Origin of the sequence: Gulosibacter molinativorax (assembly GCF_003010915.2) — a bacterium.
Lineage (GTDB): Bacteria > Actinomycetota > Actinomycetes > Actinomycetales > Microbacteriaceae > Gulosibacter > Gulosibacter molinativorax.
The window spans coordinates 2,240,234-2,355,576 of the sequence record NZ_CP028426.1; the positions used below are offsets into that span (position 1 = coordinate 2,240,234).

A 115,343-nucleotide genomic window follows, 5' to 3' on the forward strand; every position below is an offset into this window, starting at 1 on the left:
GCGGTCAGGCTGGCGACGCGAGAGGTCTTCCATGATCGCCGCGACCGGCGTGATGCCGATGCCCGCCGAGACCAGCACGACCGGCGCATCCGACTCTTCGAGCACGACGTCACCGGCGGGCTGCGAAACGTTCAGCACCGTGCCAGGCTTCGCGTTCTCGTGCAGCCAGCCCGACACCGCGCCATCCGGAGTACCGTTGACGCCGCGAACGCGCTTGATCGTCACGCGAATCGAGTCGCCACGCGGTCCTGACGAAATCGTGTACTGGCGCGGCTGGCGCATCCCGTTCGGCAACAAAACCTCGATCGCGACGTACTGGCCCGTGCGGTGCGAAGGCACGTTGCCCTCGACCGGCGCGAGCAAGAGCGAAAAGACCTCGTCGGACTCCTCGAAGCGCTCGACGACGCGGTATTGGCGCCACGGCGACTCGGGGTCGGTGCCGCCCTGCGCGTAGAGCTTCGCTTCCTCGGCGATGAGCTGCGTCGCGAACAGCCAGTACACCTCGTCCCAGGCCGCGGCGACTTCAGGAGTCACCGCGTCACCGAGCACCTTGCCGATCGCCCCCATCAGGTACTTACCGACGATCGTGTATTGCGGGCCCTTGATGCCGAGCGACACGTGCTTGTGCGCGATGCGCTGCATGATCGGAGTGAAGTCGGGCGCATCCGGCGTAACCAGCTGCACCGCGAACGCCACGACCGAGGCCGCGAGCGCCTTTTGCTGCTCACCGATCGCCTGGTTCGCGTGGTTGAAGACGTTGAGGAGCTCCGGATGCGCCTCGAACATGTCCGGGTAAAAGACCTTCGTAATGGCTTCGGCGTTCTCGGCGACAACGCCCGCGGTGGCGGCGACGATGGCTTCGTTTTCCGGATGAAGTTTCAGCATGGTGAGCGGCTCTCCTCAAAGCAGTGGATGCAAACAACACTTCGATCTTGCCGAGTCACGAAATATCTCGCTCGCGTTTCGACCGTGTTTATTCGACCGTTCGCGCTCACGAACGCGTGCACGGTCAGGCTCCGCCAGTACGCTCCGCGAGCGGCGTCACGCTCAAGCCGGTCGTCCTCTACCCGTAGTCGCTAGGCCGCATACCCCGAAACCCAGGTTGGATGCTGTGCCATCAGGCGCAGCGCGAACTCGCGTTTCGGGGTCGGCGGCGATTCCCGCATCCACTCGGTGATGAGCGTGATCGTGCCGCCGGCGAGGAAGAGCGCGGTGTCGTCTCGGTTAATGCCGGGCGGCACCGCGCTCCCCAGCACGTCGAAGATCTCGAGGTAATTGTCGGCGAGGGCGCGGCGAACCGCTTCCGGCGCCCGCGACGTCGTCTTCCACTCAAGCGAACTCACGAAGAACGCCCGGTGCTCGTCGAGGTAGTCGAGGAACACGAGGGTCGCCGCTTCCGCCGCCTCGCGGAGGGAATCGCCCCGCCTAATTCGCATCGTATCGGCCACAGTGGATGCGCGAAAAATACCCGAGAGCATGTCGATCGCGAGCGCATCCAGATCCGAGTATTGGTCGTAGAACGCGCTCCGCGAGACACTAGCCTCGCGCGCGATCGCGTTGACGCTGATCTCCTGGTCGGGCCGCGCTGCGAGCCGACGAACCGCATCCTGAATCGCGGCGCGGGTTCGCGCCGGACGCGGATCCGCCGCGCGCTTCGAGTCAGGTGCCGAGTCGTCTTCCATCATCCCAGCCTATCGACCGACGAAGGTTGATACCACAGTGGCACCATCCTCACCTGGCAATGACACTTCGACTCACTCCCGATGACGAACGCGCACTTCGCCTACTTGCGGAAGAACAGGGCATTAGTCGCCAAGAAGCAACGGTCCGAGCAATTCACGAGGCTGCCGCGCGGCATGTTCGTGAGGAGCAAGTGCGAGAACTCTCGAAGCGGGCGCGAGATCGGTACGCCGACCTGCTCAAGCGACTCGGCGAATGACGGAATACCTGTCGCTCGAAGACGCACTCGCGCTGACCGCGGACCTCAATGTGGGGCCGGTTAGAGACGTGGGGCTCCTCGACGCCGCATTGCACCGCCCTTCAAGTGTCGTATTCGGCCGGGAGGTGTACCCGAACCTCGATACCAAAGCAGCCGCGCTGCTCGAATCAATCGTTCGAAACCATCCGCTCGTCGACGGCAATGAGCGTCTCGGTTGGCTTTGCGTCGTGGTGTTCTACGGACTTAACGAGGTAGATCTCGACGCCGACGACGACGAGGCGTTCGACCTCGTCATCGGTATCGCATCTGGTTCGGTTACCACGGAAGAGATCGTGATCGCTGTCCCGCTGGCGCTGATAACCGGCCAAAGCGGACCTTTCGATACGGCCTGCGGCCTACTCAAGAACCTCGCCCGTTACCCGAGCTGGTCCAGTGCCTGCAGCATATCGGCGACGAGGTCCTCGGCATCTTCGATCCCAACGCTGAGCCGAATGAGATCGGCCGGCACCTCGAGTTCCGTGCCACTCACCGACGCGTGCGTCATCGCGGCTGGCAGCTCGATGAGCGACTCGACGCCGCCGAGCGACTCGGCCAGCTGGAAAACGCGCGTCGACTCGACGAGCTTGCGCGCCGCATCCGCCCCGCCGCGCACCTGCAGCGACACCATGCCGCCGAAGCGACGCTGCTGACGCGCCGCTATCTCGTGGCCGGGGTGGCTCTCGAGCCCCGGGTAGTGGATGGCCGACACGGCGGGGTGGGTAGCGATCGCGGCGACGACGGCCTCGGCATCGTCGCTGTGAGTGCGCATTCGCGCCGAGAGCGTCTTGATGCCGCGGCTGAAGAGCCACGCATCGAACGGCGAGAGCGCGCCGCCGGATGCGTTCTGCAGGAACCCGATCGGCTCGCCGAGCGCGGGCTCGCGCACGATCACCGCGCCACCCACCGCATCCGAGTGCCCGCCGAGGTACTTCGTGAGCGAGTGCACGACGAAGTCGGCGCCGAGCACGATCGGCTGCTGCAGGTACGGCGTCGCGAACGTGTTGTCGACGACGAGCAGCGCGCCCGACTCGCGCGCGATCGCCGCGACCGCCGCGATGTCGGTGATGCGCAGCAGTGGGTTCGAGGGCGTCTCGACCCACAGCAGCTTCGGCTTCGTCTCGGCCACCGCGGCGCGCACGGCGTTAAGATCAGTGAAGTCGACCGGGCGGTTCTGCACGCCCCACTGCGAGTACACCTGGTCGATGAGCCGGTACGTGCCGCCGTACGCGTCGTTTCCGATCACGATCGTGTCGCCGGGCCGCGTGTGCGCGCGGATCAGCGCATCCTCCGCCGCGAGGCCGCTCGCGAACGCGTAGGCCGCCGCACCCTGCTCGAGAGACGCGAGGGTTTCCTGCAGCGCGGTGCGCGTCGGGTTTCCACTGCGCGAGTACTCGTACTCGCTGCGCAGCTTGCCGACGCCGTCCTGCACGAACGTCGACGTGAGGTGCAGCGGCGGGATCACCGCGCCCGTTCCGGGGTCATTCGGGTTACCGTCGTGAATCGCGCGCGTACTGAAGCCGGTCATTGTTGTGTCTCCTTGTGGTGGTGCGGTGGTTGCTGTGGTCGGGCGGGGTGCGCTGGTCGGTTGGGTGCTCGCCATTGCAGTTAGCTGCAGCCATTGCATGTGTACGGGCAAGGGTGAGAGCTGCGGGCAGGGGGTCGGAACGCCACCATTGCCGCTAGCTGCACTCATTGCCTGTGTACGGGCAAGGGCGAGAGCTACGGGCAGGGGGTCGGAACGCCACCATTGCCGCTAGCCGCAGCCATTGCCTGTGCACGGGCAAGGGTGAGAGTTACCAGCAGGGGTAGCAGTGGTTGTTGGGTGGCAGTGGTTGTTGGGTGGCAGCGGTGGTCGGGTGGATGTGGTTGTCGGGTGGCAACGGTGGTCGGGTGGATGTGGTGGCCGGGTGGCAGCGTCGGGCCGGGACTACGCAAGTAGCCCCTGCTCGCGCATCCAGTCGTCGTTGAAGATCTTGTTGAGGTAGCCGCGGCCGCTGTCGGGCAGGATCACGACGACCACGGCAGTCGCGTCGAGCCCCTCGGCAACGCGCAAAGCCGCCGCCACCGCCATGCCGGATGAGCCGCCCACGAGCAACGCCTCCTCCGTCGCGAGCCTGCGGGTCATGGCGAACGACTCGGCGTCGCCGATCTTGAGGATGCGGTCGGGCACCGTGGTATCGAAGGCGTCTGGGAAGAAGTCCTCGCCGACGCCCTCGACGAGGTAACCGTGCGCATCCCCGCCGCTGTAAATCGAGCCCTCGGGCTCGACGCCGATGACCTCGACGCGGCCCTCGGAGGCATCCTTGAGGAAGCGGCCCGTGCCGCTAATCGTGCCGCCGGTGCCGACGCCAATTACGGCGTGCGTGACCAAGCCGTCGGTGTCCCGCCAAATCTCGGGGCCGGTGCTGCGGTAGTGCGCGAGTGGTCCGTTCGGGTTCGCGAACTGATTCGGCATATAAGCGCCCGGGATCTCGTCGACGAGCCGGGCTGCCACGCTGTTGTAGGAGCGCGGGTCGTCGGTGGCGACCGCGGTCGGGGTGATGACAACGCGAGCGCCGTACGCCTCGAGCACGCGGATCTTGTCGGTCGCGACCTTGTCGGGTAGCACGAACACGGTCTTGTACCCGCGGCGCTGCGCCTCGAGCGCGAGGCCGACGCCGGTGTTTCCCGAGGTGGCCTAGACGATCGTGCCGCCCGGCCGCAGTTCGCCCGCGGCTTCGGCAGCGTTGAGAATCGTGCCGGCGATGCGGTCCTTCACCGAGCCGCCGGGATTCAGATATTCGACTTTGGCGAGGATGCGTGCCCCGGACTTGGGTGCGAGGGCCGCAAGTTCGACGAGCGGAGTGTTACCGATGACCTCGGTGATCGAGGAATAGATGCGCAAGGAGAATCCTGAGGGGTGTTGTCTTGGTCATGAGAATGGCCCCCAGCACTTGCGCTGGAGGGAGACTAAGAACAACAACACTGCTGCATGCTCCCGACGGTAGCGGCCTCGACGAGACTACGGGCCTGCGGCGTCACGAAACGAAATATTACGTTCGGGGCTCCGGCGACGACATCGAGCACCCGAAGGGATGTGCAATAGAACTTTGTACGATTCCAAAACGTGTAAAAATTCACGCAACTTCTTTACACGTTCGCCGAAGAAAACACGATCGTGAACTCCAACTTCATCGTCGGCCGCTCAAATCACCTTGCGGCCAATTCGTTTGCGACGCCAAGAGGTCGAGGGCGATAGACAAACGTCACCAGCACGACGCTGATGAGCATCAGCAGGAACCAAGAGACGAGCTTCATGATCGACACCGGCGTCCAGCCATCAAGTTGATCGGGGTAGGCCCAGGCACCCGCCCACGTCGCGATGTTCTCGGCAAACCAGATGAACATCGCGACGAGTCCGAAGGCGACCAGAATCGGCATCTTGAGCGTTCGTCGGTAGACGCGAAAATGCATCCAGGTGCGCCAAAAGATCGCAACGACGAACGCAAGAATCACCCACCGTGCATCCCACACGTAGTGGTGCGTGAAGAAGTTCGCGTAAGCCGCGAGCGCCGCCACGGCAGTGAGCCACAGTGGCGGGTAGCGATCGAAGCGAAGATCCATGAGTCGATACACGCGCACCATGTAGGAGCCGACCGCCGCGTACATGAATCCCGTGAATAGCGGCACTCCACCAATGCGCAGCACCCCATCTGGGTCGTAGAGCCAGGAGCCGACGCCGGTCTTGAACAGTTCCATGACGGTACCGGTGATGTGAAAGAGCACGATGACCCAGAGCTCGCGGCCTGTCTCGAGCCTCGTCACGAGCATGAGCGCCTGGATGCAGATGGCCACGATGACGAGCATGTCGTTGCGCGCGAGCGCGGCGTCATCGGGCCACCAGAGTCGAGCTGCGACGATCGCGATCAACATGAGCGCGCCGAACAGGCATGCCCAGGCCTGCTTCAGTCCGAAAACGAGGAACTCGACGAGAAAGGCGCGGATGCCGTGAGCATTCGCGCCTTTCAGCCAACGGTTGAAGATGCGATCGAGCGCGCGCTCGACTCTCGTCAGCTCGTGCCGGTGAGTCTCGTCGCGTTTATCCATTCGGTCCAGCCTGCCATGGGCGAGCTCGTTCTCTCGTCAGCAGTATGGCCGATACGCCTGCCGCACCAGGATGCAGTCACGCCGGCTCACCAAACCACCAGCTACGAGATCGCGTTGATGCCCGTGATCTCGCGGCCGACGATGAGCGACTGGATGAAGTCGGTGCCCTCGTAGGTGTGGACAACTTCCATGTCAGTGAGGTGGCGGGCGACCTGGTTCTCGAGGAGCAGACCGTTACCACCGAGAAGGTCGCGCGACTGGCGGCAGATGTCGCGACCCTTATCGCTGCAGAACATCTTCAAGAGGCTGGCTTGGTCGTTCGACAGCTCCCCCGCATCCTGCAGCTGCGCGCTGCGGAAGCACATGAGCTGCATCGCGGTGAGGTCGGCGAGCATGAGCGCGAGCTGTCGCTGCACGAGCTGGTACGACGCGATCGGCTTGCCGAACTGCGCGCGCTCCTGCGTGTACTGCACGGCAATGTCGTACGCAGCCTGCGCGTGGCCGAGCGCCTCCCACGCGACGGTCGCGCGGGTGGTGTTGAGCACGCGGCTCACGCTACGGAAGCCGACGGCCTCCGCGAGTGCGTTCGCAAGCGGCACGCGCACATCGGTCAGGGTGATCTCGGCCTGCTGGATGCCGCGCTTCGCGATCTTGCCGGTGATCGCCTCGGCCTCGTAGCCCTCGGGGTAATTACCGGTCTCCGGGTCCTTCTCGACGACGAACGCCGCGACCTTGCCGGTGTCCTCGCGGCGCGCCCAGACGATCACGAGGTCGGCGACGTGGCCGAGCCCGATCCACTTCTTGGCACCGTTCAGGATGACCTCGTCGCCCTCGATGCGGGCGGAGGTTTCGAGCGCAACCGTGTCCGAACCGTGGTCGGGCTCGGTCAGCGCGAACGCCCCGAGCAGGTCGAGGTTCGCCATCTTCGGCAGCCAACGCTCCTTCTGCTCGTCGCTCCCGAGGATGTTGATCGAACCCATTGCGAGGCCCGAGTGCACGGCGTTGAAGGTGTTGAGGCTACCGTCGCAGCGCGAGAGTTCCATCGCGACGAGACCTGCCTGGAGTCGGGTGAGACCCGGGGCGCCGTAGCCCTTGATGGCGGTACCGACGATGCCGACCTTGCGAAGCTCCGGGATGAGCTCGTACGGGAAGTCAGCCCTCTCCCACGCCTCGCCCACAACCGGGAGCGCGTGGTCGGTCGTGAACGCACGAACCCGGTTCACGACGTCGCGGTCAGCATCCGAGAGCTGATCCCAGACGTGGTAGTAGTCAGCGGGGTTCGAGGTAATCGTGGTGACCGACAACGGATGCTCCTTTAGATCCTTGAGGATTGATGGCGATGCGGCTTCGGCGGATTCGCACTGTGCCTTACGCTCGTGTTTTGAGCGTGCCAGACTGATTTAGAGCTGTCCAATACAAAGAACTGCTCAATTGATACAGAAAAATCATTAGTCGGTTAAAGGCAAGGGGTTGGCGTGGAACTCAGACACCTCAAGGTGTTCCTCACAGTCGCAGATGAATTGCACTTCGGCCGCGCGGCCGAGGTCCTGCGAATGGCGCAGCCAGCCGTAAGCCGCACGGTCCGGCAGTTTGAGCAGGAGCTCGGCTACGACCTCTTCAATCGCAACACGCGCTCGGTCGAGCTAACGCCGGCGGGCGAGGCGCTCCTCGAGCCCGCGCAGCGGATGGTCGCACTCGAGCAAGAGACGATCCGCACGGTCCGCCTTGCCGCGCAGGGCATCAGCGGCGCGGTCCGCATCGCCTACGCGGGCATCGCGACCATCCCCCAGATGAGCGCGCTCGCCCGCGCCGTTCGCCGCGAGATGCCCGACATCAGCCTCGAGCTCAAGAGCCAGACCTACGCATCCCAGGGCATCGAACTGCTCCTGAGCAACGAGGCCGACCTCGTCTTCGGCCGCTGGGACTACCTGCCCGACGAGGTCTCGACCCACGTCGTGAGCGAGGATGCGCTGGTCGTCGCGATGCCCACATCCCACCCGCTCGCCGAGGCAGAGTCGGTCTCGATCGCCGAGCTCTTGGACGAAGATTGGGTAACGCTCGCATTCTCGACAAACTCGGTTCTCCCGAGCCGACTGGCCGAGCTCTTCCGCGCCCAGGGCATGAACCCTCGCATCGCTCAGGAGGTGCCCGACACGCTTTCGGCGATGTCGCTCGTGATGGCGGAGGTCGGCCTCTCCCTGACCCTCGCATCCGTACGCGATAACTTCCGTGGGTCGCATATCGCCTACGTCCCTCTCTCGGATGCGGTGGCTCGCGTCGACCTGCAGCTCGCGTGGCGAGGCGGCAAGGAATCGCCGGCCCTCACGACCGTGATCCGCATCGCCCAGGGCCTTTCCGAGCCTGCGGCCGAAGACGAGACGCAACCAGAGCGCGGTTAGCGCCCTGCGAACTGGCTGGGGATGCATGGCCCGGGGCGATTGCGGCAACTCGCGCGCCCTACTATCCATCTCAGCGACCCTTCTTGAACGACGCCAGGAGCCTTTTCATGCAGAGCGACATCTTTTCCGCCGAGCACCAGCCAGTTCGCTCGCAAAAGCGGTGGGCGAAACAGAACAGCAGGATGCTGCGGGTCGGCTTTGGCCCCGACGTGATCGCGGCGAACGGCTCGATGGTCTCGTACATCGGCCAATTCGACTTCAAGTACGAGGGCTCCGGCGGCAGCATGGGCAAGTTCATGAAGAAGATGGTGTCGGGCGAGGGCTCGAACATCATGCGCATTAGCGGCCAGGGCGAGGTCTACCTCGCGAAGCAGGCGCAGCAAGTGTTCCTGATACAGCTCGGCGGGGATGCCATCACGCTCAACACCCGCAGCCTCCTCGCGTTCGACGCGAACCTCAACTGGGACATCAAGTCGATCGGCAACGCGGGCATCATGTCGGGCGGCCTGTTCAACCTGGTGCTCGAGGGAAACGGCGTCGTCGCACTCTCGTCCGACGGCGATCCGCTCGTGCTGGATGCATCGCAGCGGCCCGTCTTCGTCGACCCGCAGGCCGCGGTGTGCTGGTCCGCCAACCTCGTGCCGCAGCTCAAGAACGACTTCAAGATGGGCTCGCTCATCGGCCGCGGCTCGGGCGAGAGCTTCCAGCTCGGCTTCCACGGGCCCGGGTTCGTCGTCGTGCAACCCTCGGAGGGTGTCGTCGGGACGGTACAGGCCAGCTAAGTCAGGCTGGCCCCTGCGTCTGGCTAACCCTGGCACCCTGCTATCCCGGGCGCCGAACGGTCAGCGATACGGGCCGGCTGACGCCAACCCGCTAAAACACGGTGTTCGTGTACGGCGTCGTCGCGGTCGTGAACAGTCGCTGCAGCGACTCGATCGCATCCGCTCCCGTTGCCGTAATGAGCCCCGTTCCGAGCAGCTGGTGCACGCTAACTCCCCCGAGATAGAGCGACGCGAGCGCCGATGCATCCACCTCGACATCCGCATCCGCGCTCGTGCGCGCGACGCTCGCTCGCCCGGCCCGCGCCTGGAGCCGGTAGGTGCCGTCGACGAGACCGAGCGCATCCGCCACCCGAATCGTGATGGCACCGTCGGTGAGCCAGGCGCGTTCCGCGAGCGCGCGCTCGACATCCAGGATGCGCAGCCACAGCAGGTCATCCTCGGCGACGACCCGGTAGGCACGCGCATCGGTGAGCGCCCAGGGCAGCACATCGGCGGCGGCCGCGTGGCCAAATCGGATGACGTCGGTGAGGCTCTGCGTTGCGAGAAAGTGCCACAGGGCGAGGTATCCGGCACGGTCGGCCGCGACAATGTCGACGGCGTTCAGGATGCGCGGGTCACCCGGCCAGCCCGTGTGTACGTAGGCGACGTAGCCGTCGATCTCGCCGGTGTCCGGGCTCACGTGCGCGGCAAAGCGGCGGTTTGGGTTGGAGTCGAGATCGGCCTGCGCGAACCCAAACTCGCCGGTCATCCCTGCGGGAGTGAGTGCGGCGCGCCCGATCGAGCCGAGCGTGCGGGCGTGGAACTTGTCGAAGGTCGGCGCCGCGATCTGCTCGAACACGTCCCGGGAAATTTGGCGAACCCGGCCATCGAATTCACCGCCGGTCCGGAAACGCGCTCGCCGCGCATCCAGTTCGACTCGGCGCTGGAAGGTTGCGGCTCCGAAGCCATAGCGCTCGTAGAGGCTCCCCTCAGTCGCGGTCAGCGCCGCGACCGGCAGCCCTTCCTGTTGGGCCTGCGTGAGGTCGTCAGTCATCACGCGCCGCAGGATGCCGCGACCCTGATACTCCGTTCGAACGCCCACGCCCGTGATGAGTCTCGCCGGGACGGCGCGGCCAGCGCCGACGTTGAGGGTGCGGTCGTAGGTGATGTAGGTAGCGACGGGGACTTCCCGGTCGTAGAGGTTCGATTCACTCGAGTCGTAGACGCCGGTGAAGCGCGCATCGTCTTGGTTGCGGCTACGGGCAAGCGTCTCGTGCTTCGCATCCGAGCCCGGTGGCAGCTGAAAGCTGATCTCGTGGCCGACGAGCCATGCCTTTACTTCCGCGGTGAGTGGCGCTTCGACTGGTCCCGGCGGGAACACCCGGCGCTCGAGTCCCTCGATGAATGCATCCGTCATGCATTGATTCTCTCGCACGCCGGTTCCTGCGCCCCGTTCCCACCTGTCGCGTGCCACAGAGTAGATTCTTAGAGGAGCGGGAGGTGCGGATGACTCAGCAGGATGCGTCGAACCAAGAAGAAGCGAACGAGGCTTCTTCAGAGACGGAAGTTCAGGGCGCACCGACGGAGCCGGCCATGGACGCAACGCCCGCCGAGGAGGCGCAACCCGATGTTGCAGCCTCCGACGAAGCCGAGTCGGACACGCAGGCCGAAGACGCAACGCCCGCCGAGCAGGCCCAGCAGGCCCAGCAATCCTCCGACGAGATCGCGACCGAGGGCGTCTTCATCGCCGCCGCGACGACCCGGCTCGCGGTGAAGAACCGCATCCTCGTCGACACCCTGGCTGGCAACGTCAATTTCAGCGTCGACAAGTACGTCGAATTCGCGCGCGAGACGCTCCGCGACCTCGCGCGCGAGTCGGAGGGCGAGGTCTCGCGCATCGACGAAATGATGCAGCGCGCGAAGCGCCGCCGCAGCCGACCGCTCACCATGCACGACTACGCGAAGGCCGACCTCGGGAACCTGCAGCACCGGCGCGATCTTGCCGATCTCGTCGCGCACAAGCTCCGGGAACGCGCCGCCGACGACGAGGGCGTGAAGGAACTCGTTCGCGCGGCACACGACGCGGCGTGGGGCGAGATCTCGCGCAACATTCAGTTCAATCTCGATAGCGAGTTCGCGACGGTTGGCGATCTCACCGAGGAGGAACAGGCCGACCGCGAGGAACGGATGCGCTCGGTAGTCCGGGTTGACCTGCCGAAACTCGAGAAAGACCTCCGGGTGATCCGTCGGCGGCAGGCCGCGGCCGAGCGTGAGGCAGAAAAGGGTGAGTCCAAGCTGGTGGGTGCGTCCGCGAATGCCACGCCGGGGCTCCTCGGCCGGATTTGGTCGCGCATCCGCGGGAAATAGTCAGGCGGAGTCGCGACACGCCCCAGCAGCCCATCCCCATTTCCAGCGCGCTACCGGGACTTTGCATAACAGTCACGCGCAAGCAAAAGTACGCCGATCCATGCAGGTGCATAATTATGGGCGGGTCGGATGGAGTGCTCTCACCGAGTCCCTCCCTAAAACAACCGGCGCCCTGTGGTGAACTTCACCACAGGGCGTTTTTCTTTCACTCGAAACCTGCCGAACACCCGCCGTTCAGTTCTGTCAATCACCAAAAGTTGTTAATTGACCGAGTTCCAGTATTGAATGCGTGCATTGTCTCGCCAATCAGGGCCAGAAATCCTGGTCGTGACTAACCCAGGGTGTTATTTTCCTAGACATGTCTTCCGAGAATTCACTGCACTACACAAACGTTTACGCAGTAGTTTCTGGGCTGCACAACAACAACTGGGTCTTGCGGGACATCTACGATCGGATTCTTACCGGCGAACTCCTCGACCCACGCGATGCCGAAGAGCTGCTCTACGAATACCTTGAGGACGGCGAACTCAAGAGTCTGCCCGACAACATCGCCATCGCGTTCGAACTTGACGCCCACGATTCGGCCCAGTTCACGGTTCAGACACTCTGGAACGCGGCGCACGACACGTCGCTCATGTGGGACCACGAATACACCGACACCGACCGCATCTACGCCACCATGTTTAGCCTTCACGATGACGCAGAAATCTACCTGGTGGTCTTCGGCAGCATCTTCGACCGGGAGTTCCGCGAGAACCAGCGCGGCGTTGGCGCAATTACCGCGGGCGCGTGGAAATTCTTCGACGCCTCCTGCAAGACGCCCATTACGGTCACCGTCGATTCCTGCACCCCGAAGCTCGTGACCTCAACGATCGCGGGCGAGATCGCGGATGCGTTCAACGCGGCTGGGCTCGAGACGATCATCAACGAGGACCAGACCGTCACGGTCTACGCGAAGTGGCGCCACCACGTTCTCCCCTACGAAGACGCCGTGTGGGCTGCATCGCTCGCCCCTCGCGGCTAGCGATGCTTGCGCGAGCCAGCGCGCTCCCACGCCGGCGCTTACCCGAGCCCGGTGGCCAGAAAGACCGCGAGGCTCGCCGCCTCGCCTAGTTGGCGCCGACCTGCTCGGTCGCGGTGATCACCGGAACTCCCGCGGTGACCGGCGCCTTGGCCTTTCGGCCCTCGCCCCGTCGGCCTTTGCCCCGCGCGAGCGCCGATCGGCGAGGCCTGGCCTTGGCCGCCGCCTTCGCCTCCCGCTTGGACGGCTTCGGCAGCCCATCGACGACCAGTGCGACAATCGCGAGCGCGATCGCGCCGTAGCTCCACGCATCCGCGAGCCCGAGGGGTTCACCCAGAACCAGCACCGAGACGACCACGAGCAGAATCGGCTCGAGGTAGCCGAGCATCCCGAACACACTGACCGAAAGCCCGCGCTGCGCGAGCGTGTAGGCCGAGAAGCCGACCGCCGTCAGCAGGCCAAGGATCGTGATCCCGAGCCAGTTTTCGGGATGCGCGGCGACGCCCGCGAGGTCGGCCGGCTGCAGGATGAACACGAGCGCAACCGGTACGAGCATGAGGATCTCGAGCGACTGCGCCGACGGCGAGTCGAGCCCGAATTTGCGGCGCAGGATGAAGTAGGCGGGGTATCCGAGTGCCACGGCGAAGGTGGGCCACGCCACGCTCGCGCCGGTCGTGAGCGCGATGACCACGCCGATCGCCGCGAAACTGACGGCCACACCGCCCAGCACGCTGAGCCGCTCGCGGAAGAGCACGACACCGATCGCGACGAGCACGAGCGGCATCAAGAAATAGCCGAACGAGACCGCGAGCGCGTTGCCCGTCATCGGGCCCCACGCAAAGAGAAACACCTGGAACCCGAACAGCACGGCGTTGAGCGCGAGCACGAGAATCAGCGAGGGGTTCTTGCGCAGCCGTGTGAGGAGTTGCCCCATCTGCGGCCACTGGCGCAGCACGAACAAAATGACAACGAGGAATGGCAGCGCGGCGACGATACGCCAGCCGAACGTAGCCGTGGCACTGAGCCCCGTGAGCATGTCAGGGATGACAAACAGTGAGGCGAACGCGACTGATGCGAGCACCGAGGCGAATACACCGCCGCGGGTCGACGAGGACTTCGCGGTTTTCGCCACCTGCGCCGCGACGTCGCCCGACGCCGCTTCGCGCACGCCAACGGACGGCGACGCCGGAACGGTCGGGATCGCTGCGGTGGTCGGCATCATCGTGTCTGGCATGAAACCAACCGTAGGGCTCAACACTCATCAGTAAAAGCTGCAATTCACGGGCATAATCGTTCAGAGTTTCTTTACGTTTGAAAGGGTGGTGCGATGAGCGATATAAAGCGACTGCAGATGCTCGTTGAGCTCGGCAGGCTCGGCACAATCTCGGCCGTCGCGCGGTCACTGGCGTACAGCACCTCGGCCGTGTCGCAGCAGCTCGCGCAGCTGGAACGCGACTTCGGCGCATCCCTCATCGAGCCCGACGGTCGGCGGGTGCGGCTCACCCCGCAGGGGGAGGTGCTGCTCGGCCACGCCGAGGATGTGCTCCGCGAGTGGGAGGGCGCCCACTCGGCCGTGAGCGCATCGGCCGACGAGGTCTCCGGATCCGTTTCGATCAGCGCGTTCGAGACGGCCTGCCTCGCGCTCATCCCGCCGCTCGTGCGCGATCTCACGGTCGAGCATCCCGGCGCCCGGCTCACGGTGCAGCAGGCCGACTCGGAGGCCGCGCGCGAGCTCGTCGTCTCGCGCGGCGCCGACATCGGCATCGTCGAACGCTACCTGGGGCAGACGTTTCGCCACTCGGGCGAGATCGTCGAGACGGTCCTCTTTACCGACAGGATGCTCCTCGCCGTCCCCGAGAACATCGACCGGGAGGTGCGAGGGCTCGAGGATGTTGCGGATCTCGACTGGGTCGTCGAGCTGCCCGCAGCCCCCGCGCGCAGTTGGGCCGAGTCGATGTGCCGCAACGCCGGCTTCGAACCGCGCGTCACGTTCGAATCCTTCGACGTGCTCGTGCACCACAACCTGGTGCGCTCGGGCGTTGCGGTCGGCTTCATGCCCGAGCTCACGCCAAAGCACATGATCTCGGGCGTGCGACTGATCGATCTCGGTGAGGATGCACTGCGCACCGTCTATACCGTCTCGCGCGAGAGCCAACAGCGAATGCCGCTCGTGCGCACGATCATCGAGATGCTCGCGCGGCACGGCGAGTAGGACCACGCCCGTTGGCCGATTAGGCGAAGCCATATCGAGGTCGTGCGCTTCGACACGCCGCTTCGCGGCTACTCACCGGTCGACCCGCTCGCCGAGGGTCGTGTTGGTCTTGACCAGGAGTGCGCCACCCTTGCCCCACACTGCATGCGGCTATCCGAAAAACGAAACCGGGTACACAACTCGATACCTTGGAATTAGCTGAACGACGTTGGCCGTCGTCACCGCGCACTGAAGCGCACGCACGAGCCGTCCGAGTACGAGGGAGTTCCGTTATGGCTACCGACCCAGATCGAGACACCGACCAGACATTCGCGGAATTTTGCGCGACGGTTCGGCATTCGATCATCACCTGCGATGTCTCTGCGCCCGAGCCCGACTCTTTCCGCGGAAGCTTCGGTGCGGGGTTCTCGCGTGACGTTCATCTCCTCGATATCGCCGCGGATACGCACGCCGTCCACCGGACGAACAGCCTGGTGAAGAAGTCGCCACAAGCATTCCTCAAGTTTTCGATCGTCGAGGAAGGAAGCGCCCTCATCGTTCAAGACGGGCGCGAGACCGCGCTCAACCAGGGCGATATGACGGTCTACGACACAAACCGGCCGTACACGCTCGCGTACGACGGTCCTGCTCGGATGTCGATCATCATGTTCCCGAAGGAGCAGCTCGATATCCCTGCCAACGTGATCGCCAACCTCACGGCTCGAAAGCTCAGCAGTTCGCGCGGAACTGGCGCCATCATCCGCCCATTCATTTCGTCGCTCGCCGAGAACGTGCACAGCCTCGACGATTTCCAGACTCGCCGTATGACGCGCTCTGCGATCGACCTCCTCGGAACGCTCTTCGACGAGGAGCTCACCCGCATCGTGCCGAATGACGAAGAAGCCCATCTGCTGAACGCCATCTACGGGTACATCGACGACCATATTGGCGATCCCGGGCTCAACCCGGCGCAGATCGCCGCGGCCCACTTCATCTCGGTACGCAGCCTTCACTCGCTCTTTACCCAGCAGCAGACCACGGTATCGACGCTGATTCGCACCCGCCGGCTACAGAACTGTCACGACGACATCGTGAATCCTCTGCTCGCCGATCGCCCGCTCAACACGATCGCATCGGGCTATGGCTTCCTGGATCCGGCACACTTCAGTCGGTTATTCCGAAACTACTTCGGGATCTCACCTTCGGAGATGCGTCGCCGACAGAACCAGGCTTAGGCCACTCCGCCCGGTGAGTAGCCCGGATGCACTCCCCTAGCCCGGAGTCGCCCTCACGCCCGGTGAGTAGCCCGTAGGGCGTATCGAACCGTCATCGGGCCTCGATACGCCCTACGGGCTACTCGGCAAGCGGGGCCGGCAAGCGCTAGCCGAGGTAGGCCTGCTTGAGCCGATCCGGGTCGCCGACCAGCGCATCCGCGGGACCCGAGTAGGTGAGGTGGCCGCTCGTGACGACCGCCGCATCCTTCGCGATCTTTAGCGCGAGGTTCGCGAACTGCTCGACGAGCAGCACCCCGACGCCGTCGCGCGCAATTTCCTCGACGATCGGCATGAGCCGCAGGAACACGACCGGCGCGAGGCCGAGCGACATCTCGTCGATGAGCAGGATCTTGGGCTTCGCGGCGAATGCTCGCCCGAGCACGACCATCTGCTGCTCGCCACCCGACAAGAGCCCGGCCGGCGAGGTGAGCCGCTTCTCGAGCTCGGGGAACTTCGCGAGCACCTCGTCGAAGTCTTCCGCCGTCTTCGCGGTAAGGCTCAGGTTCTCGCGCACGGTAAGCGACGGGAAGATGGTTCGTCCCTGCTCAACGTGCACGATGCCGAGCCGCGCGCGCTTGCCGCGGGTGAGCTTCGACACATCCTGGTCATCGAGCGTGATCGAGCCGTGGGTCGGGCGCACGATGCCTGAGATTGCTTCGAGCAGGCTCGTCTTTCCCGCGCCGTTCGGCCCCACGATCGCGGTGACCGAGCCGGACTCCACCTCGAGGGAGACCCCCGAAATCACGGGCCCCGCGCCGCGCGAAACCGCGACGTCTTCGAGTTTCAACACGGTCATAGCAGCTCCGTCTCTCCCATGTATGCCTTCGCGACCTCGGGGTTGTCGAGCACCTCGGCGACGCCGCCCTCCGCGAGCAGCTCGCCGAAGTCGAGCACTGTCACGCGCTGGCAGACGGTGCGCACGAGGTCGAGGTCGTGCTCGATGATGAGGATCGCGGTACCGAATCGCTCGGGCACGCGCTGCAGCCGCTGGCCGAACGCGATGTGCTCCTCGTGCGAAAGACCGGCCGCAGGCTCGTCGAGGACGAGCAGCTTGGGCTTCGCGAGCAGGTGCGCGGTCACCTCAATGATGCGGCGCGTGCCGACATCAACGTTGCGGATGCGCGTGCGCGGGCTCGGGCAGCCGAAGAACTCGAGTGCCTCCCGAATTTCGTCACGGGTGGATGCACCCTGCGCAACGAACTCGATGTAGTCACCAACCGAGAGGGTCGGCGGCACGCGGTCCTGCTGGAACGTGCGTCGCAGCCCGGCGGTCGCGCGCTGGTTCGGGGCGAGCTTGTTGATGTTCTCGCCCGAAAGCCGCACGGTGCCCTCGTGGCTCGGGAGGAAGCCCGACACGGTGTCGACGAGCGTCGACTTGCCCGCGCCGTTCGGCCCGATGAGGCCGACGATCTCCCCCTCGCTTACCTTGAGGTTGACGTTCTGCAGCGCCTTGATGCTGCCGAAGGTGACCGACACATCCTCAACCTCGAGCACTGACTTATCCGACTCCGAAACCCCGACCGGCCCGAGTTCCGCGAGCTGCTCATCCGTGAACGGCACGAGCTTCGCCTCCTCGGTTTTTCGCCGCCGCCTCGCGATGGCGTTGCGGATGTCCTGGCCGAGGTTCGAGTTCGTCGTAAGTGCCTGGATACCCAGGACGCCGAAGACGACGAAGCCCCAGTCCTGCGGGATGCCCCAGCGTTTGAGCAGCTCGGGGATGAGCACCCACAGGATGCCACCGAACAGCGCCATCTCGACGAGGTGGGTACCTGCGACGATTGAAAGCACGTACAGCGCGAGTGACTGGATCGTTGTGAAGCTCGACGCGTACGGGGCACCGACCTGGCCCGCGATGAGGGCGCCCGAGATTCCCGCGATCGCGGCGGAGACGGCGAACGCGCTGAGCTTCGCGGTACGGACATTGCTGCCCGCGGCCGCGGTGCCGCGCTCCGAGAACGCTACCGAGCGCCAGCTCGACCCGAGGCGGCTGTTCTGCAGAAAGAACACGATGACGGCGACCACGACGAGCACGATGATCGTGAAGAAGAGGAACGCGCGGTCATCCATGAATGGCTCGGGCCGCGGCACGCGCTGGCCCGCACCCGGAAATTGCGTCTTGCCCAGCGTCATGTCGGCCGCCGCCGCGAACCCGAGGGTGACGACCGCGAGGTTCACGCCGCGCAGGCGCAGCGCCGGCAGGCCGATGAGGAGCCCGACTACCCCCGCGGCGACCGCCGCGACGACGAGGTACAGGTAGAAGCCGCCCGGCACTTCGTGCATGGTGAAGAACGACATGATCCAGGCGCCAACCGCCGCGAATGTGAGCTGCGAGAGCACGATCATGCCCGCGGTGCCGGTCACGATGCCGAGGCCGAGCAGCGTCAGCGTCGCGATGACGGCAGAGATGGCGAGAAAGACGATGGTCTGCGGCAGCAGGATGCTGACCAGCCAGCCAACGGCGATGGCGACGAGGCCAAAGACGAACGGCGTCCAGACGCGAGATGGAAAGACGTTTCTAGCGAGCCTCATCCCACACCTCCTTGCGTTGGTTCCAGAGCAGGAAAATCACGATGAGAATGAGCGGGATCCAGTCGCGAATGAGCACGAGCGATGGGAACTGCGCGGTCGCGCCCTGGATCATCCCGAGCAGCAATCCACCGACAAGTGCAAGGTCGAGTCGCTTGAAGGCACCCAAGAGCGCAGCCGCGGATGCGGAGATCACGACCATCGACAGCGAGATTGCGTCTGCGGTCTGGGTCGGGGCGACGAGCATGATCACGATCGTCACAATGAAGCCCGAGAATGCCCAGACGCCGAGGGTCAGTGTGCGCACCGGGATGCCGAGCATCTCGGCGGCGATCGGTCGATCCGAAATCGCACGCAGTTGCGTCCCGACCTTCGTCCTCTTCAGCAGCAACTGCGAGCCGCCCGCAACGATGAGCGCGAGGACGACCAACCATCGCATGTTGCAGTGAATGCAACTGTTCACACTTGCAAACGACGCCTATTCGTCTGGTTCGGTACCCAACTGCTCCGACGATAACAGCGTGATCTCGCGGATGCCGGGATCTGAGTTGACACGGTGATGCACTGTCCCATACTTTGTTGCATCTAATGCAAGATTTTGGGGCCTCTCCAGCGGCGCTTCGGCTGCTCACGTCAGCGTCGAACGTCGCATTGGCGAACCCGGAGGAACAGGTCTTCAACGCGATGATCGAGGGCTGGCGGAACCAGCAGTTGTCACGCGGGCTCCGCGAGCAAACGATTCGAAATCGGACGGCGACGGTGTCGCGGTTCCGTGATTTCGTGGACAAGCCCCCGTGGAGGTGGACGGTCGCCGATGTGGATGAGTTCACCGCGGAATCGGGCGGACGCACTCGCACGCTGTCGACGATGCGCGCCAATCACGGGTCCATCCGGGGATTCTGCGACTACCTCACGAACCCGTTGTACGACTGGATGGAGATCTGCGACCGGGAGTTCGGTGAGGTCCCGTCCCAGGAGTGTCTGCCGTGGAACACGGTCGCGCACCGGTTTGAGTTCGAGGGGGACGGGAAACGCCGCCCGTTCACGTACGACGAGATCGAGCGCCTGTTCGACACCGCCGACGCTCGCGTCGAGCTGCTCGTGGCGTCGGGCCGGAAGGGCGCTCTCGGGGCGTTGCGTGACGCACAACTGCTGAAGACGGTCTACGCGTTCGGGTTGCGCCGCACGGAGGCGGTGATGCTCGACACCGTCGACCTGCACCACAACGCAAAGATGCGCCAGTGGGGGCGTTACGGCGCGATACACGTGCGGTGGGCGAAGGCTGCAGGAGGTGGTGCGCCGCGGCGGCGGACGGTGCTGCTGGTGCCGGAGTTCGACTGGTGGGTGCCGGGCATGCAGCAATGGCTCGAGCAGGCCCGGGAACGCTTCGCGCCCGGAGTTGACCTTGACGCGCTCTGGGTGACCGAGCGTCGCACGCGTCTGTCCGCCGGGTATCTCGACCGGAGGTTCGCGGAGCTGCGGGACGAGGCTGGCCTGTCGAAGGATCTGACGCTGCACAGCCTCCGGCATTCCTACGTCACGCATTTGCTGGAGTTCGGCTATGCCGATCGATTCGTCCAGGAGCAGGTCGGGCACATGCACGCCTCGACGACCTCGATCTACGCCTCCGTCAGTTCGGACTACAAGAACCGGGTGCTCGCGGAAGCACTGAAGGCCCTCATCGAAGGAGAAGCTGATGACCGTTGAGCTCGACACCGGATGGAATCTCCGCAGAGTGATGGCTTCGCGCGGGATCTTCCAGACCTCCAAGCTGAAGCCACTGCTCGAGGAACGCGGGATCGACCTGTCCAGGGAGCAGGTGTATCGGCTGGTGACGCAACCGCCTCAGCGGGTGCGTCTCGACGTGTTGGCGGCGTTGTGCGATGCGCTGGAGTGCTCACTCGACGATCTCGTGACAATCGCTCGCCGAGAGGCATCGACCCCGGTGGCCGTGGGCGAGGAAGCGACGCGCGGGTCGATCGGTGATCTCCGTCCTGTCCGCGCAACCATCCGCCGTCCGCGTACGAAGTAGCCACGGTGGCCAAGCCTCCGCAGCAGCCGAGAGTCACGGAAGTTATCGACCTCGTGCGTCCCCTCGTTCCCGAGATCTTGCCCGAGCGTCTCGCTGAGATCGTGCATTCGGTTGCGCCAGTGCCCCTCACGCAGCGGCTTCTTGAGCTCGCGCTGATCAAGCAGCCTGGGGTCCTCGAGGGGCGGCATGCGAATGTGCCTGTGACCGTCCAGGATCTGGCCCGCGCGCTGGTAGAAGAAGGAGCAGACCGGGTAGTGCTGCCGACGTGCGAGTCCTGCGGCCGCTCGGTGAGAATGCCCCACAAGACGCCGAGCGGTGGTCGGCACTGCTCTCGTTGCGAGCGGAACGCCAGGTCCGTCTCCTGCGCTTCCTGTGGCCGGGTCCGACCCGTGCAGCGCACGATCGACGGACAGCGCTTCTGCCGCGAATGCTGGCGAGCCGACCCTCGATCGTTCGGTGACTGCTCGCGGTGCAGGCAGCACGCGACCATCATCGTCCGCCGCCCGGAACTCGTCTGCCTGGCCTGTTATACCGCACCGATCAAGACCTGCGGTCTCTGCGGAGAACCTGGCCGGGTCGCCTCCCACCTTGACGGGCGACGGGTATGCGCACGCTGCTATTACGCGATGCGTAGACCGCAGCCCTGTCCCGAGTGCGGGCGCAGGGTGTTCTTGACCGGTTTCATGAACGGTCAGAAGGTCTGCGCCGACTGCGCGGGCGCTCCGGTGACGATGGCCTGCCCTGGGTGTGGCTCGATCGAGGAGATCCGCAAGCATCATCTCTGCGTCGAGTGCCGCCGGCCCGTCGCGATCCAGCAGTTGCTCGCCGACGACGCGGGAGAGATCCGCGCGGACCTCCACCCCCTTGCGGACTATCTGCTCACGCACCACAGCAAAGCCGCATCGCTCGAACGCTGGATGCACAAGAGCAAGTGCGCGATGGTGCTCCGCGAGATCGCGGACGGAACCCTGCCACTCACCGCCGAGGCGATCATCACCCGAGCCCGGTCGGGACAGTCGGTAGCGTTCCTCCTCTCGCTTCTGGTCCGCTCAGGAGTGCTTCCGGAGATCGATGTCGAAGGCACGCGCTTCGACCACTGGCTCGATGGATGGTTGGCGGGCATCGAACATGCCGAGGACCGGCTGGTCCTGCGCCGGTACTGCACCTGGGAGCTCCTCCGGTCCACCCGGGCTTTCCGAGCGGTACCCCGCAGTACATCGAGTCCAGCCGCTGGCTTCCAAAGGCAACGGGCCGCGCTGAAGTACTGCGCCGCGCTTCTTCGAGAGATTCGGTCACAGCAAGAGACGCTGGCAACCTATCCGCAGCGCCGGCTCGACGCATATCTGACTGATTCACCGAGCCAGCGTGACGCGCTGGCACCATTCACTCGCTGGCTACGACGGCACCGGATGAGCACCCTCCGAGTCGAGTTCCGAGCCCATCGCCTCGAAGGGCGAAGCTACGCCTCCGACCACCGATGGCAGATGGCTCGCAAGTTCCTGTCGGATGCCGGCATGGACCCGAAGACCCGGGCAGCCGGGCTCCTCGTACTGCTCTACGGCATCCAGCTGACCCGCATCGTCACGATCACCCGGACACAGATCGATACGAGCTCGCGGCCCGTCACGCTGACCGTCGGGGCCGAGCCGATCGGGCTCCCCGAGATCCTTGGCGACGCCATCAGCGATCTCGCCGACGCCGCGAAGCACCATCCTGAAGGATGGCTGTTCCCCGGCCGGAACCCAGGCAATCACCTCACCCCGGGCCCGCTGAGCCGTCGTCTTCGCGCCGAAGGCCTGCTCGCGGGAAGCGCACGCACCACAGCGCTCATCGAGCTCACCCGGCAAATGCATCCCCGGATCGTCTCGGATCTCCTCGGCATCACGACCTCGTCCGCCGCCGCATGGTCGCGTCTCGCCGGCGGTGACTGGTCCGACTATCCGGCACTCCGTTCCGACCACGCCTGAACGAGCATCACACGTCAGCGCCCGGGCCGGAAATCGCTTCGCGCAACTGCTCGACGGTCGGCGACCCGGCGATCCCAGCTGGCGTGCGGAACATCCGGCAGGCGAGCCCGACGTGGGTACGCTCGTCGGCGAACGGGTCGATGCCGTCGACGAGCACGGTTGGGGAGCCGTGGAACCCGAGGCGCACGGCGTCCTCGGGGGTCTCGACCAGCTGACGTATGACCCTGACATCGGATCGGTCGTTGACTACTTCAGCGAGCCGCTGGTCGAGCACCTCCCAGTTGGGGCAGCCGTTGAAATACTGCAGGATGATCTCCATGATGGTCCTCTCAGTTCTCGTTGCCGCGGATCATCAGAAGCGCTCCGGCGATCGCGGCGGTGACGATCACGACGTCGGCGACGTTCCCGATGAACCAGTTCCCGTAGGCGAGGAAGTCCACGACGTGCCCCTGGGCGAACCCTGGAGCACGGAAAAGCCTGTCGCCGGCGTGGGAGGCGGCGGCCCCGCCAAGCGCGCCGATCACGATCGCCCACCCGGGGTGTCGGACACGGAACGCGAACACGATCGCGGTGACGGTGGCCGCGACGGCCACCAGCGCGAACACCCAGGTGGAACCCTCACCGAAGGAGAACGCCGCGCCGGGGTTGTAAGCGAGTTGCAGGCCCAGCAGGTCGCCGATCAGCGGGAGGCGCTCACTTACTGTGAGCGTGGCCTCCGCCCATGCCTTCGTCCCCTGATCGATCAGGAGGACGAGCCCGCCGAGCGCGAGTGCCCCCGCCGTGAGCCGCCAACGCCCCCTCTGCTGCCGCTCTCCCGACGTCAGCTCAGCATCGGCAGCCGCGTCCGGGGTCATGCGAGGACCTCGACGAGGCGGACGATGACGCCGGAATCGATCAGGATGAACAGGCCCAGGCCGATGAACACGACGGGTACGAGCCAGTGCTCGACGCGTTCAAGCGTTTCGGTGACGGCCTTGTGGGTTCCGATCAGGCGTCCAGCAGCGCACCAGACGGCGACGAGGACGAGGAACACCGCGATCATGACGACGACGTCGCCGGGCGAACTGGTGCGGAAGATCGGCGTGTAGAGGGAGATGTTGTCGGCCCCGTTGGCGATCGTGATCCCGGCGACGCCCCACAGCCCGACCGCGGTGATCTTCTCGTCGTCGTCATCGTCGTCACCGTTGCGTCGCAGGCCCCGCACGAGGGTCCAGATGCCGATGCCGAGCGGGATCAGGCCGAGGAAGCCCACCCATTCGTCGGGGACGATGGTCAGGCCGAGCGCGGCGATCACGCTGATCACGACGAGGGTGATGAACCCGAGGTACTGGCCTGCGACGATCTGCCACGGTCGCGGCTTCCCTCGGCTGGAGGCCAGGAACAGCACGGTCAGCACGACGATGTCATCGATGTTGGTCGCAGCAAACAAGCCGATCGCTGAGCCGATGGTCGCAAGCATCAGCTCTCCAGCCGTGGGGTACGCGTGCGGGCGGCGCGGAGTCCGTTGAGGATCACGACGACCTCGGCGATCTCGTGGACCAGCACCACAGCGGCGAGTCCGAGGACGCCGAACAGCGCGAGCGGCAGCAGCGCGGTGATGATCAGCAGCGACAGGACGATGTTCTGGTTGATGATGCGGCGTCCGCGGCGGGCGTGGTCGAACGCGCGCGGGATGAGGCGGAGGTCGTGGCCGGTGAACGCGACGTCGGCGGACTCGATCGCCGCGTCCGAGCCGGTCGCGCCCATCGCGATGCCGATGTCCGCGGCGGCCAGAGCGGGGGCGTCGTTGATGCCGTCGCCGATCATGGCAACCGACCCCGCCTTTGACAGCTCCCCGATCGCGGTCGCTTTGTCTTCGGGACGCAGTTCCGCGCGCACGTCGCTGATACCGGCCTGCGCTGCCAGCGCCCGTGCCGTGCGGGCGTTGTCGCCGGTGAGCATCGTCACCCCGACGCCCTGCGCCGCGAGAGTCCGCACCACTTCGGGGACCTCGGGACGCAGCTCGTCGCGGACGCCGATCGCGGCGACAGGGGCCCCGTCGCGGTGCACGATCACAACGGTCATGCCCTGCTCCTCCAGGCCCGCGACCTGGTCGCCGAGCACCCCGGCGTCGAGCCAGCGGGGGCTGCCGACGGTGATCCGAGTCCCGTCGATCTTGCCCTCGATGCCGTGCCCGGCCTGCTCGGTCACGCCCTCCGCAGCCTGGGCTCCGGGGGCTGCGGCGGTGATCGCCGCGGCCAGCGGGTGCGTGCTGTGCTGCTCCAGCGCGGCCGCCCAGGCCAGCGCCTGGGCGTCGGTCACGCCGTCCGCGGCGAGGACCGCGGTGACGGCGGGCTCGTTGCGGGTGAGGGTGCCGGTCTTGTCGACGGCGACGTGGCGGACCGTGCCGAAGCGCTCGAACACCGCGCCGGACTTGATGATCACGCCGAACTTGCTCGCCGCGCCGATCGCCGCGACCACCGTCAGCGGCACCGAGATCGCCAGCGCGCACGGGGAGGCGGCGACGAGGACGACGAGGGCTCGGGTGATCCACAGCTCCGGGTCCCCGAACAGCGAGCCGACCAGGGCGACCAGGGCCGCGAGGACCAGCACGCCCGGGACCAGCGGGCGCGCGATCCGGTCCGCGAGGCGCGCTCGCTCGCCCTTCTCCGCCTGCGCCTGCTCCACCAGCTCCACGATGGTCGTGAGCGAGTTGTCGGTGCCCGCCGCCGTCGTCTCGACCTCCAGCGCACCGGCGCTGTTGATCGCGCCGGCCGACACGGCGTCGCCGGGCTCGACCTCGACCGGGATCGACTCGCCCGTGATCGCCGAGGTGTCCAGGCTGGAGCGCCCCGCACGGACGACTCCGTCGGTCGCGATCCGCTCGCCGGGACGAACCACCATGACCTGCCCGACCGCGAGGTCCTTCGCCGCAATCTCCACCGAAGCGCCGTCGCGGCGCACGGTCGCGGTGTCGGGGACCAGCTTCAGCAGCGCTCGCAGCCCGCCGCGGGCGCGGTCCATCGCCTTGTCCTCCAGCGCCTCTGCGATCGAGTAGAGGAACGCCAGCGCCGCAGCCTCTTCGACGTAGCCGAGGACGACTGCGCCGACCGCGCTGATCGTCATCAGCAGCCCGATGCCCAGCTTGCCCTTGAACAGCTTCCGGATCGCGCCCGGCGTGAACGTCGACGCGCCCAGCAGCAAGCCGACCCAGAACAGCACCAGTGCCGGGATCTCCATGCCGGACCACTCAAGGATCAGACCAGCGAGGAACGCGACACCGGAGAAGACCGGCACCATGATCCCGCGGTCCCTCCACCAGGGCCGCTCCTTCTCCTCGCTCTCATCGACTGCCGTGGTCGTCGGCTCGTGCTCGCAGCCGCATGCCGCGCTCACGCGTCTGCTCCCGCTCCGCAGCAACCCGGAACGGTGCACGACGAGTCCACGCACGGAGCGTGCTCGTCGACAGCCAGAGTCACATCCACCAGCGCGATGAGAGCGGCCGCGAGGTGCGGATCAGCGATCTCATACCTAGTCTGGCGACCCTCCGGCTCAGCGACCACGATGCCGCAGTCGCGCAGGCAGGTGAGGTGGTTCGACACGTTCGAGCGAGTCAGCTCCAGCTCACGCGAGAGCACCGCCGGGTAGCTCGGTCCCTCGAGCAGGGTCATCAGGATTCGGGAACGCGTCGGATCCGCCATGGCCCGGCCGAGCCGGTTCATGACGTCGAGTCGAGAAGCAATAGTCAGCATGCACTGAACTATACAGCACAGGCTGATCAATCGCCGGATGCATCAGCCTCCGCCACAAGGCGAAACAGCAGTCGACATCTGATGAATACGCGACTCAGCAACAATCGGTGCTACCAGTAATGATCACGGTGACCTGACTGATGACGACGCCGCCGACTTCGAACGCCGTGCCCGAGACGACCGCGCGGAAGTTCATGGGCCGCGTGCCGAAGAGTATGTATGACATCGAGATCAGCAGCAGGAGGGATGCGACGGTCACGGCTGAGCGCGCGCTGATCGAGGACTCGGGCAGCCATCTGGCCAGGATCATCCCGATCAACACCGACACCGCGATACCAACCACGAGGCCAATGAGCAGCGCCAACGGCACCGGAACCCGCTCGCTCGCGAGATATGCCGCGACGAATGCCCCGAACATCCCGATCGCTGCCTGTGAGAAGTTGATCACACGCACGAGCTGCGCCATGAGCGTCATCGACACGGCGATAATCGCGTATACCCCGCCAATTGCGAGGCCAGCTATCGCTCCTTGAAGCACGAGTCGTCCTTTCGTTGAGTAAAGGGAGTTGTGGCTAGGCCAGCGCGGGGCTGGCCTAGCCACCGGTGTTGCCGCGTCCGCTACTCAGCGGTGTTGGATGCGAAAATCCAGTCGTCCGCGACGGCGCTCCAGGTGGTCTCTCCCGGAAGGATGCCGATCGGCCAGCCAGCGGTGTTCGAACCGTGTGAGTCGCCCGGACCGAAGATCCACGGGGTACCCGTCATCGTCGATTCGATGGGCTCGGTCATGCCGCGCAGGGCCTCGTTGACCGACTCGCGAGTGATGTCGCCGTCGATGCCTTCAATCACCTCGATGAAGTGCATCGCTGCGAGGTAGCCGCCCTGTGCGAACGCGGTCTTGTTGATGCCGTGCTCGTCCATGAGCGCTGCCCAGTCTTCATTGCCGGAAACCGACTCGTCGGTGTAGGGCGCGAACTCAGCGGCGGTATAGATGCCCTGGCCGGTGTAGGTGACCTGGGATGCGAGCTGTTCCGAGTAGCCCGAGGTGAGCAGGAGGAAGCTCACGTCGAGGCCCTGTGCCTCGGATGCGTTGAGGAGGCCGACGATGCCGGGCTCGATCATGTTGCCGTAAACGGCGTCGCAGCCCGCTTCCTTAATCTGAACGACGTACGGGGTGTAGTCAGCCGTCGCATAGGTCAGTGTGTCGTCGAGCATCGCGAGCTCGTTGCCGGTTGCCGCCGACCAGTTGTCGATGGCTTCCTGGTAGGCATCGCGCGTCGAACCCTCGATGGCGAGCAAGCCGCAGATCTTCTCAAGGCCGAGGACCTCGGAACCGTACGTGAGGCTCAGCTCGGTGTCGATGTAAGGGCCGGCATTGGTCGGCGAGATGTTGGGCGTCGAGAAGCAGTAGGGGTCAACGCCGGTGCCCTGCACGGAGAGGATGTCATTCTCTTCGTAGTAGGCATGGTTGACCTCACAGTCGAGCGCGCTTGCGCCGCCGACGAGAGCGACCGAGCCGTTCTCGACCGCTTCACGAGCCACCTGGCTCGCGGTCGCAGGGTCGCCCTTATCGTCAAAGATGTTGTACTCAATCGGTCGGCCGTCCAAGCCGCCGTTTGCGTTGTAGTCGTCGAAGACGGCCTGCGCCGCCTCGGACGCCTCCGGGAATGTGCCTGCACCGCTGAGCGCGTTGACCGAGGACACGACGATCGGCTCGCCATCGGCAGTGGATGCGCCACTGCCGCCGCCACCCGCGCAGCCAGACAGGACCAGGGCCCCGGCCGCAGCCACGACAATTCCCTTCAGCAGGGTCTTTTGTTTCGCATTTGCACTCCTTCGTGCGGCCGCTCGGATGCACGCGAGTGCGTCCGCAGGTGACGGCCTTGTCTGGTCTGCTCGAGTTCCACGGCCTCGACGCCGGGGATCGACTGGATGACCCAATGGAACGACATCGCGGCGCGCTCCGGTTGACCACCAGGGCACAGACATTGGAAACCGGCGCAACCGCATCCACCTAATTGTTGAACCTCATCCACCTATTTGCCGATCTGGACCCGAATGCGCCGTAATCAGGCGAAATACTGCACGCAATCCCACGATTTACGGAACCGACTCCCACCTAGGATGAGCAAAACGGCAGACGAGCATGGGAGATTGCAATGTCGCACTCACCGGGCGAGAAGTTTCGCCGAACACTCGCCGCGTGCGCAGCCGCCCTTGCCGCGATCTTTGTTCTGGTGTCGTGCTCCGGGTCGTCCACGACCGGAGCACCGTCGCCCATCGGGTTCTGGGGCTCCGAGGTGACTGACTCCCCCAACCTCTCCTTCCAGGAGAATAAGGTGAGCGGGACTGACGGCTGCAACCGGCTCTCGGGCAGCTGGTCGCAGGATGCGTCGGGTCGTATCCACTTCGAAGAGGTCGTCTCGACCGAGATGTACTGTGACTGGGTCAACACTTGGCTGTCCGGGCTGGATTCCGCCATCATCCTCGAGAATCGCCTCCACGTGTTCAACGCAGCCGGCGTCGAGATTGGCACGCTTGAGCGCAACTAGCGATAGTCTGCGGTTTTAGGATGCTCCGGGTCTCGTCTCGGAGCGTCTTTGTGCCCAGGCACCACGGCCAAACCCGGCCCAGAACTCGCCTACCCAGGAGCCAACTCCGTGACTGCCGCATCCCGTACCCCGATGAACTGGGGCGCGTTACTCAACGTCGTCGTGCTCGCGGCTACGTTGCGCGCGGCCATCGTCGCGTTCGGCCCGGCAGCGCAGCGTATCGGCGATGACCTACAGCTCTCGGGGGCAAGTCTGGGGCTGCTGGGCTCGCTACCAATCCTCATGTTCGGCCTCGTCGCGCTGGTCGTGAATAAGCCGGTTCGCGTGTTGGGCTTCGACCTCGCGGCGCTGCTGGCGCTCGTCGCACTCGCTCTGGGCCTCGCGACGCGGCTGTTGCCGGATGCGTGGGCTCTTTGGCTTGGCACCGCGGTGATCGGTCTTTCGATCGGCATCCTGAACGTGCTCGCGCCCGCGTTTGTGAAGCGCGATTTCCCCACGCGACTGCCGCTGATCACCGGGATCTACGCATCCGCGATGGCCGCAACCGCCGCGATCTCGATCGCGCTGGTGACGCCGCTGACGATCGCCGTCGGCGGCAACTGGCGCATCGCGCTCACGACCTCGCTGCCGGTGGTGCTGCTCGCGATCGGGATGCAAGCTGCCCGCTACGCTCGCGAGCGCCGGACCGCAGGTTCCTCGGCGCCGGTGCCGGTCGACGTCGATAAGCACTCATCGGCTCGCGTCTGGCGCTCGCCGCTCGCCTGGGCCGTGACCGCCTTCATGGGGTTGCAGTCGCTCATGTTCTATTCGTTCATGACGTGGGCGCCGTCGATCGAAGTCGCGAGCGGCTTCACCGAGGCGCAAGCAAACGTGCACCTCTCCGTCGGTCAAGTGCTCGGCATCTTCGGCTCCCTCATCATCGCGGCGGTGATGCAGCGAGTGCCCGACCACCGCATCGTCGCGGTCGGCATCGCGGTCGCGGGCATGCTGCTGTTCCTCGCGATGCTCTTGTGGCCGGAACTTTTCCCGATTTGGACTCCGTTGCTCGGCTTCCTATCCACACCGCTGCTCGGTGTCGCACTCGCCCTCATCGGCGAACGCGCGGGATCCACCCACGAGGCGGCGACACTCTCGGGCATGGCGCAGTCGATCGGTTACATCATCGCGGCGATCGGGCCGGTCTTCGTGGGCGGGCTGTTTGATGTCACGGGCAGTTGGGCGACGGTGCTCTGGTCATTCGTCGGGGTGTTCGTGCTGCTCGCCGCCGCTGGGTTCATTGCCGGTCAAAATCGCACGATCAGCCCGCGCGAAGCGTAGCGCTCGGCAGGTCGGGGAACGCCTCGGCGACGCCCGGGTAGACGATCGCGCCGTCGCGCACGTTCACGCCCGCAGCGAGCGACGCATCCGCCGCGACCGCCGCAGCCACGCCGCGATCGGCCATCTCGCGAACATAGGCAAGCGTGACGCTCGTGAGCGCGCGGGTCGAGGTGTGCGGCACCGCGCTTGGCATGTTTGCGACGCAGTAGTGCCGCAGGCCGTCAATGACGACGATCGGATCTTCGTACGTCGTCGGCCGCGAGGTCTCAAAGGCGCCTCCCTGGTCGATCGCGACGTCGATCAGCAGCGCATCCGGCCGCAGCAGCCCGAGGTGCTCACGCCGCACTACCTTGGGCGCCGCACGCCCTGGCACGAGCACCGCGCCGACCACAACATCCGCCTGCCGTAACTCATCCTCGAGCACGTGCGGGTCCGACATCAGCACGCGCACACGGCCCTCGAACATCGCATCCAGCTGGCGGATGCGCTTCGCCGACGTGTCGAGGACGGTCACCTCGGCGCCCATGCCGCGGGCAAGGAAGGCCGCGTTCGTGCCGACCGCTCCCCCGCCGATGATCAGCACCCGCGCCGGCGCGACGCCGGGTGCGCCGCCGAGCAGGAGCCCCGGACCGCCGAACTGGCTCATGAGGTAGGTTGCGGCCGCGTGCGCCGCGAGCCGACCCGCAATCTCGCTCATCGGCGTGAGCAGCGGCAAACCCGTGTCGTCCTGCACCGTCTCGTACCCGATCGCAAAGGTGCCCGCCTCGACGAGGGCCTCCGTCAGCGGCCGGTTCGCCGCGAGGTGCAAATACGCAAAGATCGTGAGGTCTGGGCGTAGGAAGCGATATTCGGATGCGATGGGTTCCTTGACTTTGAGCAGCAGCTCGGCGTTGGCCCACGCCGTGTCTTGGTCGACGAGTCTGGCGCCCGCAGCGACGTAATCCGCGTCCGAGTACGCCGATGCATCACCCGCCCCGCGCTCGACGAAGACTTCGTGCCCGTGCTGCACGAGATCGGTGACGCCCGCGGGAGTCAGCCCGACACGGGTCTCCTGCGGCTTGATTTCTTTGACCACCGAAATACGCATTGTCGCCCTCGCTCTCTCTGCCAGTGTGCGCGTTTCGGCTTGCGAATGTATGTGTGACCAGCGGATAGCTCTTCAGCAATCGCCCCGCAACAAACCCGTCACCAGGTGTACTCACCACAGCCCGAATCCGCATCGCGCGACCGATCTGTGGGAAGGTAGCGGCAGGCTCGCGAAGGACGCAGGCCGGGCATCCCGAAAGGAACACCTATGCAGTTTGTAGTCATCGGTTATGACGTCAAGGATGGCGGCAAGCTCCGCGCCGAGCACCGCCCGGAGCACATCGACGTACTCAACAACCTCGACGGCATCGTGCTGAGCGCAGGCGCGTTCCTCGACGAAGACGGCAACCCCGCGGGCTCATCGATGCACTTTGAGTTCCCCTCCCAGGAGGCCTTCGACGCCTACCTCGCGCAAGAACCGCTTATCAAGCACGGCGTCTGGGAGCGAGTCGAGTCGTACGCCTTCCGCCAATCGTTCAGCAACCCGAGCGCGAGCTAGGGCGTGTCTCCCATATGGTTCGTGATTGATCCGCAATTGTGGACTCGTGGCATCTGTTGTGGGTTCTCGTTCTCGTCGACTAACTGATAGGCAATGGGCGCTGATCGCGCCGTTACTCCCATCGAATGAGGGACGGCGTGGTCATCCGTTTGGTGATGATCGTCGTGTCGTGGACGGAATGATTTACCGGTTCCGAACCTCGACTCCGTGGCGAGATATCCCTCGGGAGGAGTTCGGCCCGTGGCAGACGATCTGGAAGCGACACCGCCGCTATGCCAGCGACGGCACCTGGGATCGCGTGCTGCAAGCCCTCCTCGCGCAGGCTGACGCTGCAGGCCTGATCGATTGGGACGTGTCCGTGGACGCGACAATCGCGCGGGCGCATCAGCACGCCACGAACACCACGCGCCCCGACCAGGACACAGGGGGCATTGTCGAATTACAAGAATCTGCCGTTTGATGAGATCGAGCCCGCCGGTCACGGCATCGGCCGTTCCCGCGGCGGGCTGACGACCAAGATCCACCACGCGGTCGACGGTCACGGACTGCCGCTGGCGATCGTTGTCACTGGCGGGCAGCGCAACGATGGCGCGATGCTCGAACAAGTCCTGGACGATATCCGCGTCCCCAGGGTCGGTGGCGGCAGACCGCGCACCCGACCGGACGCGGTGCTGGCTGACAAGGCCTACGGCAGCGGCGTGAACCGGCGCATGCTCCGCGCCCGCGGGATTCCTGCGGTGATCCCGGAGAAGAGCAACGAGATCGCGGCCCGCAAATGCAAAGGACACAAGGGTGGACGTCCACCGAGCTTCGACGCAGGCGCGTACAAGGATCGCAACGTCGTCGAGCGCTCCTTCGCCCTTGTTAAGCAATGGCGCGGCATCGCCACCCGCTACGACAAACTCGCCATCACTTACCGAGCCGGTGCCGTCCTCCACGCCGTCCTCACCTGGGCAACACTATTGGGAGACATGCCCTAGATCAGCGAGGAAACTCAAGCTTCACCTGCCCGAGCATTGGCTCTGGGCGAAAGAATGGGCGGCACGGCTCACCCACGCGAACTCGCCGCCGGGCTTCACCGTTTCTTGACCATCCAGCCCGACCGGGCGCAACGATTTACAGCAGTGGAACGAACAGGATGTGCGGAGCCTGAGAGTCCAACACGTCCCAAAACTATAGATGCCCTCACACCCAAGAAATAAGCGGCCTCGAAACCGCATCGGTGGATCCGGGCTTAGGATTATGCCATGAGCCAAGCCAGTCACAGTACGCACCTCCCCACTGGAGGAGACAGCCGAGCGCTGTACATCTCGGGATGGCTGACGGGAGTGTATTTCGTCATCGAGTTGGTCATCGGGCTGTGGTCCGGGTCGGTCGCGGTGATCTCCGATGCCTTCCATACGTTTTCGGCTGTCGGTGGGGTGATGATCGCCCTGGTCGCCCAGCGTCTGAGCCAGCGCCCCGCCACAGCGAAGGAGACGTTCGGGTGGGCCCGCGCAGAGATCATCGGGGCTCTGTTCAACGGACTCTTCCTCACCCTGATGGCCGCTTATGTGTTCTACATGGGAGCGATGCGGCTGGCCGACCCGATCGAACTGCCCACCACGGTGATGTATGGGGTGGCTGCCGGTGGCATTGTCACCGAGCTCATCGCGTTCCGGCTGCTCTACCAGCGGCAGAAGACGAACCTGAACATCAAGGGCGCGTTCTGGCACATCCTGCAGACCTTCGTCGGCAGCATAATAATCATCATCTCCGCGCTGGTGATCCAGCTGACAGGCTTCGTCGCGATCGACCCGCTGCTTGGCATGGTCTTCGGCGTGGTGCTGCTGTGGGCGTCGTGGACCATCATCCGATCAGCCCTGAGGATCTTGCTGCAAGGCACCCCGGAACACCTTGACCTGCCGGTAGCGATTGCGGCCCTGGGAGAGATCAATGGGGTTGAGGACGTCCATCACGTGCACGCGTGGACCATTACCTCGGGGCGCACCGTCTTCTCCGCGCACCTGCACGTGGCCAACCCGTCCCAGCATGAGGACGTGCTGGAACAGGCGTCCGAGCTGCTCACCGATCGGTTCGACATCTACTTCTCCACGCTGCAGATCGAGCGAACCTGCCCGGCCGAAGTCGCCACGAGCATTGACATCACCAGACAGCCCTAGGTGTACCGACCTGAGAGGTTGGTGACGCCGGCCGCTGGGAGTTTGCCGCCGAGTGCGGTGTGGCGTCTGTGGTGATTGTAGTCGTGGAGCCATGGGCCGAACGCGTCCAGGCGCTTCCGGTTGGTGTCGTAGCGTCGGGCGTAGGCCCACTCGTCCGAGGGTGCGGTGGAATCGCTCGACTTTGCCGTTGGTCTGCGGCCGGTAGGGCCGAGTTCGCTTGTGCACGATGGTGCCGAGGGCGTCGCGGAACATCCCGGATCGGTAGCAGGAGCCGTTGTGAGTCAGGACCCGCTCAACGGCGATCCCGACCGAGGTGAAGTACGCGTTCGCGCGGGCCTAGAACCCGGCTGCGGTCTCCTTCTTCTCGTCGGTGGGGATCTCCGTGAATGCCAGCCGTGAGTGGTCATCAATCGCGGTGTGCAGGAAGTGGTAGCCGATCACGGGCACTTAGAGCTTGCAACGGAAGCACACCATTTCCGAGTGCGGTGAGTTGCTGATTCGCTGTCAAAACGTGTACGAGGTCGGTCACCCAGCCAAGTTCAAGACCCATCAGCCATCCCACGAACTCGGGTGCTGCGCGCGGTCCGTGATGTCTCCGAGGTTTGGGGCGTCAGGCCAGTGATGTTCAAAGACCTGGGCGACGGGATTGTTGATTTCGGAAAACCAAACCGTGCGACCTCCGAACTCGTGCTCGATAGCGAGATCAAGACCTCCATAGCCAGAGAACAATGAACCGATCCTTAACGGCTCTATCATGCTCAATTCCTTGGGTGAGTGTCGCATCCGGGCTCCTGCCATTCAGTGCTCCCAGTCGCGCTCGTTTTACTACGCGCTGGATTGTTCACCTGACAGGTGCACCCACCACCCAGTGCCCGGCCCCTCCTTGGGCTTGACGCTCGAGCCTCGCCGCCTTAATTTCTCCCCACGCGTCTTGCAGATCGAGGTCGCGACCACTTCCGTGTGAATTCTGAGGCCACCGATCCTGCGTGTTCACCTCCTCCTTGACGGAGAGGGAAGGTGAACTGCAGTGACTGTGTCGATGCGGGTGATGTCAGCGGGTGATGGCTACAAGTATCTGCTCCGCACGGTGGCTGCGGGAGACGGCGACCGAGATCTTTCGACTCCGTTGACGAGGTATTACGATGCAGACGGCACGCCGCCGGGGCGATGGATGGGCGGTGGGCTCGCCGCACTCGGGGGGCGGTCAGCTGCATGATGGCGATGAAGTCGCCGAAGCGCAGCTCCAGCTGCTGATTGGCATGGGTCGTGATCCTCTCACAGGTGATCCGCTTGGGCGCGCCTACCCGGCTTACAAGTCGGTGGCCGAACGCATTAAACAGCGCGTAAGCGCGCTTGATACCGACCTGGGGGCGATCGCTCGGGGTCGAGCGGTCGCGGCGATCGAAGCCGAAGAATCTGAGCGCGGCACACGGCGAGCAGTAGCCGGATACGACTTCACCGTCTCCATCCCGAAGTCTGCCTCTGCGATGTGGGCCGTCGCTGACGCGGGAACACAATCACTTATCGTCAACGCACACCATACGGCGGTTGCAGAGGTGGTTGCATTCATGGAACGCGAGGTTGCAGCTACTCGCGCCGGTGCAACCTCCGGGGACGGTGCCGTTGCACAGGTCGATGTGCGCGGATTGATCGCAACTGCGTACGACCACTACGACTCACGCTCGGGCGATCCTCATCTGCACACGCACGTCGTTATCAGCAACAAGGTTCAGACCTTGCTCGACAACAAATGGCGAAGCCTGGACGGCCGCCCGCTTCATGCTGCGACCGTGGCGCTCTCGGAGTTACATGAAGCAGTGTTCGCTGATCACCTCACGCGACTCTTCGGGGTTGAGTGGGAAACGCGTGAGCGCGGACGGGACCGCAATGCGGCATGGGCCATCGCGAAGGTACCGGAACAACTCGTCACCGAGTTCTCGTCACGTTCGCGGCACATTAACGACGAGAAGGACCGTCTCATCGTTGGGTACGTGGCGAAGCACGGCAGACGACCCTCCAACGCAACGATCATCAAACTGCGTGCCCAGGCAACGCTCGCCACAAGACCAGAGAAGGAGATCCATTCCCTTGCTGAACTCACCGCTCAGTGGAGGCAGCGGGCGGGCAAGATTCTTGGTGTCGATGCAACCAGTTGGGCACGGGAGGTTACGGCGAACGAAGCTCCGCTGCTTCTACGCGCCGATGATCTGCCCCTTGACGTAGTCCGTGGGCTGGGGGTGAACGTCGTAGCCACAGTCGGGGAAAAGCGTTCGACATGGCGCCGGTGGAATCTCACTGCTGAAGCTGCCCGCCAAACGATGGGGTACCGGTTTGCCAGCACGCGTGATCGTGAAGCGATCATCGGCATGGTTGTCGATGCTGCCGAGGCTGTGTCGATTCAACTCACACCGCCCGAACTGGCATCCAGCCCCGCTGTTTTTCGCCGGAGCGATGAGTCGTCGGTGTTCCGGCCGAAGAACTCCAAGGTGTTCTCTTCTGGAGAGCTGCTCGATGCCGAGGAAAGACTGCTTCAGCTCTCGCACGCAACGACGGGACCGACGGTCTCACTTGAGACCGTCGAACGGACGACGTGGAAACCTGACCGTGAGGGGTTGGTGCTGGGGGAGGACCAAGCGTCTGCGCTGACGGAGATCGCTGTCTCCGGTCGTGTTGTTGATCTGCTCGTCGGCCCCGCTGGTGCCGGGAAAACGACCGCGATGAGCGCGCTACGCCGGGCTTGGGAAAAGGAACATGGCCAAGGATCCGTCGTCGGGCTGGCACCGTCGTCGAGTGCGGCACAAGTGCTTGCCGGGGATCTCGGGATTACCACCGAGAACACGGCGAAGTGGTGGCAGAATCACCTGCGCGAAGGTGAGAACTTTCATCCTGGCCAGCTCGTCATCGTTGATGAAGCGTCACTCGCGGGAACGCTCTCCCTGGACAGAATCACCCAGCTTGCCGTTGAGGCCGGGGCGAAAGTGCTGCTCGTTGGGGACTACGCACAGCTCCAGGCAGTCGACGCGGGCGGCGCGTTTGGGATGCTCACGCACGAGCGTGATGACGTGCCGGAACTTGTCGACGTTCACCGCTTCACGCACGACTGGGAAAAGCGTGCGTCCCTCGATCTTCGCCTTGGCCACATCGACGTCATCGACACCTACGAGGAGCACCAACGCATCGTTGACGGGGACACCGAGGAAATGATCGATTCAGCGTATGCCGCCTGGCGCAGTGATCTCGTCGCGGGGCGTGCAACGGTTCTCGTCTCAGACTCCAATGAATCGGTGACCGCACTCAACAACCGAGCACGCACCGATCTGATCCTTGATGGCACCGTTCGAGGGTCGCGCGAATCCGAACTGCATGACGGGACGCATGCGGCATCCGGAGATATAGTCATCACTCGTCGTAATGACCGCCGCCTACTGGCAGGGCGCGGTTGGGTGCGCAATGGAGATCGCTGGAAGGTCGTCGATGCTCGACGCGATGGATCGATGCTTGTTCGAAAGGCTGGAAGCTCGTGGGCGACAAGTGTTCTTCTGCCAGCCGACTACGTCGCAGAGCACGTCGAACTCGGCTAGCCGAGGTTCTGTAAACGCACCTACCTCTCACACGAGTAGGAAGGTGGGGCCAAGAGATGGGCGACGAACAGCAGCAACAGACCACGGAGTCGTTGCGGGCGATGGTGTATGTCAGGATCAGTGACGACCCCGAGGGCACCGAACGGGGTGTGGATCGGCAGGAGGCTGATTGCCGCGCCTACGCCGCCGCCCACGGCTGGGAAGTCGCAGCAGTGTTCCGTGAGAATGACACGTCGGCGTTCAAGCAGCGTACGATCACGTTGCCGTCTGGCGAGCGGGTGCGGCGGGTGATCCGCCCGCAGTTTCGCGCCATGCTGAAGCACCTCGACTCTGGTGATGCGCAGGTGATGATCGCCTACGACCTGGATCGTGCGGTGCGTGACCCCAGAGATTTGGAAGACCTCATTGACGCGAAGGTGCTCGGCGGGTTCACCGTCCGCTCTGTGACCGGCTCGCTCCGCTTGGATACTGACTCTGATGTGGCGATGGCCAGGGTGCTGGTCGCGATGGCGAACAAGTCATCCGCCGACACCGCCCGCCGTGTCGCTCGGGCGGCGAAGCAGCAGGCCATCGAGGGTGCCTGGCACGGCGGTAGGGTGCCGTTCGGATACCGGGCAGAGGCAGGCGCGCTCGTAGTCGATCCGGTGACCGGGCCGCTGGTAGTCGAGTTGTACCAGCGTGTGCTCGCCGGTGACTCCCTGTATCGGATTCGGAAGGACTGGAACGCGCGCGGCATCCTCACCACCCACGGGTGCGCGTGGTCTGATCGCACGCTCAAGATGGTGCTTTACAACCCCTCCAACAAGGGAGTACGCGAGTACCGTCCCGTCATGCCGGATGGGAGTCGCGCGAAGACCTCGAAGATGCAGGTGAAAGCGGCGTGGCCTGCACTGGTGGATGAGGACACCTGGCAGCAAGTCTCCGATGTCCTCGACGCAAGGAAGAAGGCCCGGAACTTCCATCAGCCTGGCAGTGGTGCGGCGGTGCGGATGTATCCGTTCTCGGGGCTGATCCGCTGCTCACTGTGCGGCACGTCAATGATCCATCGAGGTGGCGTGTATCAGTGCTTACAGCCGACGCCGGGCGGGTGTACCCGTTCGATCCGCTCTGCTGAAATCGAGAGGCTCGTCGAGGAGGCGGTGCTGGCGACGTTCGAGCAGATCACCCTCCACCCCACGAGACCACGGACCTCCGGCAGTGACCTTGCGGCACGGGTCGGGCTCGCGGCAACGCTCGACCATGATCGGGAGCGTCTGGGGCGGCTTGATGATGATTACTACGACGGGCTGATCGACAAGGCAATGTGGGTGCGGCAGCGCGCGAGGATCGCGGAGCGAATCGAGGCCACCCGCCGCGAATACACCGCAACCACACCCGAGCACGCCGGTCTGAGTATCGATGTGACGACGGTCGCTGCTGAGTGGGAGGGGCGTACCCCGATGTGGCAGTACCAGGCGGCGAGCCTGATCCTGCAAGCGGTACTCGTGCACGCTCACCCCGCAGACATGATGACCGCTGTGCCCAAGCGTCGCAACGAGAGTACCGAGGACTTCCATGCGCGCCGCGATGCGCACCGCGCGGCAGTGCTCGCACGCAGAGTCGAGTTCGTCTGGCGCGCATAGACCGGATCGTGCGCGACCGGCCCCGCGCCCTGAGTCGTTCAGGGTGCGGGGCCTTCGCGTTTCTCGGCGACGGGCGTGCGCATGGGGTGCGGGGCGGTACAGAGGCCGCGCAGTCCGGCCAGCACCGCAGGATCATCTACGACGGTGGTGAAGCCTTGCGCGCGCCGCGAGGCAGCGGCAAGCCGAGCGCCGAGCGTCGAAGCGGACGCGGGCGCAGGGGGAATCGGTGAGGTGGACGTACGGGCGGAAGCGACGCTAGGGGTGCTCATACCGTTAGGTGCGGAGCCCCACCCCCAAATCAAGGCGCGGCGTGCTTGTCGGGGGTGGCGGCGCGGATCATCTTCATCAGTGCCTCGTCGTCGCGCAGAGCGTCCAGCGTTTCGCCGTTCAGTAATCGCAGCAGCACACCATCACCCATCGGCGTGCCCGCGTGCTTCGGGTCGGGATGCCCGAGGACAATCCCCAACAAGGCCGACCACGACCGGGGCGGTAGCCCGAGCAGCATCGGGACCGTACGGTCACGGCGCAGCACCTCAACCCCTCGCTGCCGAGAGGAGAAATCAGCGAGCCGGTAGGCCACATGCTCCACGCACTCGGCGACGAGCCGAGCATCCCAGCCCTCAGGCGCGAACAGCGCGACCGTGGCAGACAGCAAAGCGGCCACTCGCGCCTCATGCTCGCTCTCGTCCGGGTCGTCGTCGCGGTGTGTGAACGCGGGATGGTAGTCGGCCAGGCGCTCACGCTCGGCGAACCGCACAGCGTCGTGAAGCCCGGCGATCCGTGCAGTGTGGCGTACTTTGCTGGCAGAGGTCAGCATCCCAGCGGCGCGAGTCTCCGCGTGACAGGTGATCTGCACAGCACGGGTCACCACCGCCCACGGGTTCCCTGCGTGGCGGGTCGAGGACGCGAGCATCACCTCGAATGCGGCAGACGCGACCTCCCAGGCGTCCAAGCCATGCTTACGGGCGAGTGGCCGATACTTTGTCGCTGTGTAGCGCATGAGTTCGGCTGCTTCACGGTCGCCCCGCCATGCGCCCGGCCCAGCGTCGTGGAGCCGGACGAGGAGGGTGCGCAGGCTTTCTGGGCTCTCGAAACTGCTGCTGGCCGAGCCAATCGATCCCGCAGCATCGTTGATAGCGGGTGAGGTGTGTTCGTCCACGGTGACGCCTCCCACAAGGGAGGTGCGCCACCGTGACCCAACCGTGGAGGCGCGCTACCGCGCCCCCACGGGGGCTGCGTGTCAGTAGGTGGACCCAATGAGCTCTAGTTCAGCGCCATCGTCTCTTGCGCACGGCGGCATCCTTGAGGACGCGGTCCGGCGGCTAATGCCGCGGACCTGCGTTCAGACTCGCCGCGCATCGTGTTACTGGAGTGGATCAGGGGGTCTGGAGAGCGCTCGCGCCTCGTCGCTCAATACTGTGTAATCGCGATGTTTTCAATCGACAGGGCTTACGCGAATGAGGTTGCCATCGGGATCGGTGACCACAAAAGTTCGACCGAACACGTCATCGTATGGCTCCTCGACCACCGTGACGCCTTTGGCTGACCAGTCGGAGTACATCTCGTCGATGGCTGACGCGCCTCCCGGAACCATCAGACCTACTTCGGACGTGCGCGGCGTATCGGGCGTAGCGCGCTCACTCCTCCCGCTCCATAGGGCGAACAGGACACCTGGGGCGACCTCGAAGGGGACGTACCTGGGCGTGCGCATCACAGGCTCAACTTCGAAAAGCTCGCTGTAGAACGCTGTCGAACGTTCGACATCTGAGACGTAGATCAGGAACAGGTTGGGTGCGCTCATGGCGACTCTCCTTCGTGGTCGATGACTTCGCCTCTAGACTGGCAAAAATAGAAGACAATCCATGTCATCTTTAGAGAGGAGGGGCCGATGGAGCGTCCGCAGCGGCTTCTTGCTCTTCTCGTCGCGCTACAAGCAAACCATCAGATGACAGCTTCCGAACTCGCTGAGCAGTTCGGGGTTTCCAAACGCACGATCCTGCGCGATGTCGAGGCGTTGGCCGCCGCTGACATCCCCGTGATCTCCGAGCGTGGCCGCTACGGAGGCATCTCCCTACTGCCCGGAGCAGACGTGGACGTGAACCGTCTGACCACCAGTGAGACGGAAGTGCTTGAACTGATCGGTGTTGACCTTGCCCGCGCGAAGCAACTTGGAATCGAGGCAGCCGCACGAAGTGCCGCGCAGAAGCTCGCCTCGCGCAAGCCCTGGACGAGACCAGGGTCGTCAGGTCTGCTCCCTCTGAACGAAGTGGTGGTGATCGACAACAGCGGTTGGTTCGCGCCAGAAGAGCCTGCAGACGTGGCCGCGCTCATCCGAGACCTGCGGCTCGGCCAGAGACTGCGCATCGACTACCGTTCCAGCGGTCAGTCCAGTTGGCGCGGGCGTGATGTCGAACCCCACGGGGTCTTCTCTCGCGGAGGCCGCTGGTATCTCATTGCCGAAGCCGGCGAACAGCCGCGGATGTTCGCACTTGCTCGCCTTCGAGCCTGGACGGTGCTCGATGAACGACGCCAGGTAAGCACGGACCTCCCACTCGCAGCGATCGCTGCCAGACTCGTTGAAGGACTTGAAACGCGCCACACAGTTCGCGTCACGGCGACGCTAGACGCGAAGACGGTGGACATAGCACGACGCATCCTCGGCAACCGGCTCCTATCCGTTGAGCCGACCGGCGCGCCCGACTGGGTATCGATTGCCGTGGGCTACGACCAACTGGACGGTGTCCGCCAGCTTCTCCAATTCAGCGACCATATCGAAGTCACAGATCCACCAGAAGCGCGCAAACTCATCGCGGACCTTGCCCGCACAATCACCCGCCGTCATCACGATGAACCACCGGAGATTCGCCCTTCATAGGACATGAAGCCGGATCACGCGCGTCCCCTTGCAACTTAGTCTTGAGTATGCACGTATGCCACCGTGGGTGGGGCGTGCGCACCTCCCTCATGAGATGGCTCATGAGGGAGGCCGAGATGAAGGGCGGCGTGATCCTGTTCCGCGGCACAGGTGCTGCCGCGCGCCGCTATGTCGAGGCCGACCGCTCCCGTGCCGACGAGTACTACCTCGGCGCAGACGACGCCGTGGCCGAGTACGCGGTACTCAATGCCAGCGGCGAGGTCACGGCCACCCGTTCCCTGAACACCGAGGAGTATGAGGGGTGGGTGGACTGGACGGAACCGATCACGGGCGAGTCGATGGGAACCCCGCGCAAGGCTGGCGAGGGGTCGAAGGGGTCGCCGTTGTTCGCGGAGATGACGATCAACGCCCCCAAGAGCCTGTCGGTCGCCGCCGCACTCCACCTCGAAGTCTCCGCCGCGCTGGACGCGGCGCAGCAGGATGCGCTGGCCGAGATACGGCGGTGGCTCGGTCAGCACTCCGTGACGAGAGTCGGGCCGCGTCACGCTCGGGAAGTCATCCCTATCGAACAGATGCAGGTCGTTGGGATCGGGCACAAGACCTCTCGGGCGGGTGATCCTCACCGGCATATTCATATGCAGATCGGAACTCGGGTGTGGGCGGCTGGGAAGTGGCGGGCGCTGGATACGGCGGCGTTGTTCAAGCAGCAGGGCGCGATCCGCGCCCTCGGCACCGCAGTCATCGCCGCACACCCGCACCTCGCGCAGACCCTCGCAGAGCACGGCCTGACCCTCGACCCAGTGTCCGGTGAGGTGGCGGAGTTGCGGCCGTTCAACGGTGTGATGTCGAAGCGGTCGGCTCAGATCAGACGCAACCTTGACCGGCTCGAAGCCGAGTGGGAAGCGGCGCATCCCGACGAGGCGCTGGGTCCGGTGATGACGGCGAGGTTGCAGGGCATCGCGTGGACGCACGAGCGGCCTGGGAAGAAGCCCGCTGACCTCAAGAGCGAGCAGTGGTGGGTGCAGGAACTCCGTGACGCCGGGTACGAACCCGCTACACATCAACGCAGTACCGTGCAGCGCCCGGTGCGGGTGGATGATCTTGCGGTGCAGGAGGTTGCATCGCGGGCGCTGGATCGCTGTGCCGCCGCATCATCAGCATGGACGAAACACAGCGTGCAGGAGCACGTCACCCGCATCACCACCGAACACGGCGTACGAGCAACACCGGCAGAGCTGCGCGAGTTCGTCACGATAGCGACTGAGCTTGCGGTCTTAGATTGCTTCTCCGTCCTCCCGCCGGATGCCGCAACGCCGGAGCATGTCGCGCACCTGACCAGCCTCACCGTCGTCGCCGCCGAAACCACGCTCCGCGACCAACTCACCGCCGCCACACCCGAGCAAGAACCGGAGCTCCCGGAAGTGACCGAGGCCGCACGCGCGGCCGGGCTGGACGACGGGCAGGCGGTCGCTGCGGAGGCGGTTGCATCGTCCGATCCGTTGGTGATCGTGGAGGGCGCTGCGGGCAGCGGGAAGACGACGATGCTACGCACCGCCATCGACGTCGCCGCCGAGCACGGGCGTGCGTCGCGGGTGGTTGCGCCAACACTGCGCGCGGCGCAGGTCGCGCACGAAGAACTCGGCATACCCGCCACGAGCGCTGCAGCACTCGTGCACGCGCACGGATGGCGCTGGAGCCGCGACGGCGTATGGACACGCCTACACCCCGGCGACACCGACCCTGACACGGGACGCATCTTCACCGGCCCCGCTCGCGATGCCGTGCTATCGCGGGGTGAGCGAGTGATCGTGGATGAGGCCGGAATGCTCGACCAAGACACCGCCCACGCCCTCCTCACCATCACCGCCGAGGCAGGCGCGACCGTCGCGCTCGTCGGCGACCGCGCCCAACTCCCCGCCGTCGGACGTGGCGGGGTGCTCGACATGGCCGCACAGATCAGAGGCCGCACCTACGACATGACCGAACTGCACCGCTTCGCCGACGCCGAGTACGCGTCACACACGTTGACGATGCGCGACCGGGAGAACCCCGGCGAGGTGTTCGACCGGCTCACCGCGAAGGGTCTCATCACCTTGCACGCCGACGAGGATGCAGCGCGCGAGCACATCACCGTGCACGCGAAGTTGGGTGAGGCGATCACGGTCGCCTCGAACGACGAAGCCACCGCGCTGAACGAGCGCATCCGCGCGGCGCGAGTCGACCGCGGTGAGGTCGACGACACGATCACAGCGACCGGCAGCGACCAACTGCCTATCGGTCGGGGCGATCTGATCCAGACGCGGAAGAACGACACCGCGCTTGGCGTGGCGAACCGGCAACAGTGGATCGTCCAGCACGTCGCTGAGGACGGCACCCTTTACGCTCGCGAAGCCGTCAGCGGGCGCAGAAACGCCCGAACCATCGCCCTCCCGCCTGAGTACGTGAGTGAGCACGCGCACCTGTCCTATGCCGCTACCGCGTACGGAGTCCAAGGTGCAACCGTCAGCACCTCCCACACGATGCTGGCTGAGGCGACGAGTGCGGCAGGCATCTATGTCGGCATGACCCGAGGCCGCGAACAGAACCGGCTGCACGTCATCGCCGAGAACCTGGCGGATGCGCGTGCGCAGTTCGTCGCAGCGATGGAACGCGACCCCGCAGACCGCGGCCTCGACCACGCCACCGCACAAGCCGCCGAAGCAGTGCGAGGCATCGTCAAAGACGGCCCGATCCAGCGCGTCACCAAAGAACTCGCCAGACTCGGTCGTGAAGCCAAGCGTGCAGAACAAACGGCAGAACGGTGGGAGCAGACCGCCAACCGGCTCGACGCTCAACGAGCCGCACACCGTGCCGAGAGCGAGGAGAGCACCGCCGTGCTTCGAGAGGCAGAGGAGGAAGCCGCACGGGTGCGTGCAGACGTCGCCGCGCCCCTCACCGAGCAAGCCCAACAAGACGGCGCGGCTTACCTCGCCACAGTCCAGGCCGAGGCCACAGCAAATGCACGACTTGCGACAGCCGGGCGGTTCGGGCGGCGCAAGGCCCGCGATGAACACCGCGCCGCGAGCAAACAAGCAGCAACCATCCGAGCCCACCTTCACGATGCGTGGGAGGCTGAACCGCCACGCGCCCCCAGCGCGCTACCCGAATGGGCTGCACAGATCGCGGGGCGGAGAGCAGAATCTGACCCCCGAGTGCGCGACGCCGACAAAGCTGTCGAAACCGCGCGCACCGGACGAGCCGCAACGGTTGAGCGTCACCGCAAAGAACGGCTGTCACTCTTGGCGAGCGAGTACGGGCTTGAGAACGCGCGCGCTCACCAGTACGGGATGCGCGCCCTCAACCCGAACCGAGAGGCTCGCGATGCCACGGTACGAGCCCTCACCACCCGTCAGGAGATTGAGATAGTACGTGCGCTGCCCCTCGACCAGGCCGTGGCGCGTCTCGGTGCGCGACGAGTCGCCGCCGAAGAATCGAAGAGACGTGAGCTGGAGCGGCCACGGCAATTCCGTGATCCGTTCGGCCGCGACCCCCACCAAGCCGATCCGCGGCACAATGGCCCTGGCCGTAGCTTGTAGCAAGACGCGGAGTAGCTCCTGAGATTCTACGAGTCGCACTCTGCTCCTCGTCCTCGCTTAATGGTCGTGGACCATGGCGCGGGTGAGGGAAAAGATGGCGTGCTTGAGTGGTCGGCAGGTCACCAGTACAGCGCGACAAACCCGACTTCGAGCTGAATCGGTGACATCCCAGAGTCAGGTTGCTGACGAGGAACCGGAGAGTGGTTCTGGGCGGGGGCCGGGAGTCGATCAATCCAGTCAGATCTGATTCTCAACAGCAGGTCTCGGTCGGCGTCCTCGCCCGCTACAGCCTGAGCGACGGGCTCAAAGGCACGACGCCGCTCCTCAATCGTCGTCGCGGATGCCAGTGCCGGAATGGCAGTTGCGACAGCCTCATTTACCGCGGTGGAATCTGGGGTTGTCCCCGAGGCAGTTTGGAGCGCAACCGCGAAGTTATCAAGTTGAAATTGAGCGGTGGCCCTTGCCTCAGGAGTTTCGACCGATTGGGTGTTGCCAAGGTCAAGCTGTTGTAGTGGTAGCACTACCTGGTCACGAAGATCAGGTGATAGGGATTCTAGAAGGTCCGCGATCTTGATCGGGGACCATGGTGACGAAAGTACCGGTCCTTCTGCCCGGGCGTAAACGGTGAAGGTGGACCCCGAGAACAACGTCCGGCGGAGGTCGCGCCAGAAGGAGTCAGACTCAGCAAAGCCAACCAGTTCGAGTGGTCTTGCACCTCCTCGTACTTCGTTGCCGAGAAGTTCTGTTGCGATTACGACCCGCTCACCGGCAACCTCGATGACGCTGTGGCTTGTGGCTAGCCCACGCATGGGGACGAGCCCAACGAGGAGTTCCCTGAGCACCTCGATCATCGGAGCGACCTCACGAACGTCCGCATCCGATATGCCAAACAGGTCCTCTCGACCGTTCATGAGATCAAGGATCGTAGTACCCATCGTGATGATCTTGAAGAACTGATCGGCTTCAATCTTGACGTCCATCTCCACGATGTCGCCACGATGGATGTCACTCAACGGGACGGCCAGCTTTGCTTTCTTCAATCTTCGGAGGGCGTTTTCAAGATCACGGTATGAGTGGATCGGCTTACGCGACCTACGCTTGATCCCCGAGATGTTGTGCAGGAGAACTCCGACGTCGCGTCGCCAGAGATCCCGGAACGTGCTTTGAATGACTGCACGCCGGACAACTTCGTTGGTAGAGGTCCGCGATGCCCCGAGGCGTGATTCCACGCTGGCACCGGCCTTCGCCGCACCTATGGTTCCCCCCAAACTATGGTCTTCCGTGCGTGAGAGCGTGTCGGTGACTGCCTCCTTAATCTCACCTTGGAGGCCAGCAAGAAGGCTAACGACACTCACTTCGTCCAGATAGATGAACTCACGGTGGCGGTCGCGGGGTTCATTGCGCTTGCGGTTCCAGATAGCCATCATTCTGCCTTCAGGTGGGTCTTGCGGTCGCGGTCAACCGCCTCAACGCCAATGAGGATGTCTTCCCAGGCGATGGATTTCCTATGGTCGAGAGTCGCAGCGAGACCTGCCTCGGTCCAGATCGCAGCGAGGTCGGCCGCTGTCCAGCCTTGCGTGAGTTGCGCGAGCGCTGACAAGTCTGGCCTCTCTCCGAAAAGCACCTTTCGACTCGATGCCGAGAGAATCTGAACCCGGTCTTCCGCAGACGGCAAGGAGAAGACGAGCTTGTGCCCCAACCGTCCAGGCCGCAAGAGCGCGTCATCGAGTGCTCCGGGAAGGTTTGTCGTCGCAATAATGAGCACTCGGTCGTATGCCACAAAGCCGTCGAGAAGAGACAGGAACTGCCCAACGAGCCGGTTGGTTGCCTCGTGATTCTGCTCACCCCGTTGTGTGTACAAGCTATCGATCTCATCAAAGAAAAGAATCGCGGGGCCGTTAGCTTGTGCATGCTCGAAGATCTCGCGGAGTCGCCGCTCAGTTTGGCCAACAAATTTGTCTACAATCACGGGCCCGCCGACGTTGTAGAAAGAAGCATTGAGCTTAGCGGCAAGACCCCGAGCAAGAAACGTTTTCCCGGTGCCGGAGGGGCCGCTGAAGAGCATGCCCTTGATGGGATTGACTCCTATTTTCCGCAACGGGTCGTCGGGCGAAAGAGCCACGGTCGCGAGATCGAGAGCACGGCGGACGAGCAATATGCTGCCGCCGAAATCCTCAAGGGACGTCGTGTTATCTTCCTTGCGGACAACAAGGGACTTTGGGTCGAAATCGTCCTCGCGGAGAAGGCTGAGGTCGTCAATGGGATCGTCTGCAACTACGGCGACTGGTTGGCCGTCTGGTCCGAGTCGGACCGTTTGCCCCTTCTCAAAGGGATCGTCGGCTCGCTGTCGGAAGTTATAGGTGGAGCCAGCTGACTTCACGACGATATCGGTGTTCCCAGCCCATACAACGGTTCCGGTGCGATCGCCAGCTGGCCATGATTCAGCAGCAAGCCGCTCGACTCGACCGTCGGCAAGCAGGAAGACGTCTCCGGGCTCTAGATCGGCTAAGCCCGGACCGTTGGCGCGGGCCGTGTTGCCGTTCCGCAACTCAAGTAAGACTGAGCCATCGACATTGGATAGGACCCGAAATAGCTGCCCTTCGACGATATCGGGCTCATCTTCCTCGAACTGACCTGGCAGCACAGCCGTCATCTGAAGTCTCTCGTGCGGACCGTCACGCTTGAGCCTCACAGCTCGGCAGCGCCCGGATCGGCAACGCGTCATCGGGGAGCGCAGAGGCCCCGATCACACGCCAGTCTTCGCCGAGTACGCCGTGGAAGCCGAACAAGCAAACGATAGAAACCCAGCGTTTGATCGAGTCAGCAACTTCAGCACGCAACTCTTCTTCGAATGGCGCGAAGTCCGCACCCTCTATCGTGCGCTGGTGATGGGCAGAGAGAGGAGGCGAGCTATTGATGGCCGCCCGCTCTGCCTCGTCCCACATCGCTCTCGATGATCGCGAGCTGACCTCTTTGCCGGAAACTTGGTCAAGATGGTGGTATCTGCCCGTGTCTGCGTAGTTCCTCAGCGTGCGAACCACCGCTGCCCAGACAGGGTCATTGTCGAGGGTGCAAATCCAACTGCGCAGCAACTGTTTCCGCTCCCAGTCGCCAGACTCGATTGCCTCGCGAAGCTCGGAACGTAGCCGCTCATCCATCTCGTCTAGGGCATGACCCCAGCCGTCACGTGTGAAGCCCATCTTCTTCGGCCAACCTTCACCTTTGGAGACGGCGGCGGTGCCAAGCGCGAGCTTCATCAGTCGTTCGACACCTATCGAGTAAGTCGCAAGGACAGCATCGAGGTCACGTTCGAGGGCTCCGTCTTGCCGCAGCAGTCGATCAGCGGATGCGAGCACGCTCCGCGCGGAGTTGACCTCGGGCAGTAACCCGTTGAGCCACTGTTGGCTTGTAAACCCTGACCCCTCGCGCATGACTCTAGGATATCGACATCAGCAGAATTTGCCGGGGTGCCGAGCAGCGGCGGAGTAGACTCAGATCGCGCACACGTGCATGATCACAGGTGAGTGCGTTTGGGGCACCTCGGCTATGCCGTGACGTCCTTCCGCGCGCAAGGCCTCACCACCGATACTGCCCACGTGCTCGTCGACTCGACCATGACCAGGGAGACCCTCTACGTGGCGATGACTCGGGGCCGGGACACCAACGTTGCCTATGTCGCCGTCGACAAGCCCGAAGCTTCCCACGACGGTCCGCATCCTGGCGAGAACGACGAAGTGACCGGCCGCGGCGTCCTCGCCGAAGTGCTGCAGTACTCCGGCGCTGAGCTTTCTGCGCACGAAACGATCGCAGTCGAACAAGAATCTTGGGGAACGATTGCCCAGCTTGCTGCCGAGTACGAAACGATCGCAGCAGCGGCGCAACGTGACCGGTGGGCATCTCTGGTGCGAGCATCCGGTCTCAATGCAGAACAAGCTGACGAAGTCATCGATTCGGATGCGTTCGGCCCGCTCACCACTGAGCTGCGCCGAGCCGAGGCCAACCATCACGACGTAGCAGACTTGCTCCCGCGTGTCGTCCGCGCACGTGGCTTCGGCGACGCAAACGACATCGCCGCGGTGATTCGACATCGAGTCGCTGCGGTAACTACGAGGGCTGCGGGATCGGGTCGTAGCTACTCTGCACCCAGGTTGGTCGCCGGGCTGATCCACGAGGCGATTGGCGCCATGAGTGAGGAGATGCAGCAGGCTCTCGTCGAGCGTCGTGATCTCATCGAGGAGCGAGTCGATGTAGTTCTTAACACCGCGGTCGCTGACTCGGCACCATGGATTGCAGCTCTCGGTGCCAAGCCCGCAGACGCGCAGTGCGCGGCCGCCTGGTATCGTGCAGCGTCCGTGATCGCCGCCTACCGCGACCGGTATCAGATCACGAGTGCCGCGGTACTCGGAGCCTCGCCCGATTCCACAACGCAGAAGGTCGATTACGCTCGTGCGGAAGCCGCTCTCCGAGTCATAAGAGATGCTCGTGCCCCTCGAACTCAAGAGCACGAACGGGAACGGGTACGGGAAACGCGCGGCCTCCGTTTGTGAGACTTGACGAATCGGAAGCGTCGTTGTCCCTTCGGCTGGGAGCAAGATCATTGTGAGCACAGGCTCGACCTGGGTGGAGTTGCTGGGCCTCCTTGATCGGTCAACGGTTTGGTACAGCTAGGGCGTGTCTCCCATATGGTTCGTGATTGATCCGCAATTGTGGACTCGTGGCATCTGTTGTGGGTTCTCGTTCTCGTCGACTAACTGATAGGCAATGGGCGCTGATCGCGCCGTTACTCCCATCGAATGAGGGACGGCGTGGTCATCCGTTTGGTGATGATCGTCGTGTCGTGGACGGAATGATTTACCGGTTCCGAACCTCGACTCCGTGGCGAGATATCCCTCGGGAGGAGTTCGGCCCGTGGCAGACGATCTGGAAGCGACACCGCCGCTATGCCAGCGACGGCACCTGGGATCGCGTGCTGCAAGCCCTCCTCGCGCAGGCTGACGCTGCAGGCCTGATCGATTGGGACGTGTCCGTGGACGCGACAATCGCGCGGGCGCATCAGCACGCCACGAACACCACGCGCCCCGACCAGGACACAGGGGGCATTGTCGAATTACAAGAATCTGCCGTTTGATGAGATCGAGCCCGCCGGTCACGGCATCGGCCGTTCCCGCGGCGGGCTGACGACCAAGATCCACCACGCGGTCGACGGTCACGGACTGCCGCTGGCGATCGTTGTCACTGGCGGGCAGCGCAACGATGGCGCGATGCTCGAACAAGTCCTGGACGATATCCGCGTCCCCAGGGTCGGTGGCGGCAGACCGCGCACCCGACCGGACGCGGTGCTGGCTGACAAGGCCTACGGCAGCGGCGTGAACCGGCGCATGCTCCGCGCCCGCGGGATTCGTGCGGTGATCCCGGAGAAGAGCAACGAGATCGCGGCCCGCAAATGCAAAGGACACAAGGGTGGACGTCCACCGAGCTTCGACGCAGGCGCGTACAAGGATCGCAACGTCGTCGAGCGCTCCTTCGCCCTTGTTAAGCAATGGCGCGGCATCGCCACCCGCTACGACAAACTCGCCATCACTTACCGAGCCGGTGCCGTCCTCCACGCCGTCCTCACCTGGGCAACACTATTGGGAGACATGCCCTAGCCCCGCCGCGGTTCCCGAACGAGCCGCACCCGAACGATAGGACGCACGACAGCGCCCTCCGCCACATCGCAGCGAGTGGTCGAACCTGTCGTGCGTCCTATCGTCACGGCCAGCAGGTTCGCTCGCACGGATCGCCCAGGCGAGCAACGCATCCTGTTCGCATGGATAGGCGCTGGGTTGCAACCGAGTTTGGCAAGGGCATCGAGGCCCTCGAGTATCAAACGGTCGAGGTGCCAGCGCCCGGTCCGGGCGAGGTCACCATCCGAGTTCGTGCGGTCAGCATCAATCGCTTCGACACAAAGATCATCAATATCCTCGACGATCCCGCGAAGCTTCCGTACCCGCTCGGTGCGGAGGCGGCCGGAGTGGTCGCGGCAGTGGGGCCGGACCCCGACCAGAACGTCAGCGGCGACGGACAGCTCGTCGCAGTCGGCGACGAGGTGATCACGTTCCGCGGACGCGGCACGTACGCGACCCGCTTCAACGTCGCGGCAAAGCACGTCCACCACAAGCCTAAGAGCCTCCCGTTCCCGCAAGCCGCTGGACTCTTGCTCGTCGGCACGACCGCCGCCGAGATGCTGTACCGGGTCAAGCCCAAGCGAGGCGAAACGGTGCTGCTGCATGGCGCATCCGGTGCCCTTGGCGAGAGCCTGCTGCAACAAGCCGCGAAGCAGTGCCTCGACGTGATCGGCACGTCCTCCGAGCGCCACTTCGATAACGTGCGGCGCTATGGCGGCACCCCGATTGAATACGGGCCAGGTCTCGCGGTGCGAGTGCGCGAGGCCTCCCGCGACGGCATCGACATCGCGCTCGACGCGGCGGGCACCGACGAGGCGACCAACGTCTCGCTCGAGTTTGTGCTCGACCGCAGGCGCATCCTCACGGTAGTGCGCGGTGATCTCGCCAAGAAGTACGGCTTCCAGTACATCGACGGCTCCGGCGAGGGGCGCGTGTACCGCGACGGGGTGAGCGCAGAGTTGCTTGCGGTGGCGGCTTCCGGTGAACTCGAGGTGCCGATCGCGCGCACGTTCGATTTGTCTGAGGCCAAGGTAGCGCTCGAGTACATCGCCGCCGGAAACGCTGGCGGAAAGATCGTGCTGACCGCCTAGTTTTCGCGCCTGGTTTCCTTCAGGCGTGATCGCTACCCTCTTGCAGTATGACGAAAGCGGATGCGCGAAGCGGCGACAATCACGGCGCGGACATGCGATGGGTGGCCACGAAGTTTGATGGGCTCGACTCGTTAGAGTTCCAGTCGTTCGAACTTCCGGAGCCCGCGGCGGATGAGATCACCATCAGGGTCGCCGCCGCCGGGGTCAACCCGATCGACCTCAAGATCCTCGGGCGGCTGAGCGACCCATCGCTCCTCCCCCGCCCGGTCGGCTACGAACTTTCGGGCGTCGTCGAGGCGATCGGTTCGGATGCACGGCCCGCGACCCCGGGGCTGAAAGTCGGTGACGAGGTCGTCGCGTTCCGCACGCCGGGTGGGTATGCGACGCGGATCAACGTGCCCGCGAAGGATGTTTTCGCGAAGCCCCCGACGCTCTCGTTCGACGAAGCGGCCGGACTGCTGCTCGTCGCCACGACAGCCGCCGAGATGCTCGACAAAGTGGGAGTGAAAGAAGGCGACACGGTTCTGCTGCACGGCGCATCCGGTGCCATCGGGGCGATCGTGCTGCAGCTCGCCGCCCGCCTCGGGGCGACCGTGATTGGCACGACTTCGGCTCGCAACGCGGAGAACGTCAGCCGGTTCGGCGGCATCCCGGTGGAATACGGCGAGGGCTTGGCCGATCGTGTGCGTGCTGCGGCTCCCGACGGCGTCACCGTCGCGCTCGATGCGGCCGGGACCGACGAGGCGATTCAGACTTCGCTCGAGCTCGTGAGTGACCGAAACCGCATCTTGACGATCGTGGTGCAGGCCGAGGCCGAAAAGCACGGCTTCCACCACGTTGGTGGCTCGAATCCCGACAGCGCGGCATTCCGGGATGCGCACCGGGCCGAGCTCATCGAACTCGCGGGGTCGGGCGAGCTGCAAGTCCCGATTTCGCATACGATTCCGCTCGAGGAGGCCAAGTTCGCGCTCGACCTCGTCGCACACGGCAGCGCATCCGGCAAGGTCGTGCTGCACCCCTAGGACGCTGCTGATTATTGGGGGTTCAGGAGTCCCCGCGAGTCGCTGAGGGCGATTTTTTGCTCTGCGACGGGGCGTCTTGTCGACTGCTGAACTGCCGGAATCGGATCTCGGTTCCGGCCCGATGGTCCGCCCAGGCCACCCGTGCCCGGCCGTGGCCGGTGGGAGGCAGCAGCCCTCCCTTCGCGGTGTTATCCAAGAACCCAGACCCCGTTCTGACTACTCAAGCCGAGAGTGAGGAGCCGTTTGAGGTTGATACCAGCCGCCCGGTTCAGCCACCAGGCGTTGTTCTTCACAACACCCCGGTAAGGAACCCGGCGGGCCCCGCGTGTCATCCACGCGATCGAGCGTTCAACCATGGGCCTGTGTTGTCGATAGACGGATTGAAAGTCAGGATGCAGGGCGCGCGCCCGGTGTTCACGTTGAATTTCTTGCTGTGGATGCAACACCATTTTGCGGCCGCGGGCGGCGGTCGTGCACTGGGCTCTCAGCGGGCAACCCGCGCAAGCCGCCCCGAAAGTGACCGTGCGTTTTGAGGTGATCGATCGAGTGATTCCCGCCGGGCAAATGACGGCGCGGTTGGCCTCGTCGATGGTGAAGTCATCAATGGTGAACCCGCCCGGGACGGCTCTGCTCAACGGCATCGGCTTGATGATCGGAACATGCCCAGCAGCGGTGACCTGCGCGAGGAGGTCACCACTGCCATAAGCAGAATCGCCGAGGACCTCCACCATGTCAGATCCAATGCTGGTGTCCGCGGCCACGAGCTCGACGCCGCGGACCGCGTCACTGTTCTGCGCCCCCGATGCTTTCGTCAACGCGGCCGCGGTCACCAGGCCGGTGTCGGGCTCGATCGCAATGTGGGCTTTGAAGCCGTCTTGTTTCTTCTCCCGGCTCTTGTGTGCGTGGCGAGTGTCGGGGTCAACGGTCGAGATCACCCTGTCGGGTGCGACCTTCCGGGCGATCCGCCAGCGCCCGTCCGTGCCGTCCGATCCCTCGGCCGGTTCAACGTCTTGACCTGCGACGAGAGCGAGGAGCGCGACCGTCTCCTGCTGCGGCTCCGTCAGCATGGTCGTGTCGATCGCCGCGAGCAATGCCAGCGCGTCGGTTACGAGTCGGGAGACAAGGTCGTCCCTGGCCGCTTTGTCATCCCAAGCGATGTCGGGTTTCCCCGGCTGGGCATAGTCATGGCCAGGCAGACCGGCCACGATCGTATCGGCTCCCGGGATCTCCCGACCGACCCGCCGGATCTGCGCAACCAACTGCGTCACCGTGTCCTGGCGGGCAACGGCATCATCCAGAATCGTCGAGTCCAACGCCCGACGCTTACGACCAGAGAGCGCCCCAGACCGCGCAATGACCTCAGCCACCGCCTCGAAAATACGGTGCGGGCGTGTGCTCGCGGCCAGGCGGCGGCGCCAATAGGTCAACACCGTCGGATGGAACGACGTTTCCGTCAATCCGAAACCACACGCCGCTTTCCAACGCAAATCAAACGTCACTGCTTCCGCTGTCTCCCGGTCCGACAACGAGTGCAACGTCTGCAACACCATCACCGAAGCGATCACGTCCGCCGGCGTCGACGGGCGTCCACGGCCCGAGGGAAACAAGTCCGCGAACGCGTCATCGGGGAACAACTCGTGCCGGTGCTCGGCCAGGAACGCGAACACCGACCCAACCGGCAACATGTGACCGGCGAACGCACCGACATCCAACAACTGACGCTGACCATCATCACGACCCTGCATAAATCCAGTCTTAAACACCGGCGCCAGGAACGACAGAGGCGCGCCTTAAACCGCCAAGATAAATCAGCAGTCTCCTAGGGGTGCTTCCCGAGTAGCGAAGCGTATCGAGGGGCGGTTCCCGAGTAGCGAAGCGTATCGAGGGGCGGTTCCCGAGTAGCGAAGCGTATCGAGGGGCGGGCCCCTACTCCTCAACGACCCCGGCCCCTACTCCGACTCCTCCGCATCCTCCTTCACGAGCCCGAGCCGGATGCGCCGCAGATCCTCGAGGAGCGCCCCAATCAGGATCCAGTTGCCTTCCTTCGGCGGTCGCATCTCGAGCGGTGCCGTGAGCGCAGGCACCATCGACGTGAGCGGATTCGGGTTCACGTCCGCCTCGTGCACGGCCAGGCGCACGTCGTGCGCCGCGCGGTCGAGCTGATCCGCGATATCGTGCGCGAACGGCTCCTCGGCAAGCGAGTCGGTGTAGTGGTCGTAGTAGGCGCGCGTCATGCCGAGCACCTGTGTCCCGATCGGCATCAGCACTTTTTCGAGCAGCCGCTTCATCTCATCGAGCTCATCGCGGTGCTTCGAACGGCGCGGATTCACCATCAGCGATTCGTACCCCTCTTCGATCGCCTTCTTCGCCGCCTCCTGCATCGGGCGTAGCAGCCGCGCCTCAATCATCAGCCCCTGCAATTCGCCCGACGTGTGCCGCGTGACCAGCGCATCCGCGAGCCGAACCATTGTCGCGGCCGTCTCATTACCGAGCGCCGCAACCTTGTCGCGCGCTGGCCCTACCTGCACGGGTGGCACGATGAGCATGTTTACGCCGATACCGATCACCGCACCGATGATCGTCTCCACGATGCGCAGCAGCGAATAGTCGAAGCTTCCCTGACCCAACGCGATGACCAACATGGCGCTGATCACCATCTGGTTCGCGACGCCAGGCGATGCCCGTACAAGCCACCCGAGGGCCAGCGCGGCAAGGATCGAAATGAGCACCGCCCAGGTCTCGGTGCCGAGCAACCACGTGCCGATGACAGCGATCACCACGCCAACGATCACGCCGAAGGATCGTTCGATACCCTTCGCGAGCGACTGATTGACGCTCGGCGCGACCACAAGCAGCGTCGCGATCGCCGCAAAGATCGGCATATCGACCCGCAGGATCAGGCTCGCCGCGAACCACGACAGCGCGATTGCGACCCCGGTCTTCGCGACCTGAAGCGCGGGGGCGCGTTTCGCCGAACGCAACGCCGAAGTCAGTTTCATGATTCTCAAGGCTAGTGCGGCCGCCTACTAGCTCGCTCTGTCACAATTCCGTCATGTCGAACCGTTTCGCGGACTCGCACACCTCGCACACGTCCGGTCACCAGCCACATGCCAGCTTTGCTGCCCCGGGACAATCCCCCGGCGCCGACGTCGCGGTCACGGTGCGTGACCTCCACGTTAAACGAGGCAAGACGCTTGTCTTTGACGGGATCGATGTGGACATTCATCAGGGCCAGATCACCGGGATGCTTGGGCCGTCCGGGTGCGGCAAGACCACGCTCATGCGCTCGATCGTCGGCGTGCAGAAGATTTCGGGCGGCACGGTGCGGGTACTCGGCGAGACTGCCGGGTCGAGGTCCCTGCGTCACCGAGTTGCCTACGACACCCAGGCAAGTTCGGTGTATTCCGATCTGACGGTCCGCCAGAATCTCTCGTATTTCGCGCGACTCGTGGGTGCATCTCGGGACGAGGTCTCGCGCGTGATCGCAAGGGTTGGGCTGGACGCGCAAGCGAGTCAGTCGGTCGCGTCGCTAAGCGGCGGGCAGGCGAACCGCGTGTCGCTCGGTATCGCTCTCCTCGGCGGCCCGGAGGTACTCGTGCTGGATGAGCCCACTGTCGGGCTCGACCCCATACTGCGCAACGAGCTATGGGACCTCTTTCGGGACATCGCAGCCGAGGGCACGACCATCCTCGTCAGCAGCCACGTCATGGACGAGGCGCTGCGCTGCGATCGACTGCTACTCATGCGCGAGGGGCGCATCATCGCTGACACCACTCCCGCCGGGCTGCTCGAGTCGACCGGGGCGGACGATCCGGATGCGGCCTTCCTCGCGTTGATCGACGGTGCCGATATTGATCACACGGCGAGCGCTACGACGCACCACGGCCGCCACGCGAAGGAGTCGGACCAATGAATCTCACACGAACCTTCGCCACGACAGGCCGAGTCTTGCGCCAACTCAGTCACGACCCTCGTTCGATCGCGCTCATGCTCATCGCCCCAAGCCTCCTCGTGGGCCTATTCGCGTGGTTATTTGACGATCAGCCCGGCGTATTCGACCGCCTCGGCGGACCGATCCTCGTGCTCTTTCCATTCATCGTGATGTTCCTCATCACGTCGATCACGACTCTCCGCGAGCGCCGCTCCGGGACACTCGAGCGACTCATGACGACGCCGATCGCGAAGGCCGATTTCGTGATCGGCTACGCGATCGCGTTCGGGCTCATGGCGGTGCTGCAGGCCGTGATCACGGTCACGTATGCCGTGCTGGTGTGTGGTCTCGAAGTTGAGGGCCCGGCCTGGGAGCTCGGCTCGGTCGCGGTCGTGGATGCGCTGCTCGGCACCTCGCTCGGCCTGCTTGCGAGCGCATTCGCCCACACCGAGTTTCAGGCGGTGCAGTTCATGCCCGTGATCGTGTTCCCGCAGGTTCTGCTCGGTGGCCTGTTCATGCCACGCGAGGACATGCCGGACGTGCTCTACGAGATCTCGAACTGGCTGCCGCTCAGCTACGCCATCGACGCCATTAATGCGGTGACGGCTGGCGATACCGAGTGGGATGTCTGGGGCCCGCTACTCCTGATCTTCGCGATCATGCTCGCCTGCCTGGCGTTGGCGTCCCTGACGCTGCGCCGCCGCACCGAGTAGACGCCGCCTGGCCAGCCAAAAAGAAGATGCCCGACGCAATCTTTCGATCGAGTCGGGCATCCCCTTTCACGGTTGCGCCGTGCCTAACGCACGCGGTGACCCGTCTCCGGGTCAAACGCGATGATTCCGGTTTCGTTCACCTCGAAGGTGAGCTCTTCACCAATCTCCGGATGCGCGCCCTTCGGCAGTCGCGCCGTCCACGACGAACCGTGGCCGGTGCCGTAGACGTACGTGTCCGAGCCAAGTTCCTCCACGAGTTCGGTCGTGATCCGGATTCGCGTTGCGAAACCGATCTCGTGGTCGGGGGTCTCGCCTGGCAGCGCGATGTAGCGCAGGTCCTCGGGACGGATGCCGAAGGTCAGCTTCGACGCGTTCTGGCCGTCGGTCACGCGGAACGGCAGCGTGACGTCACCAACCCGCGCGCCTTCGGTTTCCGACCATGTGCCTTCGACAAGGTTCATCTGCGGCGAGCCGATGAAGCCCGCAACGAACAGCGTCTCGGGCTGGTCGTATAGCTCGCGAGGAGTGCCGACCTGCTCGATGCGGCCCTTGTTCATGACGACGACGCGGTCACCCATGGTCATCGCCTCGGTTTGATCGTGCGTGACGTAGATGGTCGTGACGTCGAGCTTGCGCTGGAGGTCCGCGATCTGCCCGCGAGTCTGCACGCGAAGCTTCGCGTCCAGGTTCGACAGCGGCTCGTCCATGAGGAAAACCTCGGGACGACGCACGATCGCCCGGCCCATCGCCACGCGCTGGCGCTGGCCACCCGAGAGCTCACGCGGCTTGCGGTCGAGGAGCTCGTCGAGCTCGAGCAGTTCGGCGGCTTCCTGGATGAGCTGCTTGCGCTCGGCCTCCGGCACCTTCGTGTTCTTCAACGCGAACTCGATGTTGCCGGCGACGGTCATGTGCGGGTACAGCGCGTAGCTCTGGAATACCATCGCGACGTCTCGCTGGCTGCCGTCGAATCCCGTCACATCGCGGTCGCCGAAGATGACGCTTCCGGATGTGGGGAACTCGAGTCCGGCGAGGATGCGCAGCGTGGTCGATTTCCCGCATCCGGAGGGGCCGACCAGGACGAGGAACTCGCCATGGTTGATTTCGAGGCCGATCGAATCGACCGAAGGCCGATCAGCACCCGGGTAGGTGAGGGTGACGTCATTCAACGTGACGGTTGTCATAGTGTGATCGCAATTCTTTCTTCGGGGCCCGACGCCGCCGGGCCCCGAAATTCGAGGCGTGAACTAGCCTTCGAGTGCGGACTTGAGGTTGGTGTCGTACAGGCCCTGCAGCTCGGTCTCGAGGTCGGTCAACGCCGTCTTCACGTCCACGTCGGTCGTGAGGATTTCCTGGAGGCTCGTCGCGAGGGCGAGGTCGCCACCCGGGAGGAATACGCGCATGAAGTCCTGCGTACGCGTGCGGGTCTCGAGCTGCTGGACGGCTACCTCGAAGTTCGGGTTCTCGGCGTAGAGTGCGCTCGCGTCGGCGTCCGAGCGAACGGGCATGTAGCCGGTTGCGGCCGAGAAGTCGACTGTGTTCTGTGCGTTGGTGAGGTAGTCGGCGAGCATCGCGGCCGCCTTCTGCTCTTCCGGCGTCGACTGCGCCGAGATCGAAACGCCGGCACCGCCGGTGGGGACGACGAGCTCCTGCTCGGCAGGGCCGCCAGGGAGGAAGGCCACACCAACATCGAAGGTCGCGGTCTCTGTCACGCCGCCGAGCGAGCCGGTCGAGCCGATGAACTGGCTCGTCGCACCCGCGGCGAAGTCGTCAGCGGGCGAGCCGCTCGAGACGTTTGCCCAGCCATCCTTGACCGCATCCTGCGCGAACTGCACGGCCTCGACCGTGCCGTCGCTCGTGACGAGGCTCGGGTCCCACTCGTCCGACCAGCCGCCGCCGTAACCCCACACGAGGTTGTTCATCATCCAGGCCGGGTAGTCCTCGGCGGACGGGAAGCTGAACGCGATGTCGGTGACGCCAGAGTCGATCAGCTTTTCGGAGTTTGCCTTGACTTCGTCCCAGGTCGTCGGGGCATCGGCGATGCCAGCCTCGGCGTACTGGTCCTTGTTGTAGTAGTAAATGGTGGTCGAGCGCGCGTAAGGCACGCCGTAGTGCGAACCCTCGTAGAGGTAGTCGTCAAACAGCGTGGTGTTGTAGGTGCTGGTGTCGGCGCCGTTCGCCTCGAACACCTCGTCGACGGGAAGCAGCGAGTCGTTCACGTAGTTGGTGAACCAGGTGGCGTCGGAGAGCACGACGAGGTCGCCCGCGTCACCCGAGGTCTGTGCGGTCTGGAACTTCTGCGAGACCTCTTCGTAGTTGGCGCCAGCGGTGACGATCTCAACCTGGATGCCGGTTTCGGCGGTGAAGGCGTCGACGATCTGCTTTTCGACCGCCTGCGAACCACCGGGGTGGTTCGTCCAGAAGCTGATCGACTGCGCGGGCTCGACTGCGGACCAGTCGGTCGCGGCTGCGGCCGCGTCGGTGCCGCCACCGACGGCGGGGCCACAGGCGGTGAGGCCGAGGGTTACGGCGCCGAGCGCCGCGAAGGCCGCGGTGACGCGCTTCGCACGCGTCGAGGGGATGTGCTTGGTCATGATTCTCCTAGGTGTTGAGAGATGCGAGAGAGTGAATCGAGGGATGAAGGATCGGGTCGCGCAACCGCGGTTACTTGACGGCGCCCTGGGTGAGTCCGGAGACGATGAATCGCTGCAGCGCGGCGAACACGATGAGCACCGGCAGGATCACGAGGACAGCGCCAGCCATGAGGTAGCCGTAGCTGCCGGTCTGACCCTCGACGGATTGCAGCAGGTTGAGCCCAACCGGCAGCGTCATGTTTTCCGCCGAGTCCGTGATGATGAGTGGCCACATGAAGTTGTTCCACTCACCAACGACCGTGACGAGCGCAACCGTGGCGATCGTCGGCGCCGAGATCGGGACGACGATCTGCCACAGCCGCTTCCAGTGCCCCGCACCGTCGAGCGCGGCCGCCTCCATCAGGTCCTTCGGCAGGGTCTTGTAATGCTGGCGAAGGAGGAAGGTGCCGAAGGCCGTGCCCAGGGTCGGCAGGATGATGCCCCACAGGGTGTTGCGTCCGCCAAGCGACGAGATGGTCATGTAGTTCGGCAGGAGTGCTGCCTCGGCCGGGACCATGAGGGCGACGAGCACCGCGAGGAAGACGATGTTCTTGAAGCGGAAATCGATGAACACGAGGGCGTACGCCGTGGTGATCGCGAGCACCACCTTGACGATCGAACCGACCCCGGTAACGATCACGCTGTTCAGCATGACGCGGGCCAGCGGCACCGTCTCCGCGACGTGTCGATAGTTGTCAAGGGTCGGGTTCTGGGGCCACAGCGTCGGGGCCGTCGTGACGATTTCCGTCGGTGGTTTGAAGGATGCGATGGCCATCCACAAAAGCCAGGGCTCTTTCAAAGTCCGGTGATGGTTCTGATCGTGTTCGGGCGTGTGCCAGCATGGCGCAGGGCCGCGGTGATGTTCGTCGCGCCAGCCAAACGGTGCACGGTGATCGCTAGGTTTCGGATCGTGGCCATCAAGTGCGCGGCGTTGCCGGTACGGACCTGGGAAGCATCTTCGCGGTAGGCGGTATCGCGGATCCAATGCAACCGGTTCTCGATACCCCAATGCCCGCGAATGTAGCTCGCTAGGGCGGCGGGGCTGGCCTGTTCGGGTGGCAGCGAGGTGATCACGAACACGTGCTCGCGCGTGGACTCGCGGGTGCGGGGGTTGGTGCGGTCGCGCGTCAATCGCATTGTTTGTGCCGCGTGCGGGAACCTGATTCGCGTCGGGGCGGGCAGGCAGGTCGCTTCCCAGCGAGTGATCCTGCCGTGTTTCTTCTCGGTGTCGAGAAAGCCGGGTTGGTGGTGGGCCCAGTTCTGCTGCATGATCCGATCGCGCAGTGCTCGCTGGTTCGATTTCACGGTGAAGACATAGTGTGCGCCGTGCTCGTGTAACCAGTGTGCGTGGGATGTTTGGGTGTGGAGCGCGTCCGCAGTGACGATCATCCCCTGCAGGTCACCGAGCCTGGCGAGCAGGATCGGGAAGTGCGGGATCTCGTTCGTTTTCTCCGGGATGGGTTCTTGCTCGATCACACAGCCGGTACCGTGATCGAACGCGGCCATCAGGAACACGCGTTGCCCGTTGGCGTGTTTCGCGCCGCGGACTTCTTTGCCGTCGATGGCGACGACCTTGCTGGTGACGGAGTGCTGGTTGCGGGTCCACGCGCCTAAGTGTTCGTCGAGCCAGACCGGGTCGGCGCTGGTCGCGACGCGGTGCATCGTGGCGAGGGAGGGGGTTCGTCCTGATGGGAACGGCCGGGTTTGGGCTTGGTGGGCGGCCCATTCGGTGATCATGGTGAGGGATTTTGCGCCGCAGAGTACCGCGGCCACGAAGATGCTGAGGAGTTCCGCGAATTCGTACCGGCAGCCGCGTCGGGAGCGTGGGTCTGGGGTGGTCGCGAGGAGATTGCGGAGGGCCTCGAAATCGATTTCGGGGACAGCCTCGAAGTCGGTCGGAGCAGTGGTGGTGGCGCAAATCAGGTCGATCAACGATGATGACATGTGAGAACTCCTGTGTTCCAACGGTTGTGGTAACCACCGGATTAACAGGAGTTCTCATCGGTTAAAAGCGGCCACGCCGCGCGCACGCCTCATCCAGGACTTTGAAAGAGCCCTGCACAAAAGCGGCGTCACGATAATGACAAGCGCGATGAGAATGGGAATATAGCCGCCGAAAATAGTGGCGGAGATGTTCCGCTTCGAGAACGCGTCGCGCCAATCCCCGGTGGACTTCCGTCGGGAGCCGTTGGGCTTACGCCCAGCGGCGAGTGCTGCGGGCTTTGAAAGCTGTGTAGAGGTCATGCGTAGTGCACCCGCTTTTCGACGAATCGCATTTGGAAGGCCGTGATCGCGAACAGCACGACGAACAGGACTACGGAGATCGCCGCCGAGTACCCGGCGTTCTGGTACGGGCCGAACCCTTGCAGGTACAGCTCAAACACGATCGTGTTCGTGCCGTTGCCGGAAGGCGTCATGATCTTGAGCAGGTCAAACGCCTGCATCGAGGCCAGGATGTTCGTGACCGTGAGGAAGAAGACCGTCGGCGACAGCAGCGGCAGCGTTACCTTGAAGAAGCGAGTCAGGGGGCCGGCGCGATCGATCTTTGCCGCCTCCATGAGGTCACTCGGGATCGACTGGAGTCCGGCGATGAAGACGACGGCGCAGTAGCCGAGGTTCTTCCAGACGTAGACGATGATGACCATCACGAGCGCGAGGTCCTTGTCGAGGTACCACTCCGGGGAGGTCGAACCGATGGCACGCAGCACGTGGCCGAGCAGACCGAGCTGCGGGTCGAAGATGAAGTTCCACACCATCCCGACGCCCACGCCCGAGAGCACGTAGGGCGAGAAGATCGCGGTGCGGCTTGCGGTAACGCCGGGGATCTTCTGGTTCAACGCGAGGGCGATGAGCAGTCCGAGCACCATGGATGCGATTACCGTCACCACGGTGAAGATGATCGTGACGCGCCACATCTCGGTGCCCTCAGGCGAGGTGAAGAGCCGCACGTAGTTGTCGAGGCCGGCGAACGAGGCGTTCGCCGAACCCATCCGCCAGTTCAGCGTCGAGTAGTACATGTTGCTGATCAGCGGGAAGTAAATGAATACCAGGATGAGCAGCAGGTTCGGCCCGGCGAACGCGAAGAAGAGCGCGGTGTCCTTGCGCTTCTTGCGACGGCGGTACGTTTCTGGATCGATGGCCGGATGTTTACGCGCACCGTCCGCGGGCGGGCTCGACCCATCCCGAGGTTGCGTACTACGGCGCTCGGAAGCGGCCGTAAGAAGAGAGGTCACGGGAGTCCTAATGGGAAACCGCTGGCGACGACTGGGAAGGATTCCGCCCGGGGGATCGTCGCCTACGTTGCCACCTGAGTGATGGTGGCGGACCCTGCTAAACCCCGGATGTCGGTGAGATATCCCGCAAGTAACCGATCCGGGACGAAGAATGATTACTCAATGAACTTGTGGTGGCGGACAGCGCTGCGGCGGTGAAAGACGTTCATTTCCTGTCGTGAATAGTGTTTAATCTTTCGCCGACTCTGCGGCCCTCCCGCAGCAATTCCGCAATCCAACGCCGCGTCTTGCTACCTTGCCACTACTATGACGACGCCCCGCATGAACTGCGCAACCCGCGCCGCCGCCATCCTCCGGATGAAGCGCAGCGCCGACGACGGCCGCGCCCTCGACCTCCTCGTCATCGGCGGCGGCGTCACGGGCGCGGGCATCGCGTTGGATGCGGCGAGCCGCGGACTCGAGACTGCCATCGTCGAGGCACAAGACTGGGCTTCGGGCACCTCGAGCCGCTCGAGCAAGCTGGTCCACGGCGGCCTGCGCTACCTCGAGATGCTCGACTTCAAGCTCGTGCACGAGGCACTCACCGAGCGCGACCTGCTGTTGACCACCCTCGCGCCGCACCTCGTCCGCCCGGTCGCCTTCCTGCATCCGCTCATCCGCCCGCTCATCGACCGCGTGTATTTCGGCACCGGCATCGCGCTCTATGACGTACTCGCGACCCTGCGGCCGCGACCGCGCGCGGTGCCCTGGCACCGCCACGTCAGCCCCCGCGAGCTCGGTACGGTCTTCCGCGGCATCAAGCGCGACGCCGCGGTCGGGGCAATCCAGTACTGGGATGCGAAGGTCGACGACGCGCGATTTGTCACGACCCTCGCACGCACCGCGGTAGGCCACGGGGCCCATGCGGCCACGCGTGTGCGGGTGGTTGGGTTGCGCAAGGATGCGCAGGGTCGCGTCGACGGCGCAACGCTGGTCGATCTCGAAACCGGCGAACAGTTCGATGTCCGCGCGAAGACGGTGATCAGCGCGACCGGTGTCTGGACCGAGAAGACGCAGTCACTCGCGACCGATGGTGGGCTGCAGGTGCTCGCGTCGAAGGGCATCCACATCGTCGTGCCGAAGGACCGCATCGAGGGCGGCCGCGGGTTGATCCTGCGCACCGCGACGAGCGTGCTCTTCGTGATCCCGTGGTCTCGCTACTGGATCATCGGCACGACCGACACGCCCTGGCGAGAGGACCTCGCGCATCCGGTGCCAAACTCACGCGACATCGACTACCTGCTCGGCGAGGTGAACCCTGCGTTGCGTGTGCCGCTGACCCGCGAGGACATCGTCGGCAGCTGGGCCGGGCTTCGGCCGCTGCTGCAGCCTCGCATCAAACCCGGCACGCGTTCGGCGAAGGTGTCGCGGGAGCACACGGTGGCGGCCCCGGCGCCGGGGTTCGTCTCGATCGCGGGCGGCAAGCTCACGACGTATCGGGTCATGGCGAAGGATGCGGTTGACTTCGTGCTCGGATCCGTCGCTCGCCGACGCCCCTCGAGGACGCATTCGCTGCCGCTGGTCGGGGCGCGCCGCCTCGATGATGCGGTAAAGGATGCGATGACACTGACGAGCCGGCTGGGTCTGGATTCCTCGTTTGCGGCGCACCTCGGGCGTCGATACGGGGCGGATGTGGCCGAGATCGCTGCGCTGTGCGAGGCGGATCCGGCGCTCGCGCGGCCGCTGGAGCATGCGCCCGCGTACCTTCGCGCCGAGATCGTGTTTGCGATCCGCGCCGAGGGCGCGCTGCATCTTGATGACCTCATCGATCGCCGCACGCGCATCAGCTTCGAATACCCGGACCTGGGGGCCGCTGCGGTGGATGAAATCGCCGACCTCGCCACGTCCGAGCTGGGTTGGTCGGCCGAAGAACGCGACACGGAGGTGAGTGCCTACCTCGCGTCGACCGAGGCCTACACGCTCGCCACTTCGCAGCCCGACGACGCTGCCGCCGCCGTGGCGCGGACTTCCTGCTAGCTCAGTTAGTCGGTGTCCGGCTCATTTTCGACGCCGAGAGTTTGCCACTGACCGAAGTTAATGCCGCCGTTAGGAATCCGCCATTCCGTTCGCCCGTTTGCAGTCCGTCCATGGACGACCGCTGCAGCTGCGGATGGCGAAGCGAATACGTAGTCCTGGGTAAACCTGGCGGTTTGCCCGTCATCGGAATCGACGACTACTCCGGTCTGCTTCAGTTTCGGAACGAGCTGTTCGTAAGTATGCGCCGCTGTACTGATCCATTGTTTCCGGACCATGGACCCCTCCAGGACCGTAAATTCACCATCAATCTCACGCGCTTGAGCGTGAATACCGTGCTTCTTTGAAACGATCTCAAAAATGGGAGATTCCGTTCCGGATTCTGCGGCGACTTCAGTTACCGGCGAAATCGACTTCTTAGCAGGCTTAGTTGTGCGGAAGATGTTCACTCCTAGAACAGGCAACACAATCTGTGCCTGTGAAATGAAGTACTCCATGTCGGAAATATCGGATTCCGGCAGGGGCTGCTGTCCAGGCGCGGTACCGTTTACGAGCCGCGCACGCTTTGCCTCAGTCGCGAGTGCGATGAATCGGGACTCAAGGTATCGAGCGTGCGCCTTGGTGAGGTTCGAATCCTTGCTCGTTAGGAGAATCGCGCGCTCCCAGAAGTCCTTTCCGCCTTGTTCCTCGGGTCTGGAGTGTTGATATAGGCGTCGGCTGACGTCATCACCTTCCCCGATATACGCGACCATGCCTCCTACGCTGTCTGGGTCTTCCCCGAGGAGCAAGTAGATACCGGTCCGGCTCGCTTCGGGACGTTTTGTTAGCTTTGCCAGATCGGACCGGGGTGCAGCGACAACATGGCCGGTCCAGTTCATGATCTCCGCAGTGATGAGCCCGCCAGGCGTTCCTTCGGAAAGAAATAACCGTACCGATTTACCAACGCTCACGCTGACGCCGCCTTCTCGAATCTCTGAGAATTGTCACCTATTTCGTTTCACCATAGTCCGCACCACCGACATGAAATCGGGATCCGGGAAACTGCGCTGGGCCGGTCGAACGCGAGGTTCGACCGGCCCAGTCTCGATTCGTGGCTGCCTAGAAGCGGTAACCGCGGTTCTTCAGGTACGCGTGTACCGTCGGGTCCTCGGTCTTCGCGAGCCAGTCGAGCAGCTCGTTGGATGCAGACGGCGCCGAGGCCAGGTACGGCCACAGCTCCTTGTGCTCCTTCATCCAATCGAGCTCGCTGGATGCGGTGTCCGGGTCGAGTGCCTTACGAGCCGCAGCCGCGAGATCCACTTGCTCACCCGAGTTGGCCGAGGCGTTTACGGGCTCGTGCGCGCCGGTCTCGGTGGATGCGCTGGCCTCGTTCTGTGCGCCCGTCATGCCGGATGCGTTGGCCTCGCTGGATGCGTTGGCTTGGCTGGGTGCGCCGCCATCGTTGGTTCCGACCGCCGAGTTGGACGCAGTCGCCGAACTGGACGCATCCGCGGTGCTGGAGACATCAGGCTGCTCGGGAGCACCCGCGTCGGCCGATCCCCAATTGCCTGAGGGATTGTAGGTAGCCGGCTCTTCGGACGTCGCCGCGTGATGGGCTTGCTGACGCTTTTCAGACTCACTACCGAAGGGACTCCGCGGCCCATCCTGGCGGGCGGCCTCGGTGTTGGATGCCTGCGTCGGTGACTGGGACGATGCCGGTGCGAACGGGGCCTGCCCGAAAGCAGGCTGGTCGCCGTGGGCAGCGGTCGACGAGGCAGCGTGCGCTCCCCCGCCGGCCTGCTGCGAACCCGCATCCTGCTGCGAACCCTGCCCGAAGCCGGGCACAGCGCCGGTCGGCTGGTTGTAACCCGGCTGGGGATGCGCCGACTGCGGCTGCGCGTACTGCTGGCCAGCCTGCTGGCCGGCCTGCTGCCCGGCCTGCTGCCCGGCCTGCTGCCCAGCCTGCTGGCCTTGGGCGCCGGTCGGACCTTGCTCTTGCCCGTAACCGCCCTGGGGAGGCTGGTTCGGAACGCCGTAGCCCGACTGGCCCGCCGCATCCTGACCGTACTGGCCTTGCTGCCCTGACTGCTGGCCGCCGTAATTCGGCTGCCCCGGTTGTTGGCCAGGCTGGCTCGGCTGACCCTGCTGGCTCGGCTGGCCCTGATGACTCTGCTGGCCAGGCTGGCTCGGCTGGGCCTGGTACCCCGGCTGGCTCGGCTGGGTCGGATATCCCTGCGGGCCCGGCTGACCGTAGGCCTGACCCTGACCCTGACCCTGCTGGCTGTAACCCTGGCCTGCTTGACCGTAGCCCGGCTGGCCCTGACCGTATCCCTGCTGCGGGTGCGCGCCCGGCTGCCCCGCGGGCTGCTGCCCATATCCCTGCTGCCCATATCCCGGCTGCCCGTAGCTCTGCTGCCCGTAGCCCTGCTGCCCGTACCCCTGTTGCTTGGTGTTAGTCCCGAACTTGAGTGCGGTCCCAGCGCTGACGAAGTGCTGACGCACTTCCTTCGGCAGGATGAGCCCGAGGGTCAGGATGACCGGCAGGAGGAACATGGTCGTTGTCGGGTAGATCGCGGCCACGACTGAGGAGTAGTCGATGTCGTCGAGGCGCTGGTCGACGAGCGCGAGGATCATCAGCACGAAGCCGAGCAGCGCAGAGCCACCCACCATCGCGACCAGCTGAGCCTGCGACGCCTTGATCTGCGGGCCGCGCACCGAGAGGTACGCCAGCACCGAGGCCGCCGCGATGACGAGTGCGAGCACCATCATGAAGATAGTGAGGACGCTCCGGCTCCCCTCGAGTTCGAGGATGCCGAAGAAACCAAGATCCTTCGGGATCAGCGCGTAGATCGCAACGAGGATGTACCCAACGGCACTTGCCGCCACCACAAGCAGACCCAGGCCGAGGGCACTGAACCAACGCTGCGTCGGATGAATGGGCTTGCGGTCCGCGAGCGCATGCGGTGTGATCGCGAGGCCGGCGAGCGGTGCGGTGAACACGAGGAGGTACGGAACGAAGAGGAAAGTCGCGGTCGATTCGATTCCTCGGATCGAGAAACCGAGGCCGAACGTGCCGTCAATCAGGATCGCGGCCGCGGCAGCCATGCCGACGGCCAGCATGAGGAGGCGTCCCGGTTCCGAACGAAGAGCGAAGAGCGCGATCGGGAAGATGACGAACGACAGCGCCACGACGAGGAGACCAAATACCCCGAGCGTGGGGGTGAAGAGTTCGACTTCCCCCATCAGGATGAAGGATGCGATGATCCAGGTGAGGAGCCCGATGGCAACGATGCCGCCAAAGAGATAGAGCAAGATCTTGCCGGAGAGCCCCATGATGCGGCCGAGCGGGGACTGCGTTCCACCGAGGACGCGCAGTTCGTAGTCACGCGCCTGAATCGCCAATGTCGAGCCGAGCAGCGCAATACCCACGCCGTATCCAACGCCGAAGAAGGCGATGTCGTTGAAGGCGCCATCCGCGGCCTTGAAGCCGGTGATGATGTCGATCACGACGTAGACGATCACCGTGACGATGAGCGGGATCTGAGCCCCTGCGCGAACGTAGTACGTGAGTTGCGGCGACATTGGCAGTAGGCCAAAGCGCGCCACGAGCTGGAGGATCGCGCCGAGCGCGGCGACTAGCACCGTAATCATCGGGCCGACGTTCGCCGCGGTGAGCGACACGTTCCCGAGGTCCGAGGTGTCGAGGCCCCAGACCATCACGAGCGAAATGATCAGCAGTACGGGCGCACCAATGTCGCGCACCCAGTCGAGTGTCGAGCCCTTCACGGCCTGCGGGGCCGGGCGGCGCGGAGCTTGCTGCTGGCCGAAGCCCGGCTGGCCCTGCTGGCCGAACTGCTGGCCGGCGCCTGGCTGGCCCGGGCCTAGCTGACCGTAGCCCTGCTGACCAGGCTGGCCAGTGTGCCCTGGCTGACCAGGCTGCTGCCCCGCCGCCGGCTGAGCAAACTGCTGACCATACGGCGACTGATTCGGGTGGCCGTATGCATCCTGCGACGCACCGGGTTGGCCCTGCGGCTGAGCCGGAGAGGGCTGACCCCACTGCTGCTGGCCCTGTGGCTGCTGATTCTGCTGGCTCTGGTTCTGGGGGCCGCTCTGACCAAACTGGCCGTGCTGGCCGTTCGGACCGGCTCGCCCGCCACCTTCTGGCGGGGTCCAATTGCTGTCGGTCACTTACAGACTCCTTCACACGCAGAGCCGGGCTCCGCGGATTGTCTTACGTCCTGAAGGCATCGACGAGTGGCCGGAGCTTCTCGGCTGGCGAGTTTGGCCACGGTGATCGCCCCAATTCCCGAGCCTACCGGCCTGATTCTTCGCTCCGGCGCTCTTCATCCAAAGTTCGCCTGCTCGGCTGCGAAATATACGCCGCGGGTCGCAGCCCAGGTGACTCCGTTATCCACAGACAAGCAAACCTTAGGAAGGTTAGCTTGGTTTATGTGATCCTTGTAAAGCACTCTAAAGTCAGCAGAGTTCACAAGGAGTCCCGTTGGATCCGCTCGACAACCCGTACACGCCGAACGCCGGTGCAACTCCTGAAGTAATGATTGGGCGCGACGACCAAGTTGCGACCTTTCGGATGTTGCTACAGCGCGTTGCTCGAGGCCGCCCCGAACAATCAATGATTGTCACAGGACTCCGTGGCGTTGGAAAGACAGTTCTCCTCAACAGGTTCGAGAAGATCGCCAACGAACTTGATTGGGAAGTAATCGCGTTCGAAGCAAGTAAGCATGACGATTCACACTTTCGTCAAACGATGTTCACGCAGTTGAGAGGGGCATTGCTACGCCTATCGCCTCGAAAACGCTGGGACGAGTGGGCCCAACGTGCTGGTGAAGCCCTCAGCGCCTTCGCACTCAGCGTTGATCAAACGGGAACCTTCTCTTTGTCCTGGGATGTGCCTCCTGCGGAGGGTATTGCGGACCACGGTGATATTGCACTTGATCTGATCGACGTATTAGTTGCGATAGGCAAAGCAGCACAGAATAGGGAAAAGGGGCTCGCCATACTTATCGACGAGATCCAGTTCCTATCAACTCCGCAGCTCGAAGCGCTAATTCAATCGATCAATCGAACAGTCCAGTTGAACCTGCCGGTTGCCTTCGTTGGCGCCGGACTCCCCCAAATTGCTAAGCTTGCGGGCGATGCCAAATCGTATGCTGAACGGCTGTTCAAGTTTCCGCACATAGGGGAACTTTCCGAACTTGACGCCGGGTTAGCGTTCACAGAACCTGCGCAAACCGAAGGAGTCATGTTCGATGAAGCGGCCGTGAAACTTGCAGTACAGATCGCGCGAGGCTATCCCTACTTCATCCAGGAACTCGGCTATCAAGTGTGGGCCGTGGCGGAGGGCAACAGAGTCACGGTCGAGGACGTCGTGGCCGCGCAAGAGGCGTATGAGATGAAACTCGATAGCTCGTTTTTCCGTGTCAGGCTTGATCGCGCGACTCCTCTACAAGCGGCATATATGCGGGCGATGGCCCAACTCGGACCCCACCCACAAAAAGCAGCGGATGTGGCAAAACTCCTTCATCGCGAATCCACACAAATTGCACCGACGCGCGCGGAACTTATCGAAATGGGGCTTCTCTATACTCCTGACCACGGATACGCGGCTTTTACAGTCCCGGACTTTGATAAATTCATGCTCCGCGCGATCCCAAGACTCGAGGTTCCTCCAATCCAGAGACGTCGGAAACGCGGCTAGCGATCAGCGTCGCCGCGGCTCTTAGACTGTCAATTCGATCCATCGCGAGTCGGAGCACCGGCCTAGCATTGAAATCATGAACGAAATCACTCCCAAAGACCTCTACGAGCTCGGCACCGACGTCACGCTGATCGACGTCCGCGAGCCCAATGAGGTCGCCGAAGTCCGCGTGTCGTACGCCAAGAGCATCCCGCTGAGCGAGCTCTCCGAGCGCGTCGACGAGATCCCCGAGGGCGCCTACATCATGTGCCACGCGGGTGGCCGCTCGGCGCGCACCGTCGAGCACCTCGAACGGCTCGGCAAATCCACGATCAACGTGACCGGCGGCATCTCCGAATGGGAGCAGGACGGTCTACCCGTCGAGCGCGGCTAACGCTGTCCCCTGGTGGCTGGCTTCGACGATCGGCCACCCGCCCCGGGCACCTACGCCGCGCATCCACTAAGCAGCCTCGCGCTCACCCCGCACCGCGGGCAGCCACGCGATCACGTACCGAGCCGCGAGCATCACGGCCGCCGCAATCAGCACGAGGCCCCATTCCTCGAGTCCGAGCGGTGCCGTGCCGAAGAACTCGCCGATGAACGGCACATAAACGATCGCCAGCATCAGCACGGTCGCAACCAAGACCGCCAGCCAGAACCACCGGTTCCGCAGCTGGATGCGGCTAAACGCGCCGTGCACGCTCCGGCGGTGAATGATGTTCACAAACTGCGTCACAAGGATCGTGACGTACGTGACCGTCGAGGCGAGCTGCGCGGAAGTGTCGGTCGCGGCGAGCCCCGCGGGATCGACCCCGTGCATCCGATACGTCAGTAAATAGCCCGCGAGCGCAAGCACGCCCATCACCGTGCCGCTCAACCCGACATCGAGCAGGGTCCGGCGGTTCAGGATGCGCGCCCGCCGGTCCCGAGGCGCCCGCCGCATCGTCTCGCCCTCCTCGGGGTCCGAGCCGAGGGCCGCAATCGGGAGGATCTCTCCGAGCAGGTCGATCGCAAGAATCTGCAGCACGTTCAGCGCCACGGGCACGCCGGCGACCGCGGCGAGCGCGAGGCTCACCAGGTTGACGACGAGCTCGGCGGCATTCGTCGTGAGGCAAGACAGCACGCCCTTCGCGATATTCGCGTAGATGCGCCGGCCCTCGCGAATGGCGCGCACGAGGGATGCGAAGCTGTCGTCGAGCAGGATGAGGTCAGCCGACTGCTTCGCGACGTCGGTGCCGGAGCGCCCCATCGCGACGCCGATCGACGCGCTTCGCAGCGCCGGCGCATCGTTAATGCCATCGCCCGTGACCGCCACCACGGTGCCCGACCCCTTAATCAGGTTGACGATCCGCAGCTTGTCCTCGGGCGAGACCCGGCTAAAGACAACTCCGCCCGCGAGCGCCAACTCAAGCACCTGCGCATCCGTCAGCTGCTGCAACTGCGCCGTCGTGACCGTGCGAAGCTCGCCGTTCTGCTCATCCACGAGGCCCGCGGAGCGCGCGATCGCGGAGGCGGTGAGTGCCGAGTCGCCGGTGATGATGTTGATGCGGATGTGTGCGCCGAGCGTCGCCGCGATCGCGCTCGGCACCTCGTCGCGGACGGGATCGATCATGCTCGCGACGCCGAGGAACGTCAGTCCCTGCTCGATAATCATCGGGCCCTCGTTCTCGGCCCGCGCATCCTCTCGGTCGAGGTCGCGCACCGCGAGAGCCAGGTTCCGCAGGGCCCGCTGTTCGCGTTCGCGCACGATCCCGAGGATGTGAGCGCGATCCTCGTCGGTGAGCGGCCGCACCGCCTCCCCATCCAGAATCGAGACCGCGCGCTCGAGCACCCGCTCAGGATTTCCCTTGACCCAGGCACGGTACTTGCCCCGCGCATCCAGCCGAATCGAGGTCATCCGCTGCCGCACCGAGTCGAAGGGCAGCTCCCGGATCTCCTGCTGCTCGCGCTGCAGCGCATCCAAATCGATGCCGCCCTTCGCCGCGAGCGTCAGCAGCGCACCCTCGGTCGGGTCCCCGAGAATCCACCAGTCGGCGTGCTCCGCGTCCGGGGGCAACAGCTTCGCATTGCTCGCGAGCACGCCGCACTCGAGCAGGATGCGCGGGGTCGCCTCGGGTGCGAGCGTCCGGCCCTCGTCGTCCACCAGCTCGCCCTCGGGTGCGTAGCCAGTGCCGGTTACGGTGGCAGGTGTCAGCCCGATCAGGAGTTCCTCGACCGTCATCTCGTTCTTCGTGAGCGTGCCGGTCTTGTCGGTACAGATCACGGCGGTCGCGCCGAGGGTCTCGACCGAGGTCAGCCGCTTCACGAGCGCGTTCTTGCGCGCAAGGGTTGAGGATGCTTGGGCAAGGGCCGTGTTGACCTCGGCCGGCAGGCCCTGGGGCACGAGCGCGCAGGCCATGCCGACGGCGAAGAGCAGCGCCTCGCGGAACGGCATGTTCGCCCATACGCCGAGCGCCAGGACGATCGCGGTGAGGCCGACGACGAGTGTGCCCACGACCTGGGCGATGCGCGTCGTCTCGCGTTGCAGCGGGCTCGGCGTCGGGACCGCGCTCTCGCTCAGGCTCGCGATCCGTCCGAGTTCCATGCGCATCCCGGTATCAATCGCGACCCCGAGCCCCTCGCCCTGCGCAACGGTCGTGCCCGCGAAGGCGAGGTTGAAGCGGTCGCCGAGCGGCACCTCGTGCTTGATCGCGTGGGTGTGCTTGCGTGATGGCTCGCTCTCGCCGGTCAGCGCAAACTCGTTGGTGCTGAGCGCCTGCGCCTCGATGATCCGCACGTCGGCCGGCACGAAATCGCCCTCCGCGAGGCGCACGACGTCGCCAGGCACGATGCTCGCCGACTCGATCTCGAGGAGCTTGCCGTCGCGCAGCACCTCCGCGCTCGGTTTGACGAGATCCTCGAGCGACTTCATCGTGTGTCGCGCGCGCTGCTCCTGCGTGAACCCGATGACCGTATTGATACCAACCAGCACGAGCAGCACGATCGACGTGTTCCAGTCGCCGAGGTAGGCGGTGACGGCCGCACACGCGAGCAGCAGGATGATCAGCCAGTCCTTGAACTGGTTCAGGTAGCGGAGAAACGCGTTGTCGCGTTCGAGGGAAATGATTGCGTTCGGGCCAAACTCCTGGGCCCGCCGCTGCGCCTCCTCGGCCGAAAGCCCGGTTGCGCTCGACTCGAGCCGCTCGAGCACCTCGTCAGCGCTGAGCAGGTACGCGGTCTCCGTCCAGCGCTCACTCGCTGCGCCTTCCGAGGCGCTGTCGTGGCCCCGGTGGTGTCGACCAGAATTGCCCTGCTGCGACGCGATCTGCTGCTGCGCATCCATGATTCTTCCCTCTACTCGGCGAATCATTTCGTGAACCTGCTCGGCCCACCCGCGCAAGATTTCGGCATGAGATTACACCCGCATCCGGAGCGCCTGGCTGGAGGTTTCCACAGGCGCCGACGCTGTTGACAGGTCGCGGCGGATCGTCGTTCCTCACCTAGGGTGGATGCATGACTGACGCGGCTTTGGCGACCCTCGAGAGGGTCTGGGGATACTCCGATTTTCGAGGGCCCCAGCGGCAGATCGTCGACACCGTGATCGCGGGCCAGAACGCCCTCGTGCTCATGCCGACCGGTGGCGGTAAATCGCTCTGCTACCAGATCCCGTCCCTCGTTCGCGACGGCACCGGCATCATCATCTCGCCGCTCATCGCACTGATGCAGGATCAGGTTGCGGCTCTCGAGCAGCTGGGGGTGCGCGCCGCGTTCCTGAACTCGACCCTCGACCCCGACACGCGGCGCCTGGTCGAGCAGCAATACCTCGCGGGCGAGCTCGACATGCTGTACCTCGCGCCTGAGCGACTGCAGGCCTCGCTGCCGCTGCTGCATCGCGGCAAGATCGCCCTGTTCGCGATCGATGAGGCGCACTGTGTGTCGCAGTGGGGCCACGATTTCCGCCCCGATTACCTCGGGCTCAGCGTCATCCAGGAGGAGTTTCCCGACGTCCCGCGAATCGCGCTGACCGCGACCGCGACGGTCCAGACCCGCGAAGAAATCGCATCCCGCCTGGGACTCGAGGACGCGCCGAAGTTCGTGTCGAGCTTCGACCGGCCGAACATCCAGTACCGAATCGTGCCGAAGAATCGGGCGCGCGACTCGCTGCTGCGGTTCATCCGCGCCGAGCACGACGGCGACGCGGGCATCGTCTATTGCTTATCGCGAAAATCGGTCGAGCAGACGGCCGAGTTCCTGCGCGATCAGGGGCTGGATGCGCTGCCCTACCACGCGGGCCTTACGCCCGAGCAGCGGCGATTCAATCAGCAGCGATTCCTGCGCGACGACGGCGTCGTGATGTGCGCGACGATCGCCTTCGGCATGGGCATCGACAAGCCCGACGTGCGCTTCGTCGCGCACCTCGATCTGCCGAAGTCGGTCGAGGGCTACTACCAGGAGACGGGGCGCGCGGGGCGCGACGGCGAACCCGCGACGGCCTGGCTCGCCTACGGCCTCCAGGATGTCGTGCAGCAGCGACGCATGATCGAGCAGGGCGACGGGGATGCATTCCGCCAGCGCCAGCAGTCGCTCCACCTGGATGCGATGCTCGCGTTGTGTGAGACCGCAGGCTGTCGCAGGCAGATGCTCCTCGCATATTTCGGTGAGGATGCGCAGCCCTGCGGCAACTGCGACAACTGCTTGAACCCGCCCGAGACGTGGGATGGGACGGTGCCGGCACAGAAGCTGCTGTCGACGATCGTGCGGCTCGACAGGGCGACCGGCCGCGCGTACGGCGCGGGCGCGCTGATCGACGTGCTGCTCGGAAAGCGCACGGAGCGCTCGTCGGCGCAGGGCCACGACAAGGTCTCGACGTTCGGAATCGGCACCGAGCTCGATGACACCGGCTGGCGGACGGTCGTGCGGCAGTTGCTCGCGATGAATGTGATTTCCGCGGTGGGTGAGTATGGCGTGATGCAGGTGTCGCCGAGGGGTGCGGAGGTGCTGGCTGGTCGCGAACCGGTGAAACTGCGCAAGGACACGACCGCGGCGGTAGCGCGCAGCTCGCGGCGCTCGTCGTCATCCGCTTCGATCGATGAGTTGCAGCCTGGCCAGCGTGAGCGCTTCGAGGCGCTTCGCGAGTGGCGACGCGACACCGCGCGCGATCAGTCCGTGCCCGCGTACGTCGTGTTTAACGATGCGACGCTGCGCGAGTTGGCCGTCGAGCGGCCGAGCACGCTGAACGAACTCGCCGGGATTTCGGGCGTTGGTCGCGCGAAGCTCGAGCAGTACGGGGACGAAGTGCTCGAGGTGCTTGCGGGGGTCTAGGCGGGCCAGCTGGACGCTGGCGAATAACGGGCGGAACGTTTACTCGAACATAGTTTCGAAATATTCCTGAGTTTCCTCTTGCATATTCGAACCTCTGTTCGATACTATGGTGTCACGGAAACGAACACCCCTTCGAATCCACGGCCCGCAGCATCGCGACCAGGAGGCACCACTCCAATGTCCGAGAACGAACCGCCCAACACTCCCGACGATTCCCCGCACGAGCCACACCCCGACACCTACACCCACCACCGCGACCGACTCACCGAAGCCACCACAACCTGCACCGGATCGGAGGAATCAACCACCGCCCGCTCGCGACTGATCCGCGACACCTACAAAACCGCCCAACTCATGCTCGGCCAAGCCGACGCGATCACCCTCCACACCCTCGCCGCCGCCTACCAACTCGCCGACACCCTCGCCACGGCTGACGCGGCGGGCGACCCGGACGGGCACACGTTCCTCCACGACCGCGACCGTCGCTTCGCGTGGCAGCTGCGGTCCCTGATGGGCGAGCTCAGCCTCGTCATACGCGACACCGACACCGCCCTGCGAAACCGTGCCCACGACGCGCACACCCTCGTGACTTGCTACCCCGAGTGGGTCGACGCGATCGCCGAAGCCCGCATCACCCTCCGCCACGCCCGCGAACTGCTCCGCGGCGTGAGCGCCCTCCACCTCAGCGACGCGGTCGCGCTCGCCGAGCGGGCGCTTCGGTATGCCGCGTCGCACGCGGTCCACGAAACCCGCAAATACGTGGACCGGGAAGCCGCGAAGCTCGCGGCCGAGGACTTCGAAGCCGCCCACGCCCGCGAACGCGCCGCACGCTACGTGTCGGTACGCCCGGAAGCATACGGGATGGCGACGCTGTTCGCGTACCTGCCGCTGGAGCAGGCCACCGCGATCCACGAGATCCTCACCCGCCAGGCCCGCGCCCTGCGCGAGGACCAGCAGCGCGACGCGGACGCGGCTCGCGCCACGGGTGCGGACGGTGTCGGTCTCGACAGCGCCGCCCGTGCCGACACCGCCCGTGCCGACACCGCCCGGGCCGACGCCGCCGGGAGCGCCGACGGTGCCGCTACTGCCGACAGTGCCCCTGCTGCCGACAGTGCCCCTGCTGCAAGCGGCGTCACGGGTGACACCGTCGCGCCGGACACGCGCACCACCGCGCAACTCAAGGCCGACATCTTCGCCGAAACCCTGCTCACCGCGACCCCCGAATCGATCCTCACGAGCCCCACCGCGGGCGCGGCGCGAATCACCGCGACCGTGAACATCACCATCCCCGTCCTCACCCTCCTCGAAGGCCGCGTCGATGGCAGCGACCCCGCCCTGCTCGACGGGATCGCGCCGATCGGGTTCGACACCGCCCGGCAGCTCGCCGCGAGCGCGCCTGGGTGGCAGCGGATCCTGACCCACCCAATCACCGGGCATGCGGTATCGGTCGACACGTACACCCCGAGCGCGAGCCTGCGCCGATTCGTGCAGATCCGCGACACGACCTGCCGCCACCCCGGCTGCGCCCGCCCCGCCACGGCGAGCGATCTCGACCACACCATCCCGTACGTCGACGGCGGGGCCACCTCACAGTCGAATCTTGCCGCGCTGTGCCGACCGCACCACGTGCAGAAACATCACGCCGGGTGGGGCGTGCGGCACGTCGGTCGCGGGGTGTTCGAGTTCACCACCCCGCTCGGCCACACCACGGTGACCGAGCCCGCGACCCACGGGCCGCGGTTCCACCCCACCGGGGAACGCGTCGACGGGCCCGCCACGAATTCGGGAAGTGGGCCCGCCGAAAATTCTGGCAGTGGGCCCGCCGAAAATTCTGGCAGTGGGCCCGCCGACGGTGAGGCACCGACCGGGTCGGCCGGTCAGGACCGGGACGCCGACCATGACGGGAGCGACGACCAGCCGCCGTTCTAGCCGCAGGACCCGCCGCAACCACGGCGAGACTCAAACAACCCCGTTTCGTTGCCCGTTACTTTTCCCGTTTCTCAGTCGTTTCCTAGTCCGTCCCTTTGTCCGTCGCGATTCTTAGGCGCAGCACCACCTGCGCCTCCTCGTCGCGCCCCCGAGACCCCCAGCGCCTCGTAAAGCAGCACGCGCGACCTACGCGAACAGCGCGATGGTGTTCAGCAGCATGATGATGCCGAGCAGCGCCAGGAGTCCGCCGACGAACAACAGGGCCTTCTCACGGCCGTGCTTGATCCGGGGTCGTGAGGCTTCGCTTGCGTTCGAGCCTCGCGCATTCGAGGCTCGCGCATTCGAGTCGCCAGCCGCTGAGTCGCCCGCGGCTGAGCCAACAGCATCCGCGCGGCCCGAGTCCGCGCCCCGCCCTACCCCGACGCCCCCACCTGCGTTCGAGTCCGCGGCAGTCGTCGCCGCCTGCGCCTGCGGTTCAACCGCGATCGCCTCGGCCCACTGCGGCGCATCCTCGAAGTCTTCATCGATGCCGTTCTCGGCCGGGTAACCCACCGATTGCGAATAGCTCGGCGACTCGTGCTCGGGTGCACGCCGCGCCTGTACGAGCACAAAAATGCCGTAGCCGAGCAGGAGAATCCCGACGAGCAGCAGGATCCCACCGATCCCGAGTACGACGATGTTGGCGATGAACGCGAACGTGAACATTCCTAGAGCTCCGCGTCCGGCACGGAGAAGGTGTTACAGGCGCTTGCACCACCCTGGTAGCCAGCCATCAGCCAGTTCGTGCGCTGCTCGCTCGTTCCGTGGGTGAAGCTTTCCGGCTGCACATCCATGCCGGCCTGCTCCTGGATGTGGTCATCACCAATGGCCTGCGCCGCCGAAATCGTGGTCTGAATCTCGGCACGCGTCGGCTCCTGCATGAGCTGGTTTCCCTGCGAGTCGGTCGCTTTCGCGGCGCTCTGCATCCACGCGCCCGCGAGGCAGTCGGCCTGCAACTCGGTGCGAACCGCGCCACCCGTCGGACCCTCGTCACGAGTATTGCTGCTCGAGAGGATGCCTCCGAGATTCTGGATGTGGTGACCCCACTCGTGCGCGACAACATACATCTCGGCGAGCGGCCCGCCCTCGGCGCCGTACTGCTGCACGAGAATGTCGAAGAACGAGGTGTCAACGTAGATGCTCTGGTCGGCCGGGCAATAGAACGGACCGATCGCGCTCGACGCCGTGCCACAGGCCGTGTTGGTCTGCTGCTCGAAGATGTAGACGGTCGGGTTCACGTAGCCGTCGATGCCGATGGTCGGAGCGGCCTCGGTCCAATACTGCTCGAGCGACACCGCGGCGCCCTCGATACGACAGTCAATCTGCGCGTTCGCTTCCTGACCGGTGCAGGCGAAGTCCTCATCGGCGTAGTTGCTCGACGATGAGCTACTCGCACCGCCCAGCATCCCGGTGATGTCGACGCCGAGAAACTGCGAGACAAGAAACGCGACCAGCACGAGCAGAATACCGCCGCCGCCGATCGCGCCACCGCGACCAAGCCCGCCGCCACCGCCACCACCGCCGCGGCTGCCGCCCATGCCACCGCCAGAGCTCGGACGGCGACGGCGCACGTGGCCCGAGTCGAAGTTCGAGTTGTCGTTGAAAGTCATGCCGGAAATCCTACTCAATCAACGGAAACAGTGACATGGCCGCGGGATGGATATTGTCACCCATCCCGCGGCCACATGCCAGTACCGGTTAGCGGGTACGCTTCTTCTTCGCGCGGTACAGCGTGCGCTCGTCAACTGGCGCATTGCCGGATGCGCGCAACTCGACATAGTAGGCCGCGGCTTCGTCCTGACGCTGCTGTTCGGCCCCCGAAGCGATCTTCGCGCGGAGGTGCTCATCCTTGTACCCGAACGCATCCACGAGCGACTGCGCGTGCGGGCGGAGTCGTGTGATGAGTCGCGAGACGTATGAGCTCACCAGTCGCGCGCGACGCGTCGTGAGACGACCCGACATGAGGTACCACGCGAGGTCGCGCTCAATGAGCGTGAGGCCGTGCAGGTCGCGCAGCCAGGTGAGGATGCGGTGGGTCTCGCTGTTGGGGTCGAATTCCTCGAGCTTGCGCGTAAACGCCTCCCACTGGATGAGCTCGCCGTAGGCATGCGCCGTCTCGATCAGCTTGTTCTGCAGCGCGTTGAACGCCCCCGCGCCCTTGCCTGCCTTCTGCGCGCGGTTGAGGGACATCGCGATCTCGGAGATTTCCTCCTCAACGCGCGCCGAGAGCAGCGCGTGCTGGTTCTCGGGCTCGCGCAGCCAGCCGACGGAGCGTGCGCTCGAGCCGAGGTCACGCGCGATGCTGCCGATGCGGGCGAGGCCGATTTCGTGAATCGCCTTGTTCGCGGCCTGCGAGACGAACAGCCGTGCGGTCTCGCGAGCATCCGCATCCTTGTACTTCTTCGCGTAATCCTCGAGGAGTCGCTTGCCGACGAGCTGCAGCAGCACGTTGTTGTCGCCCTCGAAGGTCGTGTACACGTCAAGATCGTGGCGCAAAAACGTCAGCCGGTTCTCGGCGAGATAGCCCGCGCCACCGCAGGCCTCGCGGGCCTCCTGCAGCGTGTCCATGCCCTGCCACGTCGTGGTCGGCTTCAGCGCGGCCGCGAGCGTCTCGAGGTCAGCGCGACGCTCGGGGGTGTCACCCTTGCCTGAGAACACGGCGTCAAACTCGCGCAGAAACTCGTCGTGCGCGAATGTGGCGGCGTACGCCGTCGCGATACGCGGAATCAGTCGTCGCTGGTGCCGGCCGTAGTCGAGCAAGACCGTCTCGGCACCCTCACCCGAATTGTCGAACTGGCGGCGCTGGTTGCCGTACGTGATCGCGATCGCGAGTGCCGCCTGCTGCGCGACCGCGGCCGCACCGTCGAGCGAGACGCGCCCCTGCACGAGCGTGCCGAGCATGACGAAGAAGCGACGACCCGGCGACTCAATCGGCGACGAGTAGGTGCCGTCGGCCGCGACATCGCCGTAGCGGTTGAGCAGATTCTCGCGCGGAACGCGCACGTTCGCGAAGTGCAGTCGACCGTTGTCGATGCCGTTGAGGCCACCCTTGACGCCGTCGTCATCGCCGCCAATGCCGGGTAGGAAGTTGCCCTCGTCGTCACGGATATCGAGGTACAGCGCGTGGACGCCGTGGTTCACGCCCTTCGTAATGAGCTGCGCAAACACGACCGCAGCCTTGGCGTGGCACGCCGCGTTGCCGAGGTAGTCCTTCCACGCCGCGCGGAACGGGGTGTTAATAACGAATTCTTCGGTTTCGGGCTCGTAGGTTGCGGTGGTGGCGACCGACGCCACGTCCGAGCCGTGGCCCGTCTCGGTCATCGCAAATGCCCCGGGGTTGGACACATCCATCACGCCGGGCAGCCACTTGTCGTGGTGCGGTTCAGTGCCGAGGTGCAGGATCGCGGCACCGAACAGGCCGAAGTGCACGCCCGACTTGATCTGCAAGCTTGGGTCCGCGAGGAAGATCTCCTCGAACGCGGCGATGTTGCCGCCCGGATTCTCGCCGCCGCCAAGTCGCTTGGGGAAGGCCAGTCCCGTCGTCCCACGCCTCGAGAGTTCCTTCACCTGCTCGAGCACGCGCTCGCGGTGCTCCGTATACGGGAGCGTGTCGTCACGCCAGAACGTCGGGTCGGCAACAATGTCGCGGGAGCGCTGTCGCTCCTCCGGCCAGGTGCCGAGCAGCGCGCGGTGCACTTCACCGACGTTGATACCAGGAGATTCGATAGATTCAGCCGCTTCGAGGTCCGAATCGTCGAGCTGATCTTCAACGATGTCGGCGGTTTGGTTGGTCACGGATGCGCTCCATTCAATACAGTCTGCAGGCCGCTTCGCCCGCAAAATTGCCCTTGTTCAAGGCTATGACTGCGCATTGAGAAACCCGAAGGAGTCTCGGGACGGACACAACCGAAATGCACCGTGACTCCGACCGATTTGGCCATCCCCCACAAATAGCCGCCCCAAAACTTATCGAGCCAAGACAGCTAGCTGGCTTTGAGCGCATCCTTGAGCTTGACCTTGGGGCCCGTGCGCAGGATCGAATTCTCGTAAATCCGGCCCGCGAGCCACAGCGCCGCGAGCACCGTAGCGACGAGGATCGCGAGGGCAACGTAAGGCTCCCACCACGCGACACCGGTGTTGAACATCCGAATCGGCATCGCCACGGGCGACGAGAACGGGATGTAGCTTAGCCACGTCATGACCGCCTCGTTCTGGTTCGCAAACACGATGAGGAAGTACGGCAGCATCACCAGCATGCTGAGCGGCGAGGTGACGCTCGCGACGTCCTCCGGGCGCGACACCGTGGCCGCGAGCGCCGCGTAGAGCGACGCAAACAGCACAAATCCGATAACGAAGAGCACCACGAACCAGATGAGCGGCGCACCAAGCAGGTCGAGCAGATTCGTTTGGCCGGAGATGGCGAAGCACACGAGCGCAACGATCACGATGCTCGCGACCTGCCCCACCGCGAGGATGGTCCCGCCAATAATCTTGCCCGCGAGCACCGTTGTGGGCTTCACCGTCGACAGCAGCAGCTCGACGATGCGAGAGGCCTTTTCCTCGATCACGGTCTGGGCGATGCGCTGGCTAAACATCATGATCGCCATGAAGTACACGAGCGCAAACGCCGTCGACATGAGGAACAGAAACATGAAATCCTGCGCGGCGTCTTGCTGCAAGAATCCCTGCACTGGCGAGTAGGTCAGCAGGCTGTCAACCGAGGTCGGCACCGAAGTCTCGCCGATCAGCACCATCGGCTGCAGCGCGAGGGTGCCCCCATCAAGACTCTGGTCAAGTGCTGCGCCATCGTTGCCGTAGAGCTCGAGCGTCGCAGCTTCCGCGCCCGACACCAGCGCGACCTGGGCATCCCCGTTTCGAACCGCATCCACAGCCGCAGTCGCGGAATCGGCCCCGGTGAAGACAATGTTCGAGTCGGCGCCGAGCACCCCGAGTTGTTCGACATCGACCGTCGAGGCCACGACGACCTCGTCACCGCCCACGACCATCGACTCCATGAACTTGCCGATGAATCCCTGGGCGAGGATGCCGATTGCGACCACGACGAGCACGATGACGAAGCTCCACACGAACGCCTTGGAGCGCAGGGTCGTGTCTACCTCGCGCTTCGCGATGAGGCGGATGCCCTGGGCTCGGCTCAGGGGCTGAGCGAGGGTCTGCGCTTTGGCGGGGCTCTGGGGCTTCTCGCGTTCTGACATCAGCGAATCTCCTTAAAGATGGTGGAGAGACGGACGAGTTCGTGGTTGAACCTGCGAACCGGCCCGCGCGCGACCGCCTCGCGCAGGATCTCCTGGCCTCGCGCATCCGTGTCGTCGGTGTCGGCGTCGGCGTCGGCGTCGATGCGGAACAGCAAGTCATCGCCCTCGCGTGAAACCTCGGTGACGTCGCCCCGGGAGAGGAGCCACGCATCCTCGTCGATCGCGATGCGGAAGAGCCCGCGCGAGTGCTGTTCCTGCAGACCGACGCGCGAGCCGGTCGCTTTGATCTCGCCGTCGCCGATGATCACGAGTTCGTCGCTGAGCCGCTCGACCACATCCAGCTGATGGGAGGAGAACAACACGGGCACGCCGCGCGCGGCCTGCTCCTGCAGCACCCCGAGGACGACGTCGACGGCGATCGGGTCGAGGCCCGAAAACGGCTCGTCGAGGATGAGGAACTCGGGTTCGTGGACCAGCGACACGCAGATCTGCGCCCGCTGCTGGTTACCGAGCGAAAGCGCCTCGACGTTGTCGTTCGCACGCTCGCCCAGGCCCACGCGCTCGAGCAGCTCATCCGCGCGCTTGGCCGCGGTCACCTTGTCGAGACCGTGCAGCTGCGCGAAATAGATGACCTGCTCGCGCACCTTCATCTTCGGGTAGAGGCCGCGCTCCTCGGGCATGTAGCCGAAACGGGTGCGATCGGTATCGGTGATCGGCCGGCCCTCGAAGAGTACTTCGCCCTGCGTCGGGCGAATCAGGCCGAGGATCGCGCGCATCGTCGTGGTCTTGCCCGCACCATTCGCGCCCACGAAGCCAGTGAGGTGGCCGCCAGTGACGGTGAAGCTGACGTCGCGCAGGACTTGCCTGTCGCCGTACCAGTGGCTGATTCCCCGGACGTCAAGCACGTCACTCTCCCCTACTTTTGCGACCCGATCTCGGCCTCGAAAATAACACGACGCTCAGCACGGCCCTGTCAATGCCCTGTTAGTTCGACACGAGGCTAGTTCGACACGAGGCTAGTTCGACACGAGCGCCGCGCGGAACGCCATCACGATCGACTCGGGTGTCGCGTATTTCGCGACCACCGCATCCGCCCCGACCGCTTCGCCCTCGTGCGAGACATCGCCGTCCTTGCTGCCGACGAGCAGAAGGATGCGCGGCTGGCGAATGTCGGACATCGCGCGAACGCGTCGGGTCACTTCGAGGCCGTCGACGCCCTCCATCCGCGCGGCGATGCACAGCACGTCGGGGTTGAGAGTCCGCACGAGTTCGATCGCGTTCTCGCCGCAGTCGGTCTCGCCGATCACCTGGAAATCCGGCTGGGCGTGCAGGATCAGCGAAATGCCCGCTCGTATGAGTCGGTGCGGATCCACCAACACCACATCAGCCATCCGCCGCACCGCCCTCTCCGATCGCCTGTGCGCGACGGTATTCCCTGATGGTTACCGATACCTGGCCCCGTAAGACACCATCCGTTCATATTCATAGAGCGGATAGACTGCCAGGGAGCACCTCATGAGAAACATCAGCACGCGACTTCTGATCGCCTGTGCCGCCATCGGCGTCGCGGGCGGTGTGCTGTTCACGGCGCACGCGTGGATCGGTGGCCTGACCGTCAACACGATTCCGTTTCTCTACGGCATCACGATGGGCCTCTACTTCTTGCCGGGTGCGCTCGCCCAGGCGCTCTTCCACCGCGGCGGCGTCGCGCTGCTCACCGCATCCCTCTCTGGACTCGTCGCGAGCCCGTTCCAGCCCATCGGCTTTCTCGCGTTCCTCATCGGCATCGTGATCGGGCTCATCCAGGAGCTGCCGTTCCTCATTGCCAGGTATCGCGTCTGGAAGACCTGGCTATTCCTGGTCAGCGGGCTGGTGAGCGGCCTGCTCACAATGGGTGCCGCGTTCGGCATTCTCGGCGGCCAGAACTACAATCTCGGCGGCACCATCCTCGTGGTCGCCTCGTTCTTTATCTCCCCCGTGATTTTCACCGGCATCGCGCTCTGGCTGGCCCGCGCGCTCGACCAGGCTGGGGTCGCGCGGGGTTTACGCGCGGACGAGCGCCGCGGCGACGGACGCCAGGTCGACGATTGAGCGACGAGCTCATCCGCGTCGACTCCCTCAGCATCACCCACCGCGACGCGAGGCGCCCCACGCCCGAGAACGTCTCCTTTGCTGTCCGCCCCGGTGAGGCCCTGCTCATCTTGGGCCCCTCGGGATGCGGCAAGTCGACGCTTTCGCTCGCGCTGAACGGGCTCGTGCCGAAGGATGTGTGGGCGAATGTGTCGGGGCGCGTCACGCTCTCGGGCCACGACCTCGAGTCGCTCGAGCTCCCCGAGACGAGCCAATACGCGGCAATGGTCTTTCAGGATCCGGACTCGCAGATGGTCGCCGCGACCGTGTTCGACGAGGTCGCGTTTGGCCCCGAGAACCTGTGCGTCCCCGCCGACGAGATCGAGCGACGGGTGACGGATGCGCTGCACGAGGTCGGCCTCTGGAGTCGCCGCCACGATGCTCCCGAGCTGCTCTCGGGCGGCGGTCGGCAGCGGCTCGCGATCGCGGCGGCGCTCGCCCAGGGCGCGCCGCTGATCGTCTTGGACGAGCCGACCGCGAACCTCGACCCGCGCGGCGCCCGCGATGTGTACGAGGTGCTCGGCCGGTTGCTGGACGCGCGGAAGCTCGGTGTCGTGCTCGTGGAGCACAACCTCGACGAGGCGCTGCGCATCGCGACCTCGGTGCTCGTGCTGGATGCGTCGGGTCACGTCGCGTTCACCGGCTCGCCTCGCGAGGTGTTCACGACGCATCGCGAGGAGCTCTCGCGGCTCGGGGTGTGGCTGCCGATCGCGACCGCGGTTGGCGCGCAGCTGCGCGATGCCGGGTGGGATATCCCGCGGTTGCCGCTGACGATTTCTGAGTTGCGCGGACAGCTCACGGGGCCCGCGATTGTCGATGACTACGACGTGCCGACCGGCGAGATCGACATGCGGGCGGTGCTGGGGGATGCTGCGCCGGCCGAGCCTGTCGAGGTGCCCGAGGCTTCGACAGGCTCACCCACCGGGATCGCGACTAGTTCACCCACCGGCCCGCTCTCCGTGATCCGAGACCCGGCCGAGCCCATCCTCAGCGCCCGAAACCTGAGCATCCGCCGCGGCCGAAGCGAGGTCGTGCACGACGTCTCGCTCGACATCCCCGCCGGCGCGTTCGTCGGCGTCGTCGGGCCGAACGGTGCCGGCAAGACCACGCTGCTGCAGGCCCTTGCCGGAATCGAGGCGCCGCCGCGGGGCACCGTGTCGGTCGATGGCCGCGACGTCGCGCGCCTGCGCGTGCGCGAGCTGCGCGACCGCATCGGCTACGTCTTCCAGAATCCCGAACACCAGTTTCTCGCGAACACAGTCCGCGATGAGCTCTCGCTCGAGCTGCGCTCGCAGGGCTTCAGCGACGACGCGATCGCCCAGCGCACCGAGCACACGCTCGAGCGCTTCAGCCTTGCGGAACTGGCCGACGCGCATCCATTCGTGTTGTCGGGCGGCCAGAAGCGACGGCTTTCGGTCGCCACCGCCCTCGTGTCGGGCGCCCCCGTGCTCGTGCTCGACGAGCCCACGTTCGGGCAAGACCAGGCGCGCGCCGCCGAGCTCATCGAGATGCTCGCCGAGTTGAACGCCGCCGGGACGACCGTCATCATGGCGACGCACGATCTGCAGCTCGCGGCCGAGGTCACGGACCTCCTGCTCGTCGTGACCGACGGCACGATCGCCGCGTTCGGCCCGACCCCGCAGGTGCTCGCGGGCGACGTTCTGGAGGAATCCGGTCTCGGTCTGCCGCCGCTCGCCACCGCGTTCCGCGGGTTGGATGCGCAGCCACGCCTCGCGGGCATCACCCGCTTCCGCGATCTCCCGGGCTATACGCCGGATGCTTCACCGCTGCATCAGTTCGGTGGGCTGCGGGATGTCTAAGCGCTCCACGAAGGCCCGAACCGGGCAGCGACTCGACCGGCCGTCGATCGAAGAAGCCGACGCCCTTGGGCTGCCGCTGCTCCACCGCATCCATCCCCTGGCGAAGCTCTTCGCTGCGATGGTGCCGATGATCGGCGTCTTCTTTGTCGGCGGCGTCTGGATTCCCGCGGGACTGGCCGTGATGTCGATCGTGCTGCTGCTGTTCGGTTCGTCGATGCGGTGGGTCGCGCGGATCGCGATGATCATCGGTTTTCCGCTCGCCGCGCTGGTGCTCTCCGTCACCCTCGGCATCTGGATTGACGCCGAGGACGTGTCGGACACGCGGCCGCTGCTCTCGATCGGCAATTGGACGTTCTACGAGGGCGCCTGGTTGATCGGCCTCGAGACGGCGTGCCGAATAGTGGCGATCGTGGCGCTCGCGATGCTGAGTGGTTCGACGACCTCCGGCGGCGACTTCGTGCGCGCGCTCGTGCAGCAGTTGCGTGTGCCATATCGCTATGGCTACGCGGGGCTCGCAGCGCTGCGCTTCGTGCCGCGGTTCAAGCTCGAACTCAGCGTGATCCGGCAGGCGCATCGCGCGCGCGGTATCGCGTTCGGCCGCGGCCCGTTCGGGTGGATTCGCCGACAGCTTTCGTCGCTGATCCCGCTCCTCGCGGCGGCGCTGCGCCACTCCGATCGCGTCGCGCTGTCGATGGATGCGCGCGGCTTCGGCTTCCGCGAGACCCGCACCGAGCGGCACATACTGCACGTGCTCCCCCGCGACTGGGTGTTCGGGTGCGCAGTGCTGCTCGTCGCGGCCGCGATCTTCGTGAGCGGAGTCGCGCTCGGGCTTGCGTAGCGGTCGCTAGGAACAACGAGACGACTTTGCGTCGGGCGTTCCGCAGGCCCGGCACTCGATGCACTCTGACGCCGCGCAACGACATCCAGCGACGACTTTGCGGCGGGCCTCGCGCAAGTCCGTCACTCAATGCATCCCGAAGCCACGCAACAACATCCAGCGACGGATCTACATGGGTGGCCCCGCAGGCCCGGCACTCGATGCACTCGGACGCCGCGCAACGACATCCAGCGACGGATTCACTTGGGTGACCCCGCAGGCCCGGCACTCAATGCATTGCGGATCTCGCGAATGACAACGAGCGACCGATTTGCGGAGGGGGACTCCGCAAATCGGTCGCTCGTTGTCGTTACCGCCGTTGTCGTTCCTGCGTTGCTACTCGGTCTCTGCCGGAGCGACCGTTGAGTCGCCCCGACGGCGTAGGAAGAACAGCACCGCACCGGCGGCTACGAGGAGTCCGCCAAGGATGAGCACCCAGGTAAGGGGCTCTGCACCGGTCTGCGCAAGGCCGTCGTTGCTGCCTGAGTCGGTCTGGCCCGCGTCGGTCGCAGTGTCGTCGCCACCGTTCGAGCCGGATGCGCCGCCAGCGTTCACGTCGTCACCGGAGCCGTCGCCATTGTTACCAGCATCGGTATCGGATGCGCCGTTGTCGTCGCCCGACGCCGCATCGCTACCCGCGGTCGCTGCGTCGCCACTGGTGTTGTCGTCGCCGGCTACATTGTCGTCACCGGCAGCGCTGTCGTCACCAGCAGCGCTGTCGTCACCAGCAGCGTTGTCGTCACCAGCAGCGCTGTCGTCACCGGCAGCGTTGTCGTCAGCGTTTGCCGAGTCATCGCCGGTTGCTGAGTCATCACCGGCCGCAGTGTCATCGCCGTTCGCCGTGTCGTCACCCGAAGCCGTGTCGTCGCCCGAAGCGCTGTCATCGCCCGAAGCGCTGTCATCACCCGCAGCCGAGTCATCACCCGAAGCCGAGTCATCACCCGTGGCGTCTGCATCACCCGTGGCGTCGCCACCGTTGTCCGGCAGCTCGCACGGCAGCGGCGCGGTGCGCAGCGACTCGGGCATCACGCCGTCGGCAAACCACCACGCGGGACGCTGGCCATCGACGCAGTACTCGATCGGCGAGGTCGCGAAACCCTCGTTGTTGATGTTCGGCATCGAGGCCGGGCGCTCAACGTGCAGCACCGACGGCGACGAAGTGCCATCGAACGAAACCTGCGCGAGGCGACCGTTGTAGCCGTCATCCGCTTCAACCCAGAGCACGCCGAGCACCGAGTCGTAGTCGAGGCCCATCGCGCCACCGATCTGCGCGTCGATGTCGGCAATCTGCACTGCCGAACCGTCCTCGTTCAGCACGTAGGCGTATACGTGGCCGTTGTCCTCGAGCGCGACGAAGAAGACACCGTCGGAAACCGCATCCGGATACACCGAGGGGTCGAAGCCCGAGCCGGTGTTCGCATCCACGAGCTGCCCCGCGACGATGTCGTTCGAGACCCACTCGACGGCCTCGATGCCCATGTTCGCCGAGACGGCGGGGAGCGAAGAGGTGAGGTCCCATTCGGCGTCGGCCACGATGTCCGGGCCAGCCTTGTTCGGGTCGACTGCGAGAATCGCGTTGAAGTTTACGCCCTTGGCCGAGTTGTCGCGCTCGACGGCAAGGTACACCGTGCCGGATGCATCCAACGTGATGCCCTCGGAGTCGGGGCCGGCTGCCGAAGCATCCGCCGCATCCTTCTGGAACCGTACGCGCTTGCCGTCTGCCCAGTCGTCCGCGAACGCCACCGAACCGTCAACGGCCGCGTCGAGCTTCCAGATCGTGCCGGTGCCGTTGTCGACCGCCCAGAGCGCACCCTCGTGGAAGTCGAGGCCGGAGGAGTCCTCAAGGAACATCGGTGCCGGGTCGAGCACGGTCACCGCGTCGGCGCCGGGCCACGCCTCAACCGCGGGGATGCCGGGGCACGAGTTGATTGCGCCTGGGGTCGGTGCCGAGGTGGCGGCGAAGTTTCCGGTCGCGCTCGGGCAGCGGCCCCACGTGTGTTCGGCGTGGCCTTCCCACGACGTCTCTTCGACGATGTTCTCGCCTTCGAAGATGCGCACCGAGTCGTTGCCGCCGAGGCCGAAGCCGAATTCCGTCTCGGTGATCACGAGGTAGCCGGCGGCCTCGATCGAGGTGCCCGCCGGGATCACGTACTCGTGTGTGTCGTCGTTGTCCTTGATGACGAGGCCCGACACATCGAGCGGCTCGTTGTTGCGCGGGTTCACGAGCTCGATCCAGTCATCTCCACCGTCTGCATCCGAAGACTCGACTTCGTTGAGCACGACCGGGTTGCCGCACGCGTTGAGCTGGCCCTTGGTCGAGATCTCGGTGTCGACGAATTCGCCGGTGCCGTCCGGGCAACGCGAGAGAGAACCGGCGGCGTGCGCCGCGTAGGTGTGCTCATCGATGGTCTGGCCCGCCGCATCCCGCACGGTCGCGGTGTCGCCGTTGCCGAGGCCGAAGTCAAAGTGCGTCAGTTCCTCAAACACAAACAGCTCGCCCGGCTGCAGGATGGTGCCTGCCTCAAGCGGGGTCACGTCGGATGCGTGGCCGAACGGGTCGTTGTCCATCACGGTCCAGCCAGAGATATCGACCGGGGTCGCGCCCGTGTTGATGATCTCGACCCAGTCGCCCGGAGTTCCGCCGTTCGACTCGATCTCGTTGATCGCGACATCGGGCGTGATGCACTCGTTTGCCGCACCAGGCGTCGGATGCGTGAGACCAAATTCGCCGGTCGTGTCAGGGCAGCGACCGATTGTCGCGAGCGCCGCGTCACCGTCAACGGCAGCGTGCTCGGTCCACGAGGTCTCCTGGATGAGCGTACCCGCCGCGTCGTACACGCGGATCGAGTCGCCCGAGCCGATGCCGATCGCGGCCTCGAAGGTGTTCTCGGCCCACGCGCCGGTCTGGTCGTCGTAAACGAGCCCGACGGTGCCAGCCTCGACAACGAGGTACTCACCCGGCTGGATGCTCGAGCCGGCTGGGAAGCGCCAGCGGTGGTCATCGGAGTTGTCGCGGATTTCGAAGCCCGAAACATCGAGCGCCTCGGCGCCAGGGTTCACGAACTCGAGCCAGTCGGCGGGGCTCGAGTCGATCTCGTTCAGGATGAGCTCGGCCTCGGCCACCACGAGTGGCTCGCAGTTGTTCGCGGAGCCCAGCGTCAGCTCACTCGCGTGCGCCCAGTCACCCGAGCCGTCGGGGCAGCGCGCCCACACCATGAGGGGTGCGGTGTTCTCGTAGTCCATCGAGTCCACGACGGTGCCTGCGCCGTCGAGCAGCGTGACGCTGTCGCCCTTGCCGAGGCCGAACGAGAAGTCGACGTCGTCGCCCTCGAGCACGAGGAATTCGCCCGGCTGCAGCACGGTGCCATCCGGGATGACGCCGTCGCCCGGTCGCTCCTTGTCGTCCTGAAGCTTCCAACCCGAAACATCCGCGGGCAGGATGCCCGCGTTGTACAGCTCGACCGCGTCGGTGCTGCCGGTGTACTCATCGTCATAGTTGACCTCGTTGACGACGACGTGCGCGAAGCTGTTCGCGGCGCCCTTCGTCGTGACGGCGGTGACCTCGTAGTCACCCGCGGCCTCACGCAGGCCCCAGCTCGTTATGCCGAGGTCGTTGCCCGCGTGCGCCGACCACGACGCCTCGTGCACGAGGTTGCCCTCGCTGTCGAAGAGGCGTGCCTGGTCGTTGCCGCCGAGGCCGAAGTCGAAGTCGGCCTCCTCGAGGACGAAGAAACCGCCTGGCTCGACGATCGAGCCGGCGGGGATCGCGTAGTCGCGCGAGTCGTTGTCATCTTTAAAGATGTAGCCGCCGAGGTCGACGGCCTCGGCGCCAGAGTTATAGAACTCGACCCAGTCGCCAGGGTCGCCCTGATTGGAGACGATTTCATTGATCAGGATGTCTTCTTCGACCGTGGCCGCATTCGCAATCGTGGGGGCCGTAACGAGTACGGTCCCAGCGATCGCGAACGCGGCCACCGCCGACAGGCTCTTGCCTGCAGTGCGCATTGCCGCTCCCTTGGTTTCAAAACACGGTTGGTTTTGTGAACACAACAGATGCAGTCAAGACCAGCGACCAAAGCGCCGGGTAACTCCCAGGTGAACGGGGATGAAACGGCGCTACTCGGCGAACTCGTCTAGGGATGCGCTGCCTGGGCTCGCGGGGATCATCGGCGCGTCGATCTCGGCGCGTTCGAGCAGCTCGGTCATGCGGCGTTGGCGGCCGGGTTGCACGAGCGTGACGACAATTCCGCGGTTACCCGCGCGGCCGGTGCGGCCGGCGCGGTGCAGGTACGTCTTGTACTCGTCGGGCGGATCGGCTTGGACGACGAGGCGCACGTCATCGACGTGAATGCCGCGCGCCGCGACGTCGGTGGCCACCAGTACATTCACGCGACCGTTCGTGAACTGCTCTAGGTTTGCCGTGCGCTCCGGTTGCGAGAGGTCACCGTGCAGGGCAACCGCGTCGACGCCGTGTTCCCGCAGCGCGATCGCGAGCTCCTCGGCCCCCGCGCGCATCCGCCGGAAAATGAGCACGCGACCGCCCGAGCCCGCGAGCTGCGCGAGCACCGGCTCGCGGTCGCGCCGCTCGACGATCAGGACGCGGTGCTCGATCTCGCCCACCGCATCCTCGTCGAGCTCGTGTACCGAGGGGTTCGGCATGTAGCCCGCGACCAGGTCGAGGACCGCGGCGTCGAGCGTGGCCGAGAACAGCATCCGCTGCCCGGTCGGCTTCGTGCGATCGAGGATGCGCTCGACCGAGTCGATGAAGCCCATCGAACTCATTTCGTCGGCCTCGTCGAGCACCGTGACGGCGACCTGCGAGAGGTCGAGGTTGCCGCGGCGTTCGAGATCCTCGACACGGCCCGGGGTACCAATCACGATGTCGACCCCACGCTTGAGCGACGTGTTCTGCTTCGTGTAGGCGACGCCACCGTAGATCTGCGTCGTGAACATACCGAGCGCGCGGGCAAGCGGTTGAATCGTGCGGTCGAGCTGCAGGGCGAGCTCGCGCGTCGGCACGAGGATGAGCGCGAGCGGTGGGCGACCGACGCCCTTCTTCCGCTTGCCGTGCATCCAGAACAGTCGCTGCACGAGCGCCGCGCCGAACGCGATCGTCTTGCCGGAACCGGTGCGACCGCGGCCAAGCACGTGCTTGCCGCCGAGCGCGTCCGGAATCGTCGCGACCTGAATCGGGAACGGCTCGTGCGCGCCCAGCTCAGCCAGCGCGTCCACGAGGCGAGGATCGAGGCCGAGGTCGGCGAACGAGACGCCCTCCGCATCCGCGGCGGTCGTGACTTTGGCGTCGAGCCGCTCAAGGACGCGGTCCTCGCGGGGCTTCCGGGTCGGCTCCTCCCCTGCGGGCAACTGCGTGCTCGCGTCGATCAGGCCGTTTGAGCCCTGGCCGGCGCGCTCGCGTCGGGGGCGCGGCTTGGGCGCGGCATGTTCGCTATTCGACGTCACCCGCTCGTCGCGAGGCTGAGGCTTGGTGCGGGGCCGCGGCTGCTCCGAGCGACCGGAGCCCGAGCGACCTGCACCTGAGCGCGCCGACTTCGAGTGCCCGGAACTCGACGAGGACGGCTTTGCATACCCAGCCCCAGACGCACCGGACTTCGAGCGTCCGCCGCCGCCCGCGACACCATCCGCACGCTTGGGCGCCGACTGCCCACCCTTGGTTGCACGACGCTTCCCCGAGGGCTTCCCAGCCGAGGGGTCGTAGTTCTTCGCCGCGCGGTAGCCGCCTCGTTTATTTGCCATGCCTGCCTAGTGTTCGCTTGCGAGTGATGCTCCAACGGTACTCGTGCGAGCGGGCTTATCGGTCTTAAACCTGTCGCCGATGCCCAAGCGTCACGACGACCACCAAGAGTCTGGAATCCTCGATCGTGTAAAGGATGTGGTAATTGCCGACCCGAATTCGGTAGCCGTTACGCCCGCGCAAGACTTTCATATCGGGCGGACGTGGGTCCGCGGCGAGCAATGCGATTGCGCCGCGAATCCGCGGCTGATCCTGTTTGTCGAGCTTCCGCAGTGCACGTAACGCGGCGGGCCGTAGCTCAATCGTGTAGGCCACGGCAGGTCACCAGCCGAGATCAGCTTTAGCTTGCTCCCACGGGATGTTCGGGCCTTCTTCATCCATCGCCTCATCGAATGCGGACACGTCTTCGACCTCATCCGCCGCCTTAAGCAGTCGCTCATACTCGGCCGGACTCACGACAACCGCTTGAGTCTCTCCGCGACGTTCCACGAACACCGCCTCGTGTTGGGCGGTTTCGATGACGGCAGCAAAGTGTTTGCGCGCGTCTGAGGCGGAGATCGCAGTCATGCAACAATTGTACATTTAACCAACTGAAATGTACATTATCCGCTCACCCTGACAACTACGAACAGGAACGAGCACTCCAACACCCATAGCACGCTGCTATATTGACTACATGGCAAGGTTTGACCTCAGTCGCGCGAGCGAGCTCGTTCGTCGGGCCCGGCTGGATGCGGGGCTCGCACAGTCGGAACTCGCGCGCCGCGCGGGCATCCGGCAACCAAGCCTTGCCCAAATCGAGTCAGGAACAAGAGGAATATCCGACGAGATGCTCGAGCGTATCCTTAAAGCCGCCGACTACCGCCCGTCCCTCCCCCTCGCCGAACTTGCCGATTCAATCGCCACGGCCGCGGGTCGACACGGGCTCTCGAACGTGCGCGTATTCGGCTCAACCGTGCGCGGCGAGGACCACTTTGACAGCGATATCGACCTGCTCGTCACGCCGTCCTCGAGCACCGACTTGTTCGACCTCGCTCTGTTTGCGAACGAAGTGCGCGAACTCACCGGGTTTCATGCGGATGTTATCGTGGACGCCGAGCTTTCCCTCGCCAGCGATTCGTCAACACTTGAGGCGGTGCCGCTGTGACGGAGGATTCGAGTGGCCGATTCCAACCACGGCCACGTCGCGAGACCCAAAAACGCGCTGAAAACGATGCGGAAAACTTTCGCGCCGAGCTGCTTCGCATCCGGCGTCGCACCACTGCGATCGTTGAGAACGGACGCGAACAATTCGCGGAGGGCGACCCCAGCTACGACGTCGCGAGTATGGTGATCATCCGTCTCGCGGCGTTACTTGAACGCCCCGAGTTCGGCGACGCGGCAGCGCTCCTCACGCCGGATGAGCTCGCCGCGATTCGCACGACTCGAAACATCGCGGCGCATGCCGGGTACGGCAGCATGAACGACGATCTATTTTGGATTGCCGTCACGCGCCGCGTCCCAGAGATCATCCGGCGCCTGCTCGAGGCTTAGCGGGAACTACTCCACGAGCCCCTCTTCGCGCAGCCTCTGCTCGTTGCGCTCCTGCCGCTTCATCGCGCGCTTCTCGAGCGCACCCTCGACCACGACGTACAGCGCCGGCAGCACGATCAGCGTCAGCAGCGTCGACGACAACAGGCCACCGATCACGACGATCGCCATCGGCTGCGAGATGAACCCGCCGTGCCCGCCGACGCCGATTGCCATCGGCACGAGCGCGAGGATCGTCGCGAGCGCGGTCATGATGATCGGGCGCACACGCCGGCTGCCGCCCGCAAACGTCGCCTCCCGCACAGTGAGCCCGCGACGGCGGTACTGGTTCACGAGGTCGATCAACACGATCGCGTTGGTCACGACGATACCGATCAGCATCAGCACGCCAATGAGCGACGCGACGCCGAGGGGGATGCCGGATGCGACCTGCAGCAGGATCGCGCCGGTCGCGGCGAACGGAATCGAGATGAGCAGCAGGAACGGCTGCAGCAGGCTCTTGAACGTCGCGACCATCACGATATAGACGATCAGGATCGCGGCGAGGAGCGCCAGCCCAAGTTGCTGGAACGCCGCCTGCTGGTCGGCCGCCGTGCCCGCAAGCTCGGCGGATGCGCCGGCCGGCAACTCGACGCCGTCGAGCGATTCCTGGATCGCAGCGCTGAGCCCCCCGAGGTCCTCACTGTCGGTCGACACCGCGATCTCGACATACGGAGTGCCCGAGGATGCATTGATCGCCACGGGCCCGTCGACCACCTCGATATCCGCGAGATCGCTCAGCGGCACCGTGGTCGGGCCGACCTGAATCTCGAGATCCTCGAGCTCGGCGACGCTTTGCGGCGGCTCCTGGCCACCCTCGAAGTAGATGTTCATCGCCTGGCCGTCCATCATGACCTGACCGACTTGCACGGGCTGCAGCGCCTGCGCGATCTGACCGCCGATCGCGACCTCGCTCAGCCCGAGGCGCGCGGCCTCCGCCTGATCAATGTTCAGCCGCACGTAGGGACGCGTCTCGTCGAGGTCGCTCACGGCCTGTGTGACGCCCGCGGTATCCGCGAGCGCGGGCATCACGAGTGCTTCGGCTTCGGCGAGCACCTCCAGGTCGGGCGCCGAAACGCGCACGGTCACCTCATCCGAGAAGCCGCCACCCGCATAGCCGACGGTGACCTGACCGAGGTCGGTGCGCTCTTCGAAGAACTTGACAAGCTCGGCCTGCAGCGCATCCGCGTCCGCATCCGGATCGACCGTCACCGAGAACTGGGCCGAATTCGAGCCGCCGCCGAACATCGCGCTGAACGGATCGGAGCCGTAGCTGAGCTGCACGAGCTCGATCTCGTCGTACTCATCCAGCACGGACTCGACCTTCGCTGCCTCGTCGCTTAGGACGTCGATGGATGCGTTGGCCGGCAGCTCCTGCGAGAGCTGGAAGGTGTTTTGCCCGGCAGAGCCGAGGAAGTTCGTGGTGAGCAACGGCACCATCGCACCGGTACCGATCAGGACGACCAGCGCGCCCGCGAGCGTGGCCCACGGACGGCGGATCACCCAACCCAGGATGGGCTCGAAGATCCGCTGCAACCAGTTACGCGGCTCAGACTCGGCCTGCTCGAGCGCCGCGTCGCGCTCGGCGACGGTGACGTGCGCGTAGGCGGTCGAGACGTATTCGGGCTCGGTGGTTGAGTTTGTCGAAGCCACCGCCGCCTCGCCGGTTGATCTTGTCGAAGCCACCTCGACAGGCTCGTCGACCTCGATGCCCCCGGTGTGCTCCTCGACGGGAGCCGCGTGCTTCCCGGCGCCCCCGATCGCGGGTACCTGCCCGCGCACCTTCGAGCCGCCCATGAACCAATACGCGAGCACCGGCACGATCGTGAGCGACACGAGCAGCGACGCGATCATCGCGAGCGCGCTCGTGAACGCGAACGGCCGGAAGAGCTCGCCCGTGATGTCGGCGACGAACATGATCGGCACGTACACCGCAACGGTCGAGATCGTCGACGCCGTCACCGCCGAGGCAACCTCGCGCACGGCATCCGAGATGACCTCCACACGCTCCCGGCCACGCAGCGAGGCGGTCGGATGCAGGGAAAGGTGACGACGGATGTTCTCGACCACCACGATCGAGTCATCGACGACCCGGCCGATCGCGATCGTGAGCGCGCCTAGCGTGAGCATGTTCAGCGAGTAGCCCGCGAACTGCAGCCCGATAAACGTCACAAGCAGCGAGGTCGGGATCGAAATCGCGGTGATGATCGTCGCGCGGAACGACAGCAGGAACACGAAGATGACGATCACGGCGAAGAGCAGGCCGAGCAGGCCCTCGTTCACGAGCGTGTCGATCGACTGCACGATGAACGGCGCCTGGTCGACACCGACGACGATCTGGACATCCTCACCGACGGCCGCGCTGAGCTCTTCCTCGAGTTCGGGCAGGGCCGCGACCACCGCATCCGAAACCTCGACCGTGTTGGCGTCGGGCCGCTTCGTGATCGACAGGGTCAGCGCATCCTCGCCGTTCACGCGCGAAATGCTATCGATGGGGTCGTAATTACGTTCGAGATCGGCGACGGTGTCGAGAGTGACGACGTCTCCACTCTCGGGAACTTCGGCGCCGAGCACCGGCATCTCGGCGAGGTCGGCGACGTCCTCGACTACGTGCCCCGCCTGCACCGTGAGGGTCTCGCCGCCCTCCGTGATCTGCCCCGCGGGCACGAGCACGCCCGCGTTCTCGAGCGTGTCCGTGATCGACTCGATCGTGAGCCCGTTCGCCGCGAGCGCCTCCTGATCGGGCGTGATCGTGATCCGCTCGGATCGGTCGCCATAAAGGTCGACCGCGCGCACGCCCTCGAGCGAGCGCAGCTCGCCTATCGTCTCGACGCGCAGGTGCTCCGCGACCGCGATCGCATCCCCACCCGTCACCGCGAGCTGAATCACCGGCAGGTCGTCGACGCCGCCCGACATGACGCTCGAGTCCGAGTCCTCCGGCAGCTGGCCATCGATGCGGTTGAGCGCTTGCTGGATGCGCTGCTCGGCATAGACGATGTCGGTGCCGTAGGTGAAGCTCGCGAACACCATCGAGGAGCCCGCACTCGAGACGGTCGTTGTCTCCTCGAGGCCCTGCAGCCCCTGCAGCGCCGACTCGATCGGCCCCGTCACGTCGTTGTCGACGATCTCGGGGGATGCGCCGGGGTACGTCGTGATGACGGAGACCTGCGGCAGCGAGATCGACGGGATGAGTTCCTGCTTGAGCGAGGTCATCGAAGTGACGCCGAAAAAGGCGATCGTCACGGTGATGAGCGCGATCAACGCACGGTTGGTCAGGCTGAGTCTGGCGAGGCGATGCACCCATCGATCCTCCCACACTCAAGTGAAACGGTGCAGCTTTGCCCGGTTTTCCGCACAGGTTCGTAAGTCGGCTGCGGATGCACAGCAACCGCTCAGCTGCCTCAGTTGCAAGTTCTCAAAGTCGCGATATATCTTGTCTTTATCGCGATATATCGCGTTGTGCAGCCGTGCTCACCACCTCGGGCACGTAAGGCAAAGCACCGAAGAACTGGAGTACCCCGTGGCCATCGAACAGTGGCATGTCGACACCCCAAAGACCATCGATCTCGAACTCGTCCGTCACGTCCGCGTCAACATGATGGGCGGCTCCGTCAACGTCATGACGCACGACCTCCCCTCGACCCGTGTCGAGGTTTCCTCGCTGACCGGTCGCGACATGAAGATCGCGATCGACGGCGACAACCTCATCATCGACCACCCGCAGCTTGGCTGGGGATCGCTCGGCGAATCCGCGCGCACGCTCGTCGACCCACCCAAGGCGACCGTGAGCATCCTCGTGCCGAAGAGCGTGAGCGTCAACGTCAAGGCGACGAGCGCGGACGTGCTCGTCACCGGCATCGACGGCGACATCTCGATCACGACGATCGGCGGCGAGCACTTCATGGACAGCACGTCCGGCAAGCTGCACCTCACATCGGCCGGCGGCGAGCTCAGCGTGCGCGGCCACGCTGGCGCCGTCGAGGCCCGCACCGCGACCGGTGACGTCACGGTGACCGGCAAGATCACGAGCTTCGATGGCAACACGATCTCGGGCTCGACCGTGATCGATCTCGCGAGTGAGGATGCATCCCCCGCCTCGATCTCGAACGCCTCGGTCTCGGGCGCGACGACCGTGCGCCTCCCCGAGAACACGAACGCAAGCTACCAGTTCGCGACCGTCGCGACGAAGGTGCAGGTTGGCGAGCTGATCGTCGACCCGCAGTACGGCAAGGTCGCGCGCTACGAGGCGCCGATCCCCGGCGAGCCGATCACCGACATTCGCCTCAGCACGGTTGCTGGCCGCATCACCGTCATCGGCGGGCTGCCCGTTTCGACCGGTGCTAGCGGCGCTGCTGCTGGTGCCGGTGAGGCGGATGCGCAGGCCGGTTCGGGCGCGCAGGCCGACTCGAGTGCGCAGGCCGGTTCGAATGCGCAGGCACCTGGGCGGTTTGCCACCGACCTCGGCAACGGCGGCGGCGCTGCTAGTGGTACCGCTGCTGGTACTGGTGCCGGTGCAGGTTCGGCTGCCGGCCCAAGCGGCGCTGCTACGGCTGACGCCGCAGACGGCGGCGCCGCCCAGGCGACCGGGACACAAGCTACGGCCGCACCTGCATCGTGGGCGGTTCCGTGGAACAACAATATTGACCTCGAGAACGCGCCGCGTGTGGAGGGCAACGTTGTCCCGCCGGCCGAGGGCGCGGCTCCCGCGACTCACGGCGAGCCGCCAGCAGGCACGCACACCGCCGCCGCGGCTGCGGGCAACACCTCGAACCCCCGGCAGCCCGCCGGTGACAGCCCGGTGAGCCCCGAGGACGAAAAACCAGAGAGCGAGGAACAGCGATGACCCCGCCAGTCTTTGGCCACGGCGAACTGCGGCTCGTGCTGCTGACGCTCATCGCACAGGAACCGCGCCACGGCTACGACCTCATCCACGCGCTCAACGAGCACTTCGAAGGCGACTACTCGCCTTCGGCGGGCACCATTTACCCGCGGCTCGCGAAGCTGCAGGAAGAGGGACTCGTCACCAAGACCCAGGACGGTCGCAAGACCGTCTACACGATCACCGAGGCCGGTCGACGCGAAGTTGAGCAGCGTCGCGAGGAGTTCGAACGCATCACGACCGAGCGCACCGACGAGGTTCGCACGCTCGCACAGTCGGCACGCGCCGGACTCGCGCAGGCCCGCCGCGGCCTGCGCGAAGAGCTCGATCAGATCGCGACGCAGGCTCGCGCGGCCGCCGAAGAGGCACTCCACCGAGAGCGCGCCGCGGCTGAAGCCGAGGCGACTGCCGCCGCTCAGAAGGTTGCCGAGCGCGCGGCCGCCGAGGCTGCCGCGAAGGCCGCGGCCGCGGAAGCCGCCGGTCGGGCACGCGGCGTACATCCAGACGACCACACCGCGCCGCGGGGCGGCTTTGGCCAGACCGGCGCCGCACAGCCAGGCACCGGCGCTGGCCAGCAGGGCGTAGGCGAACCCGGCGCGAGTGGCCCCGGCGCGGAACAGAAGGGCACTGGGCAACAGGCACCGTTTGGCGTTCACACCCTGTTCGGCAAGCGCTCCGCGCCGACGGTTCCGACCACCGAGTCGGGTTCGACCGCGACCGGCACCGACGCACCCGCAACCGCCCCGGGTGCATCCGTGCCCGGCGGCTCGACGGGCGCACCCATGGCTGGCGACGCAACCGGCGCATCCGCAACCGGCTCGACAGACTCGACCGGCGCATCCACCTCGGCGGGCTCGACCCAGGCGACCGACCCGCTTGCCGCTGCCGCGCTGGAACGTTCCCAGCGCATCCGCCGAGTGGATGTCGCGCTGCAGCAGTTCCGCATGGAGCTGCGGCAGGATGCGCGCGAGGCGAACCAGCTCGGAGGCCTCGACGAGGAAATCGTCAGCGAGCTCGAGACGCAGCTGCGCGAGACGCGTCGCCGCCTCGGCTCGCTGCTGCGCGTGCACCGGTAGTAGCGTGACGGGGTGAGTAATCCCGCAGCGCACGGCCAGGCAGTCCCGACGGACCCGCCGACCAACCCACGAACACCAGTCCCCGATCTCCTTCGGAACGCGGGGCTGGTGTTTGTTGGTGGTGCGCTTGGCGCGCTTCTGCGTGCGGTCCTCATCGAATTGTTTCCCGCGGATGCCACGTCTGCGACCACGCTCGCGATCAATCTGGTCGGCTCGTTCATGCTGGCCTGGTTGACGGCGGCGCTGTTCGGTCGGCGACCGCGGCTGCAGTTCCTCTTCGGCACCGGATTCCTCGGTGGGTTTACGACCTACTCGGCCCTCGCGCTGGATGTCACCACGCGACTGATTCGCGGCGACATGACCGGTCTGCTCATCGCGGTGCTCTCGCTCGCGGGCGGCATCGCACTTGCGCGCATCGGCTGGCAGCTCGGGCGGCTGGGCCGACGCAAGCACCCGCCCAGCGAACCGCCGACGGTTCCCGGAGGAACGGCGGTGGCACCGTGAGCACCGAAATCCTGCTCGGTGTGGCCGTCTTCGGCGGGCTCGGTGCCGCGTGCCGCTACATCATCAGCACCCTTCTGACCGAGAACGGCAAGTGGTCAGGCCCAGGTTCGATCGCGCTCATCAATGTGCTCGGGTCACTTGGCCTCGGGATCACCGTGGGCCTCGCGATCGAGGGCCCGCTGCTTGCGTGGCTCGCCACCGGGTTCTTCGGCGGTTTCACCACCTTCGGCACGGTGAGCGTGGATGTGGTGCGCCTCGCGCAGTCCGGCAAGGGCTGGCGCGCGGCCTGGTACTCGATCGGTCAATTTGCGCTTGCCGTGCTGTTCGTCGTCGCAGGCGCGCTCCTCTTTACTATGCCGCCGCAGTAGTGCGGGTTCGCTCTTAGTCGATGAGGCGATCGATGACGTCTTCGCTGACCTCGATGGCCTGATCCAGCGCATCCGTCGTCTCAACGCCCGGGCCGTAACCGAGGAACGCAACGCGCTGATCGCGACGCGACCAGCCGCCGCTGATCTTGGGCGTTCCGCCCGCATCCCGCAGACCGAGCGGCGACAGGTGGCGCGCCGACTCGCGGCCACCCGTGGCCCAGACCACCGCATCCACGGCCTCGAATGAGCCATCCTCGAACTCGACGCCGGACTCGGTGAAGTGGTGGATCGGGCCCCGGGAGGTCAGCGTGCCGCGACGAACCGCGTCAAAAATGGTGCGCGTCATCGGCAGCCCGCGCACCGCGACGTCGCTCGGCATGGGCTTGCCCCGCGCGGCAAGTCGCTCGACGCGGCGGCGCGAATTCAGCCCGACCTCGCCCACCGTGAGCTGCCGCCCGCGCTGGAGGCTGAATCGCGGCGGTTCCAGGAAATCGGGTTCGCGCCGCGTCGCCCAGAACATCTGCGCGCCGAGTCGCTCGAGCTCGAGCAAGACAGAGACCGCCGTTCGTCCGCCACCGACGACGAGAACCCGCTTGCCCGCGAACGGCTGCAGCGTCTCGATCACCTGCGCGTGCGTCGTCTCGCCGGAGTAGCGATTGAGGCCGCGATACCAGGGCACGAACGGCGCCGACCACGTGCCCGTGGCGTTGATTACGAGGAGCGTCTCGTACTGAGTGCGCCGGCCGTTGGCGTGCTCGACGGTGACACGCATCTCATCGCGGCGCAGACGGGACTCGACCTTCACGACACGTAACGAGTGCGCGACATAGAGGTCGTATGCATCCTCGTACCCCTGCCAGACTCGCGGCACGACATCGCGCGCGAGCAGCGAGTGCTCGAGATCATTGAAGCTCAGTCCGATCTCGGCCTGACCCGCGAGGTCGACGAGTTCGCCGCTTCGCAGCGCCTCCTTGATCGTCAAGAAGTCCCAAGCGCGGCGCCATGTCCCGCCCGGGCCGGGTTGCTCATCCAATACCGCGAAGTCTTTCAGCGGCTCTTGGCCGAGCGCTTTAAGCGAATATGCTGCAGTAAGTCCCGCCGCGCCCGCACCAATCACAACGGTGTCTATTCGTTGTATATCGGACATCGGGCTCCTCTATTGACGGGATGCAGGGGAAGGTGACGGGTGCGACACCTGTAGCTCCGACGCATCCATTATTAGAGGATACGGGCACGGGTGCGCGAAACACGTCGCACCGTGTCGTCATGATAAACTCGCGTCATTAGATTTCATCACTACCATTGGTGGCCGGTCTGACTCATGGCTCGACCGGCCCGCGAGCTATTGAGGGGGTTACGCATATGGGGCGTGGCCGTCAGAAGGCAAAGTACACCAAGGTCGCTCGGGAGTTGAAGTACAACGTTCCCGAGACGAACTATGAGCAATTGCAGCGAGAATTGCAGGGCTCCCGTACTGAGCATGAAGAAGACGAGCTCTCGAAGTGGTCGGAATACCTCGACGAAGACGAAGAAAATTCGGACGAGGACACTGAAGACTACGATCAGCGTCGACTTGCGTAAGTCATAGCGACCCAATGGACTCGCTCCAAGCTCCCGGCTTCGGGATTGCCTTCATTCTTGGGCTCATCCTCGTGCTGGGCAACGTCATGGCGATCACGTCGATCCGCCTTGCGATGCAGGGGCGAATTACCCCCGACACGATGGCGGGCATTCGCACCAATGCGACCCGCGCGACGCCGGAGACTTGGGATGCTGCGCACACCGCCGCTTGGCCTTGGGCGCTCGTACTCAACGGGCTCGGCGCCATTGGCAGCATCGCGGTGATGGTGACGGGTAACTCGGTCGGGCCGTTCTTGGCAGCTGCCGGGTTCACTGTGGTGTGCACGATCGCTGGCGCGCTCGCGCAGATCATCGTCGGGCACCGCGCCGCGACGCGCGTCCTGAAGCGGTAGCTCTCACTTCGAGCTTGGGCGCGGGCCGCGTTGTCAGCGGTCCCGCGAACTTCGCAAAACCGTCACTCGATGCGCTTCGCGACGCCCAGACTGCATCGAACGACGGGCCTGCGGAGTCACCTCCGCAAAACCGCCACTCGATGCACTTCGCGACGCCCGGACTGCATCCAACGACGGGCCTGCGGAGTCACCTCCGCAAAACCGCCACTCGATGCACTTCGCGCGTGGCGTGAGCCGCGAAAAGTCGCAGGCTACCGCGAACTAGCCCGCGTAGCTCCCGACGAGGCGCACAGCACCGCCGTCGACGCCCTTCGCGCCTTGTTCGAAGCCCTCGAAATCACGCGGGGCGGTCGAGACGCGGCCCGCGACCCAACCGTCCAGGCCCTCTTCCTTGCATGCCGCGAGCACTGCATCCGCCTGCGAAGCATCGACGATCGCGAACATGCCGATGCCGAGGTTCCAGGTGCCCTCCATGTCCTCGAGGCGTGCGCCGGCCATGTCGGTGAGCACGCGGAAGACGGGCAGCGGCGACCACAGGCCACGGTCGAGCTCGACCCACGAACCCTGCGGCAGCACCCGCGCGAGGTTCGCCGCGATGCCGCCGCCGGTCACGTGTGAGAACGCGTGAATTGCGCCGTCGAGTTCGGGACGACGCAGGATGCGCACGAGCTCGCCCGTGTAGAGGCGGGTCGGCTCGAGCAGCTGCTCGCCCCACGTGCGGCCGAAGTCCTCGGCCTGGTCGGTGTACCCGATGCCACTGTCGGCGATGATGCGGCGCACGAGCGAATAGCCGTTGGAGTGGAAGCCCGAGGACGCGAGTGAGATGATGACGTCGCCGTCCTTGACCCGCTCAGCGCCGAGAACGCGATCGGCATCGACGACACCGGTCGCGGCACCCGCGACGTCGTAGTCATCCGGACCGAGCAGGCCCGGGTGCTCCGCGGTCTCGCCGCCGGTCAACGCGGTACCCGTCGCGGCACACGCCTTCGCGATGCCCTCGACGATCGCAGCGATGCGCTCGGGAACGACGCGGCCGCACGCGATGTAATCGGTCATGAACAGGGGCTCGGCACCGACCACGATGATGTCGTCGACCACCATGCCAACGAGGTCCTGCCCGATCGTGTCGTGCTTGTCGATCGCCTGCGCGATCGCGACCTTGGTACCAACGCCGTCGGTCGAGGTCGCGAGCAGCGGCTTGCGCATCCCCTGCAGCTTCGACGCGTCGAAGAGGCCAGCAAATCCACCGAAGCCACCGAGCACCTCGGGGCCGTGCGTCGCCTGCACCGCCTGCTTCATGAGCTCGACGGCGTGGTCGCCGGCTCGGGTGTCGACACCGGCGGATGCATACAGGTCGCGCTCTTCGGCCACGGCCACTCCTCTCGTCTGGAAAGTCCGTGTTCCAGCCTAGTCGCGCGCGCGGCCCGTGCGGAATTCGGAACGCTTGTGGTCGCATCCACTGAAAAAAGTGCACGCACGTGCAACGCCGCCGGCGAGTCGCCGCGTGTCGCGCTCATACGTGCACAATTTTCTTTGCTGGCGGGCTGGATGCGCCGGGCGGGCTGGATGCGCCGGGCGGGCTGGATGCGCCGGGCAGGCTGGATGCGCCGGGCAGGCTGGATGCGCCGGGCAGGCCGGATGCGCGCCGAGCCTAGTCGACGAGGCGGGAGCGCAGCGAGATGAGCTCGGCCTCGGTCATGCCGGCGTCGATCAAGTCAGCCCACGGATCGAACTCCTCGAGCTGCTCGACCACGGCCGACTCGATCGTGTACCCCTGCTCGGCTAAGCGTGCGGCAATTGCGTCGGCTCGGTCGGGGAAGTCGAGCCGCTTGAAGAACGGCCCAAGTTCGTTCGCGCTCATCGCGTAGTCGGCTGCGATCGCCGCAGGCTCCACTTCCGCGAGCGCGAGCAGCGCAAACGTGAGCAGGCCCGTGCGGTCGCGACCGATCGCGCAGTGATAGACCACCCCGCCCGGAGATGCCGCGAGCGCCCGCAGCACGGCGACAACTCGATGCGGCTGCTCTTTAATAACCGGACTAAAGAAACGCGGCGAGCCAAGCCGCCCCTCCTGCGCAAGTCGCTTCCAGAACTCGATATCGCCGGTCGCATCCAGCGGCACCCGCACCCCGAAAATCCCGTCGGGGAACTGCGGCTCCGGCGTCGGCGGCACTCGATGCGCGTTGGCCTGCGCCTCGTTCTCATTGCGAGGCTTGAGCCGCGTCTCGAAGTCGTTACGCAGATCGAGCACCGTCTGGAAGCCGCTGATCCCCAGCTGCTCGAGCCCCGCATCCGTGACGAAGCGAAGGTCGGCCGAGCGCGCGAATCGACCGAACATGGTTTCTCCGCCGCCGATCCGCGGCAGCCCGCCGAGATCGCGCGCGTTGTAGAAACCGTCCCAGCCCAGCTTTCGATGTTCCATCAAGCCATTGTGCCTTGCATCGCCTGAAGCGAACCGGATCTCCCGGATGCGCCCTGAAAGTGACAGAATGGTGAACTGTCCCAAATTCTTCAGCCAAGGGAGCACCATCCACCGTGTGCGGCATCGTCGGTCACGTCTCTTCAAGCCCTGTTAATCAGCAAATCTATGACTCGCTCCTGCTTCTGCAGCACCGAGGACAGGATTCGACCGGCATCGCCACCGCGTCGGGCAACACCTTCCACACCATCAAGCGCGCGGGCCAGGTCCGCGAGGCATACCGGACCCGCGACATGCGCACGCTGCTCGGCAACGTCGGTCTCGGTCACGTCCGCTACGCGACGTCCGGCGCTAGCACCGACGACGAGGTGCAGCCGTTCTACGTGAACGCGCCCTACGGCATCCTGCTCGTGCACAACGGCAACCTCACCAACACCCGTGAGCTGACAGACGAGCTCTTCCGCATCGACCGCCGCCACCTCAACTCGTCGAGCGACACCGAGCTGCTGCTTAACGTGCTCGCGAACGAGCTGCAGCAGTCGATCAACGGCGAGGCACTCACTCCCGCAGACATCTTCGATGCCGTCGCGAAGCTGCACAACCGCGTCGAGGGTTCGTACGCCGCGCTCGCGATCATCGCAGGCCACGGCCTGCTCGCCTTCCGCGATCCGTTCGGCATCCGTCCGCTCGTGCTCGGTCGGCGAATGGGCGAGGACGGTCGCGACGAATGGGTCGTCGCATCCGAATCGCTCGTGCTCACGGCGTTCGGCTACGACGTCGTCCGCGAGGTTGCGCCGGGCGAAGCGATCTTCATCGACACGAACGGCCAGATGACCTCGCGCCAGTGCGCAACGAATGCTCGACTCGCGCCATGCGCGTTCGAGTACGTCTACCTCGCGCGGCCCGACTCGGTGATGAACGGCATCTCGGTCTACGACACCCGCCTCAACATGGGCGAGAAGCTCGCCCGCAAGGTCGAGCGTGAAATGGATGTGTCCGACGTCGACGTCGTCATGCCGATCCCCGACTCTGCGCGTCCTTCGGCGATGCAGGTCGCTCATGTGCTCGGTATTCCCTACCGCGAGGGCTTCTACAAGAACCGCTACGTCGGCCGAACCTTCATCATGCCGGGCCAGGAGGTCCGCAAGAAGTCGGTGCGCCAGAAGCTCAACGCGCTCGAGCGAGAGTTCGAGGGCAAGAACGTGCTGCTCGTCGACGACTCGATCGTGCGCGGCACAACGTCGAAGCAGATCATCGACATGGCTCGCGCTGCTGGCGCGAAGAAGGTCTATTTCGCATCCGCTGCGCCCGCCGTGCGTTACCCGCACGTGTACGGCATCAACATGCCGACTCGGGCCGAGCTGGTCGCTTCCTCACGCACGACCGAAGAAGTCTGCAAGGTCATTGGCGCGGACAAGCTGGTCTATCAAGACGTTGAAGACCTGTTTGACGCGATCACGCAGGGCACGAACCTCACCGAGCTCGACCTCTCGCCATTCACCGGCGAATACGTCACCGGCACGGTCACGGATGAATACCTGGCGTATCTCGAGGCCAACCGGATTTCCTAGCGGGTCGGGGCGGTCCTGCCTCGAGCCGGGGTGGAAGACCCGCGAGGTAGGGTGGATGCGCTGAGCCGGGTCGTTCTACCAACCCGGCTCAGCACAAACACCACGGCTCACATTCACCGGGGTCCATGACGTTAACCCATAAGGTCCCTATGCAGGCAATACCTCGGCGCGCGCTTCCCAGCTCGTAACGGGCGGGAAGGCGTCTGCGTCGGTGATGATCTCAATGAGCGTCACGCGCCCGCTACCGATCGATTCGTTCAGTGCAGCAGTGAGCTGGCCGACAGTTTCGACGCGGATGCCGTGGGCTCCGGCAGCACGGGCGATAGCCGTGTGGTCAACCTCGGCGAATTCAATCGCCGTCGTGGTCTCGGAAAACTGCACGAGTTCCGCATGCTTCTGGAACCCAAGAATCGAGTTGTTCAACAGCAGCACGGTTAGGGAAATGTTTTCGCGCACCGCGGTCTCAAGCTCTTGCCATACGTGACCGAAACCGCCATCACCGGTAACACAGATCACATCCGAGCTTGGCTGCACGATTTTGGCGCCAAGTGCCATCGGGAAACCCCAGCCCAGGCCAGCCATCCCCCGCGGCGACAGGAATTTCTGCCCCGGAGTGCGTGCTGTGAGGTAGTTTGACATCCAAATCGTCGAGTAACTTGCGTCAGCCACAACGATCGAATCGTTAGCGAGGCGCCGGTCCAACTCAGCCATGACGCGTTCAGGGCGCAGAGGCTCAGCGTCAAAATCAACGAGATCTTCGAGGATTTCGCGACTCGACTCCCGCGCCTGCGCAATCTTGGCTTCGAGCTCAGACCGCTGCTCGAGACGCACTTTATGCACACCAATAGCGTCGAGGGCCTCAGTAAGATCCTCGAGCGCAGAACGAACGTCTCCAACCAACCGCAGCGCTTCGTACGTGCGGCCGATCTCAGTGCTGTCAATGTCGACATGAATGACTTTGGCCCCCTCTGGAATAAGCTTCCAGCCATCGGTGCCGTTTTCGTTTGTCCGATTACCGAGTAACACCACCAGATCGGACTCGGCAATCATGTCGCGATGTGCATGCGTTGTTGAACGTTTACCCATCACGTTGCCAACGACACCGAGAGACAGCGGATGGGTTTCCGCTACAGACCCTTTACCCATGTTGGTCGTCGCGACGGGGATCGAAAAGTGATCCTGTAGGCAAGCCAGTTCATTGAATGCGCCGGAGCGTTGCACTCCACCACCCGCAATGACAATGGGGTTCTTCGCTGCCAGGATGAGGCCTGCGGCTTCTTCGGTTGCGCGGCGTTCGGGTCTGGGTCGGTCAAGTGGAAAATTTCCCAGCTTCGCGTCCCGAATGAACGGTTCGGATTTCGATTCGGTGATCATCACGTCTTTCGGCAGCAGCAGTACCACGGGACCAGGACGCCCCGAAGTTGCAGCGGTTATCGCCATATCGACGTAGTCAGCCGCGCGGCTCGGATCGTTCAACTGTCGAATCCACTTTGCGCAGCCTGAAAAGAGCTCAAAGTGATCGAGCTCCTGGAACGCGTTGCGGTCTCTGGTCTCGGTCGGCACATCCTGAACAACCACAAGCATCGGAATGGATGCGAGCATCGCCTCGGTCATCGGCGGCACGAGCAGCGTCGCGGCCGGCCCGTTCTGGGCTCCGATCACCGAGATGCGTCCGCTGATGCGGGAGGCACCGTCAGCCATCGCGCCGCCCGCGTTCTCGGTGCGATACATCACTTGGCGAATACCGGCTTTTTCTGCGGCCAAGAAGAACGCCGAGGGCAGCGATTGGCCAAAAATTTCAGTAATGCCATGGCGCGAGAGCGATGCAATAACTTCTTCGACAACAGTCTTTGTGGACATTAGATTCCTTTGAAGCAATCAGTCAGTAAGTGCGAGAGCCCTAATGGGGCTGGCGCTGGAGCCTTCTAGAGGAAGTGGAACTCCGATGAACTGAAAGCGATGTGCCGGAATTCGATCAATACGATCAAGGTTCTCGATAATCCCAATAAAATCGCTCTGTTCCAGGCCCAGTGATTCTGGGCGCAAGAAATTGGTATGGATTGGCGCTGTTTGCGCGCCTGAGGTTGTTTCTGGCGTCCCGAGATCCACCCCTAGGGTGCGGATGCGCTTCGCTCGGAGCCACTCCCCCGATTCTTTTGTTAGTCCAGGATGCGCGCGAAGGTAGGTTTCTTGATCGGTTGCGGCGTACTGCGACCACCCCGTGTGGATCAGTACGATGTCATCAGTCTGAATTGTTTGACCCGATTCTTGCTCGGCACGTTCAAGGTCTGCCGGTGTGATCTCGCTATGCTTCGCCGCGCTGCTAGAGCAATCAAGCCATATAGCGGTGCCCAGACCGTATTCGACCGGGATTCGGTCTGCGGTGAATTCGGTGTCAGGACTGGCGTGCCAGGGCGCATCCATATGTGTGCCGGTATTGCCATTCATAATCCATTGCTCATTTTGAAATGAGACACGTTTACCGTCGTAATCATTGCGACGTTCAGTGCTCGCATATGCCCAATGGTTCAGCGACCCCACAATTTTTACTGGGGTGCGACCATGCGTAGGGTGCCCTGCCATACCTTCACGAATCACATACGTCAGGTCGGTAACGGTACTCGTCACGGGTTCTTCACTTCCAATCAGTGAAAGGGTCTCGGGCCTTGCCCCTATTGGCGGGGCAAGGCCCGAGAGATGTTAGGGGTTTAGCGTTCGTCCCAGGCGGGCAACGGCACGTTTTCGGGCTCCGCTAACGCAAGATCGACTGGGAACACCGGCACGATTTCGCCGTCTTGCCATTGGCTGACGAAAAACAGTGCGGCTTCATTCTGCCCGAACTCGTTGAACCGTAGACCTGATCCGTCCACGTTGCTGCGATCGGCGATATCAATCGTGTCAGCCGCAGCGGCGATACCTTCCGGTGTGAGTTCATCCGCAGCCATCATCGTGTCGAACAGCGCCATCGCACCCATGAAGCCGTTCATGTCGAAGGCGCCCGGGTGAGCACCATTATTCGATTCACCGTAACGCTCAATGAACTCGTCATAGTAGGCTTTCGCCTGGTCGCTGAGGCCCTCGGTGTTGAGTTGCGTCGAGAAACCAACGTTGAACACTCCGTTACCCGAGCTGCCCATCGACTCGATCCACGACTCGTTAACGTGGCCGCCGCCCGAACCGATTACCACCGGTGGGTTGACGTCGGATGCGCGCATTGCACGACCGAGTGCCGCCGCATCCGCGTCATAGCTTGTGAGAATGAGGATGTCGGGATTGGCATCGCGGATTTGAAGTGCGACGTTGTTAAGGTCGGTGCTGTCAACTGGGTAGGCGGCGTTTAGTACGATCTCCATTCCATAGGTTTCAGCAGACTCCGTCACGCCGCTGAACACGTCTTCACCGTAAGAGGTATTCACACCGGCCCAGCCGACGGTCATTTCTTCCGGTGACTTGCCGAGGTCGTCGGCAAGCTGCTCTGCCGCGAAGGTCACGGCGTCGACACCTATGTCCTTTGCGGTCAGCGATGCGCGGTAGATGTTGTCGTACGTGCCATCAGTGATGCCAACCGCCGAGGCCCCCGTCTCCCAGTAGAGCCCTCCTTCACCGGTGATGACCGGAATGGCAGCCAAAGCCAGCGAAGAGCCAAAAGTTCCCATGACGATATCGATGTCCTGATTGAGCAGTCGTTCCGCCGCCTGACGTGCAGATTCATCATCGGGAGCATCTTCTGTGACGTATTCGACCATCACACCGTTGATCCCGCCATTTTCATTAATGATTTCGCGAGCAATCTCCGAACCGTCAGCGACACGATTGCCTGTGCCCGCCAGTGCACCCGTCAGTGGCAAAATTCGGCCAATGACAACACTGTCACCCTCGGCCCCGTCGCCACCATTCGCCGCACATCCGGTCAGCGTCATGGCCGCGACAGCGGTCATCGCCAATCCTGCGATGAGTTTCTTATTCATTCGATTCCTTTTCATTAGGAAGAGCTAGATACCTAAGTAGGCTTTTTGCAGCTCTTTGTTTTCGAGTAAGTCTTGAGAATTTCCGGCAAGGCCAACGGTGCCTTGCTCGATGACATAGCCACGATCAGCCACACCTAGTGCTTGCGCGACATTCTGTTCAACGAGCAGCACAGTTACGCCCTCGCTCTTCACTCGGTCGATGACTTCAAACACTTCAGTGACGATTTTTGGCGCAAGTCCGAGCGAAGGTTCGTCGAGAATGAGGAGTTCTGGGTCTGCCATGAGCGCACGCGCGATCGCGACCATTTGCTGTTGGCCACCCGAAAGGAGGCCAGCGTGCTGTCGATAGCGTTCTTTGAGAATCGGGAACAACTCGTACATATGCATAAGATTGTCGGCTTGCTTCTTGCGCGCGCCCGCGGTGGCCGCACCCATGATGAGGTTGTCTTCGACTGTCATGCCTCCGAAGAGGCGACGACCTTCGGGACCGTGGGCGATACCGAGTTGAGCGATTTCGTGCGTCGGCAGGTCGTGAATCGGTCGACCCTTGAAAAGCACTTTGCCGCCACGCGCTTTCACGAGACCTGAGATGGCTTTCAGCGTTGTCGTCTTACCCGCACCGTTGCTCCCAAGTAGCGCAACGACTTCACCTTGCTTGACCTCGAAATTGAGGTCAAGCAATACTTTCGCCCGGCCATAGGAGACCGCGAGGTTCTCAACTTGCAACATGTTCGTACCCTTCCCCGAGGTAAGCGGTGAGAACGCCCGGATCCTTCGTCACCTGAGCGGGAGTGCCTTCAGCAAGGTTTCGGCCGCGCTCCAACACCACTACGTGTCGAGACAGCCCCATTACGGCCTTCATGTGGTGCTCAATCAAGATGACCGACATGCCTTCATCAGCCAGTTCTTGGATCGTATTCATCATCGACTGGACCTCGGAAGGCACGAGCCCACCCATGACCTCATCCAGTAGGACGAGGGTCGGTTCGGTTGCCAGCACACGCGCCACTTCAAGACGCTTCCGCAGTCCGATCGGTAATGCACCCGCGACTGCGTCTGCGTAGGGCCCCAGGCTCATTCGCTCAAGAATGGGCTCAGCAACTTCAAGTGCTGCTGGAACTGAAAGGTGTCGATTGAGCGCACCGACCAGCACGTTTTCGCGAACGGTGAGCTTCGGCAGACCTCGAACTTTTTGGAAAGTACGCGTGAGCCCTTCCATTGCTATTTGTTCGGGTGCACGACCAATAATTTCTTTGCCGTTGAATCTAACCGATCCGGAAGTCGGCTTCATGAATCCAGACACGATGTTGAACAGTGTGGTCTTCCCCGCACCATTGGGACCGATAACTCCGGTGATGGCGCCGCGCTCGGCCGTGAGATTCACCTGATCAAGAATCTGCAGGCCGCCGAGGGAAATACTGATGCCTTTGACTTCCAAGATGTTGTCAGTCATGACTCGTCCTCCTTCTGTTGGGCAGCAACCAAAACGCTATCTGTGTCTGTGAACAGGGCCTGGTCTTCAAGCGTGACTACCGCGCTCGTGGGAATCTCTTCCGAAGGACTTCGCTTGTGCGTAACTTTGTTCCTCACCCAGTCGAACGCCTTACGGAAGACACCCACGATGCCGTTGGGCAGCAACAGAATTGTGACTATGAGCAGAACCCCATAGATCAAGCTCGACAGGCCGGGAACCGCCGCGCCAATCGCAGCAACCACGAAATGGTCGAGAAGGGTAATGAGCGTCGAACCGACAAGCGGACCGAAGACACCGACCATGCCACCGATAATCGCCATCAGCGCAGGTTCCCAGGTCACATTCACCGATCCAACGTTTGCGGGAGTGATGTACAGCGTGTATTGAGCAAAAACGGAACCAGCCAGTGCCGTAAAGAAGCCCGACAGCGCGACCGCAAACATCTTGGTTCGGACGGCAGGAATACCGATCGCGCGTGCACTGACTTCATCTTCTTTTACAGCGTTCATCTGGTATCCCAGACGCGAACGCCGCAAGTAAATCACGATGGCAGCTGTAATGACATACAACCCCAGAGTCAGATAAACATACTCTTCTTTTGTCTGGAAAATGAGATTCCAGAATCCGGTATCTTTGGGGATCGGAATACCTTCATCGCCACCGGTAAGATCAGAGAAGTTCTGCAGTGCGATATAAACGATAACCGCGAGTCCGAGTGTGGCTAGCGCAAAATAGTGGCCACGCAAGCGCAAGCTAATCAATCCGATGAACAGGGCCACCACGACTGCCATAAGCGCCGAGAGGAGCATCGCTGGAATCGTAGGAATCCCAAGGTTGAGCCGCAAGAGAGTGGTACCGAACGCACCAACCGCAAAGAGAGCCCCGTGCCCCAGCGAAAAGAGCCCA

Annotated in this window: 97 protein-coding genes and 5 pseudogenes (2 of these 102 running past the window's edge); 44 read left to right on the forward strand and 58 right to left on the reverse strand. The window is 64.5% G+C overall.

Going from position 1 to position 115,343, the window contains the following annotated elements; all coding sequences use genetic code 11:
• Together GMOLON4_RS10340 and GMOLON4_RS10345 are read right to left on the reverse strand one after the other, a co-directional pair.
• Positions 1–885, reverse strand: partial view of a globin domain-containing protein gene (locus tag GMOLON4_RS10340; protein ID WP_035732254.1) — the 5' portion only. It extends 327 nt beyond the left edge of the window; 885 of the gene's 1,212 nt are visible here — the first part of the coding sequence; its start codon is at positions 883–885; its stop codon lies off the left edge, out of view.
• A 191-nt stretch (positions 886–1,076) separates the two neighbouring features.
• Positions 1,077–1,682 (reverse strand): TetR/AcrR family transcriptional regulator, encoded by a 606-nt coding sequence (locus GMOLON4_RS10345; protein WP_146137463.1) that lies wholly within the window; start codon positions 1,680–1,682, stop codon positions 1,077–1,079.
• Positions 1,683–1,741: 59 nt separating this feature from the next.
• Here GMOLON4_RS10345 and GMOLON4_RS10350 point away from each other — a divergent pair, with 59 nt between their 5' ends.
• Positions 1,742–1,939, forward strand: a complete 198-nt coding sequence (locus tag GMOLON4_RS10350; RefSeq protein ID WP_245575386.1) for a CopG family transcriptional regulator — start codon at positions 1,742–1,744, stop codon at positions 1,937–1,939.
• Positions 1,936–2,115, forward strand: a pseudogene (locus GMOLON4_RS16325) (alcohol dehydrogenase); the annotation flags it as partial. The gene GMOLON4_RS10350 and the pseudogene GMOLON4_RS16325, both read left to right, overlap by 4 nt.
• On the opposite strand, the gene GMOLON4_RS16330 reads toward GMOLON4_RS16325, so the two are convergent.
• The 5 genes and pseudogenes from GMOLON4_RS16330 to GMOLON4_RS10375 all read right to left on the reverse strand — a co-directional run bounded on the left by GMOLON4_RS16330 (position 2,107) and on the right by GMOLON4_RS10375 (position 7,368).
• On the reverse strand, positions 2,107–2,307 hold the full coding sequence (locus tag GMOLON4_RS16330; RefSeq protein WP_026936363.1) for a hypothetical protein: 201 nt from the start codon (positions 2,305–2,307) through the stop codon (positions 2,107–2,109). The pseudogene GMOLON4_RS16325 and the gene GMOLON4_RS16330 overlap by 9 nt on opposite strands.
• A 47-nt stretch (positions 2,308–2,354) precedes the next feature.
• The gene (locus GMOLON4_RS10360; RefSeq protein WP_026936362.1) at positions 2,355–3,503 is read right to left on the reverse strand and encodes a cystathionine gamma-synthase; all 1,149 of its coding nucleotides are present in this window, start codon (positions 3,501–3,503) and stop codon (positions 2,355–2,357) included.
• A 408-nt stretch (positions 3,504–3,911) separates the two neighbouring features.
• A pseudogene (locus GMOLON4_RS10365) lies at positions 3,912–4,862 on the reverse strand (PLP-dependent cysteine synthase family protein); the annotation flags it as partial.
• A 305-nt stretch (positions 4,863–5,167) separates the two neighbouring features.
• On the reverse strand, positions 5,168–6,064 hold the full coding sequence (locus GMOLON4_RS10370; RefSeq protein ID WP_051266472.1) for a DUF817 domain-containing protein: 897 nt from the start codon (positions 6,062–6,064) through the stop codon (positions 5,168–5,170).
• A gap of 101 nt (positions 6,065–6,165) precedes the next feature.
• Complete coding sequence (locus GMOLON4_RS10375) at positions 6,166–7,368, reverse strand: acyl-CoA dehydrogenase family protein (RefSeq protein ID WP_026936361.1); 1,203 nt, start codon at positions 7,366–7,368, stop codon at positions 6,166–6,168.
• Between the two features lie 171 nt (positions 7,369–7,539).
• Here GMOLON4_RS10375 and GMOLON4_RS10380 point away from each other — a divergent pair, with 171 nt between their 5' ends.
• On the forward strand, positions 7,540–8,463 hold the full coding sequence (locus GMOLON4_RS10380; protein WP_026936360.1) for a LysR family transcriptional regulator: 924 nt from the start codon (positions 7,540–7,542) through the stop codon (positions 8,461–8,463).
• A 107-nt stretch (positions 8,464–8,570) separates the two neighbouring features.
• The gene (locus tag GMOLON4_RS10385; protein WP_026936359.1) at positions 8,571–9,245 is read left to right on the forward strand and encodes an AIM24 family protein; all 675 of its coding nucleotides are present in this window, start codon (positions 8,571–8,573) and stop codon (positions 9,243–9,245) included.
• A 91-nt stretch (positions 9,246–9,336) separates the two neighbouring features.
• Here GMOLON4_RS10385 and GMOLON4_RS10390 read toward each other — a convergent pair whose 3' ends face one another.
• On the reverse strand, positions 9,337–10,641 hold the full coding sequence (locus GMOLON4_RS10390) for a GNAT family N-acetyltransferase (RefSeq protein ID WP_051266469.1): 1,305 nt from the start codon (positions 10,639–10,641) through the stop codon (positions 9,337–9,339).
• A gap of 89 nt (positions 10,642–10,730) precedes the next feature.
• Here GMOLON4_RS10390 and GMOLON4_RS10395 point away from each other — a divergent pair, with 89 nt between their 5' ends.
• Positions 10,731–11,591 (forward strand): hypothetical protein, encoded by an 861-nt coding sequence (locus GMOLON4_RS10395; RefSeq protein WP_051266467.1) that lies wholly within the window; start codon positions 10,731–10,733, stop codon positions 11,589–11,591.
• A gap of 358 nt (positions 11,592–11,949) precedes the next feature.
• Positions 11,950–12,615 carry a hypothetical protein gene (locus GMOLON4_RS10400; protein ID WP_035732252.1) on the forward strand — a complete coding sequence of 222 codons (666 nt, stop codon included), beginning with the start codon at positions 11,950–11,952 and terminating at the stop codon, positions 12,613–12,615.
• An 85-nt stretch (positions 12,616–12,700) separates the two neighbouring features.
• Here GMOLON4_RS10400 and rarD read toward each other — a convergent pair whose 3' ends face one another.
• Positions 12,701–13,846 (reverse strand): EamA family transporter RarD, encoded by a 1,146-nt coding sequence (gene rarD / locus GMOLON4_RS10405; RefSeq protein ID WP_051266465.1) that lies wholly within the window; start codon positions 13,844–13,846, stop codon positions 12,701–12,703.
• Positions 13,847–13,939: 93 nt separating this feature from the next.
• On the opposite strand from rarD, the gene GMOLON4_RS10410 reads away from it, so the two are divergent.
• Positions 13,940–14,824: a LysR family transcriptional regulator gene (locus tag GMOLON4_RS10410; RefSeq protein WP_026936357.1), complete on the forward strand. Its 885-nt coding sequence runs from the start codon at positions 13,940–13,942 to the stop codon at positions 14,822–14,824.
• A 272-nt stretch (positions 14,825–15,096) separates the two neighbouring features.
• A complete protein-coding gene (locus tag GMOLON4_RS10415; protein WP_051266463.1) occupies positions 15,097–16,038 on the forward strand; it encodes an AraC-like ligand-binding domain-containing protein in 942 nt (313 codons plus the stop codon).
• 145 nt (positions 16,039–16,183) lie between these two features.
• Here the strand turns inward: GMOLON4_RS10415 and GMOLON4_RS10420 are convergent, their stop codons facing one another.
• The 3 genes from GMOLON4_RS10420 to GMOLON4_RS10430 are packed head-to-tail and all read right to left on the reverse strand — an operon-like array spanning position 16,184 to position 19,042.
• Positions 16,184–16,873: an ABC transporter ATP-binding protein gene (locus GMOLON4_RS10420; protein ID WP_026936356.1), complete on the reverse strand. Its 690-nt coding sequence runs from the start codon at positions 16,871–16,873 to the stop codon at positions 16,184–16,186.
• A complete protein-coding gene (locus GMOLON4_RS10425; protein WP_026936355.1) occupies positions 16,870–18,606 on the reverse strand; it encodes a branched-chain amino acid ABC transporter ATP-binding protein/permease in 1,737 nt (578 codons plus the stop codon). Before GMOLON4_RS10425 ends, GMOLON4_RS10420 begins: the two co-directional genes overlap by 4 nt.
• A complete protein-coding gene (locus tag GMOLON4_RS10430; protein WP_051266460.1) occupies positions 18,593–19,042 on the reverse strand; it encodes an ABC transporter permease subunit in 450 nt (149 codons plus the stop codon). Before GMOLON4_RS10430 ends, GMOLON4_RS10425 begins: the two co-directional genes overlap by 14 nt.
• A 149-nt stretch (positions 19,043–19,191) precedes the next feature.
• Here GMOLON4_RS10430 and GMOLON4_RS10435 point away from each other — a divergent pair, with 149 nt between their 5' ends.
• The 3 genes from GMOLON4_RS10435 (at position 19,192) to GMOLON4_RS10445 (ending at position 22,602) form a co-directional block, all read left to right on the forward strand.
• Positions 19,192–20,310: a tyrosine-type recombinase/integrase gene (locus tag GMOLON4_RS10435; protein ID WP_026936354.1), complete on the forward strand. Its 1,119-nt coding sequence runs from the start codon at positions 19,192–19,194 to the stop codon at positions 20,308–20,310.
• Positions 20,300–20,635 (forward strand): helix-turn-helix domain-containing protein, encoded by a 336-nt coding sequence (locus tag GMOLON4_RS10440; RefSeq protein WP_026936353.1) that lies wholly within the window; start codon positions 20,300–20,302, stop codon positions 20,633–20,635. Before GMOLON4_RS10435 ends, GMOLON4_RS10440 begins: the two co-directional genes overlap by 11 nt.
• A gap of 683 nt (positions 20,636–21,318) precedes the next feature.
• Positions 21,319–22,602, forward strand: coding sequence for a hypothetical protein (locus GMOLON4_RS10445; RefSeq protein ID WP_229660029.1), 1,284 nt, complete (start codon positions 21,319–21,321; stop codon positions 22,600–22,602).
• A 7-nt stretch (positions 22,603–22,609) separates the two neighbouring features.
• On the opposite strand, the gene GMOLON4_RS10450 is transcribed toward GMOLON4_RS10445, so the two are convergent.
• From GMOLON4_RS10450 to GMOLON4_RS10480, 7 genes are all read right to left on the reverse strand, one after another.
• Positions 22,610–22,921 carry a thioredoxin domain-containing protein gene (locus tag GMOLON4_RS10450; RefSeq protein WP_026936351.1) on the reverse strand — a complete coding sequence of 104 codons (312 nt, stop codon included), beginning with the start codon at positions 22,919–22,921 and terminating at the stop codon, positions 22,610–22,612.
• Positions 22,922–22,931: 10 nt separating this feature from the next.
• On the reverse strand, positions 22,932–23,456 hold the full coding sequence (locus GMOLON4_RS10455; RefSeq protein WP_026936350.1) for a signal peptidase II: 525 nt from the start codon (positions 23,454–23,456) through the stop codon (positions 22,932–22,934).
• Positions 23,453–24,061 (reverse strand): cadmium resistance transporter, encoded by a 609-nt coding sequence (locus tag GMOLON4_RS10460; RefSeq protein WP_026936349.1) that lies wholly within the window; start codon positions 24,059–24,061, stop codon positions 23,453–23,455. The genes GMOLON4_RS10455 and GMOLON4_RS10460 overlap by 4 nt, the downstream gene beginning before the upstream one ends.
• Positions 24,061–25,977 carry a heavy metal translocating P-type ATPase gene (locus GMOLON4_RS10465; protein WP_028707591.1) on the reverse strand — a complete coding sequence of 639 codons (1,917 nt, stop codon included), beginning with the start codon at positions 25,975–25,977 and terminating at the stop codon, positions 24,061–24,063. The genes GMOLON4_RS10460 and GMOLON4_RS10465 overlap by 1 nt, the downstream gene beginning before the upstream one ends.
• Positions 25,974–26,333: a Cd(II)/Pb(II)-sensing metalloregulatory transcriptional regulator CmtR gene (gene cmtR, locus GMOLON4_RS10470; RefSeq protein ID WP_026936347.1), complete on the reverse strand. Its 360-nt coding sequence runs from the start codon at positions 26,331–26,333 to the stop codon at positions 25,974–25,976. Before cmtR ends, GMOLON4_RS10465 begins: the two co-directional genes overlap by 4 nt.
• 94 nt (positions 26,334–26,427) lie before the next feature.
• Entirely contained in the window at positions 26,428–26,871 is a 444-nt protein-coding gene (locus tag GMOLON4_RS10475; protein ID WP_051266458.1) for an ABC transporter permease subunit, read from the reverse strand.
• Between the two features lie 80 nt (positions 26,872–26,951).
• Positions 26,952–28,121 carry an ABC transporter substrate-binding protein gene (locus GMOLON4_RS10480; RefSeq protein ID WP_245575384.1) on the reverse strand — a complete coding sequence of 390 codons (1,170 nt, stop codon included), beginning with the start codon at positions 28,119–28,121 and terminating at the stop codon, positions 26,952–26,954.
• 368 nt (positions 28,122–28,489) lie between these two features.
• Here GMOLON4_RS10480 and GMOLON4_RS10485 point away from each other — a divergent pair, with 368 nt between their 5' ends.
• The gene (locus tag GMOLON4_RS10485; protein WP_051266456.1) at positions 28,490–28,882 is read left to right on the forward strand and encodes an META domain-containing protein; all 393 of its coding nucleotides are present in this window, start codon (positions 28,490–28,492) and stop codon (positions 28,880–28,882) included.
• A gap of 108 nt (positions 28,883–28,990) precedes the next feature.
• The gene (locus GMOLON4_RS10490) at positions 28,991–30,199 is read left to right on the forward strand and encodes an MFS transporter (RefSeq protein WP_146137464.1); all 1,209 of its coding nucleotides are present in this window, start codon (positions 28,991–28,993) and stop codon (positions 30,197–30,199) included.
• On the opposite strand, the gene ald is transcribed toward GMOLON4_RS10490, so the two are convergent.
• Positions 30,180–31,286: an alanine dehydrogenase gene (gene ald, locus GMOLON4_RS10495; RefSeq protein WP_026936344.1), complete on the reverse strand. Its 1,107-nt coding sequence runs from the start codon at positions 31,284–31,286 to the stop codon at positions 30,180–30,182. The two genes, GMOLON4_RS10490 and ald, sit on opposite strands and share 20 nt — an antisense overlap.
• A 207-nt stretch (positions 31,287–31,493) precedes the next feature.
• Between ald and GMOLON4_RS10500 the strand changes: the two genes are divergently transcribed.
• From GMOLON4_RS10500 to GMOLON4_RS10510, 3 genes are all read left to right on the forward strand, one after another.
• On the forward strand, positions 31,494–31,784 hold the full coding sequence (locus GMOLON4_RS10500) for a YciI family protein (RefSeq protein ID WP_051266452.1): 291 nt from the start codon (positions 31,494–31,496) through the stop codon (positions 31,782–31,784).
• Positions 31,785–31,842: 58 nt separating this feature from the next.
• A protein-coding gene (locus tag GMOLON4_RS10505) for an IS5 family transposase (RefSeq protein ID WP_407648558.1) occupies positions 31,843–32,764 on the forward strand; the annotation gives its coding sequence in 2 pieces (ribosomal slippage) (positions 31,843–32,189 and positions 32,188–32,764; 924 coding nt in all).
• Between the two features lie 267 nt (positions 32,765–33,031).
• The gene (locus GMOLON4_RS10510) at positions 33,032–33,946 is read left to right on the forward strand and encodes a cation diffusion facilitator family transporter (RefSeq protein WP_026937754.1); all 915 of its coding nucleotides are present in this window, start codon (positions 33,032–33,034) and stop codon (positions 33,944–33,946) included.
• Here the strand turns inward: GMOLON4_RS10510 and GMOLON4_RS10515 are convergent.
• Positions 33,943–34,390: pseudogene (locus GMOLON4_RS10515) on the reverse strand (integrase core domain-containing protein); the annotation flags it as partial. The gene GMOLON4_RS10510 and the pseudogene GMOLON4_RS10515 sit on opposite strands and share 4 nt — an antisense overlap.
• 105 nt (positions 34,391–34,495) lie before the next feature.
• Positions 34,496–34,744, reverse strand: coding sequence for a DNA cytosine methyltransferase (locus GMOLON4_RS10520; protein ID WP_322745117.1), 249 nt, complete (start codon positions 34,742–34,744; stop codon positions 34,496–34,498).
• A 229-nt stretch (positions 34,745–34,973) separates the two neighbouring features.
• Here GMOLON4_RS10520 and mobF (GMOLON4_RS10525) point away from each other — a divergent pair.
• Together mobF (GMOLON4_RS10525) and GMOLON4_RS10530 are read left to right on the forward strand one after the other, a co-directional pair.
• Positions 34,974–37,524 (forward strand): annotated as a pseudogene (mobF, locus tag GMOLON4_RS10525) (MobF family relaxase); the annotation flags it as partial.
• Positions 37,525–37,583: 59 nt separating this feature from the next.
• Positions 37,584–39,149: a recombinase family protein gene (locus tag GMOLON4_RS10530; RefSeq protein ID WP_026937755.1), complete on the forward strand. Its 1,566-nt coding sequence runs from the start codon at positions 37,584–37,586 to the stop codon at positions 39,147–39,149.
• A 38-nt stretch (positions 39,150–39,187) separates the two neighbouring features.
• Here the strand turns inward: GMOLON4_RS10530 and GMOLON4_RS10535 are convergent, their stop codons facing one another.
• The 3 genes from GMOLON4_RS10535 to GMOLON4_RS10545 all read right to left on the reverse strand — a co-directional run bounded on the left by GMOLON4_RS10535 (position 39,188) and on the right by GMOLON4_RS10545 (position 40,950).
• Positions 39,188–39,418 carry a hypothetical protein gene (locus tag GMOLON4_RS10535; RefSeq protein WP_265415365.1) on the reverse strand — a complete coding sequence of 77 codons (231 nt, stop codon included), beginning with the start codon at positions 39,416–39,418 and terminating at the stop codon, positions 39,188–39,190.
• A gap of 29 nt (positions 39,419–39,447) precedes the next feature.
• The gene (locus GMOLON4_RS10540; RefSeq protein WP_035733744.1) at positions 39,448–40,308 is read right to left on the reverse strand and encodes a hypothetical protein; all 861 of its coding nucleotides are present in this window, start codon (positions 40,306–40,308) and stop codon (positions 39,448–39,450) included.
• Between the two features lie 276 nt (positions 40,309–40,584).
• Positions 40,585–40,950, reverse strand: coding sequence for a VOC family protein (locus GMOLON4_RS10545; RefSeq protein ID WP_026937757.1), 366 nt, complete (start codon positions 40,948–40,950; stop codon positions 40,585–40,587).
• An 87-nt stretch (positions 40,951–41,037) separates the two neighbouring features.
• Between GMOLON4_RS10545 and GMOLON4_RS10550 the strand changes: the two genes are divergently transcribed.
• Both GMOLON4_RS10550 and mobF (GMOLON4_RS10555) read left to right on the forward strand, forming a co-directional pair.
• The gene (locus GMOLON4_RS10550) at positions 41,038–42,024 is read left to right on the forward strand and encodes a helix-turn-helix transcriptional regulator (protein WP_026937758.1); all 987 of its coding nucleotides are present in this window, start codon (positions 41,038–41,040) and stop codon (positions 42,022–42,024) included.
• Positions 42,025–42,125: 101 nt separating this feature from the next.
• A complete protein-coding gene (gene mobF / locus GMOLON4_RS10555) occupies positions 42,126–45,599 on the forward strand; it encodes a MobF family relaxase (RefSeq protein ID WP_026937759.1) in 3,474 nt (1,157 codons plus the stop codon).
• Positions 45,600–45,718: 119 nt separating this feature from the next.
• On the opposite strand, the gene GMOLON4_RS10560 is transcribed toward mobF (GMOLON4_RS10555), so the two are convergent.
• From GMOLON4_RS10560 to GMOLON4_RS10570, 3 genes are read right to left on the reverse strand one after another with little or no spacing between them, the layout of a single operon-like run.
• The gene (locus tag GMOLON4_RS10560; protein ID WP_026937760.1) at positions 45,719–47,023 is read right to left on the reverse strand and encodes a DUF6414 family protein; all 1,305 of its coding nucleotides are present in this window, start codon (positions 47,021–47,023) and stop codon (positions 45,719–45,721) included.
• On the reverse strand, positions 47,023–48,252 hold the full coding sequence (locus GMOLON4_RS10565) for an ATP-binding protein (RefSeq protein ID WP_051267364.1): 1,230 nt from the start codon (positions 48,250–48,252) through the stop codon (positions 47,023–47,025). The genes GMOLON4_RS10560 and GMOLON4_RS10565 overlap by 1 nt, the downstream gene beginning before the upstream one ends.
• 22 nt (positions 48,253–48,274) lie before the next feature.
• Complete coding sequence (locus GMOLON4_RS10570) at positions 48,275–48,856, reverse strand: hypothetical protein (RefSeq protein WP_146137575.1); 582 nt, start codon at positions 48,854–48,856, stop codon at positions 48,275–48,277.
• A 267-nt stretch (positions 48,857–49,123) separates the two neighbouring features.
• On the opposite strand from GMOLON4_RS10570, the gene GMOLON4_RS10575 reads away from it, so the two are divergent.
• The 4 genes from GMOLON4_RS10575 (at position 49,124) to GMOLON4_RS10590 (ending at position 53,378) form a co-directional block, all read left to right on the forward strand.
• The gene (locus GMOLON4_RS10575) at positions 49,124–50,146 is read left to right on the forward strand and encodes a C-terminal helicase domain-containing protein (protein WP_181244148.1); all 1,023 of its coding nucleotides are present in this window, start codon (positions 49,124–49,126) and stop codon (positions 50,144–50,146) included.
• A gap of 179 nt (positions 50,147–50,325) precedes the next feature.
• Positions 50,326–51,247, forward strand: a protein-coding gene (locus tag GMOLON4_RS10580; protein WP_407648559.1) for an IS5 family transposase whose coding sequence is annotated in 2 segments (ribosomal slippage) — positions 50,326–50,672 and positions 50,671–51,247 — 924 coding nt in all. Because the reading frame shifts where the segments join, the coding sequence is not laid out codon by codon here.
• A gap of 161 nt (positions 51,248–51,408) precedes the next feature.
• Entirely contained in the window at positions 51,409–52,356 is a 948-nt protein-coding gene (locus tag GMOLON4_RS10585) for an NADP-dependent oxidoreductase (protein ID WP_026937847.1), read from the forward strand.
• Positions 52,357–52,403: 47 nt separating this feature from the next.
• A complete protein-coding gene (locus GMOLON4_RS10590) occupies positions 52,404–53,378 on the forward strand; it encodes a quinone oxidoreductase family protein (protein WP_245575565.1) in 975 nt (324 codons plus the stop codon).
• Between the two features lie 188 nt (positions 53,379–53,566).
• Here GMOLON4_RS10590 and GMOLON4_RS10595 read toward each other — a convergent pair whose 3' ends face one another.
• Together GMOLON4_RS10595 and GMOLON4_RS10600 are read right to left on the reverse strand one after the other, a co-directional pair.
• On the reverse strand, positions 53,567–55,123 hold the full coding sequence (locus GMOLON4_RS10595) for an IS1182 family transposase (protein ID WP_106486782.1): 1,557 nt from the start codon (positions 55,121–55,123) through the stop codon (positions 53,567–53,569).
• Positions 55,124–55,327: 204 nt separating this feature from the next.
• Positions 55,328–56,377 (reverse strand): FUSC family protein, encoded by a 1,050-nt coding sequence (locus tag GMOLON4_RS10600; protein ID WP_026937811.1) that lies wholly within the window; start codon positions 56,375–56,377, stop codon positions 55,328–55,330.
• A 53-nt stretch (positions 56,378–56,430) separates the two neighbouring features.
• Between GMOLON4_RS10600 and GMOLON4_RS10605 the strand changes: the two genes are divergently transcribed.
• Together GMOLON4_RS10605 and GMOLON4_RS10610 are read left to right on the forward strand one after the other, a co-directional pair.
• Complete coding sequence (locus tag GMOLON4_RS10605; RefSeq protein WP_084147704.1) at positions 56,431–57,291, forward strand: ABC transporter ATP-binding protein; 861 nt, start codon at positions 56,431–56,433, stop codon at positions 57,289–57,291.
• The gene (locus GMOLON4_RS10610; RefSeq protein WP_026937810.1) at positions 57,288–58,022 is read left to right on the forward strand and encodes an ABC transporter permease; all 735 of its coding nucleotides are present in this window, start codon (positions 57,288–57,290) and stop codon (positions 58,020–58,022) included. The genes GMOLON4_RS10605 and GMOLON4_RS10610 overlap by 4 nt, the downstream gene beginning before the upstream one ends.
• Before the next feature lie 83 nt (positions 58,023–58,105).
• Here GMOLON4_RS10610 and GMOLON4_RS10615 read toward each other — a convergent pair whose 3' ends face one another.
• From GMOLON4_RS10615 to GMOLON4_RS10635, 5 genes and pseudogenes are all read right to left on the reverse strand, one after another.
• Positions 58,106–59,203: an ABC transporter ATP-binding protein gene (locus GMOLON4_RS10615; protein WP_026937809.1), complete on the reverse strand. Its 1,098-nt coding sequence runs from the start codon at positions 59,201–59,203 to the stop codon at positions 58,106–58,108.
• A 63-nt stretch (positions 59,204–59,266) separates the two neighbouring features.
• Positions 59,267–60,613 carry an ABC transporter substrate-binding protein gene (locus tag GMOLON4_RS10620; RefSeq protein WP_035733822.1) on the reverse strand — a complete coding sequence of 449 codons (1,347 nt, stop codon included), beginning with the start codon at positions 60,611–60,613 and terminating at the stop codon, positions 59,267–59,269.
• Between the two features lie 70 nt (positions 60,614–60,683).
• Positions 60,684–61,436: pseudogene (locus GMOLON4_RS10625) on the reverse strand (carbohydrate ABC transporter permease); the annotation flags it as partial.
• An 11-nt stretch (positions 61,437–61,447) separates the two neighbouring features.
• Positions 61,448–62,596: an ISAs1 family transposase gene (locus GMOLON4_RS10630; protein WP_106486788.1), complete on the reverse strand. Its 1,149-nt coding sequence runs from the start codon at positions 62,594–62,596 to the stop codon at positions 61,448–61,450.
• Positions 62,597–62,892: 296 nt separating this feature from the next.
• On the reverse strand, positions 62,893–63,885 hold the full coding sequence (locus tag GMOLON4_RS10635; RefSeq protein ID WP_084147405.1) for a carbohydrate ABC transporter permease: 993 nt from the start codon (positions 63,883–63,885) through the stop codon (positions 62,893–62,895).
• A 306-nt stretch (positions 63,886–64,191) separates the two neighbouring features.
• Here GMOLON4_RS10635 and GMOLON4_RS10640 point away from each other — a divergent pair, with 306 nt between their 5' ends.
• Positions 64,192–65,901 carry a glycerol-3-phosphate dehydrogenase/oxidase gene (locus tag GMOLON4_RS10640; protein WP_035732363.1) on the forward strand — a complete coding sequence of 570 codons (1,710 nt, stop codon included), beginning with the start codon at positions 64,192–64,194 and terminating at the stop codon, positions 65,899–65,901.
• Positions 65,902–65,906: 5 nt separating this feature from the next.
• On the opposite strand, the gene GMOLON4_RS10645 is transcribed toward GMOLON4_RS10640, so the two are convergent.
• Both GMOLON4_RS10645 and GMOLON4_RS10650 read right to left on the reverse strand, forming a co-directional pair.
• Positions 65,907–66,848 (reverse strand): GIY-YIG nuclease family protein, encoded by a 942-nt coding sequence (locus GMOLON4_RS10645; RefSeq protein ID WP_026936449.1) that lies wholly within the window; start codon positions 66,846–66,848, stop codon positions 65,907–65,909.
• Positions 66,849–66,996: 148 nt separating this feature from the next.
• On the reverse strand, positions 66,997–70,065 hold the full coding sequence (locus GMOLON4_RS10650; RefSeq protein ID WP_026936450.1) for a DUF7937 domain-containing protein: 3,069 nt from the start codon (positions 70,063–70,065) through the stop codon (positions 66,997–66,999).
• A 313-nt stretch (positions 70,066–70,378) separates the two neighbouring features.
• On the opposite strand from GMOLON4_RS10650, the gene GMOLON4_RS10655 reads away from it, so the two are divergent.
• Together GMOLON4_RS10655 and GMOLON4_RS10660 are read left to right on the forward strand one after the other, a co-directional pair.
• Entirely contained in the window at positions 70,379–71,596 is a 1,218-nt protein-coding gene (locus GMOLON4_RS10655) for an ATP-binding protein (RefSeq protein WP_026936451.1), read from the forward strand.
• Between the two features lie 76 nt (positions 71,597–71,672).
• Positions 71,673–71,969 (forward strand): rhodanese-like domain-containing protein, encoded by a 297-nt coding sequence (locus tag GMOLON4_RS10660; protein ID WP_026936452.1) that lies wholly within the window; start codon positions 71,673–71,675, stop codon positions 71,967–71,969.
• Positions 71,970–72,035: 66 nt separating this feature from the next.
• Here the strand turns inward: GMOLON4_RS10660 and GMOLON4_RS10665 are convergent, their stop codons facing one another.
• Positions 72,036–74,924 (reverse strand): cation-translocating P-type ATPase, encoded by a 2,889-nt coding sequence (locus GMOLON4_RS10665; protein WP_084147407.1) that lies wholly within the window; start codon positions 74,922–74,924, stop codon positions 72,036–72,038.
• A gap of 143 nt (positions 74,925–75,067) precedes the next feature.
• Here GMOLON4_RS10665 and recQ point away from each other — a divergent pair, with 143 nt between their 5' ends.
• Both recQ and GMOLON4_RS10675 read left to right on the forward strand, forming a co-directional pair.
• A complete protein-coding gene (gene recQ, locus GMOLON4_RS10670; RefSeq protein WP_026936453.1) occupies positions 75,068–76,876 on the forward strand; it encodes a DNA helicase RecQ in 1,809 nt (602 codons plus the stop codon).
• A 177-nt stretch (positions 76,877–77,053) separates the two neighbouring features.
• Positions 77,054–78,805, forward strand: a complete 1,752-nt coding sequence (locus GMOLON4_RS10675; RefSeq protein WP_035732767.1) for an HNH endonuclease signature motif containing protein — start codon at positions 77,054–77,056, stop codon at positions 78,803–78,805.
• Between the two features lie 186 nt (positions 78,806–78,991).
• Here the strand turns inward: GMOLON4_RS10675 and GMOLON4_RS10680 are convergent, their stop codons facing one another.
• The 6 genes from GMOLON4_RS10680 to GMOLON4_RS10705 form a co-directional block, all read right to left on the reverse strand.
• Complete coding sequence (locus tag GMOLON4_RS10680) at positions 78,992–79,510, reverse strand: hypothetical protein (protein ID WP_026936962.1); 519 nt, start codon at positions 79,508–79,510, stop codon at positions 78,992–78,994.
• A 2-nt stretch (positions 79,511–79,512) separates the two neighbouring features.
• Positions 79,513–80,454 (reverse strand): KPN_02809 family neutral zinc metallopeptidase, encoded by a 942-nt coding sequence (gene ypfJ / locus GMOLON4_RS10685; protein ID WP_026936961.1) that lies wholly within the window; start codon positions 80,452–80,454, stop codon positions 79,513–79,515.
• 88 nt (positions 80,455–80,542) lie between these two features.
• Complete coding sequence (locus tag GMOLON4_RS10690; protein ID WP_181244112.1) at positions 80,543–82,639, reverse strand: acyl-CoA dehydrogenase family protein; 2,097 nt, start codon at positions 82,637–82,639, stop codon at positions 80,543–80,545.
• Positions 82,640–82,827: 188 nt separating this feature from the next.
• The gene (locus tag GMOLON4_RS10695; protein WP_051266835.1) at positions 82,828–84,060 is read right to left on the reverse strand and encodes an ABC transporter permease; all 1,233 of its coding nucleotides are present in this window, start codon (positions 84,058–84,060) and stop codon (positions 82,828–82,830) included.
• Positions 84,060–84,965, reverse strand: a complete 906-nt coding sequence (locus GMOLON4_RS10700; RefSeq protein ID WP_026936958.1) for an ABC transporter ATP-binding protein — start codon at positions 84,963–84,965, stop codon at positions 84,060–84,062. Before GMOLON4_RS10700 ends, GMOLON4_RS10695 begins: the two co-directional genes overlap by 1 nt.
• Before the next feature lie 111 nt (positions 84,966–85,076).
• Positions 85,077–85,451: a response regulator gene (locus tag GMOLON4_RS10705; protein WP_051266834.1), complete on the reverse strand. Its 375-nt coding sequence runs from the start codon at positions 85,449–85,451 to the stop codon at positions 85,077–85,079.
• 124 nt (positions 85,452–85,575) lie between these two features.
• Between GMOLON4_RS10705 and GMOLON4_RS10710 the strand changes: the two genes are divergently transcribed.
• From GMOLON4_RS10710 to GMOLON4_RS10720, 3 genes are read left to right on the forward strand one after another with little or no spacing between them, the layout of a single operon-like run.
• Positions 85,576–86,151, forward strand: coding sequence for an ECF transporter S component (locus GMOLON4_RS10710; RefSeq protein WP_026936957.1), 576 nt, complete (start codon positions 85,576–85,578; stop codon positions 86,149–86,151).
• Positions 86,148–88,010, forward strand: coding sequence for an ABC transporter ATP-binding protein (locus GMOLON4_RS10715; RefSeq protein WP_051266833.1), 1,863 nt, complete (start codon positions 86,148–86,150; stop codon positions 88,008–88,010). The genes GMOLON4_RS10710 and GMOLON4_RS10715 overlap by 4 nt, the downstream gene beginning before the upstream one ends.
• Positions 88,003–88,848 carry an energy-coupling factor transporter transmembrane component T family protein gene (locus GMOLON4_RS10720; RefSeq protein WP_051266831.1) on the forward strand — a complete coding sequence of 282 codons (846 nt, stop codon included), beginning with the start codon at positions 88,003–88,005 and terminating at the stop codon, positions 88,846–88,848. The genes GMOLON4_RS10715 and GMOLON4_RS10720 overlap by 8 nt, the downstream gene beginning before the upstream one ends.
• A 375-nt stretch (positions 88,849–89,223) precedes the next feature.
• On the opposite strand, the gene GMOLON4_RS10725 is transcribed toward GMOLON4_RS10720, so the two are convergent.
• The 4 genes from GMOLON4_RS10725 to GMOLON4_RS10740 form a co-directional block, all read right to left on the reverse strand.
• Positions 89,224–92,892, reverse strand: coding sequence for a lamin tail domain-containing protein (locus GMOLON4_RS10725; protein ID WP_051266829.1), 3,669 nt, complete (start codon positions 92,890–92,892; stop codon positions 89,224–89,226).
• A 111-nt stretch (positions 92,893–93,003) separates the two neighbouring features.
• Positions 93,004–94,641: a DEAD/DEAH box helicase gene (locus GMOLON4_RS10730; protein WP_084147510.1), complete on the reverse strand. Its 1,638-nt coding sequence runs from the start codon at positions 94,639–94,641 to the stop codon at positions 93,004–93,006.
• Positions 94,642–94,705: 64 nt separating this feature from the next.
• Complete coding sequence (locus tag GMOLON4_RS10735) at positions 94,706–94,954, reverse strand: type II toxin-antitoxin system RelE family toxin (protein ID WP_026936955.1); 249 nt, start codon at positions 94,952–94,954, stop codon at positions 94,706–94,708.
• A gap of 6 nt (positions 94,955–94,960) precedes the next feature.
• Positions 94,961–95,206, reverse strand: a complete 246-nt coding sequence (locus tag GMOLON4_RS10740) for a type II toxin-antitoxin system Phd/YefM family antitoxin (protein ID WP_026936954.1) — start codon at positions 95,204–95,206, stop codon at positions 94,961–94,963.
• Between the two features lie 109 nt (positions 95,207–95,315).
• Here GMOLON4_RS10740 and GMOLON4_RS10745 point away from each other — a divergent pair, with 109 nt between their 5' ends.
• Together GMOLON4_RS10745 and GMOLON4_RS10750 are read left to right on the forward strand one after the other, a co-directional pair.
• Positions 95,316–95,786, forward strand: coding sequence for a helix-turn-helix domain-containing protein (locus tag GMOLON4_RS10745; RefSeq protein WP_026936953.1), 471 nt, complete (start codon positions 95,316–95,318; stop codon positions 95,784–95,786).
• Entirely contained in the window at positions 95,783–96,172 is a 390-nt protein-coding gene (locus tag GMOLON4_RS10750; protein WP_026936952.1) for an antitoxin, read from the forward strand. Before GMOLON4_RS10745 ends, GMOLON4_RS10750 begins: the two co-directional genes overlap by 4 nt.
• A 6-nt stretch (positions 96,173–96,178) precedes the next feature.
• On the opposite strand, the gene GMOLON4_RS10755 is transcribed toward GMOLON4_RS10750, so the two are convergent.
• Complete coding sequence (locus GMOLON4_RS10755; RefSeq protein WP_051266839.1) at positions 96,179–99,508, reverse strand: efflux RND transporter permease subunit; 3,330 nt, start codon at positions 99,506–99,508, stop codon at positions 96,179–96,181.
• 220 nt (positions 99,509–99,728) lie between these two features.
• On the opposite strand from GMOLON4_RS10755, the gene GMOLON4_RS10760 reads away from it, so the two are divergent.
• The 4 genes from GMOLON4_RS10760 to GMOLON4_RS10775 are packed head-to-tail and all read left to right on the forward strand — an operon-like array spanning position 99,729 to position 103,035.
• Positions 99,729–101,051 carry a DUF4097 family beta strand repeat-containing protein gene (locus GMOLON4_RS10760; protein WP_051266827.1) on the forward strand — a complete coding sequence of 441 codons (1,323 nt, stop codon included), beginning with the start codon at positions 99,729–99,731 and terminating at the stop codon, positions 101,049–101,051.
• Positions 101,048–102,163 (forward strand): PadR family transcriptional regulator, encoded by a 1,116-nt coding sequence (locus tag GMOLON4_RS10765; protein WP_051266825.1) that lies wholly within the window; start codon positions 101,048–101,050, stop codon positions 102,161–102,163. Before GMOLON4_RS10760 ends, GMOLON4_RS10765 begins: the two co-directional genes overlap by 4 nt.
• Positions 102,164–102,175: 12 nt before the next feature.
• A complete protein-coding gene (locus GMOLON4_RS10770) occupies positions 102,176–102,667 on the forward strand; it encodes a fluoride efflux transporter FluC (RefSeq protein ID WP_084147509.1) in 492 nt (163 codons plus the stop codon).
• Entirely contained in the window at positions 102,664–103,035 is a 372-nt protein-coding gene (locus GMOLON4_RS10775; protein ID WP_026936951.1) for a CrcB family protein, read from the forward strand. Before GMOLON4_RS10770 ends, GMOLON4_RS10775 begins: the two co-directional genes overlap by 4 nt.
• Positions 103,036–103,048: 13 nt before the next feature.
• Here the strand turns inward: GMOLON4_RS10775 and GMOLON4_RS10780 are convergent, their stop codons facing one another.
• Positions 103,049–104,182 (reverse strand): NAD(P)-binding domain-containing protein, encoded by a 1,134-nt coding sequence (locus tag GMOLON4_RS10780; RefSeq protein WP_084147507.1) that lies wholly within the window; start codon positions 104,180–104,182, stop codon positions 103,049–103,051.
• Positions 104,183–104,397: 215 nt separating this feature from the next.
• Here GMOLON4_RS10780 and GMOLON4_RS10785 point away from each other — a divergent pair, with 215 nt between their 5' ends.
• Complete coding sequence (locus GMOLON4_RS10785) at positions 104,398–104,616, forward strand: DUF3073 domain-containing protein (RefSeq protein ID WP_026936950.1); 219 nt, start codon at positions 104,398–104,400, stop codon at positions 104,614–104,616.
• Between the two features lie 14 nt (positions 104,617–104,630).
• Positions 104,631–105,008, forward strand: a complete 378-nt coding sequence (locus GMOLON4_RS10790; RefSeq protein ID WP_026936949.1) for an SdpI family protein — start codon at positions 104,631–104,633, stop codon at positions 105,006–105,008.
• A gap of 261 nt (positions 105,009–105,269) precedes the next feature.
• On the opposite strand, the gene purM is transcribed toward GMOLON4_RS10790, so the two are convergent.
• The gene (gene purM, locus GMOLON4_RS10795) at positions 105,270–106,379 is read right to left on the reverse strand and encodes a phosphoribosylformylglycinamidine cyclo-ligase (RefSeq protein WP_026936948.1); all 1,110 of its coding nucleotides are present in this window, start codon (positions 106,377–106,379) and stop codon (positions 105,270–105,272) included.
• A 107-nt stretch (positions 106,380–106,486) separates the two neighbouring features.
• Here purM and GMOLON4_RS10800 point away from each other — a divergent pair, with 107 nt between their 5' ends.
• On the forward strand, positions 106,487–106,663 hold the full coding sequence (locus GMOLON4_RS10800) for a hypothetical protein (RefSeq protein WP_156892041.1): 177 nt from the start codon (positions 106,487–106,489) through the stop codon (positions 106,661–106,663).
• Here the strand turns inward: GMOLON4_RS10800 and GMOLON4_RS10805 are convergent.
• Positions 106,660–107,427 carry a tyrosine-protein phosphatase gene (locus tag GMOLON4_RS10805; protein WP_169516509.1) on the reverse strand — a complete coding sequence of 256 codons (768 nt, stop codon included), beginning with the start codon at positions 107,425–107,427 and terminating at the stop codon, positions 106,660–106,662. The genes GMOLON4_RS10800 and GMOLON4_RS10805 overlap by 4 nt on opposite strands.
• Positions 107,428–107,540: 113 nt before the next feature.
• Between GMOLON4_RS10805 and purF the strand changes: the two genes are divergently transcribed.
• Positions 107,541–108,995, forward strand: coding sequence for an amidophosphoribosyltransferase (gene purF / locus GMOLON4_RS10810; protein WP_026936946.1), 1,455 nt, complete (start codon positions 107,541–107,543; stop codon positions 108,993–108,995).
• Between the two features lie 147 nt (positions 108,996–109,142).
• Here purF and GMOLON4_RS10815 read toward each other — a convergent pair whose 3' ends face one another.
• The 6 genes from GMOLON4_RS10815 to GMOLON4_RS10840 all read right to left on the reverse strand — a co-directional run.
• On the reverse strand, positions 109,143–110,855 hold the full coding sequence (locus GMOLON4_RS10815) for an acetolactate synthase catalytic subunit (RefSeq protein WP_026936945.1): 1,713 nt from the start codon (positions 110,853–110,855) through the stop codon (positions 109,143–109,145).
• Positions 110,856–110,873: 18 nt separating this feature from the next.
• Positions 110,874–111,623 carry a cyclase family protein gene (locus GMOLON4_RS10820; protein WP_084147505.1) on the reverse strand — a complete coding sequence of 250 codons (750 nt, stop codon included), beginning with the start codon at positions 111,621–111,623 and terminating at the stop codon, positions 110,874–110,876.
• Between the two features lie 80 nt (positions 111,624–111,703).
• A complete protein-coding gene (locus tag GMOLON4_RS10825; protein ID WP_026936943.1) occupies positions 111,704–112,963 on the reverse strand; it encodes an ABC transporter substrate-binding protein in 1,260 nt (419 codons plus the stop codon).
• Positions 112,964–112,987: 24 nt separating this feature from the next.
• On the reverse strand, positions 112,988–113,692 hold the full coding sequence (locus tag GMOLON4_RS10830; RefSeq protein ID WP_026936942.1) for an ABC transporter ATP-binding protein: 705 nt from the start codon (positions 113,690–113,692) through the stop codon (positions 112,988–112,990).
• Positions 113,679–114,416, reverse strand: a complete 738-nt coding sequence (locus tag GMOLON4_RS10835; protein ID WP_026936941.1) for an ABC transporter ATP-binding protein — start codon at positions 114,414–114,416, stop codon at positions 113,679–113,681. Before GMOLON4_RS10835 ends, GMOLON4_RS10830 begins: the two co-directional genes overlap by 14 nt.
• Positions 114,413–115,343, reverse strand: the 3' portion of a protein-coding gene (locus GMOLON4_RS10840) for a branched-chain amino acid ABC transporter permease (protein ID WP_026936940.1). 158 nt of this gene lie beyond the right edge of the window; only the last 931 of its 1,089 coding nucleotides appear in the window; the start codon falls outside the window, past its right edge; it ends in the stop codon at positions 114,413–114,415. Before GMOLON4_RS10840 ends, GMOLON4_RS10835 begins: the two co-directional genes overlap by 4 nt.

Excerpts from the sequence above, each read along its gene's own strand:
- GMOLON4_RS10345 (WP_146137463.1), bottom strand. The coding sequence starts at position 1,682 with ATGGAAGACGACTCGGCACCTGACTCGAAGCGCGCGGCGGATCCGCGT.
- GMOLON4_RS10350 (WP_245575386.1), top strand. The coding sequence starts at position 1,742 with ATGACACTTCGACTCACTCCCGATGACGAACGCGCACTTCGCCTACTT.
- GMOLON4_RS10360 (WP_026936362.1), bottom strand. The coding sequence starts at position 3,503 with ATGACCGGCTTCAGTACGCGCGCGATTCACGACGGTAACCCGAATGAC.
- GMOLON4_RS10370 (WP_051266472.1), bottom strand. The coding sequence starts at position 6,064 with ATGGATAAACGCGACGAGACTCACCGGCACGAGCTGACGAGAGTCGAG.
- GMOLON4_RS10385 (WP_026936359.1), top strand. The coding sequence starts at position 8,571 with ATGCAGAGCGACATCTTTTCCGCCGAGCACCAGCCAGTTCGCTCGCAA.
- GMOLON4_RS10390 (WP_051266469.1), bottom strand. The coding sequence starts at position 10,641 with ATGACGGATGCATTCATCGAGGGACTCGAGCGCCGGGTGTTCCCGCCG.
- GMOLON4_RS10395 (WP_051266467.1), top strand. The coding sequence starts at position 10,731 with ATGACTCAGCAGGATGCGTCGAACCAAGAAGAAGCGAACGAGGCTTCT.
- GMOLON4_RS10400 (WP_035732252.1), top strand. The coding sequence starts at position 11,950 with ATGTCTTCCGAGAATTCACTGCACTACACAAACGTTTACGCAGTAGTT.
- rarD (WP_051266465.1), bottom strand. The coding sequence starts at position 13,846 with ATGCCAGACACGATGATGCCGACCACCGCAGCGATCCCGACCGTTCCG.
- GMOLON4_RS10410 (WP_026936357.1), top strand. The coding sequence starts at position 13,940 with ATGAGCGATATAAAGCGACTGCAGATGCTCGTTGAGCTCGGCAGGCTC.
- GMOLON4_RS10415 (WP_051266463.1), top strand. The coding sequence starts at position 15,097 with ATGGCTACCGACCCAGATCGAGACACCGACCAGACATTCGCGGAATTT.
- GMOLON4_RS10420 (WP_026936356.1), bottom strand. The coding sequence starts at position 16,873 with ATGACCGTGTTGAAACTCGAAGACGTCGCGGTTTCGCGCGGCGCGGGG.
- GMOLON4_RS10425 (WP_026936355.1), bottom strand. The coding sequence starts at position 18,606 with ATGAGGCTCGCTAGAAACGTCTTTCCATCTCGCGTCTGGACGCCGTTC.
- GMOLON4_RS10430 (WP_051266460.1), bottom strand. The coding sequence starts at position 19,042 with ATGCGATGGTTGGTCGTCCTCGCGCTCATCGTTGCGGGCGGCTCGCAG.
- GMOLON4_RS10435 (WP_026936354.1), top strand. The coding sequence starts at position 19,192 with ATGCAAGATTTTGGGGCCTCTCCAGCGGCGCTTCGGCTGCTCACGTCA.
- GMOLON4_RS10440 (WP_026936353.1), top strand. The coding sequence starts at position 20,300 with ATGACCGTTGAGCTCGACACCGGATGGAATCTCCGCAGAGTGATGGCT.
- GMOLON4_RS10445 (WP_229660029.1), top strand. The coding sequence starts at position 21,319 with ATGAACGGTCAGAAGGTCTGCGCCGACTGCGCGGGCGCTCCGGTGACG.
- GMOLON4_RS10450 (WP_026936351.1), bottom strand. The coding sequence starts at position 22,921 with ATGGAGATCATCCTGCAGTATTTCAACGGCTGCCCCAACTGGGAGGTG.
- GMOLON4_RS10455 (WP_026936350.1), bottom strand. The coding sequence starts at position 23,456 with ATGACCCCGGACGCGGCTGCCGATGCTGAGCTGACGTCGGGAGAGCGG.
- GMOLON4_RS10460 (WP_026936349.1), bottom strand. The coding sequence starts at position 24,061 with ATGCTTGCGACCATCGGCTCAGCGATCGGCTTGTTTGCTGCGACCAAC.
- cmtR (WP_026936347.1), bottom strand. The coding sequence starts at position 26,333 with ATGCTGACTATTGCTTCTCGACTCGACGTCATGAACCGGCTCGGCCGG.
- GMOLON4_RS10485 (WP_051266456.1), top strand. The coding sequence starts at position 28,490 with ATGTCGCACTCACCGGGCGAGAAGTTTCGCCGAACACTCGCCGCGTGC.
- ald (WP_026936344.1), bottom strand. The coding sequence starts at position 31,286 with ATGCGTATTTCGGTGGTCAAAGAAATCAAGCCGCAGGAGACCCGTGTC.
- GMOLON4_RS10500 (WP_051266452.1), top strand. The coding sequence starts at position 31,494 with ATGCAGTTTGTAGTCATCGGTTATGACGTCAAGGATGGCGGCAAGCTC.
- GMOLON4_RS10510 (WP_026937754.1), top strand. The coding sequence starts at position 33,032 with ATGAGCCAAGCCAGTCACAGTACGCACCTCCCCACTGGAGGAGACAGC.
- GMOLON4_RS10520 (WP_322745117.1), bottom strand. The coding sequence starts at position 34,744 with ATGGCAGGAGCCCGGATGCGACACTCACCCAAGGAATTGAGCATGATA.
- GMOLON4_RS10530 (WP_026937755.1), top strand. The coding sequence starts at position 37,584 with ATGGGCGACGAACAGCAGCAACAGACCACGGAGTCGTTGCGGGCGATG.
- GMOLON4_RS10535 (WP_265415365.1), bottom strand. The coding sequence starts at position 39,418 with ATGAGCACCCCTAGCGTCGCTTCCGCCCGTACGTCCACCTCACCGATT.
- GMOLON4_RS10545 (WP_026937757.1), bottom strand. The coding sequence starts at position 40,950 with ATGAGCGCACCCAACCTGTTCCTGATCTACGTCTCAGATGTCGAACGT.
- GMOLON4_RS10550 (WP_026937758.1), top strand. The coding sequence starts at position 41,038 with ATGGAGCGTCCGCAGCGGCTTCTTGCTCTTCTCGTCGCGCTACAAGCA.
- mobF (WP_026937759.1), top strand. The coding sequence starts at position 42,126 with ATGAGGGAGGCCGAGATGAAGGGCGGCGTGATCCTGTTCCGCGGCACA.
- GMOLON4_RS10560 (WP_026937760.1), bottom strand. The coding sequence starts at position 47,023 with ATGGCTATCTGGAACCGCAAGCGCAATGAACCCCGCGACCGCCACCGT.
- GMOLON4_RS10565 (WP_051267364.1), bottom strand. The coding sequence starts at position 48,252 with ATGACGGCTGTGCTGCCAGGTCAGTTCGAGGAAGATGAGCCCGATATC.
- GMOLON4_RS10570 (WP_146137575.1), bottom strand. The coding sequence starts at position 48,856 with ATGAAGCTCGCGCTTGGCACCGCCGCCGTCTCCAAAGGTGAAGGTTGG.
- GMOLON4_RS10585 (WP_026937847.1), top strand. The coding sequence starts at position 51,409 with ATGGATAGGCGCTGGGTTGCAACCGAGTTTGGCAAGGGCATCGAGGCC.
- GMOLON4_RS10590 (WP_245575565.1), top strand. The coding sequence starts at position 52,404 with ATGACGAAAGCGGATGCGCGAAGCGGCGACAATCACGGCGCGGACATG.
- GMOLON4_RS10595 (WP_106486782.1), bottom strand. The coding sequence starts at position 55,123 with ATGCAGGGTCGTGATGATGGTCAGCGTCAGTTGTTGGATGTCGGTGCG.
- GMOLON4_RS10600 (WP_026937811.1), bottom strand. The coding sequence starts at position 56,377 with ATGAAACTGACTTCGGCGTTGCGTTCGGCGAAACGCGCCCCCGCGCTT.
- GMOLON4_RS10605 (WP_084147704.1), top strand. The coding sequence starts at position 56,431 with ATGTCGAACCGTTTCGCGGACTCGCACACCTCGCACACGTCCGGTCAC.
- GMOLON4_RS10610 (WP_026937810.1), top strand. The coding sequence starts at position 57,288 with ATGAATCTCACACGAACCTTCGCCACGACAGGCCGAGTCTTGCGCCAA.
- GMOLON4_RS10615 (WP_026937809.1), bottom strand. The coding sequence starts at position 59,203 with ATGACAACCGTCACGTTGAATGACGTCACCCTCACCTACCCGGGTGCT.
- GMOLON4_RS10620 (WP_035733822.1), bottom strand. The coding sequence starts at position 60,613 with ATGACCAAGCACATCCCCTCGACGCGTGCGAAGCGCGTCACCGCGGCC.
- GMOLON4_RS10630 (WP_106486788.1), bottom strand. The coding sequence starts at position 62,596 with ATGTCATCATCGTTGATCGACCTGATTTGCGCCACCACCACTGCTCCG.
- GMOLON4_RS10640 (WP_035732363.1), top strand. The coding sequence starts at position 64,192 with ATGACGACGCCCCGCATGAACTGCGCAACCCGCGCCGCCGCCATCCTC.
- GMOLON4_RS10660 (WP_026936452.1), top strand. The coding sequence starts at position 71,673 with ATGAACGAAATCACTCCCAAAGACCTCTACGAGCTCGGCACCGACGTC.
- GMOLON4_RS10665 (WP_084147407.1), bottom strand. The coding sequence starts at position 74,924 with ATGATTCGCCGAGTAGAGGGAAGAATCATGGATGCGCAGCAGCAGATC.
- recQ (WP_026936453.1), top strand. The coding sequence starts at position 75,068 with ATGACTGACGCGGCTTTGGCGACCCTCGAGAGGGTCTGGGGATACTCC.
- GMOLON4_RS10675 (WP_035732767.1), top strand. The coding sequence starts at position 77,054 with ATGTCCGAGAACGAACCGCCCAACACTCCCGACGATTCCCCGCACGAG.
- GMOLON4_RS10680 (WP_026936962.1), bottom strand. The coding sequence starts at position 79,510 with ATGTTCACGTTCGCGTTCATCGCCAACATCGTCGTACTCGGGATCGGT.
- ypfJ (WP_026936961.1), bottom strand. The coding sequence starts at position 80,454 with ATGACTTTCAACGACAACTCGAACTTCGACTCGGGCCACGTGCGCCGT.
- GMOLON4_RS10695 (WP_051266835.1), bottom strand. The coding sequence starts at position 84,060 with ATGTCAGAACGCGAGAAGCCCCAGAGCCCCGCCAAAGCGCAGACCCTC.
- GMOLON4_RS10705 (WP_051266834.1), bottom strand. The coding sequence starts at position 85,451 with ATGGCTGATGTGGTGTTGGTGGATCCGCACCGACTCATACGAGCGGGC.
- GMOLON4_RS10710 (WP_026936957.1), top strand. The coding sequence starts at position 85,576 with ATGAGAAACATCAGCACGCGACTTCTGATCGCCTGTGCCGCCATCGGC.
- GMOLON4_RS10720 (WP_051266831.1), top strand. The coding sequence starts at position 88,003 with ATGTCTAAGCGCTCCACGAAGGCCCGAACCGGGCAGCGACTCGACCGG.
- GMOLON4_RS10725 (WP_051266829.1), bottom strand. The coding sequence starts at position 92,892 with ATGCGCACTGCAGGCAAGAGCCTGTCGGCGGTGGCCGCGTTCGCGATC.
- GMOLON4_RS10730 (WP_084147510.1), bottom strand. The coding sequence starts at position 94,641 with ATGGCAAATAAACGAGGCGGCTACCGCGCGGCGAAGAACTACGACCCC.
- GMOLON4_RS10740 (WP_026936954.1), bottom strand. The coding sequence starts at position 95,206 with ATGACTGCGATCTCCGCCTCAGACGCGCGCAAACACTTTGCTGCCGTC.
- GMOLON4_RS10745 (WP_026936953.1), top strand. The coding sequence starts at position 95,316 with ATGGCAAGGTTTGACCTCAGTCGCGCGAGCGAGCTCGTTCGTCGGGCC.
- GMOLON4_RS10765 (WP_051266825.1), top strand. The coding sequence starts at position 101,048 with ATGACCCCGCCAGTCTTTGGCCACGGCGAACTGCGGCTCGTGCTGCTG.
- GMOLON4_RS10780 (WP_084147507.1), bottom strand. The coding sequence starts at position 104,182 with ATGTCCGATATACAACGAATAGACACCGTTGTGATTGGTGCGGGCGCG.
- GMOLON4_RS10785 (WP_026936950.1), top strand. The coding sequence starts at position 104,398 with ATGGGGCGTGGCCGTCAGAAGGCAAAGTACACCAAGGTCGCTCGGGAG.
- GMOLON4_RS10790 (WP_026936949.1), top strand. The coding sequence starts at position 104,631 with ATGGACTCGCTCCAAGCTCCCGGCTTCGGGATTGCCTTCATTCTTGGG.
- GMOLON4_RS10805 (WP_169516509.1), bottom strand. The coding sequence starts at position 107,427 with ATGGAACATCGAAAGCTGGGCTGGGACGGTTTCTACAACGCGCGCGAT.
- GMOLON4_RS10815 (WP_026936945.1), bottom strand. The coding sequence starts at position 110,855 with ATGTCCACAAAGACTGTTGTCGAAGAAGTTATTGCATCGCTCTCGCGC.
- GMOLON4_RS10825 (WP_026936943.1), bottom strand. The coding sequence starts at position 112,963 with ATGAATAAGAAACTCATCGCAGGATTGGCGATGACCGCTGTCGCGGCC.
- GMOLON4_RS10830 (WP_026936942.1), bottom strand. The coding sequence starts at position 113,692 with ATGTTGCAAGTTGAGAACCTCGCGGTCTCCTATGGCCGGGCGAAAGTA.
- GMOLON4_RS10835 (WP_026936941.1), bottom strand. The coding sequence starts at position 114,416 with ATGACTGACAACATCTTGGAAGTCAAAGGCATCAGTATTTCCCTCGGC.